The 112980-nt window shown below is 75.0% G+C and carries 99 protein-coding genes and 3 pseudogenes (2 of these 102 cut by a window edge); 47 read left to right on the top strand and 55 right to left on the bottom strand.

What is annotated here, in order from left to right:
• The 3 genes in view from ACSHWO_RS31355 to ACSHWO_RS31345 are tightly spaced (at most 56 nt apart) and all read left to right on the top strand, a layout consistent with a single transcriptional unit that may run on beyond the window.
• Positions 1-521 carry the 3' portion of a lipase family protein gene (locus ACSHWO_RS31355; RefSeq protein ID WP_438317291.1) on the top strand. The gene continues 832 nt to the left of window position 1, outside the view, so the window shows 521 of its 1353 coding nt (coding positions 833-1353); its start codon lies beyond the left edge, outside the window; its stop codon occupies positions 519-521.
• Between the two features lie 56 nt (positions 522-577).
• Positions 578-2542, top strand: a complete 1965-nt coding sequence (locus tag ACSHWO_RS31350; RefSeq protein WP_438317288.1) for a peroxidase family protein — start codon at positions 578-580, stop codon at positions 2540-2542.
• Positions 2539-2796 carry a hypothetical protein gene (locus ACSHWO_RS31345; protein ID WP_438317285.1) on the top strand — a complete coding sequence of 86 codons (258 nt, stop codon included), beginning with the start codon at positions 2539-2541 and terminating at the stop codon, positions 2794-2796. Before ACSHWO_RS31350 ends, ACSHWO_RS31345 begins: the two co-directional genes overlap by 4 nt.
• 47 nt (positions 2797-2843) lie before the next feature.
• On the opposite strand, the gene ACSHWO_RS31340 is transcribed toward ACSHWO_RS31345, so the two are convergent.
• Positions 2844-3731: an NmrA/HSCARG family protein gene (locus tag ACSHWO_RS31340; RefSeq protein WP_438317282.1), complete on the bottom strand. Its 888-nt coding sequence runs from the start codon at positions 3729-3731 to the stop codon at positions 2844-2846.
• A 261-nt stretch (positions 3732-3992) separates the two neighbouring features.
• Between ACSHWO_RS31340 and ACSHWO_RS31335 the strand changes: the two genes are divergently transcribed.
• Complete coding sequence (locus ACSHWO_RS31335; RefSeq protein WP_438317279.1) at positions 3993-4541, top strand: DM13 domain-containing protein; 549 nt, start codon at positions 3993-3995, stop codon at positions 4539-4541.
• A gap of 93 nt (positions 4542-4634) precedes the next feature.
• Here ACSHWO_RS31335 and ACSHWO_RS31330 read toward each other — a convergent pair whose 3' ends face one another.
• Complete coding sequence (locus tag ACSHWO_RS31330) at positions 4635-5144, bottom strand: hypothetical protein (RefSeq protein WP_438317276.1); 510 nt, start codon at positions 5142-5144, stop codon at positions 4635-4637.
• 305 nt (positions 5145-5449) lie between these two features.
• On the opposite strand from ACSHWO_RS31330, the gene ACSHWO_RS31325 reads away from it, so the two are divergent.
• Together ACSHWO_RS31325 and lysA are read left to right on the top strand one after the other, a co-directional pair.
• Positions 5450-5839 (top strand): SAV_915 family protein, encoded by a 390-nt coding sequence (locus tag ACSHWO_RS31325; protein WP_385849783.1) that lies wholly within the window; start codon positions 5450-5452, stop codon positions 5837-5839.
• A 15-nt stretch (positions 5840-5854) separates the two neighbouring features.
• Complete coding sequence (gene lysA / locus ACSHWO_RS31320) at positions 5855-7189, top strand: diaminopimelate decarboxylase (protein ID WP_438317273.1); 1335 nt, start codon at positions 5855-5857, stop codon at positions 7187-7189.
• Positions 7190-7275: 86 nt separating this feature from the next.
• Here the strand turns inward: lysA and ACSHWO_RS31315 are convergent, their stop codons facing one another.
• Positions 7276-7887 carry a short chain dehydrogenase gene (locus ACSHWO_RS31315; RefSeq protein WP_438317270.1) on the bottom strand — a complete coding sequence of 204 codons (612 nt, stop codon included), beginning with the start codon at positions 7885-7887 and terminating at the stop codon, positions 7276-7278.
• A 70-nt stretch (positions 7888-7957) separates the two neighbouring features.
• On the opposite strand from ACSHWO_RS31315, the gene ACSHWO_RS31310 reads away from it, so the two are divergent.
• The 7 genes from ACSHWO_RS31310 to ACSHWO_RS31280 all read left to right on the top strand — a co-directional run bounded on the left by ACSHWO_RS31310 (position 7958) and on the right by ACSHWO_RS31280 (position 17078).
• On the top strand, positions 7958-8869 hold the full coding sequence (locus ACSHWO_RS31310; RefSeq protein ID WP_438317267.1) for a LysR family transcriptional regulator: 912 nt from the start codon (positions 7958-7960) through the stop codon (positions 8867-8869).
• A gap of 17 nt (positions 8870-8886) precedes the next feature.
• Positions 8887-9507, top strand: a complete 621-nt coding sequence (locus ACSHWO_RS31305) for an L-threonylcarbamoyladenylate synthase (RefSeq protein ID WP_361086533.1) — start codon at positions 8887-8889, stop codon at positions 9505-9507.
• Between the two features lie 182 nt (positions 9508-9689).
• Positions 9690-9917: a DUF6296 family protein gene (locus tag ACSHWO_RS31300; protein WP_385849779.1), complete on the top strand. Its 228-nt coding sequence runs from the start codon at positions 9690-9692 to the stop codon at positions 9915-9917.
• An 86-nt stretch (positions 9918-10003) separates the two neighbouring features.
• The gene (locus ACSHWO_RS31295; RefSeq protein ID WP_438317263.1) at positions 10004-10897 is read left to right on the top strand and encodes a hypothetical protein; all 894 of its coding nucleotides are present in this window, start codon (positions 10004-10006) and stop codon (positions 10895-10897) included.
• A complete protein-coding gene (locus ACSHWO_RS31290) occupies positions 10897-13068 on the top strand; it encodes a bifunctional serine/threonine-protein kinase/ABC transporter substrate-binding protein (RefSeq protein ID WP_438317260.1) in 2172 nt (723 codons plus the stop codon). The genes ACSHWO_RS31295 and ACSHWO_RS31290 overlap by 1 nt, the downstream gene beginning before the upstream one ends.
• A 6-nt stretch (positions 13069-13074) precedes the next feature.
• Complete coding sequence (locus ACSHWO_RS31285; RefSeq protein WP_438317257.1) at positions 13075-15390, top strand: bifunctional serine/threonine-protein kinase/ABC transporter substrate-binding protein; 2316 nt, start codon at positions 13075-13077, stop codon at positions 15388-15390.
• A gap of 287 nt (positions 15391-15677) precedes the next feature.
• Positions 15678-17078, top strand: coding sequence for an Ig-like domain-containing protein (locus ACSHWO_RS31280; RefSeq protein WP_438317254.1), 1401 nt, complete (start codon positions 15678-15680; stop codon positions 17076-17078).
• Between the two features lie 87 nt (positions 17079-17165).
• Here ACSHWO_RS31280 and ACSHWO_RS31275 read toward each other — a convergent pair whose 3' ends face one another.
• From ACSHWO_RS31275 to ACSHWO_RS31265, 3 genes and pseudogenes are all read right to left on the bottom strand, one after another.
• A complete protein-coding gene (locus ACSHWO_RS31275) occupies positions 17166-17837 on the bottom strand; it encodes a DUF4360 domain-containing protein (RefSeq protein ID WP_385849774.1) in 672 nt (223 codons plus the stop codon).
• Between the two features lie 48 nt (positions 17838-17885).
• Positions 17886-18536 (bottom strand): DUF4360 domain-containing protein, encoded by a 651-nt coding sequence (locus ACSHWO_RS31270; RefSeq protein ID WP_361086516.1) that lies wholly within the window; start codon positions 18534-18536, stop codon positions 17886-17888.
• A gap of 197 nt (positions 18537-18733) precedes the next feature.
• Positions 18734-19458: pseudogene (locus ACSHWO_RS31265) on the bottom strand (DUF72 domain-containing protein).
• Positions 19459-19573: 115 nt separating this feature from the next.
• On the opposite strand from ACSHWO_RS31265, the gene ACSHWO_RS31260 reads away from it, so the two are divergent.
• The 3 genes from ACSHWO_RS31260 to ACSHWO_RS31250 all read left to right on the top strand — a co-directional run bounded on the left by ACSHWO_RS31260 (position 19574) and on the right by ACSHWO_RS31250 (position 23552).
• Positions 19574-19945 (top strand): hypothetical protein, encoded by a 372-nt coding sequence (locus tag ACSHWO_RS31260; protein ID WP_438317250.1) that lies wholly within the window; start codon positions 19574-19576, stop codon positions 19943-19945.
• 1002 nt (positions 19946-20947) lie between these two features.
• Positions 20948-21787, top strand: coding sequence for a class II glutamine amidotransferase (locus ACSHWO_RS31255; RefSeq protein ID WP_385849786.1), 840 nt, complete (start codon positions 20948-20950; stop codon positions 21785-21787).
• 193 nt (positions 21788-21980) lie between these two features.
• A complete protein-coding gene (locus ACSHWO_RS31250) occupies positions 21981-23552 on the top strand; it encodes an alpha/beta hydrolase (RefSeq protein ID WP_438317247.1) in 1572 nt (523 codons plus the stop codon).
• A 20-nt stretch (positions 23553-23572) separates the two neighbouring features.
• Here the strand turns inward: ACSHWO_RS31250 and hypE are convergent, their stop codons facing one another.
• From hypE to ACSHWO_RS31170, 16 genes are all read right to left on the bottom strand, one after another.
• Positions 23573-24634 carry a hydrogenase expression/formation protein HypE gene (hypE, locus tag ACSHWO_RS31245; RefSeq protein ID WP_438317244.1) on the bottom strand — a complete coding sequence of 354 codons (1062 nt, stop codon included), beginning with the start codon at positions 24632-24634 and terminating at the stop codon, positions 23573-23575.
• A complete protein-coding gene (gene hypD, locus ACSHWO_RS31240; RefSeq protein WP_438317241.1) occupies positions 24627-25763 on the bottom strand; it encodes a hydrogenase formation protein HypD in 1137 nt (378 codons plus the stop codon). The genes hypE and hypD overlap by 8 nt, the downstream gene beginning before the upstream one ends.
• Complete coding sequence (locus tag ACSHWO_RS31235; protein ID WP_438317238.1) at positions 25760-26101, bottom strand: HypC/HybG/HupF family hydrogenase formation chaperone; 342 nt, start codon at positions 26099-26101, stop codon at positions 25760-25762. The genes hypD and ACSHWO_RS31235 overlap by 4 nt, the downstream gene beginning before the upstream one ends.
• A complete protein-coding gene (hypF, locus tag ACSHWO_RS31230; protein ID WP_438317235.1) occupies positions 26070-28496 on the bottom strand; it encodes a carbamoyltransferase HypF in 2427 nt (808 codons plus the stop codon). The genes ACSHWO_RS31235 and hypF overlap by 32 nt, the downstream gene beginning before the upstream one ends.
• Positions 28496-29281, bottom strand: a complete 786-nt coding sequence (gene hypB, locus ACSHWO_RS31225; RefSeq protein WP_438317232.1) for a hydrogenase nickel incorporation protein HypB — start codon at positions 29279-29281, stop codon at positions 28496-28498. Before hypB ends, hypF begins: the two co-directional genes overlap by 1 nt.
• A gap of 3 nt (positions 29282-29284) precedes the next feature.
• Positions 29285-29704, bottom strand: coding sequence for a hydrogenase maturation nickel metallochaperone HypA (hypA, locus tag ACSHWO_RS31220; RefSeq protein WP_438317229.1), 420 nt, complete (start codon positions 29702-29704; stop codon positions 29285-29287).
• Between the two features lie 158 nt (positions 29705-29862).
• Positions 29863-29976: a DUF6893 family small protein gene (locus ACSHWO_RS31215; protein WP_385838726.1), complete on the bottom strand. Its 114-nt coding sequence runs from the start codon at positions 29974-29976 to the stop codon at positions 29863-29865.
• 10 nt (positions 29977-29986) lie between these two features.
• Entirely contained in the window at positions 29987-30526 is a 540-nt protein-coding gene (locus tag ACSHWO_RS31210; protein ID WP_438317225.1) for a hydrogenase maturation protease, read from the bottom strand.
• Positions 30523-31968: a hypothetical protein gene (locus ACSHWO_RS31205; protein WP_438317223.1), complete on the bottom strand. Its 1446-nt coding sequence runs from the start codon at positions 31966-31968 to the stop codon at positions 30523-30525. Before ACSHWO_RS31205 ends, ACSHWO_RS31210 begins: the two co-directional genes overlap by 4 nt.
• Positions 31965-32672, bottom strand: coding sequence for a DUF6084 family protein (locus tag ACSHWO_RS31200; RefSeq protein WP_438317220.1), 708 nt, complete (start codon positions 32670-32672; stop codon positions 31965-31967). The genes ACSHWO_RS31205 and ACSHWO_RS31200 overlap by 4 nt, the downstream gene beginning before the upstream one ends.
• Positions 32669-33307 (bottom strand): DUF5947 family protein, encoded by a 639-nt coding sequence (locus ACSHWO_RS31195; RefSeq protein ID WP_438317217.1) that lies wholly within the window; start codon positions 33305-33307, stop codon positions 32669-32671. Before ACSHWO_RS31195 ends, ACSHWO_RS31200 begins: the two co-directional genes overlap by 4 nt.
• A gap of 56 nt (positions 33308-33363) precedes the next feature.
• Positions 33364-33891, bottom strand: a complete 528-nt coding sequence (locus tag ACSHWO_RS31190; protein WP_404232544.1) for a hypothetical protein — start codon at positions 33889-33891, stop codon at positions 33364-33366.
• A complete protein-coding gene (locus ACSHWO_RS31185; protein ID WP_361086468.1) occupies positions 33888-35672 on the bottom strand; it encodes a nickel-dependent hydrogenase large subunit in 1785 nt (594 codons plus the stop codon). The genes ACSHWO_RS31190 and ACSHWO_RS31185 overlap by 4 nt, the downstream gene beginning before the upstream one ends.
• Positions 35673-35748: 76 nt before the next feature.
• Positions 35749-36804 (bottom strand): hydrogenase expression protein HypE, encoded by a 1056-nt coding sequence (locus ACSHWO_RS31180; RefSeq protein ID WP_385838756.1) that lies wholly within the window; start codon positions 36802-36804, stop codon positions 35749-35751.
• Between the two features lie 93 nt (positions 36805-36897).
• A complete protein-coding gene (locus ACSHWO_RS31175) occupies positions 36898-38679 on the bottom strand; it encodes a hydrogenase maturation protein (RefSeq protein ID WP_438317212.1) in 1782 nt (593 codons plus the stop codon).
• 174 nt (positions 38680-38853) lie between these two features.
• Complete coding sequence (locus tag ACSHWO_RS31170) at positions 38854-39336, bottom strand: hypothetical protein (RefSeq protein ID WP_438317209.1); 483 nt, start codon at positions 39334-39336, stop codon at positions 38854-38856.
• Positions 39337-39764: 428 nt separating this feature from the next.
• Between ACSHWO_RS31170 and ACSHWO_RS31165 the strand changes: the two genes are divergently transcribed.
• Positions 39765-40778 (top strand): alpha/beta hydrolase, encoded by a 1014-nt coding sequence (locus ACSHWO_RS31165; protein WP_438317206.1) that lies wholly within the window; start codon positions 39765-39767, stop codon positions 40776-40778.
• A gap of 67 nt (positions 40779-40845) precedes the next feature.
• On the opposite strand, the gene ACSHWO_RS31160 is transcribed toward ACSHWO_RS31165, so the two are convergent.
• A complete protein-coding gene (locus ACSHWO_RS31160) occupies positions 40846-42492 on the bottom strand; it encodes a hypothetical protein (protein WP_438317203.1) in 1647 nt (548 codons plus the stop codon).
• Positions 42493-42542: 50 nt separating this feature from the next.
• The gene (locus tag ACSHWO_RS31155) at positions 42543-44729 is read right to left on the bottom strand and encodes a hypothetical protein (protein WP_385838778.1); all 2187 of its coding nucleotides are present in this window, start codon (positions 44727-44729) and stop codon (positions 42543-42545) included.
• A gap of 228 nt (positions 44730-44957) precedes the next feature.
• On the opposite strand from ACSHWO_RS31155, the gene ACSHWO_RS31150 reads away from it, so the two are divergent.
• Together ACSHWO_RS31150 and ACSHWO_RS31145 are read left to right on the top strand one after the other, a co-directional pair.
• On the top strand, positions 44958-45311 hold the full coding sequence (locus ACSHWO_RS31150) for a hypothetical protein (protein ID WP_385838781.1): 354 nt from the start codon (positions 44958-44960) through the stop codon (positions 45309-45311).
• Positions 45312-45394: 83 nt separating this feature from the next.
• Positions 45395-46528 (top strand): site-2 protease family protein, encoded by a 1134-nt coding sequence (locus ACSHWO_RS31145; protein ID WP_438317198.1) that lies wholly within the window; start codon positions 45395-45397, stop codon positions 46526-46528.
• Positions 46529-46579: 51 nt separating this feature from the next.
• On the opposite strand, the gene ACSHWO_RS31140 is transcribed toward ACSHWO_RS31145, so the two are convergent.
• Positions 46580-47320, bottom strand: a complete 741-nt coding sequence (locus tag ACSHWO_RS31140; RefSeq protein WP_361086444.1) for a PP2C family protein-serine/threonine phosphatase — start codon at positions 47318-47320, stop codon at positions 46580-46582.
• A 111-nt stretch (positions 47321-47431) separates the two neighbouring features.
• Positions 47432-48277, bottom strand: coding sequence for a LysR family substrate-binding domain-containing protein (locus tag ACSHWO_RS31135; RefSeq protein WP_438317193.1), 846 nt, complete (start codon positions 48275-48277; stop codon positions 47432-47434).
• 58 nt (positions 48278-48335) lie between these two features.
• On the opposite strand from ACSHWO_RS31135, the gene ACSHWO_RS31130 reads away from it, so the two are divergent.
• The 5 genes from ACSHWO_RS31130 to ACSHWO_RS31110 all read left to right on the top strand — a co-directional run bounded on the left by ACSHWO_RS31130 (position 48336) and on the right by ACSHWO_RS31110 (position 51691).
• Complete coding sequence (locus ACSHWO_RS31130) at positions 48336-48740, top strand: DUF5997 family protein (RefSeq protein WP_438317190.1); 405 nt, start codon at positions 48336-48338, stop codon at positions 48738-48740.
• 151 nt (positions 48741-48891) lie between these two features.
• Positions 48892-49581, top strand: a complete 690-nt coding sequence (locus tag ACSHWO_RS31125) for a beta-glucanase (RefSeq protein ID WP_361086435.1) — start codon at positions 48892-48894, stop codon at positions 49579-49581.
• Positions 49582-49741: 160 nt separating this feature from the next.
• Positions 49742-50500 carry a 3-hydroxybutyrate dehydrogenase gene (locus tag ACSHWO_RS31120; RefSeq protein ID WP_438317186.1) on the top strand — a complete coding sequence of 253 codons (759 nt, stop codon included), beginning with the start codon at positions 49742-49744 and terminating at the stop codon, positions 50498-50500.
• A 142-nt stretch (positions 50501-50642) separates the two neighbouring features.
• On the top strand, positions 50643-51332 hold the full coding sequence (locus ACSHWO_RS31115; RefSeq protein ID WP_438317183.1) for an HAD family acid phosphatase: 690 nt from the start codon (positions 50643-50645) through the stop codon (positions 51330-51332).
• A 167-nt stretch (positions 51333-51499) separates the two neighbouring features.
• Positions 51500-51691 (top strand): DUF6126 family protein, encoded by a 192-nt coding sequence (locus ACSHWO_RS31110; protein ID WP_438317180.1) that lies wholly within the window; start codon positions 51500-51502, stop codon positions 51689-51691.
• A 28-nt stretch (positions 51692-51719) separates the two neighbouring features.
• Here the strand turns inward: ACSHWO_RS31110 and ACSHWO_RS31105 are convergent, their stop codons facing one another.
• On the bottom strand, positions 51720-53702 hold the full coding sequence (locus ACSHWO_RS31105) for a hypothetical protein (protein ID WP_438317177.1): 1983 nt from the start codon (positions 53700-53702) through the stop codon (positions 51720-51722).
• A gap of 368 nt (positions 53703-54070) precedes the next feature.
• Positions 54071-54304: a WYL domain-containing protein gene (locus ACSHWO_RS31100; protein WP_438317174.1), complete on the bottom strand. Its 234-nt coding sequence runs from the start codon at positions 54302-54304 to the stop codon at positions 54071-54073.
• 632 nt (positions 54305-54936) lie between these two features.
• Between ACSHWO_RS31100 and ACSHWO_RS31095 the strand changes: the two genes are divergently transcribed.
• From ACSHWO_RS31095 to ACSHWO_RS31060, 8 genes are all read left to right on the top strand, one after another.
• Positions 54937-55707 (top strand): hypothetical protein, encoded by a 771-nt coding sequence (locus ACSHWO_RS31095; RefSeq protein ID WP_438317171.1) that lies wholly within the window; start codon positions 54937-54939, stop codon positions 55705-55707.
• 315 nt (positions 55708-56022) lie between these two features.
• Positions 56023-56490: a hypothetical protein gene (locus tag ACSHWO_RS31090; protein ID WP_438317168.1), complete on the top strand. Its 468-nt coding sequence runs from the start codon at positions 56023-56025 to the stop codon at positions 56488-56490.
• Positions 56491-56774: 284 nt separating this feature from the next.
• Positions 56775-57449 (top strand): hypothetical protein, encoded by a 675-nt coding sequence (locus ACSHWO_RS31085; protein ID WP_438317165.1) that lies wholly within the window; start codon positions 56775-56777, stop codon positions 57447-57449.
• 290 nt (positions 57450-57739) lie between these two features.
• On the top strand, positions 57740-59122 hold the full coding sequence (locus tag ACSHWO_RS31080) for a GH1 family beta-glucosidase (RefSeq protein ID WP_438317162.1): 1383 nt from the start codon (positions 57740-57742) through the stop codon (positions 59120-59122).
• Positions 59119-60441, top strand: coding sequence for an MFS transporter (locus tag ACSHWO_RS31075; RefSeq protein ID WP_438317159.1), 1323 nt, complete (start codon positions 59119-59121; stop codon positions 60439-60441). Before ACSHWO_RS31080 ends, ACSHWO_RS31075 begins: the two co-directional genes overlap by 4 nt.
• Positions 60442-61046: 605 nt before the next feature.
• Positions 61047-61358 (top strand): hypothetical protein, encoded by a 312-nt coding sequence (locus tag ACSHWO_RS31070; protein WP_438317156.1) that lies wholly within the window; start codon positions 61047-61049, stop codon positions 61356-61358.
• A 288-nt stretch (positions 61359-61646) separates the two neighbouring features.
• Entirely contained in the window at positions 61647-62147 is a 501-nt protein-coding gene (locus tag ACSHWO_RS31065) for a hypothetical protein (RefSeq protein ID WP_438317153.1), read from the top strand.
• Between the two features lie 317 nt (positions 62148-62464).
• A complete protein-coding gene (locus tag ACSHWO_RS31060) occupies positions 62465-62737 on the top strand; it encodes a hypothetical protein (protein ID WP_438317150.1) in 273 nt (90 codons plus the stop codon).
• Positions 62738-62922: 185 nt separating this feature from the next.
• Here ACSHWO_RS31060 and ACSHWO_RS31055 read toward each other — a convergent pair.
• A pseudogene (locus ACSHWO_RS31055) lies at positions 62923-63160 on the bottom strand (chaplin).
• 150 nt (positions 63161-63310) lie between these two features.
• Here ACSHWO_RS31055 and ACSHWO_RS31050 point away from each other — a divergent pair.
• Entirely contained in the window at positions 63311-64588 is a 1278-nt protein-coding gene (locus tag ACSHWO_RS31050; RefSeq protein WP_438317147.1) for a pyroglutamyl peptidase, read from the top strand.
• A 220-nt stretch (positions 64589-64808) separates the two neighbouring features.
• Entirely contained in the window at positions 64809-67151 is a 2343-nt protein-coding gene (locus ACSHWO_RS31045) for an Orn/Lys/Arg decarboxylase N-terminal domain-containing protein (RefSeq protein ID WP_438317144.1), read from the top strand.
• 123 nt (positions 67152-67274) lie between these two features.
• Here ACSHWO_RS31045 and ACSHWO_RS31040 read toward each other — a convergent pair whose 3' ends face one another.
• The 8 genes and pseudogenes from ACSHWO_RS31040 to ACSHWO_RS31005 all read right to left on the bottom strand — a co-directional run bounded on the left by ACSHWO_RS31040 (position 67275) and on the right by ACSHWO_RS31005 (position 77272).
• Positions 67275-68162, bottom strand: coding sequence for a calcium-binding protein (locus ACSHWO_RS31040; protein ID WP_361086400.1), 888 nt, complete (start codon positions 68160-68162; stop codon positions 67275-67277).
• 315 nt (positions 68163-68477) lie between these two features.
• Positions 68478-69188 (bottom strand): annotated as a pseudogene (locus ACSHWO_RS31035) (IclR family transcriptional regulator domain-containing protein); the annotation flags it as partial.
• A gap of 899 nt (positions 69189-70087) precedes the next feature.
• Positions 70088-70675: an RNA polymerase sigma factor gene (locus tag ACSHWO_RS31030; protein WP_385838891.1), complete on the bottom strand. Its 588-nt coding sequence runs from the start codon at positions 70673-70675 to the stop codon at positions 70088-70090.
• A 371-nt stretch (positions 70676-71046) separates the two neighbouring features.
• On the bottom strand, positions 71047-72405 hold the full coding sequence (locus tag ACSHWO_RS31025) for an MFS transporter (RefSeq protein WP_438317140.1): 1359 nt from the start codon (positions 72403-72405) through the stop codon (positions 71047-71049).
• Positions 72406-72489: 84 nt separating this feature from the next.
• Complete coding sequence (locus ACSHWO_RS31020; protein WP_438317137.1) at positions 72490-74508, bottom strand: prolyl oligopeptidase family serine peptidase; 2019 nt, start codon at positions 74506-74508, stop codon at positions 72490-72492.
• Between the two features lie 69 nt (positions 74509-74577).
• A complete protein-coding gene (locus ACSHWO_RS31015; protein ID WP_438317134.1) occupies positions 74578-76086 on the bottom strand; it encodes a glutamate synthase subunit beta in 1509 nt (502 codons plus the stop codon).
• 217 nt (positions 76087-76303) lie between these two features.
• The gene (locus ACSHWO_RS31010; protein ID WP_385838907.1) at positions 76304-76591 is read right to left on the bottom strand and encodes a DUF6225 family protein; all 288 of its coding nucleotides are present in this window, start codon (positions 76589-76591) and stop codon (positions 76304-76306) included.
• A 78-nt stretch (positions 76592-76669) separates the two neighbouring features.
• Entirely contained in the window at positions 76670-77272 is a 603-nt protein-coding gene (locus ACSHWO_RS31005; RefSeq protein ID WP_438317130.1) for a TetR/AcrR family transcriptional regulator, read from the bottom strand.
• A 146-nt stretch (positions 77273-77418) separates the two neighbouring features.
• Between ACSHWO_RS31005 and ACSHWO_RS31000 the strand changes: the two genes are divergently transcribed.
• A complete protein-coding gene (locus ACSHWO_RS31000; RefSeq protein ID WP_438317127.1) occupies positions 77419-78837 on the top strand; it encodes an amidase in 1419 nt (472 codons plus the stop codon).
• A gap of 26 nt (positions 78838-78863) precedes the next feature.
• Here the strand turns inward: ACSHWO_RS31000 and ACSHWO_RS30995 are convergent, their stop codons facing one another.
• Complete coding sequence (locus tag ACSHWO_RS30995; RefSeq protein WP_438317124.1) at positions 78864-80015, bottom strand: S8 family peptidase; 1152 nt, start codon at positions 80013-80015, stop codon at positions 78864-78866.
• 163 nt (positions 80016-80178) lie between these two features.
• On the opposite strand from ACSHWO_RS30995, the gene ACSHWO_RS30990 reads away from it, so the two are divergent.
• A complete protein-coding gene (locus tag ACSHWO_RS30990; protein WP_438317121.1) occupies positions 80179-80736 on the top strand; it encodes a hypothetical protein in 558 nt (185 codons plus the stop codon).
• An 81-nt stretch (positions 80737-80817) separates the two neighbouring features.
• On the opposite strand, the gene ACSHWO_RS30985 is transcribed toward ACSHWO_RS30990, so the two are convergent.
• From ACSHWO_RS30985 to ACSHWO_RS30970, 4 genes are all read right to left on the bottom strand, one after another.
• Complete coding sequence (locus ACSHWO_RS30985) at positions 80818-82452, bottom strand: isovaleryl-CoA dehydrogenase (protein WP_385838931.1); 1635 nt, start codon at positions 82450-82452, stop codon at positions 80818-80820.
• A complete protein-coding gene (locus tag ACSHWO_RS30980) occupies positions 82436-83050 on the bottom strand; it encodes a TetR/AcrR family transcriptional regulator (RefSeq protein ID WP_385838935.1) in 615 nt (204 codons plus the stop codon). Before ACSHWO_RS30980 ends, ACSHWO_RS30985 begins: the two co-directional genes overlap by 17 nt.
• Positions 83051-83125: 75 nt before the next feature.
• On the bottom strand, positions 83126-84478 hold the full coding sequence (locus tag ACSHWO_RS30975) for a cytochrome P450 (protein WP_438317117.1): 1353 nt from the start codon (positions 84476-84478) through the stop codon (positions 83126-83128).
• Positions 84479-85515: 1037 nt separating this feature from the next.
• A complete protein-coding gene (locus ACSHWO_RS30970; protein WP_438319317.1) occupies positions 85516-86880 on the bottom strand; it encodes an MFS transporter in 1365 nt (454 codons plus the stop codon).
• Between the two features lie 236 nt (positions 86881-87116).
• Here ACSHWO_RS30970 and ACSHWO_RS30965 point away from each other — a divergent pair, with 236 nt between their 5' ends.
• A complete protein-coding gene (locus tag ACSHWO_RS30965) occupies positions 87117-88043 on the top strand; it encodes a helix-turn-helix transcriptional regulator (protein WP_438317114.1) in 927 nt (308 codons plus the stop codon).
• A gap of 28 nt (positions 88044-88071) precedes the next feature.
• On the opposite strand, the gene ACSHWO_RS30960 is transcribed toward ACSHWO_RS30965, so the two are convergent.
• Positions 88072-90357 (bottom strand): HelD family protein, encoded by a 2286-nt coding sequence (locus ACSHWO_RS30960; RefSeq protein WP_438317111.1) that lies wholly within the window; start codon positions 90355-90357, stop codon positions 88072-88074.
• 245 nt (positions 90358-90602) lie between these two features.
• Between ACSHWO_RS30960 and ACSHWO_RS30955 the strand changes: the two genes are divergently transcribed.
• From ACSHWO_RS30955 to ACSHWO_RS30940, 4 genes are all read left to right on the top strand, one after another.
• Positions 90603-90794, top strand: a complete 192-nt coding sequence (locus tag ACSHWO_RS30955; RefSeq protein WP_361086357.1) for a hypothetical protein — start codon at positions 90603-90605, stop codon at positions 90792-90794.
• Between the two features lie 99 nt (positions 90795-90893).
• Positions 90894-91064 carry a CsbD family protein gene (locus tag ACSHWO_RS30950; RefSeq protein ID WP_438317107.1) on the top strand — a complete coding sequence of 57 codons (171 nt, stop codon included), beginning with the start codon at positions 90894-90896 and terminating at the stop codon, positions 91062-91064.
• Complete coding sequence (locus ACSHWO_RS30945) at positions 91054-91581, top strand: DUF6328 family protein (protein ID WP_438317104.1); 528 nt, start codon at positions 91054-91056, stop codon at positions 91579-91581. Before ACSHWO_RS30950 ends, ACSHWO_RS30945 begins: the two co-directional genes overlap by 11 nt.
• Positions 91582-91782: 201 nt before the next feature.
• A complete protein-coding gene (locus tag ACSHWO_RS30940) occupies positions 91783-92679 on the top strand; it encodes an ATP-grasp domain-containing protein (RefSeq protein WP_438317101.1) in 897 nt (298 codons plus the stop codon).
• Here ACSHWO_RS30940 and ACSHWO_RS30935 read toward each other — a convergent pair.
• Entirely contained in the window at positions 92669-93613 is a 945-nt protein-coding gene (locus tag ACSHWO_RS30935) for an endonuclease/exonuclease/phosphatase family protein (protein WP_438317098.1), read from the bottom strand. The genes ACSHWO_RS30940 and ACSHWO_RS30935 overlap by 11 nt on opposite strands.
• Before the next feature lie 113 nt (positions 93614-93726).
• Positions 93727-95832 (bottom strand): SpoIIE family protein phosphatase, encoded by a 2106-nt coding sequence (locus ACSHWO_RS30930; RefSeq protein ID WP_438317095.1) that lies wholly within the window; start codon positions 95830-95832, stop codon positions 93727-93729.
• Between the two features lie 353 nt (positions 95833-96185).
• Here ACSHWO_RS30930 and ACSHWO_RS30925 point away from each other — a divergent pair, with 353 nt between their 5' ends.
• The 3 genes from ACSHWO_RS30925 (at position 96186) to ACSHWO_RS30915 (ending at position 102610) form a co-directional block, all read left to right on the top strand.
• Entirely contained in the window at positions 96186-100193 is a 4008-nt protein-coding gene (locus ACSHWO_RS30925) for an nSTAND1 domain-containing NTPase (RefSeq protein ID WP_438317092.1), read from the top strand.
• A gap of 150 nt (positions 100194-100343) precedes the next feature.
• Positions 100344-101189 carry a C40 family peptidase gene (locus ACSHWO_RS30920; protein ID WP_385839004.1) on the top strand — a complete coding sequence of 282 codons (846 nt, stop codon included), beginning with the start codon at positions 100344-100346 and terminating at the stop codon, positions 101187-101189.
• Positions 101190-101320: 131 nt separating this feature from the next.
• Positions 101321-102610, top strand: a complete 1290-nt coding sequence (locus tag ACSHWO_RS30915) for a serine hydrolase domain-containing protein (protein WP_438317089.1) — start codon at positions 101321-101323, stop codon at positions 102608-102610.
• Positions 102611-102664: 54 nt separating this feature from the next.
• Here ACSHWO_RS30915 and ACSHWO_RS30910 read toward each other — a convergent pair whose 3' ends face one another.
• The 8 genes from ACSHWO_RS30910 to ACSHWO_RS30875 form a co-directional block, all read right to left on the bottom strand.
• Positions 102665-103615: an ABC transporter permease subunit gene (locus ACSHWO_RS30910; RefSeq protein ID WP_438317086.1), complete on the bottom strand. Its 951-nt coding sequence runs from the start codon at positions 103613-103615 to the stop codon at positions 102665-102667.
• Entirely contained in the window at positions 103612-104571 is a 960-nt protein-coding gene (locus ACSHWO_RS30905) for an ABC transporter ATP-binding protein (RefSeq protein WP_438317083.1), read from the bottom strand. The genes ACSHWO_RS30910 and ACSHWO_RS30905 overlap by 4 nt, the downstream gene beginning before the upstream one ends.
• Positions 104572-104585: 14 nt before the next feature.
• On the bottom strand, positions 104586-105002 hold the full coding sequence (locus ACSHWO_RS30900) for a GntR family transcriptional regulator (protein WP_361086328.1): 417 nt from the start codon (positions 105000-105002) through the stop codon (positions 104586-104588).
• A gap of 65 nt (positions 105003-105067) precedes the next feature.
• On the bottom strand, positions 105068-105778 hold the full coding sequence (locus tag ACSHWO_RS30895; RefSeq protein WP_438317080.1) for a hypothetical protein: 711 nt from the start codon (positions 105776-105778) through the stop codon (positions 105068-105070).
• Positions 105762-106694 (bottom strand): sigma factor-like helix-turn-helix DNA-binding protein, encoded by a 933-nt coding sequence (locus tag ACSHWO_RS30890; RefSeq protein WP_361086321.1) that lies wholly within the window; start codon positions 106692-106694, stop codon positions 105762-105764. Before ACSHWO_RS30890 ends, ACSHWO_RS30895 begins: the two co-directional genes overlap by 17 nt.
• The gene (locus ACSHWO_RS30885) at positions 106691-106918 is read right to left on the bottom strand and encodes a hypothetical protein (RefSeq protein ID WP_361086318.1); all 228 of its coding nucleotides are present in this window, start codon (positions 106916-106918) and stop codon (positions 106691-106693) included. The genes ACSHWO_RS30890 and ACSHWO_RS30885 overlap by 4 nt, the downstream gene beginning before the upstream one ends.
• A gap of 235 nt (positions 106919-107153) precedes the next feature.
• Positions 107154-108533 carry a sensor histidine kinase gene (locus ACSHWO_RS30880; RefSeq protein ID WP_438319316.1) on the bottom strand — a complete coding sequence of 460 codons (1380 nt, stop codon included), beginning with the start codon at positions 108531-108533 and terminating at the stop codon, positions 107154-107156.
• A gap of 109 nt (positions 108534-108642) precedes the next feature.
• Positions 108643-109320: a response regulator transcription factor gene (locus ACSHWO_RS30875; protein WP_361086312.1), complete on the bottom strand. Its 678-nt coding sequence runs from the start codon at positions 109318-109320 to the stop codon at positions 108643-108645.
• A 133-nt stretch (positions 109321-109453) separates the two neighbouring features.
• On the opposite strand from ACSHWO_RS30875, the gene ACSHWO_RS30870 reads away from it, so the two are divergent.
• Entirely contained in the window at positions 109454-110071 is a 618-nt protein-coding gene (locus ACSHWO_RS30870; protein WP_438317075.1) for a hypothetical protein, read from the top strand.
• Positions 110072-110142: 71 nt separating this feature from the next.
• On the opposite strand, the gene ACSHWO_RS30865 is transcribed toward ACSHWO_RS30870, so the two are convergent.
• Complete coding sequence (locus ACSHWO_RS30865) at positions 110143-110871, bottom strand: GntR family transcriptional regulator (protein ID WP_438317072.1); 729 nt, start codon at positions 110869-110871, stop codon at positions 110143-110145.
• 159 nt (positions 110872-111030) lie between these two features.
• Here ACSHWO_RS30865 and ACSHWO_RS30860 point away from each other — a divergent pair, with 159 nt between their 5' ends.
• Positions 111031-111783, top strand: a complete 753-nt coding sequence (locus ACSHWO_RS30860) for an SDR family NAD(P)-dependent oxidoreductase (protein WP_385839061.1) — start codon at positions 111031-111033, stop codon at positions 111781-111783.
• 26 nt (positions 111784-111809) lie between these two features.
• Here ACSHWO_RS30860 and ACSHWO_RS30855 read toward each other — a convergent pair whose 3' ends face one another.
• Complete coding sequence (locus ACSHWO_RS30855; protein ID WP_438317069.1) at positions 111810-112388, bottom strand: hemerythrin domain-containing protein; 579 nt, start codon at positions 112386-112388, stop codon at positions 111810-111812.
• A 121-nt stretch (positions 112389-112509) separates the two neighbouring features.
• Here ACSHWO_RS30855 and ACSHWO_RS30850 point away from each other — a divergent pair, with 121 nt between their 5' ends.
• A protein-coding gene (locus tag ACSHWO_RS30850; protein WP_438317066.1) for an IclR family transcriptional regulator crosses the window boundary here: on the top strand, positions 112510-112980 show its 5' portion. The gene runs 342 nt beyond the window's last position; 471 of the gene's 813 nt are visible here — the first part of the coding sequence; the start codon lies at positions 112510-112512; its stop codon lies off the right edge, out of view.

The following is a 112980-nucleotide window of genomic DNA, read 5'->3' as shown; positions in this document are numbered from 1 at the left end:
ACAGCCCGCAGGACCTGCTGGGCGCCGTCCACGCGGTGGCGCGGCCCGCCACGCCGTACTCCCGGGCCGTGTGCAAGGCGCTGCGCACGGCCGTCCCCTCCGGCTCGGAGATCGCCCTGGTGGGTCACAGCCTGGGCGGGATCACCGCGATGAACCTGGCCGCCGACCGTGACTTCTGCGAGGTGTACCGGGTCACCCACGTCGTGGCGATCGGCTCTCCCGTCGACGGCAAGCGGCCCGCCGACCCGCGGACGCGGGTGTGTTCGCTGGTGAACGAGCACGACGTGGTGCCCAGCCTGGAGGGCCGCTCCTCGGTGTCCCCGTACCGGCTGCCGGAGCAGTTCACCGAGTTCACCTGGACCGACGACACGCACGCCTTCCCGCTGTGCCACGCCGCCGAGCGGTACGCGCACAACCTGGAGCACGACGTGCCCGGGGCACGGGCGCACGTCGACGCCGAACTCGCCCCCTACCGGGGCCGGGTGACCGCGACCCGCCTCTTCCGCCTCTACGACCGCTGACCGCCCACCGCCCGCCGCCGACCGCCGGTCGCCGACCCGCCGAGGACCACCACCACATGACCGACACCGCCTCCACCGAACAGTCCGGGCCGGGCCGGGGGAAGACCGCACCGGCCCCGGACGGCCCCGGTACCGTCTCCGGCTCCAGCTCTCGCTCCGGCTCCACGGGGGTGCCCGGGCAGGCCGGCACGGCCCGCCCGGCGCAGACCCCCGGCTACGGCCCGCCCGGCCTCCTCGAACGCCTCGGGTCGGCCGCCTTCGCCCGGGTCAACCGCACCCGCGCCTGGCACGAACTCCCGCAACCGCTGGCGCTGCTGAACCTGCGGGTGCTCCGCGACGACCTGCGCCGCCAGAACCTGCACGACACCTACGGCGCCGGTGGCGAGCGGCGTCGCCGCCCCACCGTCGAACCCGCGCCGTTCCGCTCGTACGACGGCTCGGGCTACGACCCGTACGACGAGGACATGGGCCGGGTCGGCACCCGGCTCGACCGCAACGCCCCGCTCCACCTGGTGTTCCCGGAGGGCGAGGAGGGGCTGATGTCGCCGAGCCCGCGCGAGATCAGCAGGCATCTGCTGGCCCGCCGGGGCTTCGTCCCGGCGCCCACGCTGAACCTGCTGGCCGCCGCATGGATCCAGTTCGAGAACCACGGCTGGGCCAACCACGGCGACAACGAGGAGGCCGAGCCCTTCACCGTCCCGCTCGCCGAGGACGACGACTGGGCCGAGCACGGCGGCGGCTGCCCGATGCGGATCAACCGCACCCGCCCCGACCCGGTCGCCCACACCGCCGCGGACGCCCCGCCGACGTACGAGAACACGGTCACCCACTGGTGGGACGGCTCGCAGGTCTACGGCTCGGACGAGGCCCGCTGCCGCTCGCTTCGGACCGGCGAGCACGGCAAGCTGATCCTCCAGGACGGGCGGCTGCCCACCGACCCGCGCCCGGGCAAGGAGTGCCTCGACCGGACCGGCATGAACAGCGACTACTGGACGGGCCTGTCGCTGCTGCACACGCTGTTCGCGAAGGAGCACAACTCCGTCTGCGACTACCTGCGTTCGCACTATCCGACGTGGGGCGACGAGCGGCTCTTCCACACCGCCCGGCTGGTCAACACCGCCCTCATGGCGAAGATCCACACGGTGGAGTGGACGCCCGGCATCCTCGACACGCCGGTCCTGAAACGGGCGATGGACGCCAACTGGTACGGGGTCCTGCCGCGCTGGGTCCGCCGTACGTACGGACGGGTCGGCCGGGGCGAGATGCTCAGCGGCATCCTCGGCTCGCCGACGGACCACCACGCGGCGCCGTTCTCGATGACGGAGGAGTTCGTCTCCGCGTACCGGCTGCACCCGCTGATCCCGGACGAGCTGGTGGTCCGCGACCACCGCGGGGGCGCCGTCCGCGCCACCATCGGCTTCGACGAGATGCAGGGCCGCACCACCCGCACCGCGATCGACACGTTCGGCATGAGCGACCTGTTCGCCTCGTTCGGCACCGCCCACCCCGGCGCCCTGGTCCTCCACAACCACCCCGACGCGCTGCGCAACCTGGCCCGGCTCACCGGCGAGCACATCGACCTCGGGACCGTCGACATCCTGCGCGACCGGGAGCGCGGCATCCCCCGCTACAACGCCTACCGGCGGATGCTGCGCAAGCGGCCCGTCACCTCCTTCGAGGAGCTGACGGGTGGCCACCCGAACGACACGCCCCTGCTGGAGGAGCTGTACGAGGGGCGGCTCGACCGCGTCGACACCCTCGTCGGCAACCTCGCCGAACCGCGGCCGGCCGGGTTCGGTTTCAGCGACTCCCTGTTCCGGATCTTCATCCTGATGGCGAGCCGGCGGCTCAAGAGCGACCGCTTCTTCACCACCGACTACCGGCCGGAGGTGTACACCGCCGAGGGCCTGGAGTGGGTCGACCGCAACACCATGGTCACGGTGCTGCTGCGGCACCACCCCGAACTGGCCCCCGCCCTGGACGGCGTCACCAACGCCTTCGCCCCCTGGAGGACCCTGTGACCGGGATTCCCGCACCGCGGCCGGAGTCGCTGCCGCGCCTGCCGGCCGCGGAGGGGCTGCGCGCCCACTCCGCCGCCCTGCTCGAGCACGCGCGACGGCTGCGGGCGGGGGCCTGCGCACTCGACTGGAACGGGCCGCAGGCCGAGGCCTTCCGGTGGCGCATCGAGGACCTCGCCGACCGGTGTACGACGGCGGCGGACGGCCTGGCGCGCTCCGCGGACCAGCTGGACGCCGCCGCCCGCGCCCGGCCCTGAGGGCGCCACGGGGTGTCGGCGCCCCGGTGCTGCGGGGGAACGGACGATCAGGAGGGGCGGGCCGGCTCCGTCGGCACGGTCCACTCCTTGCCCGCCCAGTCGTCCAGCGTCGCCAGGTGCGGGCGGGCTGCGCGCAGGGCGGGCACGTCGGCGAGGAAGCCGGTGGTGCCGAACCACTCGAACATGACGGCCATCTCCTCGCTGTACGCCCGTACTTCCTCGACGGGCCGGGAGCGGAACCGTACCGGGCGGCCGGCGGCGCGGGCGAAGGCCTCCGCCATCTGCGGGCCGGTCAACCGGTCGCCGGCGATCTCCAGGGTGCGGCCCAGGTACTCGGCGGGGGCGTCGAAGACGTCGGCGGCGATCTCGCCGATGTCGTCGGGGTGGATCAGCTGGAGCGCGGTGTGCGGGGCGAGTGCCAGCGACAGGACGAGTTCGCCGCCGGCCCATCGGGGGCCCATGTCCGTGAAGTTGGTGAGGAAGAAGGCGGGCCGGAGCACGGTGGCCGGCAGGCCGAGCTCGGCGACGTGCTGCTCGATCCGGCCCTTGCTCCGGAAGTGCGGCACGTCGCCGGGGCGGCCGGCGCCGTCGACGGAGGTGTAGACGAAATGGGCGACACCGGTCCGGGCGGCGGCGTCCGCGACCGCCTTGCCCCGGCGGACCTCGGTCTCGCATCCCTCGGGCCCGGGCGCGGGCATCGGCTGGACGCTGAAGACGCCGTGCACGCCCCGCATGGCCGCTTCGAGGGAGGCGGGGTCGTCGAGGTCCCCGGCGACCGGGGTCGCACCCAGGGCCCGCAGGGCGCGCGCCGCGGGTAGGTCGGGATCACGGACCAGGGCGTGCACCTGGCGGCCGCGGGCGACGAGGGCACGGACGGTGGCGCCGCCCTGGCGGCCGGTTGCTCCGGTGACGAGGACGGTGCGGGGGTCCGACATGGCACGACTCCTTGGCGATGCGGGGTTTCAGACTTGCGGGCTTGCGGGCTCGGGGGCTGCCGTCGCGGCCGCCCCGGGTGCTCGAAAGCCTGCTCCCTCAAGGGCGGTTGAGGTCCAGTCCCGGTGACCGTGATCACCGTCCGGGCCGGTGCTGCGCGCCCCGTAAGAATTTCGTCATCCGGTGGTCCGTCCGCGCGCCGTGTGCGGCGTGTGACGATGGACCTCCTCGGCGGAACGGTCACAAAGGGTGAGGGAGCGGCAGTGGGCAAGGGGATTCGGCGCGGACGGGTGTGGGGCGCGGTGCTGGTGGTGGGGGCGCTTCTGGCGGGGGCCGGGCTGTACTGGTTCGAGCCGTGGAAGCTCTGGCAGGACGACCGGGTGAGCGAGGCACTGCCGGCGGCGTCCGCGAGCCCGGCGGCCGGCGGCTCGGCCGGCACCCCGGCCGGCGGCGCGGGACCGCAGCTCCTCGCCCAGGGCACGCTGATCAGCCACGAGCACACCACCACGGGCACGGTGAAGGTGCTGCGCCTCGCCGACGGTTCCCTGAATCTGCGGCTGGAGAACCTCGACACGAGCAACGGCCCGGACCTGCGCGTGTGGTTGACCGACGCCCCGGTGAAGGAGGGCGTGGCCGGCTGGCGGGTCTTCGACGACGGCCGCTACGTCAGCCTCGGCAAGCTGAAGGGCAACAAGGGCGACCAGAACTACGCGATCCCCGCGGACGTCGACCCGGCCGACTACACCAGCGTCACCATCTGGTGCGACCGCTTCGACGTCTCCTTCGGGGCCGCCCCCCTCACCCGTACCTGACCGGCCGGACCCCGCGGCAGCCGCTGCGCAGGACCGGGTCGGCACCCAGGTCCCGGTCGGCGCGCCGCGGTCCGGTCGGCGCCGGCCACAGCACTAGGTCAGCGCGGAGGCCTTGAAGACCGCGCGGGCCGTCTCCCGGTCGATCAGGCTGCAGAACTGGCGCAGCGGGACCAGGCCCTCGCCCAGGGTGCCGCTGGACACGCTCGTGCCGATGTCCTCGCCGACCCGGTACCACAGGGGCGGATTGTCGGCGAAGACCTGCGGGTCGAGCTCGACGCTGCCGCCGTCCGTGTCCGTCAGGACGAGCCGCCGGGCGACGCAGTCGTGCCAGGCGGCCCTCGCGATCCGGTCGGTACGGACCCGCCGGCGCCGGATCAGCCCCTGGGTGGTCAGCAGGCCGGGCGTGGCGCTGACCCGGGTCGGCCACAGGACCACGAGCAGCAGCAGGCCGAGCCAGATCCACACCACCGCGCGCCGCCAGCCGCTGTCGCCGGCCACCACGTCGGCCGTCAGCAGCACCGCCGGCAGCAGTACCGCGAAGGCGAGCGCGGCCCGTACCTCGCCGCCCCAGGCACGGTTGCGGAGCGCAGCCGGTTCAGACATGGGACCCTCCTCACTTCCTTTACGCGTCAATTAATTTCACACCCCACGCAACGAGCCGGGGAAGGGCCGGTATGCCGTCCGGCGGCGTCCTGGCGGGGAAAGGCCAAAGACTGACGCGTTTCTTACCGACCGGTTTGGCGGGCGTCAGGGCCGTGTATGAACACGGCCCGTCCGCGTCAAGGTCCCGTCAGGGGGAGGCCCGCGCGGTACGCGGACGGGCATAGCTTCGATGCGCGCCCCGCCGCCGCGCCCCGGCGGCCGGGGCGCATCCCTACCGTTCCACCACGCGCCCCGGGGAGGGCCCCATGTGTCTGTTCCGGTACGAAGACGATCCCGAGCCCGAAGAACGGGTCCCGGCCGGGCTGCTGTACGTGCCCGTCCGGCCGGGGAGCTGCACGGAAGCGGTGATCCGGCTGTTCCGTACCCCGCTGGGCACGCGCACGGCCGTCGGGTTCACCCGCCCGGCCCGGCTGACCGCCGTCCTCGGCGCCGGCCACCCGTACATCCGGCTGTCGGAGGCCGCGTTGCGCCGGATGTGCGAGCCGCTCGGCGCGGACCTGGTCACGGTCGACCCGGCCCTCTCGGCCCCGCCGGTCACCCCGGTACCGGTCCGGATGCCCGAGGGGCCCCGGGAGCCCGGTGCGGAGCCCGATCCGGGCCGGCGCCCGGGCCCGCTGCCGGTCCGGACCGTCTGAGCGGGGGCGGGGACCATGACCACGGCCGTACTGTCCGACCTCGCCGAGGGGGCGGCCGAACTGTCGGTGTGGCCCGCGTCCACGAGCCGCCTCCCGCACGGCGGCCTGGCCGTCGGCGGGGTGTCGCTGGCGGAGGTCGCCGACCGGTTCGACACCCCGGTCTACGTGCTGGACGAGGGCGAGGTGCGGGCCCGCTGCCGGACGTACCGCGACGCGTTCCCGGACGCCGAGGTGCTGTACGCGGCCAAGGCCTTCCTTTCGCGCGCCATGGTGCACTGGGTCGCCGAGGAGGGCCTCGGACTCGACGTGTGCTCGGCGGGAGAGCTCGAACTCGCCGTCACCGCCGGGTTCCCGGCGGACCGCATCGTGCTGCACGGCAACGCCAAGTCGCCGCGCGACATCGAGACGGCGCTGCGCCTCGGGGTGGGGCGGATCGTCATCGACGGCCCGTCGGAGATCGCGCGGCTGGCCGCCGCCGTGGGCCCCGGCGGACGCCAGAAGGTGATGGTCCGGGTCGTGCCCGGCATTTCGGCGGGCGCCCACGAGAAGATCCGTACGGGGACGGACGGGCAGAAGTTCGGGCTGTCCCTCGCCGACGGCTCCGCACAGCACGCCGTCCTGCGGATCCTGGGCCAGCCGCAGCTGGAACTGACCGGCCTGCACTGCCACATCGGATCGCAGATCACCGATGTCAAACCGTACGTGTCCGCGCTGCGCCGGATGGTGGGCCTGATGGCCCGGATCCGCGACGCGCACGGCGTCGTCGTGCCCGAGCTGGACATGGGTGGCGGCCACGGCATCGCCTACCGGCCCGGGGAAGCCGCGCTCGACCTCACGGCGCTCGCCCGGCGGCTGCGCGCCGAGCTCACCGCGAGCTGTGCGGCGGCCGGGCTGCCCGTACCGCGGCTCGCCGTCGAGCCCGGCCGGGCGGTGGTCGGGCCGGCGGGGGTGGCGGTGTACCGGGTCCTCGCGGTGAAGCGCACCGCGGGCCGGCTGTTCGTGGCGGTGGACGGCGGGATGAGCGACAACCCCCGGCCGGCCCTGTACGGGGTGCGCTACGCGCCCCGGCTGATCGGCCGCCACACGGGTGTCGAGCCGTGCCCCGCGACCGTCGTCGGCCGCCACTGCGAGGCGGGCGACGTCCTCGCCACGGGGGTGGAGCTGCCCGGCGACGTCCGCCCCGGCGACCTGCTCGCCGTACCGGTGGCGGGCGCGTACCAGCTGTCCATGGCCTCGGGCTACAACCTGGTCGGGCGGCCGCCGCTGGTCGCCGTCGACGGCGGTACCGCTCGGCTGCTGATCCGCCGTGAGACGCTGGACGACCTGCGCAGCAGGGAGGTGGGCGGCTAGGACCGGCCGCCCGGCCCGCCGGCCGCCGCTCACGGGCGGGCGGCGGCCGGGGGCCGGGGGCCGGGGGCAGGGGGCGGCGGCGCGGCTTAGTCGCCCAGCTCCAGGATCCGGCCCGTCTCCACGCCCTCGATGCAGCGGACGTACGCCTGGGACACCTCCGCCAGGCCGACCGAAGCGAAGCCGGGGAAGTAGCCGGCGTAGACGTCGAGTGACTCGGTGACGACGGTGGGGCTGACGGCGTTGACGCGCTGCGGGGCGATCTCCGCCGCCGCGGCGCGGACGAACGCCTCGACGGCGCCGTTGGCCATGGAGGCGGCCGAGCCGGTCATGATGGGGCTGCGCGCCAGGACTCCGGTGATCAGGGTGAACGAGCCGCGCGGCGCGATCCGGCCGGTGCCCTGGCGGACCAGCTCCAGCTGGCTCTGGACCTTGCCGCGGAAGGCCGCGGTCCAGTCGTCCGGGGTCATGTCGGCGACGGGCTTGAACGGGACGGAGCCGGCGGCGCACGCCACCGCGTCGAGCTGCCCGCCCGCGCCGGCTGCCTCGTACAGGGCGGTGATCTGCGCCGGGTCGGTGACGTCGAAGCGGAGGTCGCCGCTGGAGCGTCCGGCGGTGACCACCTCGTGGCCACGGGCGGTGAGGGTCTGGTGCACTGCGGTGCCGAGCTTGCCGCCCGCACCGATGAGGAGGATTCGCATGGCCCCGACGCTAGGCGAACGGGCCGTGACCAGGGAAATACCTTCCGTGCGGCATTTATGCTTGCCGGTTGTGAATGTGGAACTGAGGCATCTGCGGACCCTGGCGGCGATCGGCGACGAGGGCACCATCACGGGTGCCGCGGCCGTCCTGCACATCAGCCAGCCGGCCGTGTCCCGCACCCTCGAGCAGCTGGAACAGCGCCTGGGCACCCGTCTGGTCGAGCGCACCACGCGCAGCCTCTCCCTCACCCCGGCCGGCCGGCGGCTGTGGGAGCACGCCCACCGCATCCTGACGCAGCTCGACGACGCCCTCGCCGAGGCCGCCGCCGGCCCGGAGCCGCGGCCGCTGCGCATCGGCTTCGGCTGGGCCGCCCTCGGCGCGCACACCGTGGCCCTGCTGCGCGACTGGCGCCTCGACCACCCGCAGGCGCCGGTCCAGGTGCACCGGCTGCCCGACCCGGTCGCGGCCCTGCGCCGAGGCGACATCGACGCCGCGTTCGTCCGCATCCTGCCCGAGGGGGACGACGCCGGCGGGCTGTCCGCGCTGGCGCTGTACAGCGAGCCGCGCGTGGCGGCCCTGTGCGAGGACGATCCCCTCTCCGCCCGCGACCGGGTCGCCCTGGCCGACCTCGTCGACCGTACCGTGGTCCTGTGTGCGACGGCCGCCACGACCAGCACCGCACTGTGGCCGGAGGGCCGCCGGCCCGAGGCCACCCTGGAGGTCGCCAACGTCGACGAGTGGCTCACCGCCATCGCGACGGGCGAGGCCGTCGGCGTCACCGCGGAGGCCACCCGGCACAGCCACCCGTTCCCCGGCGTCCGCTTCCTGCCGCTCACCGGGATCGGCCCGGTGACGGTGCACTTCCTCGCGCCGACGGTACCGACCCACCCGGCGACGGCCGCGTTCCGCCGCCACGCCCGGCGCGCGCTGTCCCCCGCGGGGCCCGCCGCGGACCCCTCGGCGTCCGCGGCCGCGGCCTGATCGCGTACGCTCGGCAGATGGCGAAGTACTTCGACGTGCACCCGGACAACCCGCAGCACCGCACCATCAGCGGCATCGCCGACAGCCTCCGCTCCGGCGCGCTCGTCGCGTATCCGACCGACTCCTGCTACGCGCTGGGCTGCCAGATGGGCAACCGCGACGGCCTCGCCCGGATCCGGTCCATCCGCCACCTCGACGACCGGCACCACTTCACGCTCGTGTGCCAGAACTTCGCGCAGCTGGGCCAGCTCGTGAACATCGGCAACGACGTGTTCCGCGCCATCAAGGCCGCCACGCCCGGTAGTTACACCTTCATCCTGCCGGCGACACGGGAGGTGCCGCGCCAACTGCTGCACCCCCGCAAGAAGACGGTCGGCGTCCGGATCCCCGACCACACCGTCACCCAGGCCCTGCTCACCGAACTCGGCGAACCGCTGGTGTCGAGCACGCTGCTGCTGCCCGACGAGGGCGAACCCCTGACCCAGGGCTGGGAGATCAAGGAGCGGCTCGACCACGTCGTGGACATCGTCGTCGACTCGGGCGAGTGCGGCACCGAGCCGACCACGGTCGTCGACTTCTCCGGCGGGTCGGCCGAGATCGTCCGCGTGGGCGCGGGCGACACCAGCCGGTTCGAGTGACGGCGCCTCCGCGCCCCTGACGCCGAGGGCCCGGCCGCCCCCGCCGCCGTCGTCACCTGGCGCGAGGGCCGCCCCGGCGGCGTGGGTGATCGTCTTCCCGGCCGAGGTGCGATGCACCCGGCGGGAGCTGCGCGCATCATGGAGGTAAGGACGCTCCGTTCGCTCGGCGAAGGAGGGCGCGGATGAGCTCCCAGCGGTATGAGCTGGTGTTTTCCGAGGGTCCGGGGACGGGCGAGGACACCGTGGTGGTGGCGCCGACCGGTTTGGCGGGGCCGGGCGGACACCCGGTCTACGAGGATCCGACCGGCATCGTACGGGCCGAGATCAGCGACCGGGGCGAGGTACGCGTCCTGGCCACGGGCGGCGGCCAGAACCCGGTCCGCGTGGTCCGGGTCCGGGCACTGCCCTGAGCCGCCGGCCGGAGGCGCCGTATTCGGTCAACTTTCTTTTTCGGTACGACACTTGAAGCCAGTACGCGCCGGGTACGCTCTGCCGCGTGGGACGGTCGGGGGGACAGGGGCACCAGGGCGCGCTGCGGGCCGGCGGCAACCTGCTCGCGGGCCTGCTCCTCGTCGGTCTCAGCGGATGCACCTCGGACGGTGCGGCGCGCGGCGCCGCGGACGCCTCCGCGTCCGGCCCGCCGCGCCGGTCCGCGTCGGGTGCGCCCGCCCCGTCGGGCACGTCCGCGGCCGGCACCGGAACCGGCACCACCGGCCCGGGTGGCGGCAGCGGCGCGGCGTCGCTCGTCCCCGAGCTGGACGAGCGGCAGCAGCCCCGGGACCGGGCCGGCGCGCGGGCCCTGCTCGCCCGCATCGTCGTCGACCAGGACGCCTTCGGGCCGGAGGTGCGGCGCAGCAGCCCGTTCGAGAGCGACCCGGACAGCTGGCCGGTGCTCGGCCACGACTGCGTGTGGCGGACCGAGGGCCTGCCGCCGGACGTCCTGGCCACCAGTACGCGGCAGTTCCACGTCCCGGCCGCCGACGGCCGCGGCCGGGTCAGGATCCACGCCACCGTGACCGTGCACCGCACGCGCGAGGAGTCCGGCTGGGAGACCGCCCACGCCATGGAGGAGGTCCTGCGCTGCCCGAACCAGGTGCTGCGCGCCGGCGAGGAGCTGAAGGGCCTGTGGGGCGCCTCCCTCTACCTGGGCGAGCAGCTGAACGGCTGGTCCGAGGACGCCTTCAGCGAGTCCGGCCAGTGGGTGGGCGAGGGCAGCGGTGGACCCCAGCGGTACCTCTGGTCACAGGGCCAGTTCGGGCCCGTCACGGTGGCCGTCGCCGGCAAGGGCGCCGACGGGGTCACCGAGCAGACCCTCAACGCCCTCGTGGTGCAGGGCACCAGCCGGATGATGTACCGGGCCGGGCAGGTCCTCGGGAAGGTGTCCCGCTGATGGAGCGGCTCCACCCCTCGGACCCGTCCCGGATCGCCGGCCACCGCCTGCTGGGGCGGCTCGGCGCGGGCGGCATGGGCGTCGTCTACCTCGGCCGCACCGCGGACGGGGCGCTCGCCGCGGTCAAGGTGATCCGAGCCGAGTACGCCGACGAGGCGGACTTCCGGGCCCGGTTCCGCCGCGAGGCCGCCATCGCCGCCCGGGTCGACAGCCCCTGGGCGGTGCGCGTCACCGGCGCCGACCCGGATGCGGCCGAGCCCTGGCTGGCCACGGCCTTCGTGCCCGGGCCCTCGCTCGCGGAGGCCGTCGCCGCCCACGGGCCGCTGCCGCTGCACGCCGTCCGGATCCTCGGCAAGGCACTGGCCCGGGCGCTCGACGTGATGCACGGGCAGGGCCTGGTGCACCGGGACGTCAAGCCCGGGAACGTGCTGCTGGGCATGGACGGGCCCCGCCTCATCGACTTCGGCATCGCGCGCGGCGGCGAGCACACCGCGCTGACCTCGACCGACGTCATCCTCGGCACCCCCGGGTTCCTCTCCCCCGAGCAGGCGCGCGGGCGGGCGGCGGAGCCGGCGGGCGACGTGTTCTCCCTCGGCTGCCTGCTGGCGTACGCGGCCACCGGCCGGCTGCCGTTCGGTACGGGCGCCGCGGACGCGGTGCTGTACCGGACCGTGCACGACGAGCCGGAGTTCGGGCCGGAGGTCCTCGCCGACCCGGAGCTCACCGCACTGCTGCGCACCGCCCTCGCCAAACACCCCGACATCCGGCCCACCGCCCGGGAGCTGGACGAGTCGCTGACCGAGGACGATCCGGGCGGGGGCACCGGCTGGCTGCCCGACCCGGTCGTCTCCTCGATCGCCGAGCGGGCCGCCGGGCTGCTCGCCCTGCCCGGGATCGAGGAGACCCTCGCCGACCCGGCCGCCGAACCCACGGTCGGCGCCGGGGGCCGGCCGCAGGGGCGTACGGTGTCGCGGCGGCGGCTGCTGCGCCTCGCCTCCGCCGGTGCGGTGGTCGCGGCGGGCGGCGGCGTGGTGGCCGCCCTCGCCTCCCGCCGGGGCGCGGTGGACCCGGGGGCGCCGGCGGGCCGGGAGTGGCTGATCGGGGTGCACGCCGACCTCTCCGGGCCGCAGGCGGTCATCGGCAAGGCCCAGCTGCAGGGGGTGGAGTTGGCCGTCGCCGCGTTCAACTCCCGTCCCGACAGGCCGTTCACGGCCTCCGTCCGGCGCGTCGACGATGCGGGGGATCCCGCCCGCTCCGCCCGCGTCGCCGCCGAACTCGCCGGCAGCCCCGACGTGCTGGCCGTGGTCGGCCCCACCGGCAACGCCTCGGTGATGACGTGCCTGGAGGTGTACGGGGAGGCCGCGCTGCCCCTGCTGTCCGTGTCCGCGCTGGGCACCACCTTCGGCGTCGCCGACCGGCGCAGCTTCTTCCAGACCTGTTCCCTCTCCCTCGGCCAGGGCCATGCCGTGGCGCTGCAGCTGGTGCAGGCCCGGGGCGCGCGGCGGGTGGGGCTGCTGTGCGACCGCGCCGGTGACGCGGAGGGCTGGCAGGCGGTGCTCCAGGTGAGCCGGACCCTCGCCGTCGTCGCTCCCCAGGTCGTGCCGTACGCGCGCGTCCTCCCCCGGGAGTCCGGGAACGAACTGCCCGCGGTGCTGGCCGACCTGCTCGCGCAAGGGGTCGACGGGATCTTCTGCACCGGTACCCCGGCCCGTACCGCGCAGGCCGTCCGCTGGCTGGACGGCGCCGGGTTCAAGGGGCCGCGGGTGGCCGACTACACGGTCGTGGGCGAGGAGTTCCTGTCCGCGGCCGGCCCCGCGGCCGAGGGCTGGCAGGTCCTCGCGCCGTACACCGGGCCGGACTCGCCCCCGGTCCTGGAGCACGTCGTGGGCGAGCACCGGTCCGGGTCCCCGATCGGGCCGTGGGCGGCCGAGGCCTACGACACGGCCGGGCTGGTCCTGGACCGGCTCGTGACGGCCGCCCGGGCGGGCGGCGGCCGGCCCACCCGCGCCGAACTGCTCGCCGCGCTCGGCCGGGGGACCTACCGCGGGGTGGTCAAGGAGTACGCCTTTGACGAGCGTCAGCAGGTGAAGGGCAACGCGTACTTCGTCCACCACATCGACCGGGGCCGGCTCCGCCACCTGGGCGCCGCCCCGCAGTCCCCCGCGGGATGACGGCCGGTGCGCCCCCTCACCCCGGCCGATCCGGCCGCGGTCGGTGGTCACCGCCTGCTGGGACGGCTCGGCTCCGGCGGGATGGGCACCGTGTACCTGGGCCGCTCGCCGGCGGGTGCACTGCTGGCCGTGAAGGTGATCCGCGCAGACCACGCCGCGGACCCGGCGTTCCGCGCCCGGTTCCGCCGCGAGGCGGAGGCGGCCGCGCGGCTGTCGGGGCGGTGGCTGGTGCCGGTGGTGGCCGCCGACCCTGAGGCGCGCGAGCCGTGGTTGGCCACCCCGTTCGTGCCCGGCCCGTCACTGGCGGAGGCGGTCGCGGGGTACGGGCCGCTGCCCGCCGCGAGCGTGCGGACGCTGGGGGTGCGGCTGGCGGAGGCGCTGGAGGGGGTGCACGCTGCGGGGCTGGTCCACCGCGACGTGAAACCGGGGAACGTCCTCCTCGCCCCGGACGGGCCGCGGCTGATCGACTTCGGGATCGCGCGGGCCGCCGGGGCCACCACCCTGACGGCGGCCGGCTCCGTCGTCGGCACCCCCGGCTACCTGCCCCCCGAGCAGGCCCGGGCGGGCGGGCCGGCGCCGGGTCCGGCCGGTGACGTGTTCTCCCTCGGCTGCGTGCTGGTGTACGCGGCGACGGGGCGCGGCCCGTTCGGGGGCGGACACCCGGCCGCGGTGGTCTTCCGTACGGTGCACGACCCGCCCGACCTGCTCGGGGTGCCGGCGGAGCTGCTGGAACCGCTCTCCGCCTGCCTGGTCAAGGACCCGACCGACCGGCCCGCCCCGGCACGGCTGCGGACCCTGCTCGGCGACGGCCCGGCCGACGGCCGCGACGGCCCGGGCCACGACGCCCCGGGCACGGACGGCTCCGGCGCGGACGGCTCCGGCGCGCCCCGGTCGGGTGCGGACGGCCGCGGCCCCGGCCCCACAGGGTCCGGTGCGGGCGAGGGGGCGGACTGGCTGCCGGCGCCGCTGCCGCGGTTGATCGCCGAGCGCTCCACGCGGGCCCTGGAACTGCCCGTTCCGGAGCCCACCCGGGTGGACCGCCGCGGAGCGGACGGCGCCGCGGGAGCCGCGGACGGGGGTGCGGGACCGTCCCGCGGGTTCCTCACCCGGCGGCGGCTGCTCGCGGCCGGCGGGGCCCTCGTCGCGGTCGCCCCGCCCCTCGCCTGGCTGGCCGCCCGCGACCCGGGCGGGCGGAGCGCACGCCCCGCCGCGTCCGGCGGCGGCCCGCCCACCTTCACCGTCGGACTGCAGGCCGACCTGACCGGGTCCGGCCGGGCGCTCGGGCAGGCGTACGAACGGGGGGTGCGGCTGGCCGTGGAGGCCCACAACGCGCGCCCGGGCATCCCGTTCGGGCTGGCCCTGCGCACCGCCGACGACGGCGGGGACCCCGCACGGGCCGCCGGGACCGCCGGGCAGCTGATCGCCGACGCGTCCGTGGTCGCGCTGATCGGCCCCACCTCGGAGGCAGCGGTGCCCGCGGTGGCCGACGCCTGCCTCGCCGCGGACCTCGCACTGCTGCTGGTGTCGGCCCACAGCGGGCAGGCCGGCCCGACGCCGTGGCGGACGCTGTGCGACACGCGCGCCGACGCGGACGGCATCGGCCTGCCGGTGCTGCACTACCTGTCCCGGGTCCGGCCGGTCACCCGCACCGGCGTGGTGGAGGACGGCGCGGCCGGCGGCGGAACCGGTGGCGGGGACCGGCAGCTGACCCGCGTACTGCGGCAGACCCCGCCCTCTCAGGGCTCGACCAGCGTGCACCGGATCCCGCCGGGCAGCTTCGACTTCGCCGCCGCGGTGGGCGCCCTGGCCGCGGCGGACGCCCGGGCGGCCGTGTTCTCGGGCTCCTCGCCGGAGCGCGCGGGGCGGTTCGCCCGGGCCCTGGCCGACGGCGGGTTCCAGGGGCCGCGGCTGGCCACCGGGGAGGTGATGGAGCCGGCGTTCCTGGCGGCGGCCGGCCCGGCCGCGGAGGGCTGGCTGTTCAGCACGTACTTCGCCGACCCCGCGGACGTGCCCGCCGCAGCCGGGTTCGTCGCCGCGCACCGGGCCGCGTACGGGGGTCCGCCGGCGCGGTGGGCCGTCGAGGCGTACGACGCGGTGGGGTTGCTGGCCGCCGCGCTCGGCGCCCTGGAGGGCGAGGGGCGGGACCGGCCGGGGCTGTCCCGCCGGGTCTTCCGCACCGCCCACCAGGGGCTGGCCAAGCCGCTGGCCTTCGACGCGACCACGCACCGGCTGGCCGGGCAGCGCACCGCGCACCTCCACCAGGTCCGGGCGGGCGCCTTCCGGTACCTCGGGCCGTACCAGGACGTGACCTCGACGTCGTGAGGGACGGCGGCCGGCCCGCTCCAGGGCCTGCCGACTGCCGGACGTTGCTCCGTGCGAGTTCTCTTGTACGCCCGGTCGGCCGTACGAACCGAGTGCATGATCATCCTTTAGGCCCGCACTCGCTTACATGGCGCCATTCGGTCATGGGCGATCTGGGAGGCCGCGTCCCGATGTCATCGACGCACCGCGCACCGCACACACCACAGGCAGCACGTACACCACAACCACCGCCTGCGCAAAAGGAGCGGCGGGGGCGGCTCCTACGGCGGGACGCGGCGTGGAGCGCGGTGGCCGCGGTGACCGGGGGCGCCCTCCTCATCGCCATGGTGCCGGGCAGCGTGCCCCGGGCGGACGGCAAGGGGCTGGGCGGCGACGCCTCCGTGACGCTGCTGATCGGACGGGCCCTGCAAGAGGGCGGCCGCGCCGCGCACTGCGGGGCCGCCGGGGCGACGCAGGACCGGCCGTGCACGGGCTGGCGGCAGGAACGCGTCCGGGCGACCGCCTACGGCGCCGGGGCGGTGCTCCAGGAGAGCGCCGGGCGCGGCGCGGCCGCCGGGGCGCGGCCGGCCCTGCTGCCCACGGACGCGCGCGGCCCGCTGCGGATCGGGCTGGCCGGGCCGGGGCAGCTCGTCGACGTCACCGTCCAGGACGGGCACGGGCGGTACGTGGGCGGCGCGCTCGACCCGAAGGGACGGCGGTGGGCCAACACCGAGTCGCTGCGGGCGGGCGAGCAGTACACGGTCCACGTGGGCGCCCAGGACGGCGCGGGGACCCCGGTCGGGGTCACCATGGCCTTCCGGACCGCGCCGCCCTCGGACGGGGACCGGATCACGGCGGAGCTCGGGCCCGGGTCGGGAACGTACGGGGCGGGGCAGATCGTGACGGCGGCGCTCAGCCGGCCGGTGCCCGCGGCCGACCTGGACGCGCGCATCCGGGTCGAGCGGGCGCTCGAAGTGACCTCGGAGCCGGCGGTGGAGGGCTCCTGGTACTGGGTGGACGACTCGACGCTGCACTACCGGCCGCGCACGTACTGGCCGGCGCAGGCGGTGGTGCGGGTGCGCAGCGGGCTCGACGGGGTCCAGATCGGCGACCACGGGTTCGGCGGCCCCTCGGAGTCCGTGGAATTCACCGTCGGGGACCGGATCGAGGCGGTGACCGACTCCGCCGCCCACGAGATGACCGTACGGCGCAACGGCCGCGTCCTGCGGACGATCCCGGTCACGACGGGCAAGGCGGGGTTCCTGACCCGCAGCGGCATCAAGGTCGTGCTGGGCAAGGAGGAGCAGGTCCGCATGCGGGGGGACACGGTCGGCATCCGGCGCGGCACGAAGGAGTTCTACGACCTGCCGGTCCTCTACGCGACGCGGGTGACGTGGAGCGGGGAGTACGTGCACGCGGCGCCGTGGTCGGTGGACGCCCAGGGCGAGGAGAACGTCAGCCACGGCTGTACGGGCATGAGCACGGCGAACGCGGCGTGGTTCTTCAAGACGGTACGGGTGGGGGACATCGTCAAGGTGGTGAACAGCGGCGGGGAGCCGATGGCCCCGTTCGCGAACGGTTTCGGCGACTGGAACCTCGACTGGCCGACCTGGCTCAGGGGCAGCGCCCTGGCCTCCGCCCCCGGACGGGGCCCGGCGGTGCCCGCGGTGTCGGGGCGCACCCCGTCCCGGCTGTACCCGATGACGTGATCCGATCCGCGGGTCCGGCGGTCGGGACGTGCCGTCCCCGGCCCGCGCGGCGCGGGCCGGGGACGGCTTCGTGCTGCCGGCCAAGGGCTACCGGCGCGGCGGGCAGGTCTGCCAGGCGAGGTGGTAGAGCGTGCTCACGCCGGCGTCCGTGGAGTCCATCGTCATGAAGCTGGTGGCGGCCTGCGGGTTCGACGTCCCCGCATTCACCCGCAGTTCGGTGTTGATGTTGAAATTGCGCTTTTCCCCGCAGGGGGCCCAGACGAGATCCGCGAACTCGGTCCGGTCGGTCGACTGCCAGTTGTCGTTCAGCGGGCCGTTGAACTGGTGGGTGCGCGAGGTCGTCTGCGGCATTCCCTGGAAGTAGTAGTTCGCCCGTTCCTGACCCCAGGCTCCGGGCTGGAGGAATGCGAATCCGCGGTAGTCCGCCTGGACGATCGCGTAGGTGAATCCCGAAGGAACGTGGACCCGGAGATTGAGCTGGCAGTTCCTGCGGAACGCGGTCGGCGGCGCGCCGGGTCCGACCTGTGCGAGGTAGTCACTGTAGGTGACCGTGAAGGCGGTGTTGTCGGGAGCCACGGCCACCTGGGCGGTGCCCTCGCGGCAGCCCGAGCCGTTCACCGTGGCGAGCTCGATCACGATCTTGTCGGGTGGCGCGGTGATCTGGGGGGTGTGGTCTGCGGCTCCGGCCGGCGAGGCGGTCGCGATCAGCGCGGCCGCGGCGGCACCGGTGAGAAGGGTGCGGGACAGGGAAGGGGGCATCGTCGTCGCTCCTGACCGTGTGTTCGGCGTTCCTGTGCGCACCCGGCGTCAGACTCCCGGGCACTCCTTCCAGGCGAAGTGGTAGACCGTGCTGACGCTGCCGTCCGTGGAGTCCATGCTCATGAAGCTGAGGGCCTGCGGGTTCGAGCCGCCCGCGTACACCCGCAGCTCGGTGTTGACGTTGAGGTTGCGCTCCTCGCCGCACGGGGCCCAGACCAGGTCGGCGTACTCGGTCCGGTCGCTCGCCTGCCAGTTGTCGGTGTACGGGCCGTTGAACTGGTGCACCGTGCGGGCCGTCTGCGCCATCCCCTGGAAGTAGTAGTTGGCGCGCTCCTGGCCGTAGGCCCCGCGCTGGAGGTGGGCGAAGCCGCGGTAGTCGGCGCGGGCGATGGCGTAGGTGAAGCCCTGCGGTACGTGGATCTGGAGGGCGAGTTGGCAGTTCTTGCGGAAGTCGGTCCCGCCGGCTCCGGCGCCGGCCTGGGCGAGGTAGTCGCTGTACGTGACGGTGAACGAGGTGTTGTCGGAGGCCGCGGCCACGCTCGCGGTGCCCTGCGGGCAGCCCGATCCGTTGACGCCGACGACGTCGACCGTGATTCTTCCGGGCGGTGTGGTCTCGCTTTCCGCGTGGGCGGGCACGGCCGTTGCGGATAACGCCGCCACCGCCGCGGCGACGGCGACGGTGATCCTGCGGAGCGCCATTCGAATTCCCCATTTCCTTCGGAGCCGGATTCGATTTTGGGCATGCACATGCCACCACGGGGGGCTGGGGCTGGGAAGGTCGTGATACGGCCAACCGGCCCGGGGAACGGCCCCCCTCCGCTCCCTGGCCGAATTCCGCCCGCGCCGGGAACCGCCGGCGGGGCACCTCGGACCCGGGTGTTCCGAGTCCGCTGAGGTCAGGACGCGACCAGGCGGCGGAAGGCCTCGGCGTCGTGGACCGCGGCCCCGCCCGGGTCGTTGTTGAAGTACGCGAACACGTCCGCCCCGCGCGGCCAGGCGTCCGCGATCCGGCCCGCCCACGAACGCAGCGCGGTCGCCCCGTAGCGCGGCCAGGGGCGCGCCGCTCCCTCGTGGAAGCGCAGGTAGCCCCAGTCGGCCGTGCGCCACAGCGGCGTCACCGGCCGGGAGCCGCGGTCGGCCCAGCACAGCGCCGCGCCGCGCGCGGCGAGAACCTCCCGGACGTCCGGATTCCACCAGGAGTCGTGGCGGGGCTCCACGGCCACCCGGGTCCCGGCCGGGAAGCAGCCGAGGCAGGCGTCCAGGGCCGCCGGGTCGGCGCGCAGGGTGGGGGGCAGCTGGAGCAGGACCGGACCCAGCCGGTCGCCGAGGGCTTCGGCGTGGGCCATCAGCCGCCGGACCGGTTCCTCCGGTTCGCGCAGGCGTTTGACGTGGGTCAGGAAGCGGCTGGCCTTCACGGCGAAGACGAAGCCGTCCGGGTGCGCTCCCGCCAGTCCGCGAAGGTGTGCGGGGAGGGCAGCCGGTAGAACGCGTTGTTGCTCTCCACGGTGCCGAAGCGGGCGGCGTACTCCTCCAGCCAGAGCCGCTGCGGCCGGTCGGCGGGGTACAGCACCCCCGACCAGTCCCGGTACTGCCATCCGGAGGTTCCGACGAGCACGGGCATGGTGCCGATGATGACCGGCCGCGCCCCTCCCCGCATCCGCCGACCCGCCGCCCCGCCGACCGCCCCGGCCCGGGTCCGGGGGTGTGGCCGGGGCGCGGCGGGGCAGGCGCGCGGCATGACGTTGCAGCATCCGGCGGAGCGCGTCGGCCAGAACCGGACGGGACGCTTCGAGAAGCTGGCCGAGCTCGCCTCGAACTTCACGAGCTCCGCCTTCTTCTCGGTCCTGTGCATGGGCCTGGTCGGGGCCTTCGCGGCCGTCCACGCCGCCCACCTGCCCATCGAGTGGCAGCACCTCGTGGGCGACTCCATGGGTGCGGTGTCCCTGCTGCTGCTGGCCCTGCTCAAGAACTCCGAGCGGCGCGCCGAGCACGCGATCCAGCGCAAGCTCGACGCGATCGCCGCGGCCCTGCTGGAGCAGCAGCAGGGCCGCAGGGGCGACGCGGAGGAGGATCTGGAATCCGCGATCGGCATGGAGGAGCGGTACTAGCGCTGGGGCCCGCCGGCGGGGGCCGTCACGTCCGGAGGGGGGTCGGCACGTCTGAAGGGCGACGGCGACGAGCAGCAACGCCATTGCCACGGCCAGCCAGGCCAGGAAGCCGCCGCCCAGCCCCGAGTGCAGCCGGCGCAGCGCCCGGGCCGCGGCGGCGGCGTCCGGGCGGCGCAGGACGGTGGCGGCGCCCGGCCGCCGCAGCGCGGCCGCCGCCAGCCGGGCCGCGGCCGCCGTGGACGGCAGTCCGAGCCCGAGGGCCCAGCGGTGTCCACCCGGTGTGCACCTCCTGCGCGGAGGAGCCCCAGGGCCAGCAGCACCAGCGGTACGGCGACCATGGGCCGCGGCGGCACCCGGCGGGCCGTGCGCACCTCCGGCCCTCCTCCCCCTCCCCCGTGGTCTCGGCGTCGTCGGCGCACTCCTGCGGCGGGCGGGCCCGCGCCGAGGAAGACCCGGGCGGCGGCGCGCAGCGTGGTGCCGCCGGTGACGGCGGAGACCAGGAGGAACACCGGGGTCAGGGCGGGCCCGGCCACCTCCGCGGTCGCCCTCGCGCAGCCGGATCCGCCGTACCCGGCCGGTGTGTGCCGCAGGCCGGACCAGGACGCGCCGGCCGCGCACCGCATCCGTCCGGCCACGGAGGCCGCACCGGCCGCCGCGAGCAGCAGCTCGACGGGGCCGGGTGTGCTGATCAACACCAGCGTGTCCCCCGTGAGCACCGCCCACCAGACGAGGAACTCGGCCGCGCCGCGCACTGCCTCCCCTTCACTGGGCCCGCGCCTGAGGGCCTGGACCGGCCTGGACTGGCCTGGTCCGGGCTTGGCCGGCCCGGCCCGGGCTCCGGCCGCGGACACCGGTTCCGGGCGTCCCCGCACCGGCCGCCGCGCGCGGCGTGGGCGATGCCACCCGCCCGGACCAACGACCCGACCGGCCGGACCCGCAGGCAGGGCGGCGAGCGCCACACCGCGTTAGGCTCGGACGAGGTGCAGGAGAGGGATGATGCTCATGTGTCGCTGGCTCGCCTACTCCGGGTCGCCCATGCTGCTCGACGCGGTCCTCTATCAGCCGGAACACTCACTGATCAACCAGAGTCTGCACGCGAAGATGGGGGTCGAGACCACCAACGGCGACGGATTCGGCATCGGCTGGTACAGCAAGGACGGGGGCGGCACGCCGGCGGTCTTCCGCGACATCGGTCCGGCCTGGAGCAACACCAACCTGCGCGAGCTGGCCTCCCACATCCGCTCGACGCTGTTCTTCGCCCACGTCCGCGCCTCCACCGGTTCGGCCATCCAGCAGACCAACTGCCATCCGTTCCGGCACGGCCGCTGGCTGTGGATGCACAACGGGGCCATCACCGATTTCGCCCGCCTCCAGCGCGACCTGTGCATGGCCGTGGACCCGGCGCTGTTCCCGTGCATCCAGGGCTCGACTGATTCCGAGGTGATGTTCTACCTGGCCGTCACCTTCGGCCTCGACCAGGACGTGCCCGGCGCGGTCGCCCGGATGGCGGGGCTCGTGGAACGGCTGGGCAAGGAGCACGGCGTCGCGGACCCGCTGCAGATGACGGTCGCCGTCAGCGACGGGGAGCAGGTGTGGGCGTTCCGGTACTCCAGCCAGGGCAGGTCCCGTTCGCTGTTCTACAGCAGCCGCGCCGAGACCGTGCGCCAGCTGTACCCGGAACTGCCCTTCCTGAAGGAGGTCTCGGACGCGACCCGGCTGGTGGTGTCCGAGCCGCTGGGCGACCTGCCGGGCGTGTGGAACGAGCTTCCCGAGGCCAGCTACGTCGTCGTGCCGCCGGCGGGTCCGGAGGACTACCTGCCGTTCATTCCCGAGCTGCCCTGAGCCGGTCCACGGCTGAGCCCGTGCCCGCCTGCGCCGGGCCCCTCGGCCAGGGGCGTGCTCCGGGGGGCGTGCTCCCAGGGGCGGACGGCGATCAGCCCGGAGGCCGATGCGTGGCCCCGGGCCCCTTCCCTAACGTCGGTGGGGCGGGGCTCCGTCGGGGGCGGGGCCGGGTGACGAGGGGCGGGGAAGCGGCATGTGGGTGGGCAGGACGGCCGTCGTCGGGGCGGCGCTGGTGGTGCTGGCGGGCGGGGCGTGGGGCGGGGCCCGGCCGGCCGCCGCGGCGGGGTCCGCCCCCGGGAAGGATCCTGCCGAGGCGGCCGCCGTGGCCCCCTTCCGGCAGCAGCGCCTCGCCTGGCACGACTGCGCCACCGACCCGCAGGACCGGGCCGGCCGGGATCTGGACGAGGCGGGGGCCCGCTGCACCGAGGCCACCGTGCCCCTGGACTACCGCAGGCCCCGGGGCCGGACGGTGCGGATCGCACTGTCACGGCTGCCGGCCGCCGACCCCGCGCGTCGGCGCGGAGCGCTGTTCTACGACCCGGGCGGGCCCGGCGTCCCCGCGATGCGGCTCTCCCTCGCCCTCCGGCAGGCCGAGCCGGACCTCGCCGCCCGCTACGACATCGTCGGGGTGGACCCCCGCTTCGTGGGCCGCAGCACGCCGCTGGACTGCGGCTGGCCCACTGCCGGGGTCCGTGCCGCCGGGCCGGACCGGGCGGGCTTCGACCGGAGCGCGGCGCTGGCCCGGGACCTGGCGGAGCGCTGTGCGGGCCACCGCGAAGTGCTGCCGCACGCGTCGACCCGCAACACCGCCCGGGACATGGACGTGGTCCGGGCCGCCCTCGGCGAGCCCCGGCTGTCCTACCTCGGGTCCTCGTACGGCACCTACCTGGGCGAGGTGTACCTCCAACTGTTCCCGCACCGCGTCGACCGGGCCGTCCTCGACAGCGCCCTGGACCCCGACCGGTTCGGACCCGACCTGACCCGCACCCAGGGGCCCGCCATGACGGCGGCTCTCGGCAACTGGGCTGCCTGGGCGGCCCGCCACCACGACCGCTACGCACTGGGCGCCACCCGCGAGGCGGTCCTGGCCACCGTCCACCGGGTCAACACGGTCGTGAACCGCGGCCCGTTGGCCGTCGGTGCGCACACGGTCGACAGCGGGACGCTGCCGCTGGTGCTGTGGACCGTGTCCGCCGGGGACGACGACGCCTCGTACGCCGGGTTCTCCGACCTGGCCCGCGCCCTGGACGAGGCCTCCCGCGGGCTGGACCCGGTCCCGGCCCCGCTGCTGGAGGCGGTGCTGAGCGGGCTGGACTCCCCCGACGCGGAGGGCGCGGCCGCCGCGCAGAACGCGGTGCTGTGCGCCGACCGGGCGGCCTCCCGCGATCCGGAGGCGTACTACCGGGCCGTCGAGGCCCACCGCGCCGACGAGCCGATATTCGGCCCCCTCGTACACAACCTCACACCCTGCACCTTCTGGCCGGCGTCCCCGGCGGAGCCGCCCACCCGGGTCGCCACCCGGGCCCCGGTCCTGCTGGTCGGAGCCGACGGCGACCCGGCCGCCCCACGGGCGGGCCAGCTCGCCGCGCACCGCGCACTGGCCGGGTCCCGCCTGGTCACCCTCCGGGGCGCCTTCCACCACACGGTCTACGGAGGGCTGTTCGCCCCCCGCGACGGCTGCGTCGAGGACGCCGTCAACCGGTACCTCGCCGACGGGATCCTGCCCGGCCGCGACCTGGACTGCCCCGCACCGACCGCCGGCTGACGGACCGGCACGGGACGGCGTCAGCAGATCCGGGGCAGCTGCTCCCCGATCGGCAGGTCCACCACACGGGTGCCGCCCAGACCGGTCCGGGCGACGACCATGCCGGGGTGCGCCTCGACGGCCTCGCCGACCACCGCCGCGCGCCGGCCCAGCGGGTGGGCGCGCATCGCGTCGAGGACCGCGTCGGCGTGCTCCCTCGGCACGAACGCCACCAGCTTGCCCTCGTTGGCGACGTAGAGGGGGTCGAGACCGAGGATGGCGCAGGCGTTGGCCACGGGTTCCGGGACCGGCACCCGGCCCTCGTCCAGCACGACACCGGTGCCGGAGGCGGTGGCGATCTCGTTCAGGGCCGCGGCCAGCCCCCCGCGCGTGGGGTCGCGCAGCACGTGCAGGTCGGGGGTGACGGCGAGCATGGCCTGCACGAGCCCGCCCAGCGGCGCGCAGTCGCTGACGGTCTCCACGTCGAAGCCGAGGTTCTCGCGGACGCTCATGATGGCCACCCCGTGGAGGCCGATCTCCCCGCTGACGATGACCACGTCGCCCGGGACGACCCGCTGCGGGCGCAGGTCCACCCCGTCCGGGATCAGTCCGATGCCGGCCGTGTTGACGTAGATGCCGTCGCCGTGGCCGGCCTCCACGACCTTGGTGTCGCCGGTCGCCACCTCCACGTCGGCGGCGCGCGCGGCCGCGCCGAGCGCCTCGGCCACCCGTGCCACGACGGACAGCTCGACACCCTCCTCCAGGATGAAGCCGCAGGACAGGTAGGCGGCGCGGGCTCCGCTCATGGCGAGGTCGTTGACCGTGCCGTTGACCGCGAGGTCGCCGATGCTGCCGCCCGGGAAGAACAGTGGCCGGACGACGTACGAATCGGTGGAGAAGGCCAGTCGGGCGCCGCCCAGGGTGAGGGCGGCGCTGTCGCCGAGACCGGCCAGCAGCCGGCCGCCGTAGGCGGGTGCGAAGACGTGCCGGACCAGCTCGGCGGAGAGCGCGCCGCCCCCGCCGTGGCCCATGACCACGCGGGGGTGGTCGCGCAGGGGGGCCGGGCAGGCCCAGCCGGTGATGTCGAGGGCGGTGTCAGACAACGGGGGTCGCCTCCAGCGGTACGGTCCGGCGCGCCGGGGTGATGTCGAGGCGCCGGTAGAGGTAGTACGCGGCGCAGGCGCCCTCGCTGGAGACCATGGTGGCGCCGAGCGGGTTGCGCGGGGTGCAGGTGGTGCCGAACGCCTCGCACTGGTGCGGCTTGATCAGCCCCTGGAGGACCTCGCCGCTGCGGCACTCGGCAGGCTCCTCGGTGGTGATGCCGGTGACGGAGAAGCGGTGCTCGGCGTCGTACTCCCGGTAGCGCTCGGACAGCCGCCAGCCGCTGTCCGGGATGACGCCGATGCCGCGCCAGGACCGGTCGGTGACCTCGAAGACGTCGTCGAGCATGGCGAGGGCGGCCGGATTGCCCTCGGGGCGGACGGCCCGCGCGTACGCGTTGTCGACGGTGTGCTCACCGCGTTCGAGCTGGCGCACGGCCCGGCGCACGCCCTCCAGGATGTCGAGCGGCTCGAATCCGGTCACGACGATCGGAACCCGGTGGCGGGCAGCCAGCTGCGGGTACTCCGCCGTGCCCATCACACTGCACACATGGCCGGCGGCGAGGAAGCCCTGCACCCGGCAGCTGGGCGAGTTCATGATCGCCTCGATGGCCGGGGGCACCCGGACGTGGGAGACCAGCAGGCTGAAGTTGCGGATGCCGAGCTTCCGCGCCTGGTACACCGTCATGGCGTTCGGCGGGGCGGTGGTCTCGAAGCCGATGCCGAAGAACACCACCTCGCGGTCCGGGTTCTGCCGGGCGATCCGCAGCGCGTCGAGCGGGGAGTAGACGACGCGTACGTCGCCGCCCTCGCCGCGCACCTGGAAGAGGTCGCGGCCGGTACCGGGGACGCGCAGCATGTCGCCGAACGAGCAGAAGACGACCCCGGGGCGGGAGGCGATCTCCAGGGCCTTGTCGATGACCTCCAGCGGGGTCACGCACACGGGGCAACCGGGTCCGTGGATCAGCTCGACCTGCTCGGGCAGGAGCTGGTCGATCCCGTGCCGGATGATGGTGTGCGTCTGGCCGCCGCAGACCTCCATGAGCGCCCAGGGGCGGGTCACGGTGGCGTGGATGTCGTCGAGCAGTCGGCGGGCCAGCGCGGGATCCTGGAATTCGTCGATGTACTTCACGGCTGCCGCGCCTCCCGCGCTGTGTCCCCGGCTGGCGCCGGGTCGAAGTGCCAGTCCTGTCCGGCGCCCGCTTCCGCCGCCGCCCGCTCCCAGGGGTCGCCGAACTCCTCCTGGAGCATGCCGAGTTCCGCGAAGAGTTCGAGGGTCTGCCGGGCCGATTCCTCGTCGAGGCGTTGCAGGGCGAACCCGACGTGGACGATGGCGTACTCGCCGACCTGCAGGTCGGGCAGGTACTCCAGGCACACCTCCTTGACCACTCCGCCGAAGTCGACGGTGGCCATCCGGGTGCCGTCCTTCTCCCCGATGTCAAGCACTCTGCCGGGTACCGCCAGGCACATGTCCCTCTCCTTGGTCTGGGTGGTGCGGGGCACAGGCCGCCACCATGAGCTGGCCGAGGGCCAGTCCGCCGTCGTTCGGCGGGACGCGGTGGTGGCGCAGGACGGTGAAGCCGCGCTCGCGGAGCCGGCGGGTGCAGGCCGACGAGAGCACGGCGTTGGCGAAGACGCCGCCGCTGAGGACGACGGTGTCGAGGCCGTGCCCCTCGCGGGCGAGCACGGCGAGGTCGACGACGAGGGCGGCGACGGCGGTGTGGAAGCGGGCCGCGATCACGGCCGCCGAAGTACCGGCCCGCAGGTCGGCGACCACGGCGGCCAGGACGGGGGCCGGGTCGGCGACGACGGGCGCCGGGGCGGGGACGACGGGCGCGGTGCCGGGCTCGGGCGGCTGTGTGCGGCGCAGGTCGAAGGCGTAACCGGGGCCGGCATGGGCGGGGTCCGCGGCCAGGGCGGCACCCTCCAGCTCGATCGCGGCCTGGGCCTCGTACCCGGCGTGGTGGCAGACGCCGGCGAGGGAGGACACGGCGTCGAAGAGCCGGCCCATGCTGGACGTGGGGGTGCAGTGCAGCCCGGATTCCAGCTGGCGTTCGAGGACCCGGAGTTCCTCGGGCGGGCAGGTGGCGGTGCAGGGAAGGTCCGGCGCCCAGGGCAGCCCTGCGGCCCTCAGGTGGGACAGGGCCATCCGGTAGGGCCGCAGGACGGCGGCGTCGCCTCCCGGCAGCGGCACCGGGGCGAGGTGGGCGAAGCGATGGTGGCGGGCGTAGTCGGCGAGCAGGATCTCGCCGCCCCACACGGTGCCGTCGTCCCCGTACCCCGTGCCGTCGAAGGCGACGCCGATCACCCGGCCGGTGCCATCGAGGCCGTGTTCGGCCATCGCCGAGGCGATGTGCGCGTGGTGGTGCTGGACCGCCGTCAGGCGGCGGGCGCCGGCGGCGCGCCGGGCCCAGGCGCCGGAGCGGTAGCCCGGGTGGCGGTCGGCGGCGAGCCGGGCGGGTCGGACGCCGGTGATGGACTCCAGTTGCCGTTCGGCGCGCTCGAAGGCCTGCTGGGTGGCCAGGTCGTCCATGTCGCCGATGTGCGCCGACAGCCAGGCCTTGCGGCCCTCGCCGAGGCAGAAGGTGTTCTTCAGGTCCCCTCCGGCGGCGAGGACGGCCGGTACGGGCAGCGGCAGCTCCAGCGGCAGCGGCGCGTACCCGCGGGCGCGCCGCAGTACGAGCAGTTCGCCGTCGCAGACGCGCACGACGGAGTCGTCGCAGGGGACGTGGACGGGCCGGTCGTGGGTGAGCCAGGCGTCGGCGAGGCCACCGAGGCGCTCCAGGGCCTCGGTGTCGTCGGTGACGATGGGCTCGCCTGACAGGTTGCCGCTGGTCATGACGAGCAGGCGGGGTCCGGGCGGGTCGCCCGGCAGTCCGAGCAGCAGGTGGTGCACGGGCGTGTACGGGAGCATCACGCCGAGGTCGGGGCAGCGGGGGGCGACACCGTCGGCGACCGCGCCCGGGCGGCCGTGGTCCGTTGCGGGGCGGCGGCGCAGCAGGACGACGGGGCGGACGGGGCCGGTCAGCAGGCCGCGTTCGGCCGCGTCGAGGCGGACGAGGTGCTCGACGTCGGCGGGGTCACGGGCCATCAGGGCGAACGGCTTGTCCCCGCGGGCCTTGCGGCGGCGCAGCTCGGCGACGGCGACGGCGTTGGCGGCGTCACAGGCGAGGTGGTAGCCGCCGAGCCCCTTGACCGCGAGGATCGCCCCGGCTGCCAGGAGTTCGCGGGCCGCGGCGATCGGGTCGGTCCCGGCGGCCCCGGCGGTCTCGCGCGGGGGCGTCCCGGCCAGCAGGCGCAGCCGGGGGCCGCAGGCGGGGCAGGCCACGGGCTGGGCGTGGAAGCGCCGGTCGGCGGGGTCGGCGTACTCGCGGGCGCAGTCGGGGCACATCGGGAAGCGGGCCATGGTGGTGTGGTCCCGGTCGTACGGCAGCCCGGTGACGATGGTGAAGCGGGGCCCGCAGTGGGTGCAGGTGATGAACGGGTGCCGGTGGCGCCGGTCGGCGGGGTCCGCCAGCTCCGCGAGGCAGTCCGCGCAGGTGGCGGTGTCCGGGGAGACGAGGGTGCGTACGGGGCCGCCGGCGCGCGAGGCGGTGATGGTGAACCCGGAGCCGCCGGCGACGGGGACCTCGTGGTGGTCGACGGTGTGGACGACGGCGAGGGGCGGGGCGTCGGCGGCGAGCCGCTCGCAGAACGCCGAGACGGCCGCTGTCGCGCCCTCGACCTCGGCGACGACGCCCTCCGGGGTGTTGGTGACGTGCCCGGTGAGACCGAGTCCGGTCGCGCGGGTGTACACGTACGGCCGGAAGCCGACGCCCTGCACCACCCCGCGCACCACGATCCGGCGGCGCTGCACGGCCTCCATCAGCGGGTCGGAACCGGAGCCGGCGCCCCGTGCCCGTGCCCGTGCCCGGCCGAGTCGTCGTGGTGATCGTGGTGGTGGTGATGGTGGTGTGCGGGCTGCTGTCCGGCCATGACCGGGACGTGTACGGGAGCGCCGTCGCGGGCCGCGAGCGCCCGGTCGAGCAGGGCGCCCGAGCCCACCCCGGTGCGGGCCGAGGTCAGCAGGACCTCGACGCCCGGGTTGACCTGCTGGACGTTGGCGCGGAAGGCGGCCTCGTCGAACTCCGCGGCCCCCGCCATGTCGGTCTTCGTGACGACGACGAGTTGGGCCAGCCCGAAGGCCGTCGGGTACTTCAGCGGCTTGTCCTCGCCCTCGGTGACCGAGGCCAGGACGATGCGCAGGGACTCCCCGAGGTCGTAGGAGGCGGGGCAGACGAGGTTGCCGACGTTCTCCACGAACAGCAGGCGGGTGTCCTCGGGGAGCCAGCCGTCCAGGTGACGGGCGAGCATCCCGGCCTCCAGGTGGCACAGCCCGTCGGTGAGGACCTGCTTGACGGGGACGCGGGAGCGGGCGAGCCGGTCGGCGTCGTTCTCGGTGGCCAGGTCGGCGGTGAGGGCGGCGACCGGTACCCCGCGTTCACGGGCGAGGCACAGTTCGCGTTCCAGGAGGGCCGTCTTCCCGCTGCCGGGGCTGGAGAGCAGGTTGACGACGGTGGTGCCGCGGGCGGCGAGTTCGGTGCGCAGGGCGCGCGCGGCGGAGTCGTTCTTGGCGAGGACCGCCTGCTTGAGGTCGACCACACGGCACATGGTTCAGCACTCCTCGGCGATCGGTGCACGGGACGGGACGGGGGCGGGGGCGGTGGTGGGGGTGGCGGCCGTGCCGTCCTCCCAGTGCACGCTCAGGATCTGCAGTTCCCGCCCGGCCCGGAGCTCGACGTCGGTCGCGAGGTCGCAGCGGGGGCAGATCAGCCGGGGCGGCATGCCGGTGGCCCAGTCGGCGGTGCAGGAGCGGCAGCGTGCGCGGGCGGGCACCGGCTCGGTTTCGAGCGCTGCGCCTTCGAGGAGGGTTCCGGCGCAGGCGAGTTCGAAGCAGAAGGCGAGGGCGTCGGGCACCACTCCGGCCAGCTCCCCGACCTGGAGCCGGACCGAGGTGACGGCGGTCGCGCCGGCGGCTTCGGCCGCTTCCTCCACCTGGCCCACCACGGCCATGGCGATCGACATCTCGTGCATGGGACTCCGTCCTGCCGGGCCCCATTAGACCGGCGGGCGGGGTACCGGGCGGCCGGGCGCGCCGACGCGCCGAGCGGGCCGTACGCCGTTCGGACGCGAACGGGCCGCGGGACCGGGCCTTGAAGCGGTCCCGCGGCCGTTCCGCGGTCGTCCCGCGGTCACATGCGGCGGATGCGCAGGTAGCGCTGGATGTCGGGCAGGACCGCCTTCAGCACGAGCGCGGCGAGGACGATGACGGCCCAGCCGCCGATGACGGATTTGTTCGAGCTCATGGGTTCCTCCTCAGTTGGCGGCGACACCCGGTTCGTCCTGCGGCGTCTCCTCGTCCTGGTGGTGTACGAGGTCCAGCACCATCCGCACGGCCTCGTCGACGGCGGCGGCCACCGGGGGGCTCAGTCCCATCCCCTCGTCCAGGCTGCCGGGTTCGCAGCCGACGACCCAGATGCGGCGGGGCGGGGCGGCCCCGGTCCCGGCGCACAGGGTGTCGAGCAGGGCGAGCACGGCGTCGGGGGACATCTGGTGGCCGTCGAGCACGGGGGTCTGCGGGGCGACTGGCCCGTCCGCGCCGGCCTCGATCAGGTACAGCGTGCCGGGGGCTCCGCCGCGGGCGGTGGCGTCGACGAGGACGAGCGTGTCGTAGCCGTCGAGCAGCTGGTAGGCGAGGTGGACGCCGCGGACGCCGATGTCGGCGGTCTCCACCCCGTCGGGCAGCCGGGCGGCCGCCGCCCCGGGCGCGGACAGCCGCCGTACGGTCTCGACGCCGAAGCCGTCGTCGCCGAGGAAGACGTTGCCGATGCCGGCGACCAGGGTCCGGCGGCTCACGCGTCCTCCAGGGGGGTGACTTCGTCGGGCTGGAAGTACAGGAACCGGCCCTGTTCGCGGCGGATGTCGGCGCCGGGGTCGCCGTCGACGGTGACGGCGAGGTGGACCCCGCCGTCGACGTCGCGGAGCACGGCCTCGACGAGGGCGGTGCGGCCCTGGAGGAACAGGTCCTGTGCGTCGGTGCGCCGCAGCCCCGGCCGGAGCAGCACGCGACTGCCCGCGCCGACGGCCGTTCCGTCGACGGTGACCCGGTCGCGGGCCGGGTCGGCGGGGTCCGCGTGGGCGGGGTCCCACCAGGGGGTGTCGGGGCGGAACACCGCGTCCCCGTCGAGCGGTTCGGGGAGGGTGCCCGGGCCGGGCGGCGGGGCGGCGGCCGCGGCTGTCGGTCCGGTGATCTCGCGCAGGGCCCGGACGGCGCCGTGCAGGCGTTCCAGCACCTCGGGGGGCATGCCGTCGGCCAGGTCGATCACGGCGGCGGCGCGGGCGTCCGTGCCGCGCGCCTCGCGTTTCTCCTGGTCGGTGAGGGCGGCCGTGCGCAGGGCGAGGATCTCGTCGATCTCGGTGGCGTCGTACATGGCCCCGGCGCTCTCGGGGGCGATGCGCGGGTGGTCCTCCAGGATGATGGGCGAGGACAGGACGACGTCGGCGCGGCCGTCCTCCCCGGCCAGCACCGGCCAGGTGTGCCGGTTGTCGCAGCCTGCGACCGAGGCCCGGGCCCATTCGGGCGGGTCGGTCATCGACAGGAAGGATCCGGCGCTGAGCCCGAGCAGCAGGTGCGCGGCGACCAGGGAGCGTGCCAGGGCGGCCTCGCGGTCGGCCCCGTGCTCGGGCGGGTTCCAGTCCGCGGTGTTCTCGACGGCCGCGGTGAGTCTCAGCGCCCGGTACGGGACGTCCAGGGGCGCGGCGTGCAGCCGCAGCACGCCGTCGATGCGCTCGGTGCGCCGGACCAGGCGGCCCACCGGCCGCCCGTCGGCGTCGAGGACGGGCTCGGTCTCCTCACGGGCGGGCCGGGTGAAGGGCAGCGACACCTCGCCGGCCTCCAGGTCGGCGACGCGGACGCTCATCTCGACCCGCTCCTCGCGGCCCTCGTCCCAGGGGACCAGGACCCGGTCGGGCAGGTGGAGTTCGGGCACGGCGGCGAAGGACCCGTCGGCGCGGGCCTCTTCGACGGTACGGCGCTGGGCGTGCAGGAAGCGCAGTTCGACGGCGACGGACGCGTCCCCGCGGGGTTCCGCGACGAGTTCGGTGCGCTGGCCCGAGTGTTCGCCGTGCCGGGGTCCCCAGGCCGGCGGGACCAGGACGCCGAACTGCCAGCGCATCCGGTTCTTCGCGGCGGAGGCCCGGTACGGGTAGAGCACGTAGCCCTCGAACAGGACGGCGTCGGCGACCTGGCGGGCGAGCGCGAAACGGGCCGCGGGTACGGCGGCGGTGGCCGCGGTCACGGCGCGGTCCTTCCGCCGGCGCGCGGCAGGACGGCGCCCGCCCAGGCGGGGTCGCGGGGCGGGCGCCCGTCGGTGTCGGTGTGCGCCGCGTCGAGGAGGGCCCGTACGGTCTCCTCCCAGGAGGCGAGGGCGTGGCGGGAGCGGTAGGCGAGCAGCTCCGCCATGGTGTCGCGGGGCAGGCGCAGCCAGCCGCAGCCGGGGAAGTGCTGCTCCATCATCTCCCGCCACACGGCGACGGGCAGTCGGCAGGCGGCCTCGCGGTGCCAGGGCACGGGCTCGACGTGGAAGCCGCCGGCGCCGGTGAAGGCCGTACCGGAGAACAGCACCAGCAGGGGCGCCTCGCCGTCCTCCAGGGCGGCGAGGTAGCGGCCGGCGGAGATGTCCTGGTCGTAGCTGCAGGGCACGGCGACGTCGGTCTCGGTCTCCCCTGTGAAGCCGGGCACCATGACCGCGACCTGGGCGAGCTGGACGGGGTGCAGGGTGCTGCCCCAGCGGGAGCGGTCGCCGAAAAGGTCGTGGAGGGCGGCGGTCTCGGCGGGCCCGTAGTCGCGCCGGGCCGGTTCGATCCGCAGCTGGCAGCGCAGGGCGAGGGCGTGGACGCGGGCGCCGCCGGAGGCGGTGATGCGCAGCCGGAAGACGAGGGTGGGGCCGGCCGCGTACGGATCGGCGCGCACACCGGTGACGGTGAAGCCGAAGTCGGTCACGACAGCCCCTCCTGTTCGGCCGGGCGGGGTGCGGGCAGTGCGGTGGCGCGCCGCTCGATCTCGGCGAAGAAGGCGGTGAGGGCGGCGCGGGCCTCCGCGCCGCCGTCGAAGCCCTGCCACAGCAGCCGCATCCGGCCGACCAGTTCGTAGCAGATGTCGATGGGGACGAGGTGGCACGCGGTCCGGTCCGGGGTGCGGTGCAGGATCAGGGCCTCGACGTCGGGTTCCAGCATCCCGGCGAGCCGGCCGGCGCCGAGGACGGTCTGCCAGGTCTGCGGGTCGAGTTCGCTCTCGGTGGCCCCGGCGGGGCTGGGGTAGAGCGCGACGAGCCGGTCGAGTGCGGCGTTGCGGAAGAAGAACGCGACGCCGACCGGGATCCGCAGCCGTTCCCAGGCGGTGTCGTCGAGCCGGTGGTCGGGGTCGGTGAGGTAGCGGTCGGGGACGGTGCGGTACCGTCCGCGGCCGGCCCCCGGGCGGTCGAAGAGGAGGGCGCAGGGGGTGCAGGCGCAGACCAGGGCCCGCTTCTCGGTCTCCACCAGGTGCCGGTGGCCGTGGCCGGCCACCGGCACCCCGCACAGTTCGCACACCTCGGGGCGCGGCGGGCGGGGACCGGTGAAGCGCCGCAGTCCGGGCACGGCCGTGCGGGACGGCCCGGACGCGGAGGGGGGTGCGGTCTGGGGGCGGGCCGGGCTCACGGCACGCGCGCCGGGGTCGGCGGGCGGGTGCCGATCTGCAGCAGGGCGGGCGCGGGGGCCGCGGGGGCCAGTTCGACCGCGGTGACCTCGGGAGCGAGGCAGGCCACGGCGTCCTCGACGCCCTGCCGTACCGCCTCCGCGGTGCTCCCGCAGCCGCAGCCGGTGGCGGGCCGGCCGGTGGAGCGCAGCCTGAGGGTGCCGGTGGCCGCGTCGAAGCCGACCAGTTCGACGGGGTCGGGTACGGACTCCAGGGCGCGGGCGATCCGGGTGTCGACGTCGTCGGGGTGCAGGTCGTGCAGGGCGAGCAGGCCGGCCACCAGGTCGTCGCCGAGCATGCGGGTGAGGGCGCCCGCGCCGAGCCGCTCCACGATCCGGGCGAGCCCGGCACCGTAGAAGTCCATGAGGACGCGGACGAGTTCCTCGGCGGCCGCGCAGGCCTGCCGGTCGCCGGAGGCGGCCAGCCGGTCGAGGACCTCCTCGACGCGGCGGCCGGCCTCCCGGGCGTCGATGACGGCCGCGCTCATCCGCCCAGCCCGCTCAGGCCGGTGGGCACGTGCATCGACTTCACCGTCTTGCCGCCGCCGACGTACATGTGGACGCCGCAGGGCAGGCAGGGGTCGAAGCTGCGCACGGCGCGCATGATGTCGATGCCCTTGAAGTTCTCCGGGGTGTTCTCCTCGAAGATCGGGGTGTTCTGGACGGCGTCCTCGTACGGGCCGGGGGTGCCGTAGGTGTCGCGGGTACTGGCGTTCCAGGGGGTCGGCGGGTACGGGTGATAGTTGGCGATCTTCCCGTCGCGGATGACCAGGTGGTGCGAGAGGACGCCGCGGACGGCCTCGGTGAAGCCGCAGCCGATGGACTCGTCCGGCACCTCGAACTTCTCCCAGGTCTGGGTGCGTCCGGCGCGGACCTCGGCGAGCCCCTGCTCGGCGCAGTGCAGGGCGATGGCGGCCGCGTACGCCTGGAAGTACGTGCGGGCGCGGTTGCGCTCCAGCGCGTTGCTCCACTGCGGGATCTTCCACTCGAAGGTGGTCTCCGGCTTGGTCATGGTGCGCGGCAGGTTGATGACCACGCTGTGGCCGGTGGCCTTGACGTAGCCGACGTCGACGAGCCCGGACAGGGCGGTGGACCACAGGCGGGCGATGGGGCCTCCGCCGGTGTCGAGGGCGAGGTGGTCCTTGCCGTCGAACCAGCGCGGGGACATGACCCAGCTGTACTTGTCGTCGAAGTTCCGCTTCTGCGGGGCCGGGATGGTGTGCTGGTTCCAGGGGTGGCGGGGGTCGACCGGGTTGCCCAGCGGGTCGTGGCGGACGAACTGCTCCTGGCCGGCCCAGTCGTCGTAGTACGAGCTGCCCAGCAGGATGCGGATGCCGAGGTTGATCTGCGTGAGGTCGTTGGTGACCAGCTTGCCGTCCACGATGACGCCGGGGGTGACGAACATCTTCCGTCCCCAGTCGGTCATGTTGGCGTACGTGAAGTCGCAGTACTCGGGGTCGTTGAGGGCGCCCCAGCAGCCCAGCAGGACGCGGCGGCGGCCGACTTCCTCGTAGCCGGGCAGGGCCTCGTAGAAGAAGTCGAAGAGGTCGTCGTGCAGCGGCACGACGCGCTTCATGAACTCGACGTACCGCATGAGGCGGCTCATGTAGTCGGTGAAGAGCTGGACGGAGGCGATGGTGCCGACGCCGCCCGGGTAGAGCGTGGAGGGGTGCACGTGGCGGCCCTCCATCAGGCAGAACATCTCCCGGGTGTAGCGGCTGACCTGGAGGGCCTCGCGGTAGAACTCGCCCTCGATGGGGTTGAGGGAGCGCATGATGTCGGCGATGGTGCGGTAGCCGTGCTCGGCGGCGTGCGGGGCTTCGGTGCGCTCGGCGAGGTCGAGGACGCCCGGGTTGGTCTCGCGGACCATCTTCTCGCAGTAGTCGACCCCGACCAGGTTCTCCTGGAAGATGTTGTGGTCGAACATGTACTCGGCCGATTCGCCGAGGTTGATGATCCACTCGGCGAGGTGGGGCGGCTTGACCCCGTAGGCCATGTTCTGGGTGTAGACGGAGCAGGTGGCGTGGTTGTCGCCGCAGATCCCGCAGATGCGGCTGGTGATGAAGTGCGCGTCACGGGGGTCCTTGCCGCGCATGAAGACGCTGTAGCCGCGGAAGACGGACGAGGTGCTGTAGCACTCCGCGACCCGCTTCTGTTTGAAGTCGATCTTCGTGTGGATGCCGAGGCTGCCGACGATCCGGGTGATCGGATCCCAGGCCATCTCCACCAGGCCGCTGCCGTCACCGGCCGCCTTCGTCTTCGGTGTCATCGTGTCTGCCGTGGCCCTTCTGGGAGCGGGATCGGGAGCGTGCGGAGGGTGCGGGGGTCGGGCGGGGCGGTGCCGGTCACCAGGGCGGGCGGTAGCCGGTGGTGATCTTCCGGCCCGTGTGGCGCCACTTCGGCTCCTCGTCCACCGTGTGCAGCGTGACCGCACGCAGCTTGCGGATCAGGGCGCCGTACGCACCGCTGGCCTTGGTGGAGACCGTGGCGCCCGGCGGCTGGTCCATGAACGGCATGAACTTGTCGGGGAAGCCGGGCATGGTGCAGGCGATGCAGATGCCGCCGACGTTCGGGCAGCCGCCGATGCCGTTCATCCAGCCGCGCTTGGGCACGTTGCACTTGACGACCGGGCCCCAGCAGCCGACCTTGACCAGGCACTGCGGCGAGTCGTACGCCTCGGCGAACTGGCCCTGCTCGTAGTAGCCGGCCCGGTCGCAGCCCTCGTGGACGGTCTGCCCGAACAGCCAGGTCGGGCGCAGCTTGTCGTCCAGCGGGATCATCGGCGCCGAGCCGGCCGCCTGGTAGAGCAGGTAGGTGAGGGTCTCCGAGAAGTTGTCCGGCTGGATCGGGCAGCCGGGCACGCACACGATCGGGATACCGGCCTTCGAGGTCCAGTCCCAGCCCAGGTAGTCGGGGACGCCCATGGCGCCCGTGGGGTTGCCCTCCATCGCGTGGATGCCGCCGTACGTGGCGCAGGTGCCGATGGCCACCACGGCGAGGGCCTTGGGTGCCAGCCGGTCGATCCACTCGCTGGTGGTGATGGGCTGGCCGGTCTCCGGGTCGTCGCCGAAGCCGCACCAGTAGCCCTCGGGCTTGATCTTCTCGTTGGGGATGGAGCCTTCGACGACGAGGACGAAGGGGTCGATCTCGCCGCGCTCCCCCTTGAAGAACCATTCGATGAACGTGTCGGCGCCGCCGACCGGGCCGCATTCGAAGTCGATGAGCGGCCAGTGGACGGCGATCTTGGGCAGGCCGGGGAGGGTGCCCGTGACGATCTCCTCGATGCTGGGCTGCATCGCCGCCGTCAGGGACACCGAGTCGCCGTCGCAGCTCAGTCCGGCGTTGATCCAGAGGATGTGGATCGTGGGGTCCTCTACCGTGCTCTGCGTTCCAGCAGTCATGCGGATCGCTCCTTGGACGGGGATGCGGGAGGGGGTCGTGCGGAGCCGGGGACGGCCGCGGGGGAAGGTCAGCGGCCGCCCCCACCCTTCTTGCTAGCAGCCGGCCGGCCCTGCCGCCCTGTCGGACTGGGCCGGTGCAGTGATTCCGGGCGGCCGCCCGGGGGTGGCGGTGGTACGCCGTCCCCGGGTGGGCACCGCCAGGTGCGGCGGGGTCCCGGACGGGACCTCCTTGCGGACGAACGCCCTGCGCAGCGCGTGGTAGGGGGCCTGCGGATCGAAGAACGCCTCCCGCATCCGGGCCAGCTCGGCCCGGCGGTGGGCGGCGAGCGGCCGCAGCGTCTCGTCGACCTCCCGGCGGGCCTTCTTCCCGGCGACCCGGGACCGGGTGCCGGGCCAGTCGGCCAGCCGGACCGCGAGGCGGGCGGTCTCCTCGGCGAAGGCCTGCGGGGTGCAGTCGACGGTCCGGTCGGCGAGTCCGAGGCGGCGGGCGGCCTCGGAGCCGACGGGCAGGGCGTCGCTCATGAGGCGCTGGGCTACGCCGGTGCCGGTGCGGCGGGGCAGGGTGTACGTCCAGTACTCCGAGCCGTACAGGCCCATCAGCCGGTAGTGCGGGTTCAGGACCGCCCCGGACCGCATCCAGACCTCGTCGGCGGCGAGGGCGAGCATGGCCCCGCCGGCGGCGGCGTTGCCGCCGAGGGCGGCCACGACGAGCCGGTCGGTCGTGGTCAGCACGGCCTCGACGAGGTCGTCCATGGCGTTCACGTTGGCCCAGGACTCCTCGGCCGGGTCGGCGGCGGCCTCGATGACGCCGAGGTGGATGCCGTTGGAGAAGAAGTCACGGGTGCCGCCGAGGACGAGGACGGAGGTGGGGCGGGAGCAGGCCTCGCGGTAGGCGGCGAGCAGGCGCCGGCAGTGCTCGGTGCTCATCGCGCCGCCGGGGAAGGAGAACGACAGGAAGCCCGCCTCGCCGTCCTCCCGGTAGCGGATGTCCGACCAGGTGCGGGGGCCGCCGTCCACGGTCGTGGTGTCCGGCGGGGCGGGGATCTCGGGCAGGGCGGGCAGCCGGCCGGCGAGGGCGAGGGTGGCGGGGAGTTTCACGGTCGCCGGCTCGCCTGGTACGCGCCGCCCGTCCCGCAGTTCGGGGATCCACACGGCCCCGTCGACGGTGGCCCGGCAGATCGCGCCGGCCCGGGTGGCGAGCAGTTCGCCGGGGCGGCCGCGCAGCCCGTCCTCGGGGTGGCCGCCGTACAGGTACCACCGGCCGCCGAGCAGTTCGTCGAGGACGCCGGGCTGCGAGTCGGCTGCGCGCAGGATCCGCACGACGCGGTCGGTGGGGTCGTGCGCCCAGTCGATCCGGCGCTCCTCCTGGCGCAGGTACGGCAGGGCGCGGCCGGACCGCTGGGGTTCGGGGGTGTGCGTGCCGGAGGCGAAGCGGTCGACGGCCAGGAGCAGGGCGGTCAGGGCCGCGTCGGAGACCTCGCCGCGGTAGGCGTCGCTCTTGCCGACGGGCGGGAGCGTGCAGTGCGCGGTGGCCCAGACCGGGCCGGCGTCCATTTCCTCGTCGGCCTGGAGGACGGTGACGCCCCAGGCGTCGGCGCCGTCGGTGAGGGCCCGGTCGAGGGAGGAGGGGCCTCGGTCGCCGACGGGGCCCGGATGGACGACGAGGCAGACGTGCCGGGACCAGACCTCGCGGGGGATGGCCGTCTTGAGCATGGGGGCGACGACGAGGTCGGGCCGGTGTCGCTCGACGGCCTCGGCGAGGCGGGTGCCGGGCAGGACGAGCTCGACCGCCACGCTGTGCCCGCGGTCCCGCAACTCGGCGTGGACCCGCTGGGTGAGGCTGTTGAACGCACTGGCGGCGAGCAGGATGAGCACGTGTTCTCCCAAGCGTCCGGCCCGGCGGCGCCGGTGGCCGAAACGGTTTCGGCCACCGGCGATCGTCGGGCACGGGCGTGCGCCGGTCGCTGAGACGTACGGGCGGTGTCACCCGTACGGGGAGCCACGCACCGCCACCTGGTGGAGGGCGGGCGGTACCGGGGCGCCGCCGGGTCAGCGCAGGTCGAAGCTGATGGAGGACGCCTTGTCGTTCATGCCGTCACCGACGTACGCGTTGTAGCCGTGGTAGGTCTGGTGGGCGCCCCGGAAGTCCTTGTGCTCCCACAGGGTGATCGGGCAGGTGATGCCCTCGGCCGAGCTCACGGTGTCGTTCCAGCCCCACTTGGAGAGCTCGTTGAACTCGGGGTAGCGCCAGTTGCAGCCGACGCTGCCGCGGAAGGTGAACTCGCTGCCGCCGGAGTTGGCGTCGCTCCATATCCGGCCGAGGTCCTTGTACTCCGCCTGCCCGCCGAGTTCGGCGGCCTGGGCCCGGGTCGCGAAGCAGCCGCCCTCGCCGGTGTCGACGACGTAGGTGCAGAACGTGGCCGCCTTGGGGGCCGGCGTCGCCTGCTCCACCGCGGCGGCGGGGACGACGCCCGCGGCCGTGAGGGCGAGGGCAGCCGCGCCGAGCGCGAAGGACGATCGGATCATGTGCATGAAATGCTCCTCGGATCGGTGCGGAAAGCGCCCGGTTCGCCGGTGCGGTGGGCGCGGGGACGACTCAACGGGGCGGCCCGAGCGACCGTCGAGGGGGTGCAGGTGCCGTTGGCAAGTTCCGCCCGCCGGCGGCGGCTGCGCAGCCCGCGCGCCGGTGGCCGGATCGGCGGGCGGGGCCCGGACGGGCGGGGGCGGGGCCCGGACGGGCGGGGGCGCGGCCTGCCGGGCAGGGGCGGGGGCGGCGGGCGGGCTGCCGCGGGGCGGTAGCGGGGTGACCGGATCGCCACGGATCCGGGTGTTCCGCCCGGGGTCCGCGGATTGTCCCGTTCTCGACCGAGGTGGCGGGTGGTGCGCATCACCTCTGGCTTCATGCTGGTTGGCCGGATCTTGCCCGCGCCGCTTGGTTACTCGGGAGTAATGTCGGCCGTATGAGTGACACGAGTGAAACGAGTGACACAACTGGTGGGACGTCGACGGACGGGAACGGCGGACGGTCCCGCCGCACCGTCCTGAGAGCCGCCGTGGCCGGCGCCGGTGCCGTCGCGGCGGTGGGCGCGGGGGCCTCCGCCGCCGAGGCCGCCTCCCGGCCCGCACGCGCGGTCACCTTCGTCCTGGTCCACGGTGCCGGCAGCAACTCCTACGGCCTGGCAACGTGGGCGGCCGAGCTGGGACTGCGCGGACACCGCGCAGTGGCGGTCGACCTGCCCGGGCACGGCTCCAACGCCTACTTCCCGCTCTCCTACCAGTCTCCGCAGGACTTGGAGCGGCTGCGCACGGAGCCCTCGCCGCTGGGCAAGGTGACGCTGAAGGACTACGCCGACCACGTGGAGGCGGTGGTGCGCAGGGCCCGCCGCAACGGCCCGGTGGTCCTGGTGGCCCAGAGCCTGGGCGGGGCGACCGTCAACGCGGTGGCCAACCGGATTCCCGAACTGATCGACCACCTGGTCTACGCCTCGGCGTTCTGCCCCGCGCAGCGGAAGACGGTGCTGGAGCTGATGTCGACTCCGGAAGCCGCGACCAGCATGCTGTTCCGGATGACCGCCGTGCCCACCCCGCCGGAGCTGGGCGTCAACCGGGTCAACTGGCGCTCCAGCGACCCGGCGTTCTTCGCGGCATGCAAGGAGGCGCTGGGCGCCGATTACACCGACGCCGAGGTCCGGGCGCTGATGAACACCCTGGAACCGGACGAGGCGGCCTCGATCTCGGTCACCGACGCGCGCGGCCTGCCGGAGAAGTGGGGGCGGATCCCGCGCACGTTCCTGAAGTTCACCGAGGACCGGGCGATCCCGCCGGCGCTCCAGGACCTGATGATCCGGGAGGCCGACGAGCTGACCCCGGGCAACCGCTTCCGCGTGCGTCCGCTCGCCGCCCCCCACGCCGGTCCGCGCGACCCGGCGGCGGTGGCCGGCGAGCTGGAGCTGGTGTCCCGGCTCTGCCGCTGAGCCGGGACACCGAGCGGCCCCCGCCGGCGCACGCGCGTCGGCGGGGGCCGGCCGGGAGCGGGATGCGTCAGCAGCCCGGGGCTCCCGTGCCGCCCCGCTGCGGCAGGCTCAGGTTGGGTGCGGAGCTCGGCCAGGTCAGGGCGGCCGTCTTCGTCGTGCCGTCGGCGTTGATCTGGACGACGGGGATCGGCTTGCCGACCGGGTTCCCGTCGGCACCGAACGACAGCCATCCGCTGGCCCCGGGCAGCATCTGCGCGCAGTAGAACTGGTGCAGGATGCCGGTCAGCAGGCCCGGGTTCTTCACGCCCGCGCCCTCGTGCCGGGCGGCGCTGAGCCCGGCGACCACGGCGTCGTGCGTCAGCATCGCCTGCCCGCTGGCGAGGCCCGCCGGGTCGAAGGACAGCGGCGGCTGCGCGCCCTGCGTGGTGGCCAGGGGCTGCTTCGTGCACGGGTCGGGGCGCCCGGTGAACGCCGAGAAGAACTGGTCGTAGTTGCGCTTGGCGTCCGACCCGGGGCACTCGTTCCCCCACTCCTCCGGGCTGGCGAGCGCCGTGAACGCCACGGTGACCCGCCCCGAGGAGATGCCCTTGAGCACCGCGTCGTCGCGGATGGCCTCCGAGGCGTCGTCGCCGACCAGGATGTTCAACTGGGCGATGCCGCAGGGCGCGCCCTGCACCCAGGTCTGCACGAAGGCGCCCAGGTCGCGGCCGCGGCCGGCGAAGTACACGGCGGACGGGGCGGCCTGGCACAGGTTGGCGTGCATCAGGCTGAACTGCTGCACCAGGTAGTCGTAGCGGCCCGCACCGCCGGGCATGTCGTGGGGGGAGGTGTACGGCAGCACGGTCACCGTGCGGTCCGGGGCCTGGAAGCGGACCTTGGCCTCGGCCGCCAGGGTGGCGGTGTAGTCGTCGCCCTCGACGCCGTCGGCGACCACGGCCATCGAGGTCACCGCCGGCTTCAGCCCCGACACGTACTGGTTGGCGGCGATCACGGTGTCCGTGTTGGTCGGCGAGACGCGGAACATGTCGGGGATCAGCTTCTTGCCCGTCGGATCGGCCGGGTCCAGGTTCATCGAGTTGCCGGTGACCGTGGAGCCGATGACCGGGATGTGCAGCTGTCCGGAGATCGCCGCGGCGGCCTGCCGGGTCTGCTCGGTGGACTGGCCGAGGCCGACGACCGCCGAGATGCGCTCGGACCGGGCGTACTGCTTGACGCTCTCCACCGTCCGCTCCCAGGACCCGTACCGGCTGCCCATGTTGGCCAGGTAGAGCTTGACGCCGGGCCTGCTGCCGTACGCGGCGGTGTTGTTCGCCCTCCATACGGCGGTGATCGCGCCCTCGATGTTGTGGTACAGCGACTCGTACGTCACCGTGTCCACGTCATCGACGGGCGACAGGTTCAGCATGAGCACGACACTGGTGGACTCCCCCGTCACCGCGTCGTTGGCGGCCCGCACCTCCTTCTGGAGCGCGCGCATCCGCTCCGGATCGCTCTTCGTGAACGGCTTGCCCTCCAGGTTCACCCCGACGCAGGCCACGGGCTTGGCGGTGGCGGTCATCCCCTTGCCGCACGACAGCTCGGGCGGGACCAGGATCGTGTAGAGGCGGTTGCCGCCCACGACGGCGCCGGCCAGGACCAGGAGGATGACGACCACCGACACCACCGGATGGCGGCGCCACCGGAGGAACCTGGGAATGCGTACACCTGCGGGCATGAAGGACTCCTTGCGGTGCGCACGGCCACGCGGTGCGTGGCGCGGGAGGATCAGGCGAAGCGGGCGCCGGCCTGCTGGAGGGCGCTGACGTCGAGCAGACGGGAGTTGTGCGCCAGACGTTCGAAGCCCTCTTCGATCTGGGCGTCCCATCGCCGGCTGCGCTCGGTCAGCGGGTCGTTGTACAGCCACAGCAGGGCCAGGAGCTTGGCGGTGGCCACCGAGACGACGTCCCGGCCGGTCTGTTCGATCCCGGTGAGGAGGAGGGCGTACGCCTCCTGCGCGGACTGCTGGTGCACGAGGCGGCAGGGCGCCGACGCGAGGTAGTCGAGGAGCCGCACCCAGGCGCGGTGGTCTCGGTCGAACCGCGTGGCGAGCGCTTCGGCGACCGCGGGGAAGTCCCCCAGGGCCAGGGCGTAGAAGAGCTGCTGCTCGTCGCGGGCGACGGTCGAGCCGTTGTGCGCGGAGGTCAGCGAGGCCAGGGCCTGGGCCTGCCGGGTGAACACCTCGCGCCACGGGTCGGTGGGGGTCTCCCGGCCGGGCCGGGCCGGGGCGGCGGGGGCGGGGAACGTCGCAGGGGCGGCGGCCAGGGCGGTGAGCGCGCAGCGGCCCAGCCAGGGGTGCAGGACGGGTGGCCGGTCGGCCTCGCCCCAGCCGACCTCCCGGATGAGGGAAGGGCGGTGGAAGAAGGTGCTGACCCAGAGGTTGCGGCGCAACAGCTCCAGGCTGCGCGGCAGGTCCGCTATCTCGGCCGGTACGCGGGGGTCGTCGGCGGTGCGCACGTCCGCGAGGTAGGCCGCGGCGAGGACCACGGGCGGCGCGCCGGTCCACTGCTGCCCGGGCGCGGCCAGCCCCTCGGGCAGGCTGCCCTCCAGGGCCCGGGACCACAGGGGTCTCCCGCCCGCGTCGACGGCGGCGGGCAGGGGTCTGTCCCGTTCGGCGGTGTCCGCATCGGGGGACGCGGAGGCGCGCTGGTCCCGCAGGGTGAGGGCGGCTCCCCAGTGGCCGCCGGTGAGGGCGTGGGCGACGGACGCGGGGACCGGCGCGGCCAGGGAGCCGCCGCCGTCGGCGATGTCCCCGACGCGTTCCTCGGACATCGGGTCGAGCCAGACCGGGTACCAGTAGTGGGCCGCCGAGAGCGGGTCCGGGCCGCCGCCCGGCCCGTCCTGCCGGGTCCAGGCCGCGCGGGTGGCACGCGACAGCAGGGGGATGCGGCGCTGCGGGCTCTCCGGCAGCGGGGTGGTGCGCCACGGCTCGCACCAGCGGGTGGTCCACTCGGGCTGCCACTGGTCGCAGGCGGCGAGGACGACGAGCGGGTCCGCGGCGCCGAACGAGCCCGGCGCGTGCTGCTCGTTGCGGATCCGGGCGGCGACGAGGGCGGTGAGGAAGCGGCGGCCGGCCGGGGTCTGGGCCCCGTCCACGAACAACACCCAGGCGTGGTCGTGGCGGCCGCGGACGGGCCCGGACGTCGGGACCTCGCAGGAGCAGGCGGAGCGCAGCGCCGGGTGCCGCTCGGCCTGGTCCTTGGCGTCGGCGAGGAAGGCCGCCAGCAGGGGTGCCACCGCCGCCGAGCGGGAGGCGGAGCTGAGCCGGATCAGGGCGTCGACGTGCCCGGCGTCCTCCGCCTCCGGGATGCCGACGTGCCAGCGCAGTGCGTCGCGCAGGCCCCAGCGGGCGGTGCTCTGCAGCAGCGAGCCGATCACGGGCCGGGCACCGTCCCGTACCGCCCCGGCGACCTCGCGGGGGCCCTGGACGAGCGGGCTGAGCGCGCCGGTGACCACCACGTCCATGGTGGCGTCCACGGCGCCTTCCAGACGGGAGGCGAACCGGCCGCGGCGGGTGTTGCGCGTGTAGTGCCGGATCAGGTCGCGGATCTGGTCCGTCGCCCGGGCCCGGTCGGGCTCCAGGTCCTCGTTGAGCGCGAGCAGTCCGAGGGCGAAGCGGTGGAAGACCGGGCTGCGGCGCAACGTGTCCCAGCCGCGCATCATCTGGAACGCGACCAGGGCCGCCGCGGAGACCGGGTCCAGCGGGGTCTCGTCGAAGTCGAGGTGGGCGTGGACCACCGTCGATCCGCACCCCTGGGACAGGGACCGCAGCGCGGTGGACTTGCCGGAGCGGCGCGGCCCGAGCAGGGCCACCACCGGCTGCCGCTGGTCCGGATAGCGCCAGATCATGTGCCGCAGGAACGCGTCCGCGTCCGTCCCCTGCGCATGGCCGAGCTCCGCCGTTGCGCTCATCATGCCCCGCCCCCCCGACTCATCGATACGCGCACACCGACGACACGGAAGGTAACACCACGAGGACGAGGAGCGACGGTGATACCGCGGATCCGTTGCGCTACCGGGGCAGTCCTGTAGCGGATCTTCGACGGATATCCTGCAACCCGCGCCGCTCCGGCGGTTCCGGGCGGCGGAGAAACGTGACGTGATGAGCCGGGCCGCCGCTGCGCGGCCGGAGAGGGAGCCCCGATGGACGTGCAGCACTTCGAGCGGATCACCGCCTTCATCGAGGCGCGGCTCACCCCGCTGTTCGACGAGGCGACCGGCAGCGAGCGCGGCTTCGCGATGGACGACACGTCCCGCGCGCTGCGGGCGCTGCGCAACGCGGTGCTGGAGGCCTCCGCGGTCAAGGGGCTGTTGGAGAAGCGCGCCACGGCCGACGCGGCCCTGGGCCGGGTCATCGACCAGTCGGTGGAGCACCACTGGGACGTGCTGCGCGGCATCGCCCGGCAGTGGGAGGACCACGCCGACTTCCGGTCGGAGTTCAAGCGCCACGCCTGGGAGCTGGAGGCCGCGCCGGCCGCCGTCGCCGCGGAGGGCTGAGCCCCGGCGAGGCGGCGCCCGCGCACCCCGGAGCGACAATGGGGGGTGTGGTCCGGCCACAGCACTAGGGGCAGGAGACGACGATGAACGGCTCGGTCCCCATCGGGCGGGTGGTCGGCGTACCCCTGCGGATGCACTGGAGCGTTCCGCTGCTGGTGGTGCTGTTCGCGTACGGGCTCGGCCGCCAGACCCTCCCCGCCTGGACGCCCGGGCAGTCCCGCACCGTCTACACCGTCGCCGCGGCCGTCGGCGCGCTGCTGCTCCTGGCCAGCCTGCTGCTGCACGAGACCGCGCACGCGGCGACCGCCCGGCGCAAGGACATCTCCGTCCAGGACGTGACCCTGTGGGCGCTGGGCGGCATGACCCGGATGGGGCGCCCGCAGAGCGCCGGGGTGGCGTTCGCGGTGGCGGTCAGCGGGCCGGTCGCCAGCCTCCTGGTCGGCGGCGTCTCACTCGGTGCGGGCTTCGGCCTGCACGCCCTGACCGGTTGGGCGGTGCCCGCGGCCGTCCTGGTGTGGCTCGGCTGGACGAACCTGTTCCTCGGGGTGTTCAACCTGCTCCCGGCCGCCCCGCTCGACGGCGGGCGGGTGCTCCAGGCACTGCTGTGGTGGCGCACCGGGGACCGGGAGCGCGCGGACCGCGCGGCCTCGCGCAGCGGGCAGGTCTTCGGCGTGCTGCTGGCGGCCTTCGGCTGGATCTCCTTCCTGCGCGGCTCCCCCGGCGGGCTGTGGCTGGTTCTCGTGGGCCTGTTCATGGCGGTCGTCGCGGGCGCCGAGCGGCGCACCTCGGAGCTGCGCGCCGCCCTGGAGGGCGTACGGGTGGCCGATGCCATGTCGACGCCCGTGGTCACCGGGGCGGACTGGCTCGCCGTACCGCGGTTCATCGACGAGGTGGCCCTGGAGGCGCGGCACTCCGTGCTGCCCGTCCTCGACTTCGACGGGCGGCCCAGCGGGATCGTCCACATGGGCCGGCTGGCCGCACTCCCCGCCGCACAGCGGGAGGACCTGCGGGTCCGCGACGTGGCGACCCCGCGGGAGCGGTGCGCGGTGGCCGCCCCGGGCGATCTGCTGACCGCGGCGCTGGACGCGCTGCGGCCCGGCGCCGGGCTGCCGATCCTGGTGCTGGACGGGGAGCAGCTGGTGGGGATCGTGACGGCGGCGGACATCTCCCGGATGCTGCGCCGGCACGCACTGGGCGGGGGCCGGGGACCGGACTGAGCCCGGGCGGCCCCGGCCCCGGCTCCGGCTCGTTGGGTCTACTCGCCGGGTCTACTCGCCGATGCGGAGGAGCGCGAGGGTGATGTTGTCCGAGCCGCCCGCCTCGATCGCGGCCCGCCACAGCTCGTACGTGGCCTTGCCGTCGTCGTGCACCCGCAGCAGCTCGCCGAGCTCCTCCTCCGGGACGGCGTCGGTCAGCCCGTCGGAGCACACCAGGTAGCGGGCCCCCGCTGCCACGGGCCGCACCGAGACGTGGGGCGTGATGCCGGTGCTGTGCCGGGCGCCGCCGATGGCCTGCGTGAGCAGGGACGTCGTGCGCTGCCCGGGGGCCAGGGGCGGGTTGTCGTCCACGCTCACCTGGAGCAGATCCTCCCCGGAGGCGTCGAGCACCCGGCTGTCGCCGACGTTGAAGGAGATCAGCGAGTCGGCGAGGACCACGGCCCCGGCGACCGTCGTGCCCATGGTGGCGAGCCCCGGGTCGCTGTCGGCGGCCGCGTACACCACCTGGTCGCACATCGTCAGTGCCTCTCGGACGGCGCCCTCGCTGGCCAGGGCGGGCCCGAGCGCCGCGAGCTGGCGCACGACCAGGGCGCTGGCCACCTCACCGGCCGGCTGGCCGCCGATCCCGTCGGCGACGGCGACGACCAGGGGCTCGCCGAGGGGGAAGACGAAGGTCTGGGGGTTGCGGGTCACGGTGGCGCACAGCGTCCACGGCCCGACCACGAGGCTGTCCTCGTTGTGGTCCCGTATCAGCCCGGAATGGCTCAGCGCGCTCACGGCTACGTACGGCATCGCACCACCATTGTCACGCCGCAGGCCCGCACCCGCCCCGGCACGGGGCCGCGGCGTCGTGCACAGCAGCCGGGCGCGGCCGTGAAGGCGGGGCCGCGTACCGGCCGGCGGCTAGGAGGGGCGGCGGCGGGGCCTGCCGCCCTTGGGGGTACCGGAGCCCTTGCCGGTGCCGGTGCCCTTGCCGCCCTTGGCGGTGCGGGCGCCCTTGGCGCCGCCCGCGCCGGCGGTCCCCCCGCGCTGGCCCTTCCCGGCCGCCGACCTGCCCGACGCGGCACCGCGGCCGCCGCCCTTCGCACCGGCGCGGCCCCGCTGCTTCGGCGGTGCGGCGGCCGGCTGGGGACCGCGGGTGCTGTTGACGGTGCGGCCGCGGACGATGCCGATGAAGTGCTCGACCAGGTCGGTGGTCTCGTCCTCGATCCAGGACAGGGCCACCCGGGACGTCGGCGCGTCGGTGACCGGCCGGTAGGTCAGGTCCTTGCGGTGGTGCAGGCGGGCCAGGGACTGCGGGGCGACGAGGACGCCGATGCCGGCCGCGACCAGCTCGACGGCGTCGGCGGTGGTCGCCGGCCGCTCGAACGCGGGACGCCCGGGAAGGGTCTCCCAGCCGAGGGTGTCGTCGAGCGGGTGCAGCACGATCTCGTCCGCCAGGTCCCCGGTGGTCACCTCCTCCACGGCGGCCACGAGGTGGTCCTTGGGGACGATCACCACGGTGGTCTCGGTGTAGAGGGGGATCGCGGACAGGCCCGTCCGGTCCATCGGCAGGCGCACCAGACCGGCGTCGGCACCGCGGTCACGCAGCGTGTCCGGCGCCTCGGGGGCGGGCACCTGGAGGAGGGTCAGCGGAACGTCGGGCAGGCGCTCGTTCCAGATCCGTACCCACTTGCCGGGGGTCACTCCGGGGACGTACGCGAGCCGGAACGAGGGAGAGAGCGGGGGGTGTGCTTCCGAGCCTGTCACCCGCCCAGATTACCGGGCGTGGTCAGGAGTAGCGCACACGCTCGATATTCTTGTCCTCATGACGTCGCACAAGACCACCCAGACCATGAAGCCCGCCACCGCGGCGAAGAAGCTGGGTGTGTACCTCGAAGCCACCCCCGCGGAGTTCCGGGAGGGTGTCGTTTCCCGCAGCGAGCTGAACGCGCTGCAGGCCGACCCGCCCCAGTGGCTGCAGGAGCTGCGACGCAACGGCCCGCACCCGCGCCCGGTGGTCGCGGCCCGCCTCGGCGTCTCCATCGCCGGCCTCGCCCGCGGCGGTGTCACCGAGGCCCTCACGACCGAGCAGATCGACGCGATCAAGCAGGAGAACCCGGAGTGGCTCCAGAAGGAGCGCGCCACGCAGGCCGACGTCCGCAAGGAAGCGGCCCGCATCAAGGAGCGGAACGCGGAGCGCGCGTCGCGCCGGGAGCAGTCCGAGGGCTGACCCCGGACGCCCCACCCGCACCGCACTCGCTCCGCACCGACACCGGGTGCGCCGGGGCAGGACCGGCGCACCGGTGCACATCCCCCGCTCAAAGGCGGTTCCGCTACCCGTCCCCGGCGTGGCGCCCCCCAGCCCTGGGCAGCCCTTCCGTGTGATCTCGCAACTCCTCGCACGGTTCCGCCGCAGCGCTGCGGCCGTACCCGTGTTCACAGCCGACTTCAGCTCGACAACCCAGTGGGTCGCCGGAAGGTCCTGGGCCTATCCCAACGGCGGACCCATCAACCCCGGCGACAACAAACTCGACTACCTCACCCCCGATCCCGCCTACAGCCGCGGCGGCACCTTCCGCGCCACCCGCCGCCCGGACGGCAAGTGGGACGCCGGCCTGCTGACCACCGAGGGCAGCAAACAGGGCTTCCAGCTCCGAGCGGAGGACGTATTGGAGGCGCGCGTCCGGCTGCCGGAGGAGATAGGCGCCTGGCCGGCGATCTGGACCTGGCGGGACGGCGGCCAGGAGGTCGACGTCTTCGAGTACCACCCCGACAACCCCGACCTGCTCGAACTGTCCAACCACGTGCGCGGCGGCTCGCACTACTACCGCAACCCGGCCGTGGAGCCGGGAGGGTGGGTGGACCTGAAGGTGAGGTTCGGCGCCCGGTCGGTCGTCTGGTGGGTCAACGGCACCCGCGTGTACGCCGACCGCGGCGGCGTGGGCCGACGCTGGCGCGCGTACATCATCGTCAACCTGTCGGTGTGCGCCGGGCGCTACCACCCCGCGCCGGAGGCGGGGGTGACCGAGATGTCGTACGAGGTCTCGGACCTCCGCGTGTACCGCACCTAGCGGATCCCGGCCGGTCGCGGCGGATCCCGGCCGGTCCCGGTCGGCCCGCCACCGGCCGGCCCTCGCCCGCCGGCCGGTGGCGGGCGGCACCACACCCGGTGCGGCGAGAGTGGCGGTCGCCGCCATGGGCGCGGGGCCGGGCCGTTCCTACTGTTCAGGCATGACGAGCCAATCTCCTTCCCTGCGGGGACGTGTCGCGCTGGTGACGGGCGGAGGCAGCGGCATCGGCCGGGCCTGCGCCGTCGCGTTCGCCGAGGCGGGGGCCGAGGTCCATGTCGCCGATGTCCGCGAGGAGTCCGCGAAGGCCGTGGCCGCTCTCGTCGGCGGGCGGGCGCACGTCGTCGATCTGGCCGATCCGGCCGCCGTCGGGGAGCTGCCCGCCGCCGTGGACGTCCTGGTCAACAGTGCGGGACTACAGCACGTGGCGCCGATCACCGAGTTCCCGGTGGAGCGCTTCACCCTGATCCAGCAGGTCATGGTCACGGCGCCGTTCCTGCTGCTGCGCCGGGTCCTGCCGCACATGTACGGGGCGGGCTGGGGCCGGGTGGTGAACATCTCCAGCGTCCACGGGCTGCGCGCCAGCGCGTACAAGTCCGCCTACGTCGCGGCCAAGCACGGCCTGGAGGGCCTGAGCAAGGTCACCGCCGTCGAGGGCGCCCCGTACGGGGTGACGAGCAACTGCATCAGCCCCGGCTACGTCCGCACCCCGCTGGTCGAGGCGCAGATCGGGCAGCAGGCCGCCGCGCACGGCATCAGCCCCGACGACGTGCTGAAGGACGTCCTGCTGACGCGGTCCGCCACGAGGCGCCTGATCGAGCCCGAGGAGGTGGCGGCGGCCGCCCTCTGGCTGTGCGGGCCGCACACCGGGCACGTCACGGGCACCTCCCTCCCCCTGGACGGCGGTTGGACGGCGACCTGACCGATCACCGTCGACTTCCGGAAAGACGAGCGTTCACCCGTTGGGCGGAAGAAATTTCCTACCGACCAGTAGACATGGCATGCGATCTTGCCGATTCTGAGCGCGTACATGCCAAATCCGCCCCCACGAGGAGCGCCCCCACATGCGCAGCACCCGTATCCCCGCCCACACCCGCATCCGTATGCTCGCGACCGCGACCGCCACGGCGGCGGCCACCGCCGTCCTGCTGCTGGCCCCCGCCGGCACCTCGCAGGCGGCCCCGGTCGCCCCCGCCCCGGCCGCCCCGGCCGCGGCGACGGCGTCCGCCCCGGGCGGCAACGCCGCCATCCTGGGCATCGACTACGGCACCTGGAAGCGTGACGTCGCCACCGTCATGGCCACCGCCCGCCCGTACGTCGAGCAGCGCATCGCGCAGACGCCGGCCGGCCAGAAGACCGCGATCGTCCTCGACATCGACAACTCGTCGCTGGAGACGGACTTCCACTGGTTCTGGACGTTCCCGACCCCGGCGATCTCCGAGGTCCGCGACCTGACCCGGTACGCCAACGAGCGCGGCGTCGCCATCTTCTTCGTCACCGCCCGCCCCGGCATCATCGGCTCCCTCACGGAGCACAACCTGCGCTCGGTCGGATACCCGGTGTCCGGGCTGTACGTGCGGGACCTGCCGGACCTGTTCGACGAGATCAGCGCGTACAAGACGGCCAAGCGCGCCGAGATCGAGGCCCGCGGGTACAAGATCATCGCGAACATCGGCAACAACCAGAGCGACCTGGTCGGCGGCCACGCCGAGCGCACGTTCAAGCTGCCGGACTACAACGGCAAGCTCTCCTGACACCCCGGCCGGCCAGGGCGTGCGCCACTGCCGCGCCCGGGCCGGCCGCTCCGCGGCCCGCCCGGGGGCGTTCCACGGGACGGCTAGACTTGCCGGGTTCTGACAACGACCGCGTGGCATCGACCACGCGGAATCGACCACGTGGGATTCGGGCACCGGGAGCCGTGATGGAGCAGCAGGAGCGCGCACACGGCGCCGGCCAGGGAGCCGAGCACGGCCCGGACGACGCCGGGGCCGGCTACGAGCAGTGGAAGGGGAAGGGCGTCGCCCTGCGCGCCTTCTTCTACATCGCCGGCACCCACCTCTTCGCCGGATTCATCTGGCTGCTGTTCACCCTGGGCGAGCACGCCCAGAAATGACCCCCCGGGCCCGGCCCGTCCCGCGGCGCTACCGCATCGGCGGCGCGGGCAGCGGGCTGCCCTCCAGGGCCAGCTCCGTCATCAGCAGCAGCGCACCAGTCCAGCCGAGCGGGGCGACGGACGACGGGTTGCCGGACCCGTTGACGGTCTCCGGGAGTTCGCCCAGGCCGTTGCGCTTCGACAGCACCCAGTCCAGCACCTCCTGCGCCCTGCCGGTCTCGCCCAGGTGGGCCCAGGCCAGCGCGAAGAAGCTGGTGCTGGCGGTCCAGGCGTACGAGCCCCAGCTGAAGCCGGGGTCGTTGCCGGGCGAGAGCCCACCGTTCGGCAGCAGCAGCGCCTGCTGGGTGGAGTCCAGCGCCGCCGGGAGGTCGGCGGGGGCCGTGTTGACCGGTGGTGCCATGAACGCGGCCGCGCTGTCCCGGCCGTGCTGCCCGTCGGCGGTGCGCGGGTAGCCGAGCGGGGCGAAGGAGGCGGCGATGCCGTCGGAGAGCCGTCGGGCGGCGAGACCCCAGCGGTCCCGGTCCTGGGGCTGCCCGAGGCGCTCGGCGAGGTCGGCGGCTGCGTTGAGGCCTGCCAGCAGCGGGGCGGCGGTGCCGATGTTGGGGGTGTCCGTGCCCAGTTCCCAGTAGTCGGGGGAGGCGGGCGGCAGGCCGTCGGCGCCGAGGGAGGCGGCGGCGTGGTCGGCGGCCTTGCGCACCATGGGGTACAGCTCGCGCAGCCGCTCGTCCCGGTCCGCGGGCGGCGCCACCCGGTACCACTGCCACGTGGCCCAGGGGACCCAGCCGTTGCCGTCGAGCTGCCAGGCCCTGCTGTCGGGCGGGCCGCTGCCGTCCAGTTTCGTACGGGCCTCCCAGGTCCCGTCGGCGCGCTGCGTTTCGGCGTCGTACCGCAGGATCCGGTAGGCCTCCTCGTCGTGGCCGGTGGCGGCGAACGCCACGGCGGCGTAGGCCCCGTCCCGTGGCCAGGAGTACTCCCACGGCGGCGACCAGGCCGCCGCGAACGCCCCGTTGGGCCGCAGCAGCGCCCGCATCGACAGCAGTGCGCGCTGCGCCGCCGCCCGCCGGTCCGCGGTGGTGCCGGGCACGTGGCCGGCGGCGAGCCAGGCACGGCTCTCGGCGATCTGGGCCAGGGCGCCGGGATCGTCCGCGGGCACCACGGCTGACGTCCGCGCCCCGGCGGGCAGGTAGCGGCGGCGGCCGGACGGGAGGGCCAGGACGTTGCTGCCGTCGACGTACGCGGCACCGACCGCGAAGGAGGGCGGTACGGCCTCGGTGGTGGTGCCGTTGGACAGCAGGCCGGCGGTGCGGGCGGCGAGCGCCGAGGTGGGCACGTAGCAGGGTTCCGTCTCGCCGCAGCGCTCGGCGTCGGCGGGGTTGACGCGGAAGGCGAGCCGGGAGGACGCGGAGGGGTGCCAGCCGCCCCAGTACGCCGCGTCGTAGTTCCAGCTGGTCAGCGAATCGGCGACCGGGGTGGTGGTGCCGTACCAGGCGATGGTCCTGTTCTCGCTGGTGGCGGCCTGGAGGTGCAGGTGGTAGGTGGCGCCGGGGGTGACGTCGAGGCCGATCGGGAACTCCAGCCAGCCGGTGCCGGCCCCGCCGAGGGACTCCAGGGTGAGGGTCCGGGAGGCGAGGACGGACGCGGCGTCGGCCTTGTCGCGGCGGATCTGCGCGGTCACCCAGCCGGTGGCCGCCGTGCTCCCGAGGTAGACGGAGACGCGGGAGATGCGGGTGGTGGCGACGGTGAACTCCTGAGCCGCCGCATTGTTCGCGGCCTTCACGCTGAACAGGGCGGTCCCGTGCAGGGGCTGGCGGTCGTACGGCACGGCGAGCGCGCGCACGGGCGCGGGGCGGGCCGCGGGTGCATGCGCGGGCGCGCGGGTGTGCACGGCTCCCGGTCCGGATACGGGCGGGAGGCCCGGGCCGGCCGGGGGTCCGGCCGCCGGCGGCAGGGACAGGACGGCGGACAGCACAGCGGGGAGCACGGTGGGGAGCACGCCCGTCGCGAACGGCATCTGGTGCGGCCCTTCTTCTTCGGCCGGTGCCCGGGGCCGCCCGGCGCGCTCAGTGGCGCCGGGCCCGCCCCGCACCGGAGGTGGGCCCCTCACTGTGCACGCCCCGGACCTGCGGCAGCGGCACCCGGGGGGCCGTTCCTCCGCGGTGGACCGTAATTCCATCCGATGGCGTGAAGCGCTCCGTCGGTCCGCCGGGTGGATGGCCGGCCGGTTCAGCCCGCGGCGCGCCGGAGCCGGTCGGCCGCGGCCCGTAGGTGTACGAGGACGTCGGGATCGGCGTCGAGGTCGTCGTCCGCGTCGAGGCCGGCCAGGGTCTGGGACCCGGGTGAGGGAGTCGTCGGAGGCGTCGACGCGGCAGGTCGAGGCGTTCACGGGACGGACCGCCGGGTCGCCGCCGGGGACGGGGCGGGGGTGGCTTCGGTGCTCCGGTCGAGGCGGAAGTCGTCCCGGTCCGTGTCGTGGGCCAGGAGGTACCACAAGCCGTCGGAGGCAACCAGATGGCAGGGCTCGGCGCGACGCCGTGCGGCGCTCCCGGCGGCGGCAGCCGTGGCGGTGACGGCGGTGGCGGTGGGCCCGTACCGGGTGGTGGAGTCGAACGCCACGATCTCGTGGTCTCGGCATGCGGTGGCGAGAACCGCCGGCGGAGCCGGGTCGGCGCGCGGCCCGCGGTCCTCCCGGACGATGCCGGCCAGGGCGGTCTGCAGGGCGGCGGCCTGGGGACCCGTTCGAGTCTGGCCGGGGCCCGTAGCGCGGCTTCCTCGATGCCGGTCAGGCCGCCGGCGGCGGTGCGCACGAGGTCTTCGTCGGCTCCCGCGACCCGCGGGCCACCCCGGCCCGGACCGAGCCGGACATGATGGGCAACCGCCGTTCGGGGACTGGCTCGCCGCGCACCCCGGCGGCCGGAGGAAGGCGCCGACGCCCACTGCCAGGCCGGGGCCCCGCGGCTGGCCCTGGCCCAACCCTACGAATGGCTCGATCAACCCGATCAGGAAGGTAGAGCCGCCAGATCCGGATCCCCGACCGGACGCCGCCGTCCCGTTCAGCCTTGCGCAGGCCGGCCGACGGCGTTGCCGCGGCAGCCGCCGCAGCCATCCCTGATTGCCGTAGATCCGTAACAACGCCCAGACCGCAGCCCGTTGCGGAGGAAGCAGGCGGAGCGGCACGCATAAGCTCTCGCCGAAGCAGGGCCCGGAAAGAAAGAACCGACCAACTCATCGACATCAGGAGCCAGTCCATGTCCGGCTATCGTGAACTGCTCGGAACCGATTTCGACGGCCGGCCGACGGACGACATCGACGACGTGATCTACGACGCCTTCGAAAGTCCCCGTCACCTGGCCCGTGTTCCGGGCCTCGTCGCCTTGATGAACGACCCCGGCGCGCCGGAGATCGACCGGTTCCTGGCCTGCGTGGTGCTGACGACCTGGGGCGAGGTCGCGGGATACGAGGCGGTGATCCGAGCCGCCGCGGATCCCAAGAACAGCCCCTGGTACGACTTCTCGATCGACCGGAAGTTCTCGGTGGACAGCACCTTCGCGCAGTTGGCGCACGCCGTCGCCGAGCCGGACCTGGCACGGGAGAAGGGAACCGGGGCGCTTCGTGTGGACGCGGCCCGTGCTCTCGTGCGGCTTGCCGACAGCGAGTACTTCGACGACCGGCTGGGCGAGTTGTTCGACAGGGACACGCTTCAGGCACTGCGCGGCGACATCGAGGACGTCATCGCTCGGGGCGTGCGGTCCCTGGCGGCAGGTGACCGGTATCGGTTCGACCTGCCCACTCAGCTGGTGGACCTCGCGGCCGGCGTATCCACCGTCGACGGGCGCCTGGCCGTGGACCTGGCCATGAGCGTGCTGAACGTCAGCTCCTCTCCCCGTTCGCTGACTCATGCCGTCTCCATCGTCTACCGTGCCGAGGGGCCGGAGGCCGTGCGGTTCGGCGAGTTCCTGACGACGGTCGGTGACGAGGGAGTGGGGCGGGAAGTCCGCGAAGCGCTGAGCCCATGCTGAGTGACCCCGTACGTATTCGGTCCCGCCGGCGGGACGCGGAACGGGCGGGCCGGCAACGTCCATGGCGTGGCGGAGCACGTCTTTCATGAACCAACATCGTGATTGACCATGGAAGGCACGGAGGGTCGCGCAGTGTGCCTTGCGTGCGGCGGCCGCGGGGGGCCTAGCGCCCTTGGAGCATGGGATTCGAGCTCCGTCAAGTCCCGCATTGCAGGGGCATGACGCGGCTCGGCGAGCCGGGGCTTACTTGAGGCATGGGTTCACGCAGAACCGGTGGCCCCTCCCCCCCATTCCCCCTCGTAGGAGATCCCCACCATGTCCCGCACCTCCCGCTCCCTGCGTCTCGTGCTGTTCACCGCCTCGGCTTCGCTGGCGGCAGGAGGCGCACTGCTGCCCACGGGTGCGGTCGCCGCCCCGGCCGCGCCGCACGCGGTCACCCTCCCGGCGGACCGCGGCGGCAACGACCACGACAACCACCGGGGCAAGGACAGGAACGGTGACGACGGCGGCTCCCAGAGCAGGGGTACCGGCGAAGGTGAGGAGCAGACCTCACCGAAGGACTCCGAGTCCGGCGTGGTTCCCGAGAGCCACTGCAACGACCCGAAGGCCCTCCCGGGGCTGTGCGTCGACGGCAAGCCCCTGCCGAAGGGCGACGGCACCGTCAAGGTCCCGCAGGGATCGGTCCTGTGCCTGGGGATCGACACCCCCGAGCAGTGCGCCGCCCGGCAGAAGCCCGTCGTGCACAGCCCCACGGGCAGTCCCACCGCGGAGCTCGCCGTGTGACCCGACGGTCCGGAGGCGGAGGCGGAGGCTGAGGCACGGACGGAGGGCGCGGCTCGGGAAGGGGCCGCGCCCTCCGCCCGTCGACTTCGGCGGTGCCCGCGGCGGCGTCCACCGGGTCCACCCGCCCGACCGGGGTCGCGTCGCCGGTCACGGTCACGGTCTCGCTCTCGGTCCCGGTCCCGGTCCCGGTTCCGGCCTCGGCCTCGGTGCCCCGGGAGTTGTCGCATCCCCTGACTACGATCACGTGAGAGCCGACCACCGTCGCCACGAACAGCGAGGACCCCATGACGATGCACCGCCCGGGACGGCCCGCCGACCTGCCGCCGGCGGACGTGCTGTGGGCCCGGTGGGCCCTGGCCGCCGTACTGACGGCCAGGACCGAGGACGAGGACCGCGGGATCCACCGCACCGGCACCTGGGTCGACGGCTCCGGGCTGCACCTGGACGACTGCGGCTGCACCTGGTGGACCATGCGGGACCTGGGCGGCGGCCGCTACGTGCTCTATGGCGAGGACGAGTCCAGCCAGGTCAAGTGGCACCAGCCGGCGGTCGACATGCTGGCCGGGGGCCCGGACTGGCTGCCGTACGAGACGCTGCGCGACCTGCTCGAGGGCTGGGAGCTGGGCTGCGTGTACTGGTACGAGAACGGCGCCTGGGCCCGCGCCCCGTACCCCGAGACCCTGGGGGACGACGGGCTCGACTGCGGGATCAGCCGTTTCGTGGCGCGCGAGGAGCTCTGCCGGGAGCTGAGCCTGTCGGCAGACGACGCGGCCGGGCTGATCGCGGCCGCCGAGGGCTACCGCCTCGGAGCCCGGGCCCTGGAGGAGCTGGCGTCCCGGGCTCCGGACGATGCCCCGGACCTGGCCGCCATGCTGCGTGCGCTCGACCTCGCCGGGCTCGCCGGGCCCGTGGAGGAGCGAGCCGCCGGCGCGGGCTCGGCAGGCGCCGGCACGCCGTAGCGCTGCCTGCGCTCGCACCCCCCCCCGGTCACTCCCGGGGGGCGGGCGCGTCGCCCGGATGCCGTACGGCGTCCGGTGTCGACCGCGCCCCCGTTCCCCGTACGCCCGGCGCTGGCCATGGGGGCGGGGGGCCGCACCGGCGAAAAAAGCTGAGGATTGTTCACTTTCCATTGACACGGCGGCCTCCGGGGCCCAACAGTGCGGGTTGGCACAGCACACAGCCACAGCGCACAGCACGGCACAGCTCAGCCCGCACTGCACCCTGCACCCTGCGACCGAAGTGAGCCCGTATGCCCGCGCCCGATCCCGTACCCCTGCCCCGCTTCCCCGCGGACTTCCTGTGGGGGGTGTCGACCTCCGCCTTCCAGATCGAGGGATCCCCCGCGGCCGACGGCCGCGGGCCCTCCTCCTGGGACGCCTTCACCAGGGAACCGGGAAGGATCAAGGACGGCTCGCACGCCGACACCGCCACCGACCACTACCGCCGCTACCGCGAGGACGTGGCCCTCATGGCCGGACTCGGCGTCGGCGCCTACCGGTTCTCGGTGTCCTGGTCGCGGGTCCTGCCCGACGGCCACGGCCCCGTCAACCCGCGCGGGCTGGACTTCTACGACCGGCTCGTCGACGAGCTGTGCACCCGCGGCATCGCCCCCGTGCCCACCCTCTTCCACTGGGACACCCCGCTCGCCCTGGAGGAACGCGGCGGCTGGCTCGAACGGGACACCGCCGAGCGGTTCGCCGCGTACGCCTCGGTCGTCGCAGAGCGCCTCGCGGACCGCGTCCCCATGTGGATCACCATCAACGAACCCGCCGAGGTCACCCTCCTCGGCTACGGCCTCGGGGAGCACGCCCCGGGCCGGCAGCTCGTCTTCGACGCCCTGCCCGCCGCCCACCACCAGTTGCTGGCCCACGGCCTGGGCGTGCAGGCCCTGCGCGCCGCCGGGGCCCGCCGGATCGGGGTGGCGGCCTCGCACAGCCCCGTGTGGGCCGCCGGCGACGGCCACGCCGACCGGGCGGCCGCCGACCTGTACGACCTGCTGACCAACCGCCTCTTCGCCGACCCGATCCTGACCGGCGCCTACCCGGACGAGGGACTCGCCGCCATGCTGCCGGGGCCGGTGGCGGAGGACCTCCGGGCGATCGCGGCCCCGCTGGACTGGTACGGCGTGAACTACTACAACCCGATGCTCGTCGGCGCGCCGGAGCCGGGCACCCCCACCGCGTTCGGCGGCATCGGCATCCCCGCGGACCTCCCCTTCGGCATCCGGCAGATCGACGGGTACGAGCAGACCGACTTCGGCTGGCCGGTGGTCCCGGACGGGTTGCGCGAACTGCTCGTGGGCCTGCGCGAGCGCTACGGGGACCGGCTGCCCCCGCTCTACATCACCGAGAACGGCTGCTCGTACGGCGACGCGCCCGACCCCGTCACCGGACGCGTCGCGGACGCACGGCGGATCGCCTACCACGAGGGGCACCTGCGGGCCCTGCACCGGGCGATGGAGCAGGGCGTGGACGTCCGCGGCTACTTCATCTGGTCGATCCTCGACAACTTCGAGTGGGCGGAGGGCTACCGGCAGCGGTTCGGGCTCGTCCACGTGGACTACGCGACGCTGGAGCGGACGCCCAAGGACTCGTACGCCTGGTACCGCGACGTGATCGACAGCGGCAGATGACGGCCGGCTCGACGGCCGCGGCGGCCGGCGGCCCCGCCGAAGGCGAAGGGCGAGGCCACGGCGGGGACGGGGGCGGGGACGGGGGCGGGGCCGGGTTCCGGGCCGGCCGAGCCGGCGGGGTCGGCGCGCCGTGGGTGGCGGCGCTGTCCCTGGCCAACCTCGGTGTGTGGGTGGGCTGGTTCGGCCCGCTGCAGCTGCTGCTCGCCCGCCAGGCCGAACTCCTCGCCCCGGACTCCAAGGCCTCCGCCCTCGCGCTGGTCACGGGCATCGGCGCGGCGGTCTCGATGGTCGCGAACCCGGTCTTCGGGGCCCTGTCCGACCGTACGACCGCGGCGGCCGGCCGGCGGATCCCCTGGGTGATCGGCGGCGTCGCGGCCGGCGCGGCCGGCCTGCTGGCGCTGACCCGGGCCGGGAGCATCGCCGCGGTGACGGCGGGCTGGTGCCTGGTGCAGCTGGGCCTGAACGCGGCGTTCGCCGCCCTGACCGCGGCCGTGCCCGACCGGGTGCCGCCCCGGCAGCGCGGGCTCGTCGGCGGCTGGCTCGGCGTCTCCCAGGTGATCGGGATCCTGCTCGGCACGGCACTGGCCGCGGCCGCGGGCGCGATCGCCGCCGGATACGCCGCCTGCGCGGCCTTCGCCGTGCTGGCGGCCGTCCCGTACGTGCTGATGCGCCGCGACAGCCGCCTGTCCCCCGCCGACCGGCCCGTCTTCGGCCCGCGCGCCTTCCTCGCCGGCTTCCGCATCCGCCCGCGCCGGCACCCCGACTTCGCCTGGGCCTGGCTCACCCGGTTCCTGATGAACCTGTCCTACTCGGTCAGCACCATGTACCTGCTGTACTACCTGACCGACGCCGTGCGGTACGGGGGCGACGCGGACACCGGGGTGCTGGTCCTGACCGCGCTCAACGCACTGACCGTCCTGGCCACGGTCGTCATCGGCGGCGTCCTGTCCGACCGCTCCGGCCGGCGCAAGGCGTACGTCATCGGGTCCGGGCTGGTCATCTCGGCGGCCACCCTGCTGCTCGCCGTGTGGCAGACCTGGACGGGTGCGATCGTCGCCTCGCTCGTCCTCGGCATCGGCTACGGCGTCTACACGTCGGTGGACTTCGCGCTGCTGACCGACGTGCTGCCGACGGCCGAGGACCACGGCAGGGACCTCGGCGTCATCAACATCGCCAACGCCCTGCCGCAGGTCCTGGCCCCGGTAGTGGCCGCCCCGGTCGTCACCCACCTGGGCGGCTACACCGCGCTCTACGCCCTCGCGGGCGCCCTGGCCCTGGCCGGGTCGGTGCTGGTCCGCCGCATCCGCGGGGTGGCATAGCGGACCCGCGCCGGTGGTCAGGCCAGCAGGGCGGCCACCGGCGACCTGCCGTCCCACCGCCTCCCGCGCCGGCTTGGCGTCCGGACCCTGGCTGCGGCAGCCGCCGCTGTTCGGGCAGATCCCCCGGCACTTCGGTCGGCTCGACCCGGCCGACGCCGACCTGGCCAGCCCGTGGCTGGCCTGGGCGAAGTACCTCGCCCACCGGCTCGCCGAGGCCCGCGGCTGGGGACGCAACATCCGCTTCGCCGTCAACCGGGGCCCGGCCGTCGTCCTCACCAGTCACGTCGAAGGCGACGTGATCCGGCACACGGAGGTCTTCTCCCCGCTGCGGGCCCTGGACCTGCCCGTCGGCAACATCGTTACGGTCCTGGAGGAGATGGGGATCTTCGAGGACGACAGCGAGCCGTCCCTTAGAGTGCTGGGTCGTCGGACGCCTGGATGGGCTCGCACCCGGCATCCGTTCGGAAGCCGGGCGCTGGACCCGGGTCCTGCGCGACGGCGGCCCCCGCAGTCTCCCGCGACGGGAGGGCACGGTCTGGCTCTCCCTCAACCAGGTCCGTCCGGCCCTGCTGGAGTGGTCGAAGTGCTACGACCACCTGCGGGAGGTGACTCGCGACGACGTCCTCGCCCCCGTCAAGACGCTGCACGGTCACCAGCGGCGTGAGCAGCTCGTCGCTCTGCGGTCCCTGTTCACCTGGGCCAAGCGGCAAGGGCTGATCTTCCGCAACCCCACGAGCCGGAACAAGGGCGGTCAGAACGAGTACGCCGTGCTGCAACCGCTCCTCCCTGAGCAGGTCGAACGCTCCGTCGCTGCTGCGGCGACCCCGGCGGCACGGCTCGTCCTCGCCCTCGCGGTGGTCCACGCCGCACGGGTGGCCCAGATCGCCGCCCTCATGCTGCGAACCTCCACCTGCTGATCAACAACCAGACCGCCAACACGACCAGCCGGGGGAGCAACCACTGGGTCAGCGCTCCGATGCGGGGACAGGACGCGACCCTGGAACGGCTCCGCGTTGACCGGCAGCTCGAAGAGGCCCTGGCCCACGGGCCTGACCCACTGCATCTCGCCGCAGTCTTCGGGCTCGACGAGAGGACCGCGATGCGCAACGCGGACTCCGCACGAGCCCTGCTGCAACAGGCCGCTGAACAGCACCTTCAATGAAATCCGCTCGACCTGGACGCACCGTGAAGGGAATCATGGACGAGTGACGCCGACCGAAGCAGCAGCAATCGCTCTCCAGGACCAAACCGCCCTCTGGAGCATGGGGGAAACCCGCGCGAGCGACGTGGTGAATGCCGCCTGTGACGCGCTCGTCGCCGGACTCGACAGCCCCGGCCTTCGCATCCTCGCCGCCTGCACGCGCGCCGAGGCGGACTACGACGTCCACGACCTGCTTCCCGCAGCACTCGACGAACTCGGCCTCGCCTTCTATCCGGTCGGCAGCGAGGCCGGTCAGGAAGCCGCCGCCCGAGCTCTCGCACGCCGCATGCTCGCCGGAGAGCTCACGCCTCGGGAGTTCACCTTCCGGATTCACCAGCGCCACGGACATGAGCTGCCCCTGACCGAGCGCCTCGCTGAACTCGACGACGAGTACGACATCCTCGAATACGGCGACAGAACCGTGGGCCAGGTCGATGCCGAGGTCACCGCCGAAGCCCGCCGCCTCGCAGCCCACCCGACGGTTCCCGCCGAACCCACGGACTAGCCCAGCTGATGCACACGGACCGACCCGCGAGTTCCCGCTGAACAGACTTCGGTTTCCCTGAACCCACGGGCCTCCTCGGCCTCGGTACTGGTGGGCTCGCCTATCCAACTGTCGCCAGGGGCGCCGGTGGCGAGCAGCGCGTCGAGGCTGCGGTCCGGGAGGGCCGCCAGGGCCGCGGCCGCGTCCTCGGGCGGGGTGTGCTCCGGCAGCAGGGCCAGGGTGGCGCGGGCGCTGCGGGGTGCGGGCGGGCGGATCCCGCCGGGCCGGGCGGGTACGGGCTGCGGGGCGGCGGCCAGCAGTTCGGGCAGGGTTCCGCGGTGGACGCCGAGCCACCGCTCGGCGGTACCGCCGAGGTGGTCCCGGACCAGCGCGCCGAGCAGCCGGGCGGTGGGCTCGTCGGCCCCGCCGCGGCGGCGACGGCGGCCGCGGCGGTCCGGGCGGGACGGGTGTCCTCCACCGCGCGGGCGGCGGCGCCGGACGCGACCTGCTCGCCGGGTGTCTGCCGGGGCAGGGCGAGGAGGGTGCGCAGCGTCTGGGCGGCTGAACTGCCGTGCGAGGCGCTCATGGGGCCGTGCTGGGAGCGGGTCTGACGCCGACCGGTTACCGTCCGAGTCGTGATGGACCCCGCCCACGGGCTTGACGATCTATAGGAGCTTCAAGGCCTCAACGCCTCGGGGGCGGTGGCGGGGGTCCGGCGCGGGCGGGCCCCGTGCGTGAGCGGTGCCGCCGGACGGGTGGGGCGGCACCGCACACGGTGCATGGCTGCCGGGCGGGGTCAGCTGTTGACGCAGACGTTGCCCGCGGTCGGGTTCAGCAGGCCGATGATGTTGACGGTGTTGCCGCAGATGTTGATCGGGATGTGGATCGGTACCTGGACCACGTTGCCCGACAGGATTGCCCGGCGAACCGACGGCGTAATCGTTGGCGGTGCTGTCGGCGACGGCGGATCCGGCCACGCCGAGCGCCGCGCCGACGGCCAGGGACGCTGCGGCGACCATGGTCCGGATCTTCATGAGGATCTCCCATCGACTGAGGGGTGTGCGGGGCCCATCCCCATACCAGTTCGTCACAAAGCGGGGTGATTCACTCTCCCGTGGGCCCTGTCCGCATCGGGCCGACGGGTGACTGTCGGCGGCAGCGGGGGCTTTGTAATGTCACATCGCATGATGTCCTTACGGCGCGCCGCGTCCGCCGCGGCCCTGCTCGCCACCGTCCTGTCCACCGCCCTCACCGCCCCCGCCCACGCGGACGAGGGCTCCGCCACCTGCCGTCCCCCGTCCGCCGCGGCCCCCGACCCGGAGCAGGCCCGCCTCGCGGACCCCCGCACCGCCGCACTCGTCGAACGCGGCGGATTCGGCGACTTCGTCCGCCGCTTCCCCACCGCCCTGTGCAGCAGCCGCACCTCCGCCGAGGCCGGACGGCTGCTCGACGCCTGGGGCACCGCTCTCTGGCAGGCCGCCGTCCAGCGCGCCCAGGGCCGGCGCCCCGGCAGCGACCTGCCTGCCGGCGACGACCGGCCGCTGTACTGGGCGCGCCTCGCCATGACGGTCGAACTCGCCCGCTGGCAACCGACGTTCGGCGTCGACCGGACCGCTCTGCGGACCCGCTTCGAGGACGCCTCGCGCGGGATGACGGACAACGCCTTCCGCCCCACGCCCGGTGTGCGCCGCGTCTTCGTCAGCGGCTTCGACCCCTTCGGGCTGGACGCCGAGATCCGCCGCGCCAACCCCTCCGGCTCCGCGGTCCTGCGGCTCAACGGGCGCCGCATCACCCTCGCCGACGGCGGCACCGCCGAGGTCCGCGCCGTCGTACTCCCCGTGCGGTACGCGGACTTCGACGCCGGCATCGTCGAGCGCGCCTTCGCCCCGCGGCTGGCCGGCGGTCCCGCCCCGGCGGACCTCGTCACCACGGTGAGCCAGGGCTATCCCGGCATCTTCACCCTGGAGGCCTGGGCCGGCCGCTCCCGGTCCGCCGACCCCTACCCCGACAACGCGCGCAGCCTCTCCGGCGGCACCCGCGAGCACCCGGTGACCGCCCCCGGGATGGGCCCGGGAGCGGAGTTCATCCGCACCACGCTGCCCGTCGACGCGGTCACCGCCGCCGTGCAGGCGCCGTTCCCGGTGCGCCTGAACACAGCGGTCACCGAGATACCGGCGGGCGGCAGCACCCCCGTCGACCGGACCGACGGGCCGACGGCCGGCTCGCGGGCCGTCGCGGGCGGCGGGGGCGGCTACCTCTCCAACGAGGTGGCCTACCGCTCCAACCGGCTGCGCGGCGAGCTCGCCCCGCGCCTGCCCGGCGGCCACCTGCACACGCCCGTGCTCACCGGCCTCCCGGCCGACCCGCAGTCCCTGACCGGGCCCGAGTTCGAGCAGAACGAGGACGCGATCGCCGCCGAGGTCCGGGCCGTCCTCGAACACGCTGCCGCCGTACGGCCGTAGCGCCGCGGCGCCGGCCGCAGCGCCACCGCCACACGCCACACGGAGGGCCGTCGGCCCGCCCGGGGTCAAGGTCGGCCCTCCTCGCACCCCACCTGCGGGTGAAGCTGTGCCGGAGATCGGGAACGGGGCCCCGGTCGGCCGGAAGACTGCGCGGGACGGAACACCCGGCACTCCGGAACACCCCCACACCCGCCCCCGAGACAGCGAACGGCAACGGCACATGGCGAACGGCACGGTCCTGCTGGCACTGCGTGAGAACCCCCTCGGAGGCGGCGTCGGCGCCGAACAACTGCGCCGCATCGGAAAAGAACTGGAGAGCCAGGCGCTGGAACTGCGCTGGGCGGCCAACGCCCGCGACGCCCGGGCCACGCTCCGCACGGAGGCGGGGCTCGCGGCGGCCGTGGTCGCCTGGGACCTCCCGCGCAGTCCCGCCGGCCCCGCCGAGGAAGGCGGCGGCAGTGACGTGCTCCGCCACATCGGGAGCCGCTTCAAGGACCTCCCGGTCTTCCTCGTCATGGCCGACGACTCCGACCAGGACCTGGAGCGGCTGCCGCTGTGGGTGTCGGAGACCGTGGTCGGCTACATCTGGCCGCTGGAGGACACCCCGTCCTTCATCGCCGGCCGCGTCGGCACCGCGGCCCGGAACTACCGCAAGGACGTCCTGCCGCCGTTCTTCAAGGCCCTGCGCCGGTTCGACGACGCGCACGAGTACTCCTGGCACACCCCCGCCCACTCGGGCGGCGTGGCCTTCCTCAAGTCCCCCGCCGGCCGGGCCTTCTTCGACTACTACGGCGAGCGCCTGTTCCGCACCGACCTGTCGATCTCGGTCGGGGAGCTCGGCTCCCTCTTCGAGCACAGCGGCCCGATCGGCGAGGCCGAGCGCAACGCGGCCCGCGTCTTCGGCGCCGACCGCACCTACTTCGTCCTGCACGGCGACTCCACCGCCGACCGCATGGTCGGCCACTACAGCGTCACCACCGACGAGATCGCCCTCGTGGACCGCAACTGCCACAAGTCCGTCCTGCACGGCCTGGTCATCTCCGGCGCCCGCCCCGTCTACCTCGTGCCGACCCGCAACGGCTACGGCCTGGCCGGCCCCCTGCCCCCCTCCGAGACCACCGCGGAGAACGTCGCCGCCCGGATCGCCGCGAACCCGCTCACGGCGGGGGCGGTGTCCCGCGACGCCCCGTACGCGGTGCTGACCAACTCGACGTACGACGGCCTGTGCTACGACACCGTGGCCGCCGCCCGCGCCCTCGCCCCGAGCACGCCGCGCCTGCACTTCGACGAGGCCTGGTTCGCGTACGCCCGCTTCCACCCCCTGTACGCCGGCCGCTACGGCATGGCCGTCGGCCCGGACGCCTTCCCGGACGGGGCAGAAGGGCCCGCACGGCCCACCGTGTTCGCCACCCAGTCCACGCACAAACTGCTCGCCGCACTCTCCCAGTGCGCGATGGTCCACGTCAGGTCGGCGCCGCGGGCGCCCGTCGTCCACGAGCGGTTCAACGAGACGTTCATGATGCACGGCACCACTTCCCCGCTGTACCCGGCGATCGCCTCCCTCGACGTGGCCACCGCCATGATGGACGGCCCCCAGGGGCGGTGGCTGATCGACGAGGCCGTGACCGAGGCGATCCGGTTCCGGCAGGCCGTCGTGCGCACGGGGCGCCGGATCGCCGCCGCCGGGGACCGGCCGTCCTGGTTCTTCGGAGTCTGGCAGCCCGACACGGTCACCGACCCGGCCACCGGCGAGCGCATCGCCTTCGAGGACGCACCCCCCGCCCTCCTCGGCCGGGAGCCCCGCTGCTGGCAGCTCGAACCCGGAGCCGCCTGGCACGGCTTCCACGGCCTCACCGACGGCTACTGCCTGCTCGACCCGATCAAGGTCACCTTGACCTGCCCCGGCGTCACCGCCTCCGGCGAGACCTCGGAGTGGGGCGTCCCGGCCCGGATCCTCACCGCGTATCTGGCCGCCCGTGGGATCGTGGTGGAGAAGACCGACAGCTACACCGCCCTGGTGCTGTTCTCCATGGGCATCACCAAGGGCAAGTGGGGCACGCTGATGGACGCCCTCATGGACTTCAAGGCCCTGTACGACGAGGACGCCCCGCTGGACCGGGTCCTCCCGGAGCTCGTCGAGCAGTTCCCGCGGCGCTACGCCCGCACCACGCTCGGCGCACTGTGCCGGCAGATGCACCGGCACCTCACCGACGGGGCGTTCATCGACGCCCTCGACGCCGCCTTCCGGGAACTGCCCGAGCCGGTCGCCGCGCCGCGGCACTGCTACCAGCAGCTCATCCGCGGTGGGACGGAGCGGGTCCGGCTCCGCAAGGCGGCCGACCGGGTCGCCGCCGCCATGGTGACGGTGACCCCGCCCGGCATCCCGGTCCTCATGCCCGGCGAGTCCACCGGCGCCGAGGACGGCCCGCTGCTGCGCTACCTGCGCGCCCTGGAGGCCTTCGACCGGGCCTTCCCCGGCTTCGGCAGCGAGGCGCACGGCGTCACCGTCGACCCCGACAACGGCGACTACCTCATCGAGTGTGTACGCCGTCAGAACACCTGACCTGCGCCGTCGCGCCGCAGGACGCGCGCCGCGGCGCCCGGGAAGTGGTGCGTGCCGTGGCCGAGCGCGAGGACGCGTTCGGGCACGGCACGCCTTCCGGGCTTCCCCCGGACTTCGGTCGGGTTAGGGCACGTTGGTCGTGGTCTCGCAGGCGAGCGAGATGTCCGCGCCGCCCTTGCCGTCGCAGGAGTCCGTCGCGGCGTCGCCGCCGTCCATCACGTCGTTGCCGCCCGCGGCCGCGTCCGCCGTGCCGTCGACCGGGGCCGCCGGGGCGGGGGCGGGGGTGGCGGCAGGGGTGACCGCGGGCTTCGGGCGCGAGGCGGAGGGGGTGCCGGTGTCGCCGCGGCCGCGGGAGGCGTGCCCCGAGTTGCCGTCGCCGATGATCGTGTCCGCGCCCGCGCCGCCCATGAGGACGTCGTTGCCCTCGCCGGTGGCCGTGGCCTCGGCGGAGGAGTCGCCGGTGATGTTGTCGTCGCCGGCGCCGCCGTCGACGACGTCGTTGCCGCCGCCGGAGGCGTTGATGCCGCCCCGGCTGTCGCCGACCAGGTGGTCGTTGCCGTCCCCGCCGAAGACCATGTCGTTGCCGCCGCCCGTGGCGCTGCCGCCGAACGAGATGCTGTCGCCTCCGACGCGGTCGTCGCCCGCGCCGCCGAAGACGATGTCGTTGCCGCCGCCGTCCACGCTCGCCCTGGTGCCGATCAGGTCGCCGCGCACGAGGTCGTTGCCCTCGCCGCCGTCCACCTGGTCGTTGCCGAGACCGCCGGACACCGTGTCGTTGCCGGCGAGGGCGCAGATCACGTCGTCGCCGCCCTTGCCGTCGATGGTGTCGACGTCCGCCGACCCGACGATGACGTCGTTGCCCTCCGTTCCGTTGATCGTCCCGGAGCCGGTGATGGTCGCGACCCGCCCGAAGCAGGTCGCCTCCTCGGCCGCGTCGGCGGCCACCGTCGGGAAGCCGAGGGAGAGCAGCGCTGCCGCCGCCAGGATCAGGTGGGACTTGCGGCCGGGCATACGGACCTCCGGTGGTCGCGCGGGGGTGGGGGGACTGCCAACGTCGAACGCCTGAGGACCATATGGAGTGAAATGGCCAGAAGCAATCAATAAGTGGGATGTTGGGGCCTTTTACCTTCGATCGGCCCCCACGGCGGGTGCCCGCTGTCCCCTGCGGAGCACCCGCCGTGTCCGGCGGCGGGCCCGCTACACCCCCGAGGGGCACCGGCCGGCTCTGTCCGTGCCGTCCGCTCCGTGACGGCACGCCCCCGGGCTCCGTCCCCCGCCCGGGGCCGTCTCCTGCGCGGTCCGCGGCTGCGGCGGCGGACCTCCGGAGACGATGAGGGCGAGGAGGACCGCGACCGCCTCGCTCTGCAGGATCCTGGCCGCCAGCCGCAGGCGCCGCGGGTCGGGGGCCGGCATGGACAGGGCCAGGCACTCCGCGTCCGGCCCGGCCGCGATCGGCACCGCCGCGCACACCGTGCCGAGGGCGTACTCCTGGAGGTCCAGCAGCGGTTCGTGCGGCATCCGGGTGTCGAGCTCGCGGAACAGGTCCCGCTCGCTGGTCACGGTGTGCGGGGTGAACCGGTCGAGCCGGTGCCGGGCCACGTGGTCCCTGCGGTCCGCGTAAGGGAGCTGCACCAGCAGCGCCTTGCCGACCGCGGAGGCGTGCGCGGCGGAACGGAAGTCGACCCATTCCTCGACGGGCGGTGCGGTGGGCGAGTCCGCGTACTGGGTGATGGCGACCTCGCCGTCGGCGTACCGGGCGAGGTACACGGCCGCGCCCACCGCGTCGCGGACCCAGGCCAGGGTCTCGTGCAGCCGGCCGGGCCCGTCGACGGCCTCGGTCAGGGTCAGGGCCGTCCCGGCCGCATAGGCGCCCGGGCCGACCGGGGCGGCCAGCTCCGCCCGGACCAGCCGCTCCATCACCCGCGCCAGGACCCGCTGCGGCAGCCGCGTCAGCCGCCCGATCTGGGCCAGGCTCACCCCGCCGGAGAACCTCCCCACCACCTCCAGAACGCGCAGCGCCTGGTGTACGGCCTCCAGCGCGCCCGGGGCGCGCCCCGCCTCCCGGGAGCGGCGGGGGGCCGGGGGCTGCTGCGGGGTCCGCTGCGGCGCCAGCGCCCAGGCGTTGGCCGCCCGGGTCAGCCGGGCGGTGTCGAGGTGGGCGTGCCGGGCCAGGGCGACGGCGATCTGCGGGCCCGGGAGGAACACCTCGCCGAGGTCCGGGTCCTCCTCCGGCACGAGCCCGGCGACGGCCCGCCGCAGCCGGGCGGCCGGCCGGTGGCGGGCCCCGCCCCGACGGCCCGGCGCGGGCAGGGCGGTGAGGTCCTGGGTGGTGATGGGCGGCGAGGTCCAGATCACCGAGGCGGCGAGCGCCCCTTCGAGGTGGTCGGGGAGCGGCGGCGCCGGCAGGCCGCGGTCCGGGGGCAGGGCGCGCGCGTACCGCTTCCAGTGGCGGGCGGTGGCCACCTCTGCCCGCGCCAGGTGGTGCAGGTAGAGGCAGTGCGCGGCGGCCCGGGAGTCGGCGCCGGCCGCGTACTGGAACCAGAACCGGGCGCCCTCCCCGCGGCCCGCCAGGTGCAGCAGGCAGCCGAACAGCAGCGCGGACGCGGGGCCGTGGGGCCAGGACTGCGGGGCGAGGGCGTGCTCGGCGAGGGGTCTGCTGTCCACGAGCTGTCCGGCCAGGGCGTCGAGCGCTCTACCGGCCCGGACGTGGCAGGCCGCGTCCAGGACGAGGGGGTCGGCCTCGGCCCCGGCGGCGTGCCCGGGCGGAACGCTGGTCCCGGTGGTCCGGGCCGCGGCGCGGGCCCGGTCGGCGGCGACCCGGCGGGCGATGCGGCGCAGGGCCGCGTACTCGTCGTAGCCGGCGTACTCCTCGGCCAGCACCTGTGCGTCCGCCAGGGCGGCGGCCAGTTCGCAGCCCGTGGCACCGCGGTCGCGCGTCATGTCGCCCACTGGCTCTTCTCCTCTCCGGGGGCCCAGTCCAGGCCGAGCTTCCGGGACAGGGTCCGGCGGGCGCCGCGGATGTGCGAGCGGACCGTGGCGGGGCTGATCCCCATCATCCGGGCGACGGTGTCGTAGTCGTTGCCCATCAGGAACGCGAGGAGGACGACGTCGTAGTGCCGCTCGGTCAGTTCGGCGATGGCCGCGTAAAGCCCCAGCTTGGACTCCAGCAGTTCCAGCCGCTCCCGCGAGGCGCGGCGCAGGGCGGCGAACCAGGCCGTCTCCACCATGGCCACCGGCCGGCCCAGGACGGCGAGCCGGCGCTCGACGTGCTCGCGCAGGACGGCCCACGCGAAGCCGTGCAGGCTCTCCTGGCGCAAGGCGTGCTGCCACACCTTCAGCAGGAAGGTGAACACGTCGTCGACGGTGTCCTCGGCGTCCCTGCGGGTGCCCAGTTGGAGGTGGGCGTAGCGCAGGTAGGCGCGGTGGTGCTGGGAATGGAAGGCCGTGAAGTCCACCGGCAGGACACCGGCCAGCTCGCTGGAGACCGCCTGGTCCGCGGATGGGTCGAACTCACCCTCGTTCATGCGCTACTCCCCCACAGCTGCTCGTCGCCGCGGAGGGGCGCGGCGGGTACCTCACGGTGACGGGGCCGGTCATCGGTGCGGCGGCGGCCTTTATCAGCACGTGGGCAACTGTCTGGACGGCGTTCACGTCGGTACGCGACCTTCCGGTGGGATGGGGTGTCGGGAGGGGCCGGTTCCCGCTCCGGCACCCGGGAGTTCCGGAAAAGGGCTCCCCATCCTCAGCCCATCGCACCGGACGCCCGTTTGTGCACGCGTGGTCCACGAATTTCTTCGGAAATGGCGCATCCAGCGCAGTACGCGCCCCCTTGCATCCGGCATGCGCCGGTGCAGGTGGTCGCTCCGGGGCGGGTCGCGACCGCGCCCGCGGGCGGTCAGGCGCGCGTGCCGCTCTCGTGCGCCCCGGCCGCCCCGCCGGCCCCGACCGCCCCGCCGGTCTCTTCGGCCACCTCGGCCTCTGCCGCCTCCCGTGCCTCGCGGCGGCGCCGGGCGTCCCGGTCGGTCCGCGAGTCGTACGTCAGCAGGGCGGGCAGGAGGGCGCAGAGGGCCGCCACCGCGCCCACGCACAGCAGCCCCCCGCCCCAGAAGGCGGGACGGGTGCCGGTCCAGCCGGCCATGGTTCCGGCACGGACCTGGCCGAGCTGCGGGCCCACGCTGTACGAGAGCACCTCGATGCCGGCCAGCCGCCCGCGCAGCTCCTCGGGGATCGTCTGGTTCCAGATGGTCGCCCGGCCGAGCCCGCTCAACATGTCGCCGGCGCCCGCGACCGCCAGGCACAGCAGCACGACCCGGATGTCCGTGGACCAGCCCGCGCCCGCGACGGCCGCACCCCAGACCGCCGCGCCGCACACCACGAACAGGCCGTGCCGGCGCACCCGCGAGGTCCAGCCGCTGGTGACCCCGAGCAGGAGCGAACCCACCGCGCCCGCCGAGTACATCAGGCCCAGCGCCCACACGGCGTCGAGCTCGTCGGCGAGGAAGGGGAAGAGCGTGTGGGGGAAGGCGAAGAACATCGCCGCGAGGTCCACGGCGTAGGTTCCCAGCAGCACCGGCCGGCTCCACGCGTACCGCGCGCCTTCGGCGATCCCGCGCAGCGAGGGCCGCTCCGCGCCCGGCGCGGGCGGAGCCGGGGCCAGCCGGGTGCACAGGGCGACGGAGACGGCGAACCCGACGACGGTGACGGCGTACGCGGCGGCGTACCCGGCGTAGGCGACGACCAGGCCGGCGAGGGCCGGGCCGGCGATCGCGCCGATCTGGTAGCGCAGGGCGTTGAGCGCGGCGGCCGCGGTCATCTGCTCGTGCGGCACGATCCGCGCCAGCAGCGAGTCCAGGGCGGGCCGCTGGAGGCCGGAGAGCGCGGAGACACCGGCCGCGACCACGTACAGCGGCCACAGCAGCGGGTCCGGCAGCAGGGCGTTGAGGAGCAGGAGCAGGGCCAGCAGGCCGAGGCCCGCCTCGCTCAGCAGGATGAGCCGCCGCCGGTCGAGGGCGTCGGCGAGCGCGCCCCCGTACAGTCCGAAGACGACGAGCGGGACGAGTTCCACCGCGCCCATCGCGCCCACCGCGAGCGGGGAGCCGGTCAGCTCCTTGATCTGCAGGGGCAGGGCGATCATGGCCATGAAGGAGCCGAAGAAGGTCACCGCGCCCTGGAAGAAGAGGGTGCGGAAGTCACGGCTGGAGCGCCACGGCGAGAGGTCGGGCAGCAGGTTCGACAGGCGGCGGGCGGTACTCACAGCGGTTCATGGTCCGCGAGGGCCGCGGCGGACGGCAAAGCATTTTCCGCCCGCCGCGGCTCCCCGACCACCGGCCGGGAGCGGTCAGGACGCTGCGTCGGCGCCGAGGTGCTGCCACAGGAAGGTGTAGGCGAGGGCCTGGTTGTGGGCGGCCTGTTCGTTGTCGGAGGCGCCGCCGTGGCCGCCGCCGGTGTTCTCGTGGAACAGGACGCGGTGGCCGAGCTCCCGCAGCCGGGCCGCGGTCTTCCGGGCGTGACCGGGGTGCACCCGGTCGTCGCGGGTGGAGGTCATCAGCAGCACCGGCGGGTACGGCCGCCCGGCCGCGAGGTTGTGGTACGGGGAGATGTCCTGAAGGTGCGGCCGGTCGGCCTCGGTGTCGGGGTCGCCGTACTCGGCGATCCATGACGCGCCGGCCAGCAGCCGGTGGTAGCGCAGCATGTCGAGGAGCGGGACCTTGGCGACGACCGCGCCGAACAGCTCGGGGTACCGGACGAGCATGGCTCCCATGAGCAGGCCGCCGTTGCTGGCGCCGGTGATGCCGAGCCGCTCCGGGGTGGTGATTCCGCGGGCGGTGAGGTCCGCGGCCACGGCGGCGAAGTCCTCGAAGGCGCGGACCCGGTCGGCGCCGAGGGCGGCCTGGTGCCAGGCGGGGCCGTACTCGGCGCCGCCGCGGATGTTGGCGACGACGAAGGTGCCGCCGCGGGCGAGCCAGGCGCGGCCGGTGAGGGCGTTGTAGCCGGGGGTCTGCTGGTCGCGGAAGCCGCCGTAGCCGTAGAGCAGGGCCGGGCCGGGCCGGTCGCGGTCGGCGGGGCCGACGACGAAGTAGGGCACGGCCGTGCCGTCCCGGGAGGTGGCGAAGAACTGCCGTACGTCCAGGCCGGCGGTGTCGAAGCGGGCGGGGGCCCGCTTGAGCACCTCGGTGTCGCCGCCGATGTGGCCGCGGGTGAGGGTGGAGGGCTGGAGGAAGCCGTCCACGTCGAGGAAGTACTCGTCGGAGGTGTCCGGGTCGGTGTCGGTGATGCACGCGGAGGACAGCGGCGGCACGTCGGCGAGCGGGCGGCGGCTCCAGCCGTCGGGGCCGGGGGTGAGGACCTCCAGCCGGGTGGCGACGTCGGCCAGCGTGTCCAGGATGAGGTGGTGGCGGGTCCAGCAGTGGCCGGACAGGGCGGTGCGCCCGTCGGGGGTGAACAGGGCGTGGGCGGTGCGGTCGCCCGCCATGAAGGCGTCGAAGTCGAACACGAGGAGCGAGCCGGCCGGGTGGCCGAGCCAGGGGCTCTTCGGGGTGACGACCAACCACTGCCGGTACGCGTACGCGCCGGCGTCGGCCGGCACGTCGATCCTGACCAGCCGGTCGCCGTGGGCGAGCAGGTGCAGCTCGTGGTGGAAGAAGTCGGTGGCGCGGGAGACGAAGGCCCGCTCGAAGCCGGGTGTGGCGTCGTACCAGCCGGAGGCGGAGACGTCCGCGTGTTCGGCCTCGAAGACGGTCTCGGCGTCCTCCAGGGCGGTGCCCCGCCGCCAGCGGCGGACGGTGCGCGGGTAGCCGGAGGCCGTCAGGGAGTCGGGGCCGAGGTCGGCGCCGATGAAGACGGTGTCCTCGTCGATCCAGGCGACCCGGGTCTTCGCCTCGGCGACCTCGAAGCCTCCTGCGACGAACGCCCGCTCCTCCAGGTCGAATTCGCGGACCACGACCGCGTCGGAGCCGTCCCGCGAGAGCATGACCAGCGCCCGCCGGTAGTCCGGGTAGCGGACGGCGGCCCCGGCCCACACCCACTCCTCGCCGTCCGCCGCCGCGAGGGCGTCGACGTCGAGGAGGACCTCCCAGGCGGGATCGTCCTTGCGGTACTGCTCCAGCGTGGTGCGCCGCCACACGCCCTTCGGCCGGTCGGCGTCCCGCCAGTAGTCGTAGAGGTACGCCCCGCGGCGGACGGTGTAGGGGATGCGCTCGGCGTCGTCGAGCACCTCGCGCAGCGCGCCGCGCAGTGCCTCGAAGCGGGGGTCCGAGGTGAGCGCGGCGGCGGTCTCCGCGTTCCGCTCGGCGACCCAGCCCAGCGCGGCCTCGCCCTCGACGTCTTCCAACCACAGGAACGGATCTTCACCAGTCACCCCATGATTGTGCCGTCCGGGCCGGCCGCCCGGTGACGCATCCCCTCCGGACCGCGGCCGCGCCGCCGCTCAGGCCCTCATGGGGCGGTCGTGCGCGCACACGGGGGCGGGGAGGGAGGTCGACCCGGTGAGGTAGCGGTCGACGGCGGCGGCGGCCGCCCGGCCCTCCGCGATGGCCCACACCACCAGGGACTGCCCGCGCCCGGCGTCCCCGGCGACGAACACCCCGTCGGCGCGGTCCGGGGGGCCGCCTGCGGGGGCCGGCTGCGGGAGGGCCGCGAAGCCGGGGGTGCGGGCGTACGCGCCGCGGTCGTCCCGGGTGAGGCCGAGCTGCTCCTCCAGGGCGGCGGCCCGTTCCGGTCCCGAGAAGCCGAGGGCCAGCAGGACCAGTCCCGCCTCGATGACCCGCTCGGTCCCGGGGACGGGCAGCCGGGTCACCGGTTCCACCTCGGTCAGGTGCAGGGCCCGTACCCGGCCCTGCGCGTCGCCGTCGAAGTGCAGGGTGGCGTGGGCGAAGATCCGCGGGTCGCCGCCGTGGCGGTCGCGGGCCTCCTGGTGGGCGTGGGAGATCCGGTAGACCCTCGGGTACACGGGCCAGGGCTCGGTGTCGGAGCGGCCGGGGCCGGGCTCCGGGTTGATGTCGAGCTGCACCACCGACCGGGCGCGCTGCCGCAGGGCGGTGCCGAGGCAGTCGGAGCCGGTGTCCCCACCGCCGACGATCACCACGTGCCGGCCCTCGGCGCTGACCGGGGCCGCCGCGAGATCGCCCTCCTGAACCCGGTTCGCGCCGGTGAGGTACTCCATGGCCTGGTGGATGCCGTGCAGGCCGCGGCCCGGTACGGGCAGCTCGCGGCGCTCGCCGGCGCCGACCGCGACGACGACGGCGTCATGCCGTCTGCGCAGGTCGGCCGGGTCGACGCCGCCTCCGACGTCCGCCCCGGTGCGGAAGACGGTGCCCTCGTCGCGCATCTGCGCGATCCGGCGGTCCAGGTGCGGCTTCGCCATCTTGAAGGCGGGGATGCCGTAGCGGAGCAGCCCGCCGATCCTGTCGGCGCGCTCGTGGACGACGACGGTGTGCCCGGCCCGGGTCAGTTGCTGGGCCGCGGCGAGCCCGGCCGGGCCCGACCCTATGACGGCCACGGTCCGGCCGGTCGCCCGGGCGGGCGGGACGGGGGCGGTGTACCCGTGCTCCCAGGCCTGGTCGGCGATGGTCTGCTCGACGTTCTTGATGGTGACCGGGTCGGAGTTGATCGCGAGGACGCAGGAGTCCTCGCAGGGGGCGGGGCAGAGCCGGCCGGTGAACTCGGGGAAGTTGTTGGTCGCGTGGAGCCGGTCCGAGGCCGCCTGCCAGTCGCCGTGCGCGGCGTACGCGTTCCACTCGGGTATGAGGTTGCCGAGCGGGCAGCCGGCGTGGCAGAAGGGGATCCCGCAGTCCATGCACCGGTTGGCCTGTGCGGACACCAGGGGCAGCAGGGCCTGCCCGGCGTGCACCTCCTGCCAGTCGCCGAGCCGCTCGCCCGAGGGCCGGGCCGGGACGGGGCTGCGGGGGGTGCGGAGGAAGCCGTGCGGATCGGTCATGCGCCGCCTCCCAGGCTCTCGGGCGGTTCCGGCGTTCAGACCAGGCTACGCCGGGTGGGGCGCACCGTCCCGGCGACCGCTCGGCACCCGGCCGGCGCCTGCCCGGCACCCGGCCGGCGCCTGCCCGGCGCCTGTCGGCGCCCTTCCGGCCTGCGCATCCGGCCGGGGCCCGCGCCCGAGCCCGCTCCCGCGGGGCGGGGGCCGGCCGGCGGGCCGGTCAGTCCAGGTCGAGGTGGTAGACGCCGGCCGTGGCGTCGGCGAAGAGCGTGAACTGCACCCGGGGCTCGGCCGGACCACCCGCGGCGCCCGCGCCGCCCTCGTCGCCGTCCATGTCGAGCTCCACCGGCTCGGCGTCCACGAGGACGTACTCGCCGTAGCTCTCGAAGTCGCCGGGGCCGTCCGCAACGCCGATGTGGATCGGGGTGTCGTCGGGCAGTGCGGCCAGCACCTCGCGCAGCCGGCCGGCAGTCCATACCTGGGGGTTGTGATCGAACGTCTCAGCCATGCGGAGACAGTAGAGGCACCCGGGGTCACCGGCGGCCGCGCCGCGCCGAACGGTTTTTTCCGGACACGGGTCAGTTTTTCAGGGCGCGTTGACACCCTCCCAGAGGGCGGCCAGGTGAGCGTGCAGGACGTCCTGGGCCTGGTTCTCGGTGAGGTGGCCGATGAGGACGTGCGCGGTCAGTCCGTCGGCGAGGGCGAGGAGGGTGCGGGCCCGCCGGGCCGGGTCCGGGAGGGCGGCCCCGTCCCCGGCGGCCTCCGCGACGAGTCGGGTGAACACGTCCTGCAGGGCTGCGTAGTTGGCCCGCACCGCACGGGCCAGTGGCTCGCTGACGGCGGCCTGGGCGAGGAAGGCCAGCCACACCCGGGCCTCGGCGCGGTGCTCGCCCCGCAACAGGGCGATCTCGGTGGCGGCGTGGCCCAGGGCGGTGCCGGCCGACTGGGCGGGGCTGCGGACCAGGCGGGCCCGTACGCGCTCGCCGATGCGGTCGCCGATGTGGCCGAGGGCGAAGAGGAGCATCTCCTCCTTGGTGCGGAAGCACCGCTGGACGGCGCCCATCGACACCTGGGCGCGGTCGGCGACGTCGCGCAGGGTGACGCCCTCCAGCCCGCTCTCGTCGGCGAGCGCACAGACGGCCTCGGCGATCCCGCGGCGCCGGCCTTCGTGGTCCACCTGCCGGGGCATGCGCGTCTCCTGTCCTGGTGTGCCGGGCGGGTCGTCCGGGGCCGCGCGCGGCCACCCGGGGCACTTTATTCGATGCAGCCGCATCGGTTCCTGGGTACCGTTCCGATGCAAGCGCATCACAACGAGTACGGGGAGGTGGGGGCGCCGTGCGCGATCCCCTTTGGCGGCTGTCGGCGGCGGAGCAGGCGGAGGCGGTGCGCCGGGCGGAGGTCTCGGCGGTGGAGCTGGTCGCGAGCCACCTGGAGCGGATCGCCGAGGTCAACCCGCAGGTGAACGCGGTCACCCAGCTGATGGCGGAACGGGCCCTGGCGGACGCGGCCGCCCTCGACCGGCGGCGCGCGGCCGGCGAGGAGCCGGGGCCGCTCGCGGGCGTGCCGTTCACCGTGAAGGAGACCACGGCGGTGGCGGGGGTGCCGACCACGTTGGGCGCGCGGCGGTTCCGGGACCTGGTGGCGGCCGCGGACGCGCCCCCGGTGGCGCGGCTGCGCGCGGCCGGGGCGATCCCGGTCGGGCACTCCAACATGCCGACGCTGGTCCTGGCCGGGATGCACACGTGCAGCCAACTGTTCGGCGACACGGTCAACCCGTGGGACCCGGCCCGTACCCCCGGCGGGACCAGCGGGGGCGATGCGGTGGCCGTGGCCACCGGCATGGCGGCGCTCGGGCTCGGCAACGACTCCGGCGGTTCGCTGCGCGTCCCGGCCCACTTCTGCGGGGTCGCGGCGCTCAAGCCGACGACCGGCCGGTTCCCCGCGGACCACCGCGTCCTCGGCCCCGAGGACCCCGGACCGGCCTCGCAGATGCTGGTCACCGACGGCCCGCTGGCCCGCCGGGTACGCGATCTGCGGCTGGCGTACGAGGTCCTGGCCGGGGCCGACCCCCGCGACCCGCGGGCGCTGCCCGTACCGGTGCGCGGGGAACCGCTGCCGGGGCCGGTCAGGGTCGCGGTGGTGGCGGACCCGGGCGGGCACGGCGTCCACCCGGAGGTGCGGGCGGCCGTGGAGGCGGCGGCGGAGGCGCTGCGCGACGCCGGGTACGACGTGCGCGAGGTGGCGGACGTGCCGCGGCTGGACGAGACGCTGGAGGCGTACGAGCGGATCACCATGACGGAGTTCGCGCCGTCCTGGCCGGCGGTGCGCGGGCTGCTCGGGCCGGAGGGGAGCCGCTACATCGAGATGGCGATGGAGCGGACGCCTCCGGTGGACGCGGCCGGACTGGTCCGGCTGATGGGCACCTGGCTGGGCGTCCGCCGCTCGTGGGCGGAGTTCCTGGACGAGTGGCCGCTGCTGCTCGGGCCGTCGTTCACCGAGCCGCCCGTCGAACCGGGGCTGGAGTCACGGGACCGGGCGGGCCGGGACCGGGTCGCGGCGGGCCTGCGCCTGTGCACGGCGACCAGCTTCGCGGGCCTGCCCGGGGTGGCCGTACCGACCGGGACGGACGCCGACGGGCTGCCGAGCGGGGTACAGATCGTGGGGCGGGCGTTCCGCGAGGACCTGTGCCTGGACGCGGCTCGTGCGGTGGAGGACCGGCTCGGCGTCCTGACGCCGGTCGACCCGCGCGGCTGAGACGTGCCCCGCTCGACCCGACCCCGCTACCTGCCGCTCGCGTCGAGCAGCCGGTCGGGGGTCCGGGGCGGGACTCCCGTCAGGACGTCCCGGGAGGCCCGTTCGGTGATCCAGGCGCGGACCTGCGCCGGGGTGGCGTCGGGGTGCGCGGACAGGTACAGCGCGACGGCACCGGCCACGTGGGGGGCGGCCCACGAGGTGGCGATGGCGTCGCTCGTGACGGTGCCACCGCCCGCCGCCGCGGAGGTGATCTTCTCTCCGGGGGCGTACAGGTCGACGCAGGTGCCGTGCCCGGAGCCGAACGCGTCGCTGTCCCGCCAGTGCTTGTCGTCGGCGGTGGAGGCGGCGACCACGAGCGCGCCGCGCGCCCCCGCCGGGGAGTGCGCGCAGGCGTCGTCCGAGAAGTTGCCCGCCGAGACGACGACGGGGATTCCCGAGGCGATCAGGCGCTCGACGGCCGCGTCGAGGGCGGTGGAGCGCTTTTCCAGGTTGAGGGACATGTTGACCACGGCCGGGCGGCGGGCGTGTTCGGCCACCCAGTCCACCGCCTTGACGACGGAGTCCCCGGCGGCCGGGCCGGCGTCCTCCGCCCGCGCCGAACCGCCCCCGCCCTCCTCGCAGGCGATGGCCTGGACGCGGACGAGTTCGGCGCGCGGGGCGACGCCGAAGGTGCGGCCGCCGATGATGCCGGACACGAACGTGCCGTGCCCCAGCCCGCCGCCGTCGAGGCAGTCTCCGGCGTCCGGGTCGCCGACGAAGTCGGCGCCGAGGGAGGCGCGGCCGCCGAACTCCGCGTGCTTCACGTCCAGGCCGGTGTCGAGCACGTAGACGCGTACGCCTCTGCCGTCGGCGCCGGGGGCGAAGGTGCCGTCGAGCGGACGGCTGCGCTGGTCGATCCGGTCCAGGTTCCAGGGGACCCCCGTACGGGGGGCGGGCGCGGCGCCGGGCTTCCCGGACGGCGGCGTCCCGCCCGAGGGGGCGCCGGACGGGCCGGGCGCGCCGGAGGCCCCGCCGCCCGGCGGGACGGACGGGGCGGGCCCGGGTGCGCCGGAGGAGGCCGCGGAGGGGCCGGGGGTGCCCGGGGTGGCCGGGTCCTCGGTCGGGGAGCAGGCCGAGAGCCCGACGAGTGCCACCGCCACCGCGGTGGCCGCCATCGCGTGGGTGCGTGCGCGTGCCATGTCCGTCCCCCGTCGCCGGTGCGGCCGTGTGCCGCCGGGGGCGGAGACGTCCGGGGCGGCGGCGCGGTTGCACGAGACAATTGGATCTTCAACCACGTCTGGTGTAGAACACATCACCGATCAGGCATGATCACAACGGATTTCAGCCATCGGGGGATTTGACATGAGGTCAACTCGACGTACCATCGGCGCCCTTGCGCTCGTCGCCGCGCTCGGCTCCGTCGCGGCCTGCGGGCCCGAGGACACACAGGCGGGCGGCACCACGGGGGGCTCCGGCGCGTCCGCCCAGCCTTCCGCGAAGCCGTCCGCCCAGGCGCCCGCGGGCGGGAGCCCTTCCGCCGGCGCCGCCGCGCCGGGCGGCGACTGCGGGCAGCCGCCGAAGCTGCCGGCCGGCCACAAGATGGTCGAGGTCGCCGTACCGCCGTCGAAGGGCTCGATGTCCGCCAAGGACGCGCAGCCGGAGTGCACGCCGAACGACTGGATCTACCACGGCAAGGGCGAGGCGAAGTACTACCTGTTCGCCGAGGAGGTCAAGGCGGAGCTGTCCACCGGCTCCGGCTCCACCAAGACCGTCCCGGTCGGCGAGCTGTGGATGCACGCCGGCGACTGCCTGACGAAAACCCCTGTGAAGCAGCCGTACACCTGCTCGGGCAACATCTACGACATCACCGTCGACGGCGAGGGCAAGGTCAAGACCATCAAGGAGGTCTGGCACCCGTAACGGGCGCGCGTCCCGGGCCGGGGCGGCAGCGGTCCCGCCGCCGCCCCGGCTCCGGCCCCGGCCCCGGCCACGTCCTCGGCGTCAGGCAGCCGTCGTACGGACCCGGGCGAGGACGGCCTCGGTGTCCACCCCCGTCGGAAGGGTGCCGTACGCGCCGCCGTGCCCCCCGCCCAGCCGGGAGGCGCAGAACGCTTCGGCGACGGCGGCCGGGGCGTGCCGCAGCAACAGCGACGCCTGGAACACCAGGGCCATCGTCTCGGTCAGCTGCCGGGCCCGGTACTCGGCCTCGGCGGGGTCGGCGAGCTGCTTGTGCAGCCCGACCACCGCCGCGTCCAGGTGCCGGTCGGCACCCGCGGCCAGCCCCACCTCGGCGAAGAACGCCTCCACGGTCTCCGGCTGCCGGGCCATGGCCCGCAGCCCGTCCAGCGCGGCCACGTTCCCCGAGCCCTCCCAGATGGACGACAGCGGGGCTTCCCGGTACAGGCGGGGCATGCCCGAGTCCTCGATGTACCCGTTGCCGCCCAGGCATTCCAGGGCCTCGGCCGCGTGCCCGGGGGCCCGCTTGCACACCCAGTACTTGGTCACGGCCAGCCCCAGCCGACGCAGCAGGGCCTCGTCCCCGTCGCCCCGGGCGACCCGGTCCGTGGCCCCGGCCAGCCGCATCGCGACGGCGGTGGCGGCCTCCGACTCCAGGGCCAGGTCGGCGAGGACGTTGCGCATCAGGGGCTGGTCGATCAGCGCCTTGCCGAACGCCCGCCGGTGGGTGGCGTGGTGGACCGCCCGGATCACGCCGAGGCGCATCCCGGACGCCCCGCCGAGGACGCAGTCGAGACGGGTCATGTTGACCATCTCGATGATGGTGGCGACCCCGCGCCCCTCCTCCCCCACCAGCCAGCCGAAGGCCTCGTCGTACTCGATCTCGGCGGAGGCGTTGGAGCGGTTGCCCAGCTTGTCCTTGAGCCGCTGGAGCAGCAGGCGGTTGCGGCTGCCGTCGGGCAGCACCCGCGGCAGCAGGAAGCAGGACAGCCCGCCCGGGGCCTGCGCCAGGGTGAGGAAGACGTCCGACATGGGCGCCGAGGTGAACCACTTGTGCCCGGTCAGCCGGTACGTGCCGTCCCCGGCGGGGACGGCGGTCGTGGTGTTGGCGCGGACGTCCGATCCGCCCTGCTTCTCGGTCATCGACATGCCGGCGATCAGCCCGCGCTTGGTGTCGGGGCGGCGCAGCCCGAAGTCGTAGGTGCGGGAGGCGAGCAGCGGCTCCAGCCACTCGGCGAGTGCGGGCGCCGCGCGCAGGGCGGGCACGGCCGCGTACGTCATGGAGACCGGGCAGGTGTGGCCCGCCTCGACCTGGCCCCAGACGAGGAACTTCGCCGCGCGGGCGACGTGCGCGCCCGGCCGGTCGTCGGCCCAGGGGGCGGCGTGCAGGCCGTGGCCGACGGCGGTGCGCATCAGCTCGTGCCAGTACGGGTGGAACTCGACCTCGTCGACGCGGTGGCCGTAGCGGTCGTGGGTATGCAGCACGGGCGAGTTCTCGTTGGCCAGGCGCCCCCAGTCCGCAGCCCGTTCGGAGCCGGCGAGGACGCCGACCTCGTGCAGCTCGGGCGCGGCCCAGCCGGCTCCCTCGCGGTCGAGGGCCGCCAGCAGGGCCGGATCGTCGGCGGCGTCGTAGCCGTGGTGCGGCGGTACCTGGTTGGTGACCTCATGCGTCTGCGGCATCGTGTCCTCCAAGGGCGCGCAGGGTGAAGGTGATCAGGCCGGGGATGACGTCGCCGGGGGCCGCGTCGCCGTCGGCGAGGGGCCCGACGAGGGCCTCGGCGATGGCGCCGACCAGTGCGGCGGCGGTCAGCTCGGGGTTCTGCGGGGGCAGTTCGCCGGCGGCCACACCCGCGGCGATCCGCTCGGCGTACACGTCGCGGAAAGCGCGGCGGAAGACGAGGCGTTCGGCGTCGACGGCCGGGTCGGCGGGCTCCGCGAGGAGGGCGAAGGCCCGCCGGGGGGCCTGGAGCGCCCGGGAGGCGAACGTCTCCACCGCTGCGGCCACCCGCCGGGCGGCCGTTCCTGGGCGGTCCGCGGCGGCGGCGACCGCCTCCAGCTCGCGGGCGACCAGGGTGCGGAAGAGCGCGGCGGCGAGCTCGGACTTGCCGGAGAAGGACTGGTAGACGCTGCCGGTGGAGATACCGGCCTCGGCCGCGATCGCCGCGACGGAGCAGCCGCCGTACCCCTCCCGGGAGAGCAGGCGGACGGCGGCTTCCAGGACCCGGTCGCGGCGGGCGTCGAGGCGGGCCTGCACGGCAGGGGGGCGACGGTAGGGCACAGGAAGGATTGAAGCACCGATTCACTGCTTCAGGGAAGCCCCGGCCCGCCCGCGGCCGGACGAGCGGGCCCCGCCTCAGGGCGCGGCGGCGGTCAGCGTCGCCGGCGTGGGGCCGTCGGGGCGGACGGTGATGCCGTACGCGGTGCGGGCGGGCGTCGACCGGAAGGCGACGGTGTACGCGGGCAGCAGCCGCTCCAGCAGTACGGTGGACTCGCGCAGGGCGAACTGCAGGCCGAGGCAGGCGCGCGGGCCCAGCCCGAAGGGCAGGTAGGCGCCCGGGTCGGCCGGACGGCCCCGGGGCGTGGTGAACCTCCGGGGGTCGAAGCGCTCCGGGTCCGGCCACAGCTCCGGGTCGCGGTGCGTCAGGTACGGGCACACCAGCAGGTCGGTGCCGGCGGCGACGGCATGCCCGGCCAGGACGTCGTCCTCGGCCGCGTGGCGGGGCAGCATCCAGGCCGACGGATACAGCCGCAGCGTCTCGTGGACCAGCGCCTGGACCGCATGCCGACGCCCCGCGGAGCCCGGGCCACCGGCCGCGAGCGCCTGCCCGCGGGCCCCCGCGTTCCGGTCCAGCAGCAGGTACAACCAGGTCAGAGTGGTCGCGGTGGTCTCGTGCCCGGCGAAGAGCAGGGTGACGAGCTCGTCGCGGATCAGGCGGTCGGTGTACTCGGGCCGCTCGGCGGCCGCGTCGACCAGGACGTGCAGCAGCCCGGGCCCGTCGGGTCCGGCGGGACCGGTGCGGGCGGCGTCGATGGCGTACCGGGCGACGGCGTCGATCCGGGCGACGTCCGCGGCGACGGCGTCCCGGGCGCCGGCGTCGTCGGCGGGCAGGGTGGGCAGCGCCGCCGCCAGGTCCTCCACGGCGCCCAGCTCGCCCTCGGTCCGGGCGTCGAGGGGGTGCCCGGTCAGGGAGCGCCAGATGGTGTCGAGGGCGAAGCGGCGCATCTCCCGCCCGACGTCGAGGGGCTGCCCGGTGGCGGCGTACCGGGCCCAGCGCGCGGCGGCGGTGTCGGCGGCCCGCTCGATCCGCTGCTCGTAGCGGCGCATCCCGGTGCCGGTGAACTGCGACTGCAGCAGGCGGCGTTGCCGCTTCCAGGCCTCCCCGGAGGCGGCGAGGACCCCGTCGCCGATCAGCAGACGGGCCCGGTGGGAGCGCTTGACGTACCGGTCGGGGTGGAGGGCGAGCACGTGCCGGACGGCCCCGGGGTCGGTGACGAGGACCGTGGGCGGGGCGGCCGCGTCCACCGGCCCGAGGTGCAACGCCGCGACACCGCCGAGCCGTTCCCGCGCGAGGGCGAGCAGGTCGACGAGCTCGCCGCCCTCCGCGCGCCACCGCCGTACGTGGACGGGGTCCAGCTCGGGGACCGGACGGCCCGGTTCGGGGGCCTGCGGGAGCGGGTCCCGGTCGACGCCTGCTTCGGTGGCCACGGTCTCCTCCTGCTTCCTCGTCGATGCCGCCCGCCGGCAACCTTCTCTGACGGAGCGTCGGCACGACATCACGGACTGTACGGGAGGTGTGGCGCCCGATGACACCCCGTCGGCGTTCGAGGCGCGGGTGCAGGGCGCAGCCCTCGGGCCGGTTTCAGCGCTCCCGCCCGTCGGCACCGGCATTCCGCGGACGCGGCGGCCGGCCCGAGGCGGACCGCCGCGGGCCGGGTCCGGGGGCCCGGCCCGGCGGCGTACGCACGGCCGTCGGCAGTGCGACGAGAGGAGGTGCCGCACCGGTGTAAGGGGCGGTGTCTCCCGGCCACTGTCGCCAGGGGAACGACGAGCCCGCCGTGCGCGGCGGCCGCGGGACCCGCTACCTGCCGCGGGTGGTGCCTTGGGGATGCCGAGCGGTTCGACGCCCCACCCGCGCGGGACGGCCGCAGGGCCGCGTACGGCTTCCCCGACGGCGCACCGCGTACGGGGACGGCGGAACGCGGACCGGACCGGTCCGCGGGAGGGTGCCGTGCCCGCTGCCGACCGGGGGCGAACGGAACCCGGCGCCCGCGGCCGCTCCCCGCGAGCGCCGCAACCGCCTGGTTCTGCACGGCGGTGGCCAGCGCGGCGGGCACGGGACGTGCCAGGCCTCGACCCCGGCACCGGGGCCGCCCCGCGGGTCCGGGGCCACGACTCGGAATCCACGTCACGGCCTCGTCCAGCGGCGCCCTGCCGAATACGGCGCACCGGCCAACAGTGCGCCCCGGCAGGCCCGGGCAGGGGGCCGGACCGAGACCCAGGGCCGGAGCCCAGGCCGTGCGGCACCGGGACCGGGACCGGACCGGGACCAGGTCCGGGGCCGGGGCCGGGGCCGGGGCCGGACGCGAGGGAGTTCCGGGCCCGGGGGCAGGGCCGGGACCTCCGCCTGGGCCGGCACGAGGCCGGGCCAGGACCAAGGCCGGGACCAAGGCCGCGTCCGGGGCCAGCACCGCGGCCAGGGCCGCGGCCGGGGCCAAAGGCGGGACCGCGGCCGGGGCGGGAAGTTAGTGCAGGGTGCGGGGGAGGCGGAGGCTGAGGGCGGCCGTGAGGGCGATCAGCGCCAGCTGGACCAGCAGGGCCGTGGTGAGCGCCGTCCGCATGCCGTGCGCGGCGGTCAGGGCGAGGAACAGGCTGCCGAGCGTGGCGACGCCGAGGGCGAGCGCGGACTGCTGGGTGGTGGTCACCACGCCGCCGCCCACCCCGGCCCGGTCGGCCGGCACGTCCGCGAGCATCAGCCGGATCAGCACCGGCAGTTGGAAGCCCTGGCCGAGGCCGGCGACGGCCACGCCCGGCGCCAGCTCGACGACACCGGGCTGCGGCCCCCCGTACCGGAGGGTGAGCAGCACCACGGTGATGCCGACGGCCTGGAGGACGGCGCCCGCGGTGACGACGCGGCTGCCGAACCGGCCGGTCAGCCGCGGCCCGGCCAGGGAGGCCGCGAAGAAGGCGAGGGCCATGGGCGCGAGGGCCAGCCCGGCGACCACCGGCCCCTTGTGCAGGCCTTCTTGCAGGACCACGGCCATCACGAACATGAAGCCGCTGAAGCCGATGGAGAACGGCACCAGCAGGACCAGCCCCCGCCGCAGCGACGGCAGCCGCAGCAGGCTCGGCGGCACCAGCGGGGTCCGCCCCAGCCGGTCGGCGCGGCGCTCCACGGCGACGAAGCCGACGGCCGCGACGGGGAACGTGCCCAGCAGCAGCCAGGTCCACAGCGGCCAGCCGGTGGCCCGCCCCTCGGTCAGCGGCACCAGCAGCGAGACCAGCGACAGGGCCAGCAGCAGCGTTCCCGGCACGTCGACCGAAGCGGGCCGGTCCGAGCGGGTCTGCGGCACGGTCCGCGCGGCGAGCACCAGCCCGGCGAGGGCGGCCGGCACGTTCACCAGGAACACCGAGCGCCAGCCCAGGCCGGCCACGTCGGCGGCCACCAGGACGCCGCCCAGGACCTGCCCGGCCACCATGGACAGCCCGCCCGTGGCCCCGTACAGGCTCATCGCGCGGGCCCGGCGCGGGCCCTGCGTGGTGGCCTGGATGGTGGCGAGCACCTGCGGCAGCATCAGCGCGGCCGCGGCGCCCTGGGCCACCCGGGCCGCGACGAGGGTCCACGCGGTGGGGGCGAGGCCGCAGGCGAGCGAGGTGAGGCCGAAGGCGGCCATGCCGGCGAGGAAGAGGCGGCGCCGGCCGGCGGTGTCGCCGAGGCGGCCGCCGAGGACGAGGAGCACGGCGTAGGCGACGCCGTAGCCGCCGACGATCAGTTCGAGCACGGCGGGGCCGGCGGCGAGGTCGTGGTCGATGGCGGGCAGTGCCACGTTGACGATGAAGAAGTCGACCATCGGCAGGGCGGCGCCGAGCAGCACGGTGAACAGCCCCATCGGGCCCAGCGCGGCCGGGGCGGAGGGGGAAGGGGAGGCAGGGGCCGTGGCGCGGGCCGGGGCGGGCGCCACGCGCGCGCCGGTGGCCGGGTCCGGGGCGGCGGCAGCGGGGGTTCGTACGGTCGTCTCACTCACACCACCGACGATCGCGCCCCGCCCAGCCTGGTACCAGAGTCTCCTTGTCCTGGTACCCGCAGTACCTGGCAACCGGATCCGCAGTGCGGCACCCTGGTGGTATGACCACTGTGGCACCCCGGAGCGACGTGCGCCGGCACGAGCTGGCCGAGTTCCTGCGCAGCCGCCGCGAGCGCATCACCCCCGAACAGGTCGGGCTGCCGCGCGGGCGCCGGCGGCGCACTCCGGGGCTGCGCCGCGAGGAGGTCGCCCAGCTCTCCGCGGTCGGCGTCACCTGGTACACCTGGCTGGAGCAGGCCCGGGAGATCCAGGTGTCCGCGCAGGTCCTCGATGCCGTGGCGCGCGCCCTGCTGCTCGACGCGAGCGAGCGCACGCACCTGTTCGCCCTGGCCGGTACGGCCGACCCGGCGCCGAACACGCCGTGCCCGAGCGTGACCCCGGCGCTGCGGGAGATGCTGGACCAGCTGGCGCCGCTGCCGGCCTGCGTGCAGAACAGCCGGTACGACATCCTCGCGTACAACAGCACGTACGGGCGGCTGCTGTGCGATCTGGACGCACTGCCGCCGGAGGACCGCAACTGCCTGTGGCTGGCCTTCACCGACCCCGACTGGCGGGAGGCCGTCGTCGACCACGCGGAGACGCTGCGGATCCTCGCGGCCAAGTTCCGCGCGTCGATGGCCGAGCACCTCGCCGAGCCCGCCTGGAAGGCGCTGGTGGCCCGGCTGGAGGCGCACTCCCCGGAGTTCCGCGAGGTGTGGGCCCGGCACGAGGTGGTCGACCAGGGCGCAAGGACGAAGAACATCCTCAACCGGCACGTCGGGCTGCTGCACCTGGAGCACACCAGCCTGTGGCTCGGCCCGGCGCCGGGACCGCGTCTCGTCACGTACGCGCCCCGGGACGAGGAGACCCGCGCACGCCTGGAGCAGCTCCGGGCACTCGCGGAGACCCGGGACGCAGACCAGGACCCGGACCCCGGCCCCGACCGCGCCCCGGACCGCGGCCGGGGCCGGACCCCGGTCGCGGCCTGACGGCCCGGCAGCGGGCCCGGTCCGCCCGCTACACCGCGACCGCCTCCTCCAACCCCTCGGGCAGGCGGCCGGTGTGGACCACGCCGAGGCTCTGGGTGGCCCGGGTCAGGGCCACGTACAGGTCGCTCGGGGCGAAGTCCGCGGGCTCGACGACGATCACCGAGTCGAACTCCAGGCCCTTGGCCTGCCGCGGCTCCAGCAGCACCACGGTCCGGGTGAGATCGGGCTCCGCACCCGCGTGCGCGCCGGGCAGCACCCGGACCAGCAGCTCGTGCACCGCCCGCGGCGCGATCACCGCGAGCCGGCCCTCCGCGGGGGTCCCCCGGCGCACGGCGTCGGCCACCGCCGCGGCCAGGTCGTCCTCGGACCGCACCCAGGGCCGCCGGCCGGTCGAGCGCACCGACCGCGGCGGCTCGAAGCCGGGGTGGCGGGCCCGCAGCACGGCGGCGGCCACGTCCATGATCTCGGCGGGCGTGCGGTAGTTGACGCCGAGGCGGACGAGCTCCCAGCGGTCGCCGACGTACGGGTCCAGGACCTGGCCCCAGGAACCGCAGCCTGCCTCGTCGGCCGTCTGGGCCGGGTCGCCGACCAGCGTCATGGAACGGGTCGGGCAGCGCCGCATCAGCAGCCGCCAGGCCATCGCGGACAGCTCCTGCGCCTCGTCGACGATCACGTGTCCGAAGGCCCAGGTGCGGTCGGCGGCGGCCCGCTCGGCCGTGCTGCGGTGGTCGTCCTCCTCGTGGCGCTCGGCCATCCGCTCGGCGTCGATGATGTCGTGCGCGGCGAGGAACTCGTTCTCCATGTCCTCGAACTCGTACGACTCCGACCCGGCGGACAGGTCGAGCACGCCCTGTGCGTACGCGATGCGCTCCTGCCGGGCGCGTTCCTCGGCGGCCCGCTCGGCACTGTCGTCGATGCCGAGGAGCTCGGCGGCCTCGTCGAGCAGCGGGACGTCGGCCGGCGTCCAGTCGCCGGGCGCGGACGTCGGCCGGCGGATCAGCTCGGCCTCGTCGTCCGGCAGGTGCGTGGGGTCGGCGAGGAAGTCCGCGACGAGTCGGCGCGGGGTGAGCGGCGGCCACAGCACGTCGATCGCGGCGTGCACCGCGCTGCTCGTCGCGATCTCCTTGCCGAGCTGTGCGATGTCGTCCGGGCCCAGCAGGTTGGGGCCGCCGAACGGGTCCGCGCCGAGCCGGTCGGCGAGCTGCTCGGTCAGCGCGTCGATCACGGAGAACGCGAAGTAGGGGCGGGCCAGGTTGTGCGGCAGCCCGGTGCCGCGCGCCCGGTCCCGGGCCTCGTACGCCATGGTCCGGTCCAGCAGCAGCGTGCCGTACTCGTCGTGGTCGATCTCCAGGGCCGGCTCGGGCACGACGGCGCTGTCCTCGCCGCTGCCGGCGGGCACGGTCTCCGGCAGGGTCTGCCGGTCCTGCACGACGCGGGCCAGGACCCCGGCCATCCTGGCGTGGCCCTTGACGGCGGCCGCGCCGGGCCGGTCGGTGCCCGTCGCGCGGATGCCGGGGAACAGCTCGCCCATCGTGGCGAGCAGGACGCCCGTCTCGCCGAGGGCCGGGAGCACCTCGCCGATGTAGCCGAGGAACGCCGGGTTCGGGCCGACGATCAGCACGCCGCGCTTGGCGAGCAGTTCGCGGTACGCGTACAGCAGGTAGGCGGCCCGGTGCAGGGCGACCGCCGTCTTGCCGGTGCCCGGGCCGCCCTCGACGACCAGCACCCCCCGGTGCGGGGAGCGGATGATCCGGTCCTGCTCGGCCTGGATGGTCTCGACGATGTCGTGCATGCGGCCGGTGCGGGCGGCGTCGAGCGCGGCGAGCAGCACGGCGTCCGCGTCGGCGCCCTCGTGTCCCGTGCGCTCGGTGTCGGTGAGGTCGAGGATCTCGTCGTGCAGGGCGGTGACGCGGCGGCCCTGGGTGGTGAGGTGGCGGCGCCGGCGCAGGCCCATGGGGTGGTGGCCGGTGGCGAGGTAGAACGGGCGGGCCACCTCGGCCCGCCAGTCGAGGACGAGGGGGGTGCGCTCGGCGTCGTCGCGGCGGATTCCGATCCTGCCGATGTGGTGGTCCCGGCCGTCGGAGAACTCCAGGCGCCCGAAGCAGAGTCCGCTCTCGCCCGAGTTCAGCGCGGAAAGCAGCCCGGATTGTTCGGCGACCAGGATGTCGCGTTCCAGGCGCGCCTGTCCGCTGTTTCCCGCGCCGGCCGCCAGTGCGCCGTGGACGGCGCGTTCGGCCTGATCACGCAGGTCATCGAGGCGCGCGTAGAGCGCGTCGATGAATTGCTGCTCTTTACGGAATTCCGCGGTTGACAATTCCACTCCCGACCCGATACAGTGTCCTCGTAAAGCTTCTTCACGCCCACCTTCACAGGGAAGCGTGAACTCTCCAATATACGCGGATGAAAACCCTGGACGCCAATTCGGTCCGGGGTTTTTTCGTGTCCCCGGACGTGCCCGCGCGGCGACCCGGCGTCACCCGGACGGCCCACTCGTCGGGCCGTCCGGGCCGGGCCCTGGTGTGGTGGATGCACGAGCTGTCGAGCACACGGGGAAGTCTCATGTACGAAATGCACCTCGGCGAGGCGGCCACCGGGCAGGACCCGGTCTGGCACGTCGTCGCCCGCGACCGCTCCGCCACCCTGTGCGGCCGCCCCCTCGTCCCGTCCGGATACACCGAGACCGATGCTCATTGCGTGCCGTGCATGGCCGCCTTCCGCGACGTCATGGGCGGTGAGACCTCGAAGCCCTGACGGGCCCCGCCCGGTCCGGGACTTCCGGTAGGGCGCGTTTGCGGCCCGTACCACGGGTCAGACGCATGCGTGTGCACCGTTCGCCAGGAGGGAGTCACCATGCCAGGCCAGGAGAAGGCCAAGGCCAATGCCGAGCAGCTCAAGGGCAAGGCCAGGGAAGCGGCCGGACGCATCGTGGACGACGAGCGCCTGACCGCCGAAGGCCGCGCGGAACGGATCAGGGGCGACATCCGCGAGGCCGGGAAGACGAAGGACACCCTTGAAACCTGACGCCGATCGCGCCGCACACGGCCGGGACGAAACCGAGGAGGAGCGGGCCGACCGGCGGTGGCAGGAGCTCGTCCAGGAAATCCGGGTCGTCCAGACGGGCGTCCAGATCCTGTTCGGGTTCCTGCTGACCGTGGCGTTCACCCCGCACTTCCAGCGACTGTCCCAGGCGGACCGGGCGATCTACACCGTCACGGTCGTCCTCGGTTCCCTGGCCACCGGCGCGCTGATCGGGCCCGTCTCCCTGCACCGCATCGTCGCGGGGCGGCAGGTCAAGCCCCAGGCGGTGGTGTGGGCCTCCCGGCTCACGATGGTCGGCATCGTGCTGCTGCTGGCCACGCTCGTCGCCGCCCTGTTCCTGATCCTGCGCGTGTCCACGGACGACACCGCGGTGCCGTGGATCGTGGCCGGAGTGCTGCTCTGGTACCTGGTGTGCTGGTACGCGCTTCCCCTGTGGGTGCGCGTCCGGCACACCGCCGGATCCGCGGCCCGGGGCGCCTCCCGCCCCGGCAGCCGCTGACCTGCCGCGCCTTCCTCCGCCCCCGTGCGCCTCCGCCTCCGGCCCCTCGGGCGGCCCGCGGGCCGCGCCCGTCTCCCCTCCTCCGCAGCGGTCACTGCGTACGCGGGAAAAGGCCGTCGCGCGCCCGCCCGTCGGCACCTAGCCTGATGCGGCCGCGCCGGGGCGCACTCCGGCGCACGAGCAGCTGCGAAGGAGACGCGGATGACCGTCACCACCCGGGTGGCCCTGGCCACCTCGACCCCGGGTCTGGACGAGGACTCGGACATGCCGGCCCTGCTGGAGGCCCTGCGGTCGCGGGGCGTCGACGCCGCGGCCGTGGCCTGGGACGACGCGGACTTCGACTGGGCGGCGTGCGACACGGTGGTGATCAGGTCCACCTGGGACTATCCGCTGCGCCGCAGCGAGTTCCTTGCCTGGGCCGGTGCCGTCCAGGCCGTGGCACGGCTGGACAACCCGGCCGGGGTCGTGCGGTGGAACACCGACAAGGTCTACCTGCAGGACCTCGCCCGGCTCGGTGTGCCCGTGGTCCCGACCCGGTTCATCGCGCCCGGCGAGGAGGTGGTCCTGCCGGACGGCGGGCAGTTCGTGGTGAAGCCCTCCGTGTCGGCGGGCGCGTACGGCACCGCCCGCTACACGGAGGCGCAGCACGACCTGGCGGCCGGGCACGTGGCCGAGCTGCACGGCGCCGGGGCCACGGTGATGGTGCAGCCGTACCTGTCCCGGATCGACGAGGGCGAGCGGGCGCTGGTCTTCCTCGGCGGCGCGTTCAGCCATGCGATACGCAAGGACCCGGTGCTCACCGAGACCGGCGTCGTCGACAACGAACGGGTCCCGCACCCGAACCTGCGACCGCACCGGCCGTCGGCCGCCGAACTGGCGCTGGCGGGGGCAGCGCTGGCCGCCGTACCGGAACGGCAGGACGAACTGCTGTACGCGCGGGTGGACATCGCCGACGCCGACGACGGGTCGCCGGTGGTGATGGAGCTGGAACTGGTGGAGCCGAACCTGTTCATGGACCAGGAGGCGGACGGGCCCGCCCGGTTCGCGGACCTCGTGCTGGCGCGGGCGGCCGCGGCGCGGGCCGGCGTCAGAACCTGATGTCGGCCGCGACCGGGAGGTGGTCGCTCCCGGTCGCGGGCAGGGTCCGGACCCGTACCACGGTCGCCGAGCGGGTGAGGACCTGGTCGATCCGGGCCACGGGCAGGGCGGCGGGCCAGCTGAAGGCGAAGTCCCGGCCGGGCCGGGTCGTGCGTGTGGTGACGGGGGCGAGCCCGCGGTCGTCGACGGTGCCGTTGAGGTCGCCGAGCAGGATCACCCGGTGCAGCGGCTCGGCGGCGAGTGCCCGGCCGAGCAGCACCGCACTCTCGTCCCGGCGGGCGGAGCCGAAGCCGTGGGCCCCGAGGCGGAGCGAGGGCAGGTGCGCCACGTACACGGCCGCCTCACCGCGCGGTGTCCGGGCGGTGGCCCGCAGCCCGCGGTTCCAGTCCTCCCCCAGGCCCGCCGGCCGGATGTCCACCGGCCGGGCGTCGGCGAGGGGATGCCGCGACCACAGCCCGACGGTGCCGACGGCCGCGTGGTACGGGTACTGCGGGGCCAGGGCGGTCGCGTAGGCCGGCAGCGCGGCGGGGGTCAGCTCCTCCAGGGCGATCAGGTCGGCGCCGGTGGCGGTCAGCGCCCGCGCGGTGCCGGCGGGGTCGGGGTTCTCGTCGCTGACGTTGTGCTGGACGGCGACGATGCCGGCGGTGTCCGGCGGGCCGTCCGGGCCGGGGAGCAGGAAGCCGCCGAAGAGCCAGAGCCAGGCGGCCGCGGGCAGGGCGGCGGCGTACGCGGCCGGGGCCGACCGGCGCAGCAGGGCCCAGCCGAGGAGGGCCGGGACGGTCAGGCCGAGCCAGGGCAGGAAGGTCTCCAGCAGCCCGGCGGGCCGGCCGGGCAGGTCCGGCAGCGCACGGTGGAACACCATCAGACCGCCGGCCAGGGCTCCCGGCCCGAGGGCGGCCGCCCCGCGCGGCAGCCCGTACTTCCCCTGCGCCATGTTCCGACCCGGCCCCCTCACACGTCCCGGAACGAAGACGGGAGGGGCGGGAATCCGGTTCCGCCCGGGCCCGGCCGCGCGCCCCGGGCGGGAGCGGGCCGGGTGGGCGGAGGTCACCGTGGTGCGGCGCCGGTGGGCGGGGGCGGGCGGCGGACGCGGGCCAGGATGAGGACCGTGTCGTCCGTGGCGCCCGCGTCGGGGAGGAGTTCGGCGAGGATCCGGTCCGCGGCCTCCTCCAGGGAGTCGACGGGCCCGGCGAGACGGCTGCGGAGGGCGTCGACACCGGTGTCGATGTCGTGGCCGCGGGCCTCGACGAGGCCGTCGGTGTACAGGGCGAGGACGGCACCCTCCGGGACGTCGACCGTGATGGCGCGGTACTCCACGCCGCCCACTCCCAGCGGGACGCCGAGGCTCTCGCCGAGGTTCTCGCCGAGGGTGCGCACGGTGCCGTCCGGGGTGCGCAGCAGCGGTGGCGGGTGGCCGGCGTTGGCGATGCGGGCGCTGCCGGTGTTCGGGTCGTAGTCGAGGAACAGGCAGGTCGCCCATTCGATGCCCGCCTCCTGGGCGCACTCGTCGAGTTCGGCGAGCAGGGCCGCCGGGTCGTCGGAGGTGTGCCGGGCCAGGGTCTTGGCGGTGATCCGCAGGCGGCCCATGGACGCGGCGGCGAGGACCCCGTGCCCCATGACGTCGCCGACGACGAGGGCCACCCGGCCGCCGGGCAGGGCGATGGAGTCGTACCAGTCCCCGCCGACCTCGGTGACGCGGCTGCCCGGCAGGTAGCGGTGGGCGATGTCGACGTACGGGCCGGCGTCCGGGGCGCTGGGCAGCAGCGCCCGCTGGAGGGTGAGCGCGATGTCCTGGATCCTGCCGTACAGGCGGGCGTTGTCCAGGCAGAGGGCGGCGCGGGAGGCGAGTTCGCCGGCGAGGCTGAGGTCCTCCGGGGCGAAGGCGGGGCGGCGGGCGGACCGGCCGAACATGGTGATGCCCTGTACGGTGCCGCGGGCGATGAGCGGGGCGATGAGGATGTCGGCGAAGCCGCTCTCCAGCAGCAGCCGGGCGCGTTGCGCGTGGGTGACGTTGCGGGCCAGGAACTCCGCGTCGACCGGGAAGGACAGCGGGCGGCCCGTGCTGAGCATCTCGTGGATGTGGGAGCCGGGCGGGTAGACGACCCGCTCGGCTCCGCGGACGAGTTCACCGGCGGGGGCGTCGAGGACGGTGCCCCAGGCGATCCGCCGGGTGAGGAGCGGCAGCTGCGGGTCGAAGTCCTCGGTCTCGTCCATCCATTCCACGAGTTCCACCACGCAGCCGTCCGCGAAGTCGGGTACGGCCGCCCGGACCAGTTCGTCCGCGGTGACGTCGAGGTCGAGGGTGGTGCCGATGCGTGCGGCGGCCCGGTCGAGCAGGGCGAGGCGCTGCCGGGCGGCGCTGGCTTCGAGGATGGCCCGCTCCCGGTCGGTGACGTCGACGATCAGGCCGCCGACGCCGCGCCGGGTGTCGCCGGCTCCGCTCAGCGGGAAGAAGCTGACGGAGCGGACCTGGTCGCGGTCCGGGCGGCCCGGGGTGCGCAGGCCGACGAGGGCGCCGACGACGGTCCGGCCGTCGCGGGCCACGGTCTGCAGCATCCGCTGGTATTCGCCGCCGTCCGAGGTGATCATGATGTCGCCGACGGGCCGCCCGAGGTGGTCGGCGAGGGGGATGCCGTCCATGTCGGCCAGGGCCTGGTTGAGGTGGACGTAGCGCAGTTCCTCGTCGAGCATGACCAGGCCGATCGGACAGGTCTTGAAGAGCGCGTCGAGGAAGACGAGGTTGCCCTTGACCCGGTTGAGCTCGTCGCCCCGGGCCGCCAGCGCCAGGACGACGGAGGCGCCCGCGGGGCCGTCCAGCGGGAAGCCCCGGAACCCGCAGTCGAAGACGGTGCCGTCCCGGTTCAGCGCGGGCATCCGCACCCGCCAGTACCCGAGGGTGCGGGCCCGCTCGACGAGGCGCGCGGCGCCGCCCGGCTCCCCCGGGTCCGGGGGCGGGAAGAGGTCCGCGGCGGGCCGACCCAGCACGGCTTCGGGCGGGTGGCCGAAGAGGCTCTGCGCGCCGGGGCCCCAGTAGCAGACCCGCTCCTGTGCATCGATGCCGAAGACGGCGACGGCCACGTCCTCCAGCAGCGCCCCCGGTTCGGAGCGGAGCGGGCTGGGCTCCTGCTCGCCCCCCAGCCGGGCCGCTGGCATACCGGGCCCCCTTCCGCGCACGGCCCGCCCGGTGCGCGCAGGCCCGCGCGGGTGGTTGTCCGGGCCCGCACGGCAGGTCGCGGGCCGCCTCCTCAATTCTGCGCGCCCCGGGTTCCGAGGACACTACCGGCAGCGGAACGTGGCCGCCGCCGGACCGAGGGTGACCGTCGGGGAGGCGTGACCGCGCAGGCGTGCGGACGGTGGTGCCGATCCGTCGCCCGCGGCTCCGCAGGACCGCCCCGCCGTACGGTTTTCCGCCACGCCGGAAGCGGTGCGCGCCGTACCGCCCGGCCCCCGCTGTAGCCTGGGGCAGCCATCTCACGACCTGGGCGCGCACTGCCATGGGGGACGCCGTGGGGGATCCGGACCCGGACCGCGGACGGAACACCACCGACCGCCCCGACCCGTCCGCAGCAGAGCAGACGCCCTCGCCGGCGCCCGACGACGGCGGCGGTGCGGCAGCGGAGTTCCCGGCGCAACTGCGCCGGCTGCGGGGGGAACGGGGGCTGTCGCTGGCGGGTCTGGCCCGTCAGACGCACTACAGCAAGGGCTACCTGAGCAAGATCGAGACCGGCGCCAAACGGGTCACCGTGGACGTGGCCCTGCGCTGCGACCGGGTGCTCCAGGCCGACGGCACGCTGCTGCGGCTGGCCCGGGAGGCGGAGGCGGCCGCGGCCCGTGCGGCCGCCCCCACCCGTACGCCCGCCCTGGTCCCGAGCCCCGCCACGGCCGGGGCGGCGGCCGTCCCGCAGTCGGACGGGGAGTGCCCGTACCGGGGCCTGGCGGCCTTCACCGACCGGGACGCGGACCGGTTCTTCGGCCGGGAGCGGGCGACGGCCGCGCTCGTCGAGCGCGTCTTCGAGCGGATCGACCACGGCCCGCTGCTGCTCGTGGGCCGGTCGGGCGCGGGCAAGTCCTCGCTGCTGAGCGCCGGTCTGGTGCCGTCGCTGCGGCGGCGCGGCGGCTTCCCCGCGGCAGGCGCCGAGTCGTGGCCGGTCGTCCGGTTCACCCCGACCCCGCATCCCCTCCAGGAGCTGCTGGACTGCACCGCGAAGGTGCTCGGCGGCGACCTGGGCGTCACCCCGCGGCAGCTGGCCGACCGGCCCGAGCGACTGCTGGAGGCAGTGGGGCGGCGGGGGCGCACAGTGCGGCCGGTACTGCTCGTCGACCAGTTCGAGGAGGTTTTCACCCTCTGCGGTGACGACGAGGAACGGCAGGCCTTCGTCCGCGTGCTGTGCGCCCTGGCCACGGCCCGCCCGGCCCCGACGCCGCCACCGGACCCGGGAGCGGAGCCCGACCCGGGCGCCGGGGGGCACGTCGCCGCCGTCGTGGTCCTCGGCCTGCGGGCCGACTTCTCCGGCAACTGCCTCGACCTCCCCGAACTCGCCGCGGTCTTCACCGACGGCCTGTTCGTCCTGCCGCCCATGTCCGTGGCCGAGCTGAAGGAGGCCGTCACCCGCCCGGCCGAGCGCGCCGGGCTGGCCCTCGAACCCGGCCTCGTGCCCCTGCTGCTGCGGGACGCCGGCGTACGCGACGGCCTCGCCGACGCGGAGGGGGCCGGGCGGCAGGCGGCCCCCTCCGGTGCGCTGCCGCTGGTGTCGCACGCGCTGCTGGCGACGTGGCAGCGGCGCGAGGGGTCGGTGCTGACCGTCGCGGGGTACGAGCACACCGGCGGCATCCAGGGGGCCGTCGCGCAGACGGCCGAGAGCGTGTTCGCCCGGCTGTACCCGGCGGAGCAGCGGATGGTGCGCCGGATCCTGCCGGCCCTCGTCCACGTCGCCGAGGACGTCGGGGCGACCCGCCGCAGAACGGCCCGGGCCGCGCTGCTCGGGCAGTTCAAGGACGCGGCGGCGCCGGCCGCGCGGGTGCTGGACGCGTTCGTACGGGCCCGGCTGGTCACGGCGGACCGGGACACGGTGGAGATCACCCACGAGGCCCTGCTGCACGCCTGGCCGCGGCTGCACGGCTGGATCCACGCCGACCGGGACGGGCTGCTGGTCCACCGCCAGCTCGCCGCGGCCGCCGCCGAATGGGAGCGCGAGGGCCGCGACCCGTCCGTCCTGCACCGCGGGACCCGGCTGGAGACCGCCCGGGCCTGGGCCGAGGAGCTCGACGGCGGCAGCCGGCTCACCCCGCTGGAGGCGGAGTTCCTGCGCGCCAGCACGGCCGCCGAGGACGCCCGGCGCACGCAGGCCCGCCGACGGGTCCGGCGCCGGCAGCGGACGCTGGCACTGCTGCTGGTCCTGCTGGTGCTGGCGGTGACCGCGGGCGGGGTCGCGTACCGGCAGCGGGCGCAGGCCCTCGCCCAGGAACGCGCCGCCCGGTCGCACGCGCTCGCCGCGGAGTCGGCCTCGCTGGCGGCGGGCCGGCCCGAGGCCTCGATGCGGCTCGCCGAGGAGGCCTACCTCACGGAGGCGACCCCGCAGGCGCGCGGGGCGCTGCTGAGCACCCAGTCGCAGCCCTTCCTCGGCCGGCTCACCGGGCACAGCGGCCCGGTCAACGCGGCGGCCTTCGCGCCGGGCAACCGGCTGCTGGCGACGGCCGGTTCCGACGGGAAGGTGCTGCTGCGCCGGGTCTCCGACCGGCGGACGGTCGCGACGCTGACCATGCCCGGACGGGTCCGCTCGATCGCCTTCAGCCCGGACGGCCGGACCCTCGCCGCGACCTCGACCGACGGCCCCGTACGACTGTGGGACACCGCCGGGCACGTCACGGCGGAACTGCCTGCGGAGACGGCGGGCGCGCGGGCCGTGGCCTACGCCCCGGACGGGCGCACCCTCGCCGTGGCGGGCGCGGACGGCACGGTGCAGCTGCGGGACCCGGCAGCCGGGGCGGGCCCGGCGCGCATCCTGACCGGGCACACGGGGAGGGTCGAGGCGCTGGCGTACGCGCCGGACGGCCGGACCCTGGCCTCGGCCGGCGCCGACCGGACGGTGCGGCTGTGGGACACGTCCGGCGACCCGTCCGGGGACCGCCCGGCGGCCGTGCTGACCGGGCACACCGGCGGGGTGCTGGGCGTGGCGTTCTCCCCGGACGGGCGGAGCCTGGCCAGCGGCGGCAGCGACCGCACGGTGCGGTTGTGGGACGTCGCCGAGCGGCGGGCGACCGGGACGCTGACCGGGCACAGCGACGACGTGAACGCCGTCGCCTACCTCCCGGACGGCACGACGGTCCTCAGCGCCGGCGGCGACGGGGCTACCCGACTGTGGGACGTGCGCAGCGGCCGGACGACGGCCACCCTGGCCGGGCACACCGACTACGTGCTCGCACTCGCCGTGGACCCGGCGGGGGCGACGCTGGCCACGGCCTCGTTCGACCAGTCCGTGGTGCTGTGGGACCTGCGCGGCCCGCTGCTGGCGTCCCGGCCGTTCGCCGAGGTCTGGCACGCCGCGTACAGCCCGGACGGGAAGCTGCTGGCGACCGCCGACGGCGACCGCACGGTGCGCGTGTGGGACGTGCCGCGGCGGCGGGTGGCCGCGGTGTTCGAGGGGCACGCCGAGGCGGTGTACGGGGTGGCGTTCTCCCCCGACGGGCGGACCCTGGCCTCGGCCGGCTCCGACGGCACGGTCCGGCTGTGGGACGTCGCCGCACGCATCCCGACGGCCACGCTGACCGGCCACGGCGGCATCGTGTACGCGGTGGCGTTCGCCCCGGACGGGCTGACGCTCGCCTCGGCGTCGGCCGACCGCACCGTACGCCTGTGGGACGTGCCGGGACGGGCGCCGCTGGCCACCCTCACCGGGCACACCGACTTCGCCAACGACGTCGCGTTCAGCCCCGACGGGCGCACCCTCGCCAGCGCGGGCGACGACCTGACGGTCCGGCTGTGGGACGTGGCCGGCCGGGCGCCGCTGGCCACCCTCACCGGGCACGCGGGTGCGGTGCGCGCCGTCGCCTTCGCGCCGGACGGGCGGTCCCTGGCGAGCAGTGGCAACGACGGCACCGTACGCCTGTGGGACGTGCGGCGGCACGCGGTGACGGCGGTACTGGCCGGACACGTCGGCGCCGCCCGGGGCATCGCCTTCTCCCCCGACGGCCGCACCCTGGCCAGCAGCGGCAACGACCGCACGGTCCGGCTGTGGGACGTGCCGGGGAGGCGGCTGTGGGCCGCCCTGACGGGTCATGGGAACGCCGTGTGGGGCGTGGTGTTCTCGCCGGACGGCAGGACGCTGGCCAGCAGCAGCACCGACGGCACGGTCCGGCTGTGGAACCCGGACCCGGCGGCCCGGCTGGAAGCCGTCTGCCGGCTCGGCGCGGCCCACGGCCCGTCCGGCGGCCCGTCCGACGTCGTGTCAGGCGGCCGGGCCGCCGACCCGGCGGGCCCGCCGCCGACCGCGCCGCGCTGCTCCGGGCAGCCCTGAACCGAACCCCCGGAGCCCTGAACGGCAGGGGTTTCCCGGGGGTTTCCCGTTGCCCGTACGGGTGGGGTGACGCCCGGACCTCGACGCCGCGGGCGCGCTGCCACCAGGCTCGTTGCCGTACCCGCCGCAGCAACAGAAACGGGGTCCCGCATGCTCCGCCGGTCCGGTCCCATCGGCACGCTCGTCGCCCTCCTGGCCCTCCTCCTGTGGGCGCCCGGCCCCGCACCGGCCGCCGCCGACACCGCGTGCCGGGTCCTCGCCCCCGGCGCCTCCCCCGAGGCCGAACGGGCCGTCGCCGCCGCCTGCGAGCAGGTCGCGGCCGGCACCTGGTACACCTGGGGCGGTGGTCACGGCCCGGAGCCGGGTGCCACGTACGGCCGGGTGGACCCCGGCGACCCGGCCAGCGAGCACGATCCCGAACGGCTCGGCTTCGACTGCTCGGGCCTGGTCCGGTACGCCTATGCGCGGGCCACCGGCTCGGACGTCCTGGACGGCACGGCGTCCTCCCAGTACTACACGCACCGCGCGGCCGAGCGCTTCACGGCCGGCCAGGGCCTCGCGCCGCTCCTCCCCGGCGACCTGCTGGTGTGGGGTACCTCCCGGGACCTGCACCACATCGCCGTCTACCTGGGGGCGGGCAGGATGGCGGAGGCCCGCCAGTCGGGCACCAGGCTGATGGTCAGTGACGTGCGCCTGTCCGGCGACTACTACGGGGCGGTGCGCGTCAACCCCGGTCCCGTCACGGGGTCCCTCTTCCGGACGTGGGGCACGGGTGTCTGGACCAAGGCCCTCCCGTCCGTCTCGGCCGCCCGCGTGTACGCCCTGCCTGGCCCGACGACGATCCGAGTCCAGTGCCAGAAGCACGCCGAGGAGGTGACCTCGGACGGCTACACCAACGACGTCTGGTCCTACCTGCCCGACTACCGGGCGTGGATGACCAACATCTACGTCCAGGGACCCGCATGGCTGGAAGCGGTGCCCACCTGCACCTTCTGACGCGTTGCGGTGCTCGGCCCGCCCACCGGCAGGCCGTACGATCCCCCTCCCCCGCTTCTCCCCCTCCCCCACTTCTCCCGCGTCCCCCGCTGCCCGCTCTCCTTCCCTCTCCGCACCCGCCGAGGAGCACCGTGCGCCTGCCCGCCCACCGCCGTCTGACCGTCGGCGCCGCCCTGCTGGCCGCAGTGGCCGCCGTGGCACCGGCCGCCACCGCCCGCGCCGCCGCCGTGACCCGGCCGGCCGCCACACCCGTCACACCCGCCGCCGCGGGCCCCGCGGGCTCCGCCGCGCCGGCGCCCCGGCCCGATCTCGACGCCCTCGTACGGGCGTTGCGCAACACGACGGCGGCCGGCGCGCCCGGGGCCATGGCCCGCTTCACCGGACCGGGCCGGCCCGTGGCCAAGGCCGTCGGGGTGCGGGACCGTACCGACGGCGCGGCGATGGACCCCCGGGCCCGCTTCCGGATCGGCAGCGTCACCAAGACGTTCTCCGCGGTCGTGCTGCTGCAACTGGCGGCCGAGGGGCGGCTGGGCCTGGACGACCCGGTCGAGCGGCACCTGCCGGGGCTGCTGCCCGACGGCGACCGGATCACGGTGCGCCACCTGCTGTCGCACCGCAGCGGGCTGGCCGACTACACGGACGCTATGTTCGAGCGCACGGTGCCCGGCTTCGAGGCCGTCCGGAACAAGGTGTTCAGCCCGCGGGACCTCGTCGCCCTCTCGGTGCGCGAGCCGCGCACCACACAGCCGGGCGCGGCGTACGCATACTCGAACACCAACTTCCTGATCGTCGGCATGCTCATCGAGAAGGCCTCCGGGCACGGGCTGGCGCAGGAGTACGAGCGGCGCATCATCAAGCCGCTCGGGCTGGACCGCACGGCGTACGTGCACCCGGCCACGGCCGTCGCGGGGCTGCACGTCCGCGGCTACCTCCACCCCGACGAGGCCGGGGCCCCGCTGGTGGACTCCACCGAGCAGACGGCCTCCTGGGCGCAGGCCGCCGGGGCGATGATCTCCAGCCCGGCCGACCTGAACACCTTCGTGTCCGCGCTGCTCGGGGGCCGGCTGCTGCCGCCGCGCATGCTCGACGCGATGCTCGTGATGAGCCCGACCGACGCCGCGCACACGCGGTTCTACGGGCTCGGGCTGCGGCGCTACGACCTGACCTGCGGGGTGCGGGTGTACGGCCACACGGGAACGGTGCAGGGCTACTACACGTACGCCTTCGCCACGCGCGACGGGCGGCGCGCCCTGGCCGCCATGGCCAACACCTCGAACCGGGGCGAGGCCAACACCGCGCTCGGCGGCACGCTGGAGGCGGTCTTCTGCGGCGGGAAGTCCGCCGCCGGGCCCGCGGCCCGCGGCTCGGCGACGGCGCCGAGGCCCGCCCCGGCGGAGGCGGACCTGCCCGAGCACGGCTGACGCGACCGCGCCCCGGCCGGCGCTCCCACGGGGGTGGGGCGCCGGCCGGGGTGCTCAGACGAGGCGGTGGCGGCGGCGCAGGAGGACGGCCGTCAGCGCGACGAAGGCGAGGGCGAGGACCAGGTAGACGGCCGAGTCGAGGGCCTGGAACGTCCAGAAGTCGGAACTCGGGTAGACCTTGTGGACCCGGCCCACGAAGTTGTGCTCCGCCATGCAGGCGCGCAGCTCGTCACCGGAGAACGCGCAGTCCTCCAGGGGGTGCTGGGCACCGTCCGGGGTCAGGTAGCGGTAGCCCGCGGACCAGGCGCTGCCGATGAGCTGCTTGGGGGTCATGCCCGGAGTGATCCGGTCCACCGGGGCGATGAGGTCCCGGCGGAAGAACGTCAGGGCGGCGGCCAGGCCCAGTACGACGCCACCGGTGATGACCATGGCCGGGATGGTACGGCGTACCAGCAGACCGATCGCGGTGCCGGCGGCCAGCGCGCACAGGGCGCCGGCGACGGCGGAGGGGCCGGAGGCGTTCAGGACGTACGGGTCGTACCAGTAGACGCCGGCCAGGATGTTCGCGATCGGCTCCCACCACCAGGCGATCAGCCCGGCGAGGGCGGCGGAGACGGCGACGGTGCCGAGCGCGGCGAGACCGAACCGGGCGGCGAACCAGGTGCGGGCGCCGACGCCCTGGGTGAGGGCGACCGTGAGGGTGCCGCGCTCGATCTCCCGGGCGATCAGGGGGGCTCCCCAGAACATGCCGATGGCGGCGGGGACGAGCAGTCCGATGGAGCCGAGCACACGGATCTCCGGGCTCTGCTCGAACACGGCCAGTTGGACCTCGGGCCGGCACTCGCCGTTCCAGCCCTTGCACTCCGTCAGGTCGTAGCCGGCGACGGCGTCGATCAGGTCCGCGCGCCGCAGGGCCGCCCAGACGGTGCAGGCGGCGACGAGCAGGAGCGCGGCGAGGACGAGGAGGCGCTGCTGGCGCCAGGCGAGCCACAGGGAGCCGGTCATGCGGCGGCCTCCGTTTCCGTTTCTCCGGCGGCCGCGGACCGCGGGGCCGGTGCGGCCGTCCGCGGGGCGGAGCGCAGGTGGGCGAGGAGCAGTTCCTCGAGGGACGGGGTCGTGGTGATCCAGCGCTCGTCGGCGCCGGCCGGGAGGGCGGCGCCGGGGGCGTTGCGGACGACGGCGGTCAGGTGCCGGCCGGTGGTCGTGGCATGGACGACGGCGTCACGGTCGGCCTCCCGGGGCAGCCCGTCGGCGGTGCCGGGCTCGGCCAGGCCGGTGAGCCGGGTGTAGGCCTCGCGGAGGTCCTGGGTGTCGCCCGCGAGCCGGATCCGGCCCTGCTGGAGGAGGAGGACGTGGTCGCAGACGTTCTCCAGCTCGGGGAGTACGTGCGAGGACATCACGACGGTCAGGCCGCGGTCGGCGACCTCGGCCATGAGCAGGCCCATCGCCTCGTGGCGGACCAGCGGGTCGAGATCGGCGAGCGGTTCGTCCAGCAGCAGGAGGTCGGCCTGCTTGCCCAGTGTCAGCGCCAGGGCGACGCGGGTGCGCTGGCCGCCTGAGAGGCCGCCGACGCGGGTGCTGAAGGGGATGTCCCCGGCGCGCACGATGCGTTCGGCCTTCGCCAGGTCGAAGCGGCGGTTCAACCGGCGGCCCAGGGCCAGCGTGTCGGCGACCGTGAACTGCGGGTGCAGCGGCTTGTCCTGGGAGAGGTACGCCGTGCGGTTGCGGGCCTCGCGGCTGCCGGGGGCGGCGCCGAAGACGCGTATGGAGCCCGCGTCGGGGCGCAGCAGCCCGGTCATCAGGTGGAACAGGGTGCTCTTGCCGGCCCCGTTGGGGCCGACCAGTGCGGCGATGCGGCCCGGCGGGAGTTCGAACTCGCAGCCGTTCAGGGCCTTCTTCCCCCGGAAGGCGTGGTCGATCGCCGTTGCCCGGAGCGCCGCGGGGGCGGTCGGGTCGTTCACGTGGTGTCCTCTCGTCACGGTGCGTCCGGGCCGGGTCGGGGCTCGGGCGCGGGGGCCGTCGTCTCGGTGAGTGCCGCCTCGACGAGGGCGACGATGTCGGCGCGCCCCAACCCTGCCGCCCGCGCCCTCGCCGTCCAGGCGAGGAGGTCGGCGCGCAGCGGTGAGTCCGCCGCCGCTTCCGGGCGCGACAGGGAGCGGGTGACGAACGTGCCCCGTCCGGGGCGGGGTTCGACGAGCCCTTCGCGCTCCAGTTCGCGGTAGGCCTTCAGCACGGTGTTGGGGTTGATCGCGGTGGCCTCGACGACGGCCCTGGCGGTCGGCAGCCGGTCCCCCGGTTCCAGGACGCCCAGCCTGAGCGCCTGTTTGACCTGGTTGACGAGCTGGAGGTAGGTCGCGACACCGCTGTGCCGGTCCACCTGGAACTCGATCATCTCTCTGCTTCACCACCATTCCACTAATGTGTTAGTGGAATGGTGCAGTGAAAGATCGACGAACGTCAAGCCGGGGGGCCGCCGGCCGCCGTGATGGCCCGGATCCGCGCACTGAAGTCCGGTACGGGCAGGGGGAGTTCGAGGTCGTCATCGACGTAGCGGACCGCGGCGGAGACGTACTCGATGACGGCGTCGACCGTCGCCGCCCTGTCGTGGCCGGGGCCGGGGCCCTGCCCCGGCCGTTGCGGTGCGCGCAGGGTGGCGGGCAGGCCGTCGTCGCCGGCCGGGGCCGTCTGGCGGCGCCACCAGACCGCCTGCCGGTTCTCGCCCAGGGCCAGGTGGTGGAGGTACAGGCAGTGGGTGGCGACCGGGTCGCCGGCGCCGGCCGCGTACTGCCACCAGAAGCGGGCGGAGTCCTCGGCGTCGGTGAGCAGCAGGATGCAGCCGAGGACCCGCGCGCCGGAGGGCTGGGGCAGCGCCTGGGTGAGGAAGCCGCCGCCCAGCGCACTGACGGCGGCGCTGGTGACGGCGGTCTCGCAGAGCGCCTGGAGGTCGTCCGCGGCGCCCCGCATGGCCCGCTGGCGGTCGGCGGCGGGCGCCGGGAGGGCCGACGGGTGCGGGTCCGCGGGGAAGACCCCGCCGGCGGCGCCGGACCACGGGGGCTCCGCGGGCTCTGCGGGCCGCAGGGCGCGGGCGCGGTCGGTGATGTCGGCGGGCGGGTACGCGACCTCGTGGAGGCGGGCGCGGGCGAGCAGTTCGTCAATGGTCGAGGCCACGGGGGTGTCCCTCCTCGGTGGTGCCCGTCGGGTGCAGGACCGCGTCCAGGTTGCGCCGGGCGTGCCGCGCGGTGGAGCGTACGGACGCGAGGGAGACCCCCAGTTCGTCCGCCACCTGGGTGTCCTCCAGGCCGCACAGGTGCAGCAGCACGACGACGTCCCGCTGTACGGGCGCCAGCTCGGCCACGGCCCGGAACAGGGCCAGGGTCTCCTCGACCTGGCCGACCGGGTCGGGGGCCGCGGCCAGGGCGACGGTGTCGAAGGCGGCCAGCGCGAGCGAGGGGCGGCCGTTCTCCTTTGGGGCGTGTTCGAGCACGGTCTGGCGCAGCAGCGGCCAGGCGAAGCGTTCGGGGTTCTCGCTGGCCAGGGCGTCGTGCCAGAGCAGCAGCAGGAGGGTGAAGACGTCGCCGACGGCCTTCTCCACGAGGGCCGGCCGGCGCAGGAACGCGGCGGCGTAGCGGGTGTAGTGGGGACGGTGCATCTCCTGGAAGGCCAGGTAGTCCAGGGGTGCCGGGCCGGCGGCTGCGACGGCGCGGCTCCCGGCCCCGCCGGCCTCGTGCAGGCAGTGCTTGATCCACGAGGTCCGCTTGCCGGCGTCGCGCGCCGCCAGCACCCAGCGCAGCCGCATGGCCTCGTACGACACCCGGGGCCTGAGCACCATGAGGACGGTGCGGACGAAGGCCCAGCGGGGGTAGCGCTCGACCGCGCGCAGCAGTTCGGAGATGTGCGACTTGGGCCAGCCGGTGCGGGCCTGCAGCTCGTCGAGGGTGAGACCGCTGCCGTGGAAGGCGTCGCGCAGCGGCTCCAGCCAGGCCCGGTGCGCCGCGCCGGCGCCGTCGGCGATGGGCCCGAGCCGCCGCCCGCGCTTGCCCCGCCGGTCCTGGGGCACGTCCCGGGGTGCCGAGGGGACGGTCATCCCTGCGCCTCCTCGTCCCGCTCGGGCTGCGCGGAGGGGCGCCGCTCCCGCCGGCCCTCGGCGGCTCCCGTACCGGCCTGCACGATCTGCTGCACGCCGAGGGCCGCCGACGGGATCAGCGCGGTGATCGCCGCGACGGGCTGGCCCGCCACCACCATCACCACGCTGAAGGCGAAGATCGCTAAGAGCGCCACCACCGTGACGATCATCCGGTTGTTCTTCATCGCGCCGTCCTCCGGCTGCTTGCGCCATGGGCGAGTTCCGTTCGGGAAACGGCCCTTGGCGGTGTCTCACGCCCCCCTTCAAGAGCCGAGGCAAGCATGGAGTGAACAGAGATGGACAGGCGCGAAAAAAGCAGAACGGGGAACAATCAGATTCGCCCCGGAGGGGTTCGGCCCGGGTGGCGGGCCGGGGGACGGGCCCCGGCGGTGCGGGGCCCGGCGTGGCGGGTCCCGCAGGTCAGCCGCGGTCCGGCCGCCGGGCGCCCGGGTGCGCCGGGTCCAGGGGGAGGGTGGCCACCAGGCGGGCGCCGACCGGGGAGTCCAGGGCGACGAGGGTGCCGCCGAGCCGGGTGGCGATGTCCCGGGCGATGGCCAGGCCCAGGCCGGTGCCCCCCTCGTCGCGGCTGCGGGCGTCGTCGAGGCGGGTGAACCGCTCGAAGACCCGTTCGCGGTCCGCCGCCGGGATGCCCGGGCCGTCGTCCCGTACCTCCACGACGGCCGTGCCGCGGCCCCGGTCCACCCGCAGCGACAGCAGGACCTGCCGCTCGGCGTGGCGCTGCGCGTTGTCCAGCAGGTTGGTGACCAGGCGGGAGAGCCAGAGCGTGCTGCCGCGCACGGTGACCTCGCCCGTGACCTCCAGATCGACGGGGATCCGGTCGCCTCGGCGGGCGCGGGCCGCCTCCCGGGCCACCCCGGCGAGGTCGACCGGGGAGTCCGGTGCCGGTTCCGCGGTGTCGAGGCGGGCCAGCAGCAACAGGTCGGAGGCGAGGTCCTGGAGCCGTACGGTGTCCTCCAGTGCGCCGCCGACGAGCTCGCCCCACAGCGCCGGGTCGGGGTGGGCCTGGGCGACTTCCAGCTGGGTGCGCAGGACCGTGATGGGGCTGCGCAGTTCGTGCGAGGCGTCGGCGATGAACCGGCGCTGGCGGATCCCGGCGGCCTCCAGGCGGTCCAGGGTGGCGTTCACCGTGACGGCGAGCCGGGCCACCTCGTCCTCGCTGCGCGGCACGGGCACCCTGCGGTGCAGGTCCCGTTCGCTGATCTCGGCGACCTCGGCGCGGATCGCCTCGACGGGGCGCAGCGCCCAGCCCGTCACCCGCCAGGTGACCAGTGCCACGGTGAGGACGAGCAGCGGCACGACCACGGCCAGGACGGCGGTGATGGTCTCGTCCGCGGCATCGGCCTGCCGCAGGGAGGTCCCCGCGTAGACGGTGACGAGCCCTTCCCCGGTGACGGTGGTGACCTGGACGACGCGGAGGCGGTGCTCTCCGCGCGCCGGGGCGGGCTTCCAGGTGTTGCGGACGGTGCCCGGCTTGCCGGGCCGGGTCGGGGTCAGCGCGGGGCGGCCGGCGAGCCCGGGGCTGGCGGCGAGGACGCGGCCCTCGGCGTCGACGACCTGGAGGAAGTCGGTGCCGAGGCCCGGGGTGAGCACGCTGTCGAGCCGGCCGCGCGCCGCCAGGGCCGCGGTGGCCAGTGCCTGCCGCTCGGCGTCCGCCTGCGCGCCGCGTACGAGCCTGCCGTCCAGGATGCCGAGCAGGGCGAAGGAGGCCGCGCCGAGGGCCAGGGCCACCACGGCGGTGGCGCCGAGGGTGGCCCGGGCCCGGACCGAGCGGGGACCCAGCCGGCGCACCGCCGCACGCAGCAGGGCGGCGGTGCCGCGGGGGGCGAGGGCGTGCTCGGGGGCGTGGTCGGGGGCGGTTGCCGGTCCGCGAGCCGGTCCGGGTGCGGGTTCAGCCACCGTCGGCCGCCAGCCGGTAGCCCGCACCGCGGACCGTCTCCACCGCGGACCGGCCGAAGGGGGCGTCGATCTTCCGGCGCAGGGCGCTCACGTGCACCTCGACGACGTTCAGGTCGCCCTCGTACGCGGCGTCCCAGACGTTCTCCAATATGTCGCGTTTGGGGACCACTTCGCCGGCCCTTCGGGCCAGGTACTCCAGGACCGCGAACTCCCGCGAGGTCAGACGGGCCTCGGTGCCGCCGCGGGTGCAGCGCTGCCGGGCCGGGTCGACGACCAGGTCGCCGAACTCCATCACCCGGGGGCTGCGGCGGCCGGTGCGCCGGACCAGGGCGCGCAGCCGGGCGACGAGGACGACGTACGAGAACGGCTTGGAGAGGAAGTCGTCCGCACCGGTGTCGAGGGCCTCGGCCTCGTCGTACTCGCCGTCCTTGGCGGTGAGCATGAGTATCCCGGACTCGCAGCCGCTCGCCCGCAGCCGGGCGCAGACCCGGTAGCCGTTGAGGCCGGGCAGCATGATGTCGAGCACGATGGCGTCGTAGTCGTGCTCGCAGGCCAGCCAGAGCCCTTCGAGGCCGTCGTGGGCGACGTCCACCGAGAAGCCCTCGGCCTGCAGGCCCCGCTGCAGGGCAGCGGCGAGCCGCCGTTCGTCCTCGACCACCAGTACGCGCATGGGGACAAGGTTCGCAGGTCGCGGCAGCGGATTGCTGAAGAGGTCTTCAGCCGGCTTCAGCGGGGCTTCAGCATCGACCGGGCAGGATCCGGCGAGCCGGGCACGGTGCCCGGAGAACGCGAGGAGCAGTCTCATGACCCAGTCCAGCCCCCAGCCCGCCGAGTCCCCGACGGAAGCGGACGAGACCAAGGCCGGCGCGGCGGCGGCGAGCCGCGGCCGGGTGGCCCGGCTGGTCCGCGAGGGGCGCACCCGGTGGGTGGCGCTCGGCGTGGTCGCGGCGGTCGGCGGCGGTGCGGCGGCCGTGGCCGTGGCCGCCGGGCACGACCACCACCGGGAGCACGCGCGGGCGAAGTTCGCCGCGGAGGCCCGCGCGCACCACGGCCGCGGGGAGGGGCCGGTGGACGGCCCGTTCGGGCAGAAGCGGTTCAAGGGCGGCGAGCCGCCCATGGTCGACGGGGAGCGCGGCTGGCCGGTACCGGGACTGAAGCCGGGCCGGGGCGAGGGCGGCGGCAGCGCCAAGGCCCCGGTGCCGCTGCCCGCGCTGCCGGCCGCGCAGGCGGTGGAGAAGGCGGCGGCCGCCGTGGAGGGCGGCAAGGTCGAGGCGGTGCGGGCGGTGCCGCAGGAGGGCGGCAAGAGCGCCTGGCTCGCGGTGGTCCTCGGCCCCGACGGCGTCCGCCACGCGGTGACCCTCAACGGCGAGGACGGCACGGTCACGGGCAACACGGTCCGCGGCACCTCACCCCGCCCCTGACCGGGGCCCCGCGGCCCCGCCGCCCCGCACCCCCGGCCGACGGGGTGGCGGGCCGCGGCGGGGCCGTGGCGTCAGGAGGTCGGGGGCGTCGCGGGCGAGAGGTGGCGGGCGAGCTCCCGGCAGGCGGCGAGGACGTGGTGCTCCGCGGCCTCGCGGGCCGCCCGCCCCTCCCCCGCACGCAGCAGCCGTACCAGTTCGCGGTGTTCTTCGACGACGGCCGCCCGGTAGCCGTCGTGGCCGAGCCGGACCCGGGTCAACTGGTAGAGGTGGACCTGCGAGCGGATGCCCGCCCAGCCGTCGTACAGCCGGCGGTTGCCCGCGATCCGGTGGATCCGGTCGTGGAAGTCCAGGTCGAGGGCGAGGAGGCGGGGGCCCTGCGCACCCCGGGCGAGTTCCTCCGCCATCCTGTCGACCCGGGCGTCCAGTTCGGCGAAGTCGGGTTCCGCGGCCCGTTCGGCGGCGAGGCGGGCGGCGAGGCCTTCCAGCGCCGCCCGGACCGCGTACAGGTCCTCCGCCCCGTCCGCCGTGACGTCGACGACCTTCGTGCCCCGGTGCCATTCGCTGCGGACGAGCCCTTCGCGCGCGAGCACGGACAGGCCCTCGCGCACCGACCCCCTGCTGATGTCCAGCGACCGGGCGAGTTCGACCTCGCGCAGCGCCGCTCCCGGTGCGAACCCCCCGGCGAGGATCGCCGCGCGGATGCGATCGGCGGCCTCGTCGGCCAGGCCCCGGCGCCGGGCCGGGCCGACCTCCCCCGAGAGCGCGTCGCCCGTACGTGATGCGGTCTCCCTCGTGTCCATACGTCGAATGTTGACATTCGGACAACGGGCGGGTCAAAGTCGGTGCGCAGCCCACCGGAAGGAGACCTCGATGGACCGAACCGGATTCCATCCCACCCTGCCCGCCGACGACTTGGCGCGGGCCCGGGCGTCCGCGGACGGGGCGGGGGCGGCCGCCCGATGAGCCGTGGGGTGCTGGTCACGGGGGCGTCGCGGGGCATCGGCCGGGCGGTGGCCGCCGCGTTCGCCCGGCAGGGCGACCGGGTGGCCGTGCACTGCTCCAGCCGGCGGGCCGACGCCCTGGACACGCTGGCCGCGCTGCCCGGGGAGGGGCACGTCCTGGTCGAGGGCGACCTCAGCGACCCGGCCCGCGTCGAGGCGCTGGTCGCCGAGGCCGCCGGTGCGCTGGGCGGCGTGGACGTGCTGGTGAACAACGCGGCGGTGATGGTCGCGCACCCGCTGCCCACGACCTCGTACGCGGACTGGCAGGAGGCCTGGCAGCGCACGGCGGCGGTGAACCTGTTCGGCAGCGTCAACGTCAGCTACTGCGTCGCCCGCCGCATGGTCGACGAGGGCCGGGCGGGGCACATCGTGAACGTCGGCTCGCGCGGCGCGTTCCGCGGCGAACCGGACCATCCCGCGTACGGGGCGACGAAGGCGGCGCTGCACGCGTTCGGCCAGTCTCTGGCGGTGTCGCTCGCGCCGCACCGCATCACGGTCGCCTCGGTGGCGCCGGGCTTCGTCGCCACCGAGCGGGTCGCCGGCCGCCTGGCCTCCCCCGAGGGGGAGCGGATCGCCGAGCAGAGCCCGTTCGGCCGGGTCGCCGCGCCCGAGGAGGTGGCCTCCGCCGTCCTGTACCTGGCCTCGCCCGAGGCGGTGTGGTCCTCGGGGGCGGTCCTGGACGTGAACGGGGCTTCGTACCTGCGCACCTGAGGCGCCGGTGGCCGGGCGGGCCGCCGTCAGCCCGCGAAGACGGCCTCCGCCCCGTCGGCGTACGCGCGCAGCAGCGGCCGGACGGCGGCGGCGTACGCGGCGCCGGGCACCCGGCCGGTGATCAGCGGGAAGAGGTGCTCCTCCGCGGCGGCGACGTGCCGGGCGAGGAGATCCCGCTGCCGGGCGAGGAGGCGGGCCAGTTCCCGTGCGTGGCGCTCCGGGTCGGCGGCGAAGCCGTCCGCGGCGGTGTCGCAGGCGGCCTGGAGGGAGTCGAGGGCCGCGTGGTCGTCGGCGAAGCGGACCAGGCCGGCGACGGTGTCGGCGGCGTCGGGCACGGCGTCGAGGACCACCGGCCACAGGATGCGGTCCTCACCGCGGTGGTGGCCGCGGGCGGCGGCGTGGTAGCGGTGCACGTACCCGGCGATGGCGGCGGCCCGCCCGGCGGGCACCGGCCGCCCGGCCGCGGCGACTGCGGCCAGCAGTCCGGCGAGGCGGTCGATGTCGGCGAGCATCGCCCGGTGGGCGAGCCGGATGCCGGTGAGATCGGGAGCCGTGCCGGTGCCGTGCGGTGCCGCCGCGGTGCCGCAGGTGTGTTCGCTGTCCATGCCACGACTCTGCCCGGCGCACCTCTGCATCCGGTCAACGTTCGATGAACGCCGCCGGGCGCCGTAGGCTCGGACGCCCGTCACGTACGCCCGTCCCGCCGTCCACCCTGGGGAACCCGCCATGCCGTACACCGGTCCCGGTACCGGTCCGCAGTCCGTCGACCGAGCACTGGCGCTCCTCGACGCCGTCGCCGACACGGGCGGCGGGCCGGTGGGCGCGAAGGCCCTGGCGCGCCGGCTGGAGTGCTCGCTGTCCACGGCCTACCACCTGCTGGCCCCGCTCACCGAGCGCGGCTACCTGGTGCGCACCGCGCAGGGGTACGTGCTGGGCCCCCGGATCCCGGGGCTGCACCGGAGCCTGCTGCGGCAGCTGGAGCCGGCCCCGCGCATGGCGGACGTGCTGGCCCGGCTGCGCCGCGCCACCGGAGCCGAGGCGTACTACACCGCGTACCGGGGCGGTGTGATCACGGTGGTCGACACGACGGCGCCGGTCACGGACACCGGCAACCCCTTCACCCCGGGCCGGGAGACCCGCGCCCACGCCACCGCGCACGGCAAGGCGCTGCTGGCCGAGCTGCCGCGGCCGGCGTTG

The sequence above is a fragment of the Streptomyces pallidus (ex Mingjun et al. 2026) genome, from assembly GCF_051550185.1.
Lineage (GTDB): Bacteria > Actinomycetota > Actinomycetes > Streptomycetales > Streptomycetaceae > Streptomyces.
Note: the sequence above shows the minus strand (reverse complement) of the source record. Positions and strands in the feature narration are given on the sequence as shown.

What these genes read in the sequence shown, in the direction of transcription:
- ACSHWO_RS31160 (WP_438317203.1), bottom strand. Translation starts at nt 42,492, where the DNA reads ATGCCCGCAGGTGTACGCATTCCCAGGTTCCTCCGGTGGCGCCGCCAT.
- ACSHWO_RS31095 (WP_438317171.1), top strand. Translation starts at nt 54,937, where the DNA reads ATGTCCGGCTATCGTGAACTGCTCGGAACCGATTTCGACGGCCGGCCG.
- ACSHWO_RS30940 (WP_438317101.1), top strand. Translation starts at nt 91,783, where the DNA reads ATGACCGTCACCACCCGGGTGGCCCTGGCCACCTCGACCCCGGGTCTG.
- ACSHWO_RS31155 (WP_385838778.1), bottom strand. Translation starts at nt 44,729, where the DNA reads ATGATGAGCGCAACGGCGGAGCTCGGCCATGCGCAGGGGACGGACGCG.
- ACSHWO_RS31315 (WP_438317270.1), bottom strand. Translation starts at nt 7,887, where the DNA reads ATGCGAATCCTCCTCATCGGTGCGGGCGGCAAGCTCGGCACCGCAGTG.
- ACSHWO_RS30865 (WP_438317072.1), bottom strand. Translation starts at nt 110,871, where the DNA reads ATGGACACGAGGGAGACCGCATCACGTACGGGCGACGCGCTCTCGGGG.
- ACSHWO_RS31330 (WP_438317276.1), bottom strand. Translation starts at nt 5,144, where the DNA reads ATGTCTGAACCGGCTGCGCTCCGCAACCGTGCCTGGGGCGGCGAGGTA.
- ACSHWO_RS30900 (WP_361086328.1), bottom strand. Translation starts at nt 105,002, where the DNA reads ATGATCGAGTTCCAGGTGGACCGGCACAGCGGTGTCGCGACCTACCTC.
- ACSHWO_RS31140 (WP_361086444.1), bottom strand. Translation starts at nt 47,320, where the DNA reads ATGCCGTACGTAGCCGTGAGCGCGCTGAGCCATTCCGGGCTGATACGG.
- ACSHWO_RS30890 (WP_361086321.1), bottom strand. Translation starts at nt 106,694, where the DNA reads ATGACCGTCCCCTCGGCACCCCGGGACGTGCCCCAGGACCGGCGGGGC.
- ACSHWO_RS31105 (WP_438317177.1), bottom strand. Translation starts at nt 53,702, where the DNA reads ATGCCGTTCGCGACGGGCGTGCTCCCCACCGTGCTCCCCGCTGTGCTG.
- ACSHWO_RS31270 (WP_361086516.1), bottom strand. Translation starts at nt 18,536, where the DNA reads ATGGCGCTCCGCAGGATCACCGTCGCCGTCGCCGCGGCGGTGGCGGCG.
- ACSHWO_RS30910 (WP_438317086.1), bottom strand. Translation starts at nt 103,615, where the DNA reads ATGACCGGCTCCCTGTGGCTCGCCTGGCGCCAGCAGCGCCTCCTCGTC.
- ACSHWO_RS30985 (WP_385838931.1), bottom strand. Translation starts at nt 82,452, where the DNA reads ATGCCGCAGACGCATGAGGTCACCAACCAGGTACCGCCGCACCACGGC.
- ACSHWO_RS30875 (WP_361086312.1), bottom strand. Translation starts at nt 109,320, where the DNA reads ATGCGCGTACTGGTGGTCGAGGACGAACGGCGGCTCGCCGCTGCCCTG.
- ACSHWO_RS31090 (WP_438317168.1), top strand. Translation starts at nt 56,023, where the DNA reads ATGTCCCGCACCTCCCGCTCCCTGCGTCTCGTGCTGTTCACCGCCTCG.
- ACSHWO_RS31170 (WP_438317209.1), bottom strand. Translation starts at nt 39,336, where the DNA reads ATGCACATGATCCGATCGTCCTTCGCGCTCGGCGCGGCTGCCCTCGCC.
- ACSHWO_RS31180 (WP_385838756.1), bottom strand. Translation starts at nt 36,804, where the DNA reads ATGACTGCTGGAACGCAGAGCACGGTAGAGGACCCCACGATCCACATC.
- ACSHWO_RS30930 (WP_438317095.1), bottom strand. Translation starts at nt 95,832, where the DNA reads ATGCCAGCGGCCCGGCTGGGGGGCGAGCAGGAGCCCAGCCCGCTCCGC.
- ACSHWO_RS30965 (WP_438317114.1), top strand. Translation starts at nt 87,117, where the DNA reads ATGACCACTGTGGCACCCCGGAGCGACGTGCGCCGGCACGAGCTGGCC.
- ACSHWO_RS31120 (WP_438317186.1), top strand. Translation starts at nt 49,742, where the DNA reads ATGACGAGCCAATCTCCTTCCCTGCGGGGACGTGTCGCGCTGGTGACG.
- ACSHWO_RS31190 (WP_404232544.1), bottom strand. Translation starts at nt 33,891, where the DNA reads ATGAGCGCGGCCGTCATCGACGCCCGGGAGGCCGGCCGCCGCGTCGAG.
- ACSHWO_RS30950 (WP_438317107.1), top strand. Translation starts at nt 90,894, where the DNA reads ATGCCAGGCCAGGAGAAGGCCAAGGCCAATGCCGAGCAGCTCAAGGGC.
- ACSHWO_RS30870 (WP_438317075.1), top strand. Translation starts at nt 109,454, where the DNA reads ATGACCCAGTCCAGCCCCCAGCCCGCCGAGTCCCCGACGGAAGCGGAC.
- ACSHWO_RS30855 (WP_438317069.1), bottom strand. Translation starts at nt 112,388, where the DNA reads ATGGACAGCGAACACACCTGCGGCACCGCGGCGGCACCGCACGGCACC.
- ACSHWO_RS31005 (WP_438317130.1), bottom strand. Translation starts at nt 77,272, where the DNA reads ATGCCCCGGCAGGTGGACCACGAAGGCCGGCGCCGCGGGATCGCCGAG.
- ACSHWO_RS30955 (WP_361086357.1), top strand. Translation starts at nt 90,603, where the DNA reads ATGTACGAAATGCACCTCGGCGAGGCGGCCACCGGGCAGGACCCGGTC.
- ACSHWO_RS31045 (WP_438317144.1), top strand. Translation starts at nt 64,809, where the DNA reads ATGGCGAACGGCACGGTCCTGCTGGCACTGCGTGAGAACCCCCTCGGA.
- ACSHWO_RS30885 (WP_361086318.1), bottom strand. Translation starts at nt 106,918, where the DNA reads ATGAAGAACAACCGGATGATCGTCACGGTGGTGGCGCTCTTAGCGATC.
- ACSHWO_RS31015 (WP_438317134.1), bottom strand. Translation starts at nt 76,086, where the DNA reads ATGACCGATCCGCACGGCTTCCTCCGCACCCCCCGCAGCCCCGTCCCG.
- ACSHWO_RS30970 (WP_438319317.1), bottom strand. Translation starts at nt 86,880, where the DNA reads ATGGGGCTGTTCACCGTGCTGCTCGGCGCCGCCCTGCCGATGGTCGAC.
- ACSHWO_RS31130 (WP_438317190.1), top strand. Translation starts at nt 48,336, where the DNA reads ATGACGTCGCACAAGACCACCCAGACCATGAAGCCCGCCACCGCGGCG.
- ACSHWO_RS31085 (WP_438317165.1), top strand. Translation starts at nt 56,775, where the DNA reads ATGACGATGCACCGCCCGGGACGGCCCGCCGACCTGCCGCCGGCGGAC.
- ACSHWO_RS31030 (WP_385838891.1), bottom strand. Translation starts at nt 70,675, where the DNA reads ATGAACGAGGGTGAGTTCGACCCATCCGCGGACCAGGCGGTCTCCAGC.
- ACSHWO_RS31040 (WP_361086400.1), bottom strand. Translation starts at nt 68,162, where the DNA reads ATGCCCGGCCGCAAGTCCCACCTGATCCTGGCGGCGGCAGCGCTGCTC.
- ACSHWO_RS30990 (WP_438317121.1), top strand. Translation starts at nt 80,179, where the DNA reads ATGAGGTCAACTCGACGTACCATCGGCGCCCTTGCGCTCGTCGCCGCG.
- ACSHWO_RS31305 (WP_361086533.1), top strand. Translation starts at nt 8,887, where the DNA reads ATGGCGAAGTACTTCGACGTGCACCCGGACAACCCGCAGCACCGCACC.
- ACSHWO_RS31290 (WP_438317260.1), top strand. Translation starts at nt 10,897, where the DNA reads ATGGAGCGGCTCCACCCCTCGGACCCGTCCCGGATCGCCGGCCACCGC.
- ACSHWO_RS30860 (WP_385839061.1), top strand. Translation starts at nt 111,031, where the DNA reads ATGAGCCGTGGGGTGCTGGTCACGGGGGCGTCGCGGGGCATCGGCCGG.
- ACSHWO_RS31165 (WP_438317206.1), top strand. Translation starts at nt 39,765, where the DNA reads ATGAGTGACACGAGTGAAACGAGTGACACAACTGGTGGGACGTCGACG.
- hypB (WP_438317232.1), bottom strand. Translation starts at nt 29,281, where the DNA reads ATGTGCCGTGTGGTCGACCTCAAGCAGGCGGTCCTCGCCAAGAACGAC.
- ACSHWO_RS31145 (WP_438317198.1), top strand. Translation starts at nt 45,395, where the DNA reads ATGAACGGCTCGGTCCCCATCGGGCGGGTGGTCGGCGTACCCCTGCGG.
- ACSHWO_RS31185 (WP_361086468.1), bottom strand. Translation starts at nt 35,672, where the DNA reads ATGACACCGAAGACGAAGGCGGCCGGTGACGGCAGCGGCCTGGTGGAG.
- ACSHWO_RS31250 (WP_438317247.1), top strand. Translation starts at nt 21,981, where the DNA reads ATGTGGGTGGGCAGGACGGCCGTCGTCGGGGCGGCGCTGGTGGTGCTG.
- ACSHWO_RS31350 (WP_438317288.1), top strand. Translation starts at nt 578, where the DNA reads ATGACCGACACCGCCTCCACCGAACAGTCCGGGCCGGGCCGGGGGAAG.
- ACSHWO_RS31340 (WP_438317282.1), bottom strand. Translation starts at nt 3,731, where the DNA reads ATGTCGGACCCCCGCACCGTCCTCGTCACCGGAGCAACCGGCCGCCAG.
- ACSHWO_RS31110 (WP_438317180.1), top strand. Translation starts at nt 51,500, where the DNA reads ATGGAGCAGCAGGAGCGCGCACACGGCGCCGGCCAGGGAGCCGAGCAC.
- ACSHWO_RS31115 (WP_438317183.1), top strand. Translation starts at nt 50,643, where the DNA reads ATGCGCAGCACCCGTATCCCCGCCCACACCCGCATCCGTATGCTCGCG.
- ACSHWO_RS31325 (WP_385849783.1), top strand. Translation starts at nt 5,450, where the DNA reads ATGTGTCTGTTCCGGTACGAAGACGATCCCGAGCCCGAAGAACGGGTC.
- ACSHWO_RS31075 (WP_438317159.1), top strand. Translation starts at nt 59,119, where the DNA reads ATGACGGCCGGCTCGACGGCCGCGGCGGCCGGCGGCCCCGCCGAAGGC.
- ACSHWO_RS31150 (WP_385838781.1), top strand. Translation starts at nt 44,958, where the DNA reads ATGGACGTGCAGCACTTCGAGCGGATCACCGCCTTCATCGAGGCGCGG.
- hypF (WP_438317235.1), bottom strand. Translation starts at nt 28,496, where the DNA reads ATGGAGGCCGTGCAGCGCCGCCGGATCGTGGTGCGCGGGGTGGTGCAG.
- lysA (WP_438317273.1), top strand. Translation starts at nt 5,855, where the DNA reads ATGACCACGGCCGTACTGTCCGACCTCGCCGAGGGGGCGGCCGAACTG.
- ACSHWO_RS31215 (WP_385838726.1), bottom strand. Translation starts at nt 29,976, where the DNA reads ATGAGCTCGAACAAATCCGTCATCGGCGGCTGGGCCGTCATCGTCCTC.
- ACSHWO_RS31050 (WP_438317147.1), top strand. Translation starts at nt 63,311, where the DNA reads ATGATGTCCTTACGGCGCGCCGCGTCCGCCGCGGCCCTGCTCGCCACC.
- ACSHWO_RS31235 (WP_438317238.1), bottom strand. Translation starts at nt 26,101, where the DNA reads ATGTGCCTGGCGGTACCCGGCAGAGTGCTTGACATCGGGGAGAAGGAC.
- ACSHWO_RS30995 (WP_438317124.1), bottom strand. Translation starts at nt 80,015, where the DNA reads ATGGCACGCGCACGCACCCACGCGATGGCGGCCACCGCGGTGGCGGTG.
- ACSHWO_RS31010 (WP_385838907.1), bottom strand. Translation starts at nt 76,591, where the DNA reads ATGGCTGAGACGTTCGATCACAACCCCCAGGTATGGACTGCCGGCCGG.
- ACSHWO_RS31260 (WP_438317250.1), top strand. Translation starts at nt 19,574, where the DNA reads ATGACGTTGCAGCATCCGGCGGAGCGCGTCGGCCAGAACCGGACGGGA.
- ACSHWO_RS30935 (WP_438317098.1), bottom strand. Translation starts at nt 93,613, where the DNA reads ATGGCGCAGGGGAAGTACGGGCTGCCGCGCGGGGCGGCCGCCCTCGGG.
- ACSHWO_RS31080 (WP_438317162.1), top strand. Translation starts at nt 57,740, where the DNA reads ATGCCCGCGCCCGATCCCGTACCCCTGCCCCGCTTCCCCGCGGACTTC.
- ACSHWO_RS30920 (WP_385839004.1), top strand. Translation starts at nt 100,344, where the DNA reads ATGCTCCGCCGGTCCGGTCCCATCGGCACGCTCGTCGCCCTCCTGGCC.
- ACSHWO_RS31255 (WP_385849786.1), top strand. Translation starts at nt 20,948, where the DNA reads ATGTGTCGCTGGCTCGCCTACTCCGGGTCGCCCATGCTGCTCGACGCG.
- ACSHWO_RS31275 (WP_385849774.1), bottom strand. Translation starts at nt 17,837, where the DNA reads ATGCCCCCTTCCCTGTCCCGCACCCTTCTCACCGGTGCCGCCGCGGCC.
- ACSHWO_RS31300 (WP_385849779.1), top strand. Translation starts at nt 9,690, where the DNA reads ATGAGCTCCCAGCGGTATGAGCTGGTGTTTTCCGAGGGTCCGGGGACG.
- hypA (WP_438317229.1), bottom strand. Translation starts at nt 29,704, where the DNA reads ATGCACGAGATGTCGATCGCCATGGCCGTGGTGGGCCAGGTGGAGGAA.